Below are 115343 nucleotides of genomic sequence, written 5' to 3' on the forward strand. Positions count from 1 at the left end.
CCGATTTCTCAGCACGCATTGCCCGCAATACCCAGATCATCATTCAGGAAGAATCAGAACTCTGCCGCACCGTCGATCCACTGGCCGGATCCTATTACGTTGAATCGCTGACCGATCAAATCGTCAAACAAGCCAGAGCCATTATCCAACAGATCGACGAAGCCGGTGGCATGGCGAAAGCGATCGAAGCAGGTCTGCCAAAACGAATGATCGAAGAGGCCTCCGCGCGCGAACAGTCGTTGATCGACCAGGGCAAGCGTGTCATCGTTGGTGTCAACAAGTACAAACTGGATCACGAAGACGAAACCGATGTACTTGAGATCGACAACGTGATGGTGCGTAACGAGCAAATTGCTTCGCTGGAACGCATTCGCGCCACCCGTGATGATGCCGCCGTAACCGCCGCGTTGAACGCCCTGACTCACGCCGCACAGCATAACGAAAACCTGCTGGCTGCCGCTGTTAATGCCGCTCGCGTTCGCGCCACCCTGGGTGAAATTTCCGATGCGCTGGAAGCCGCTTTCGACCGTTATCTGGTGCCAAGCCAGTGTGTTACCGGCGTGATTGCGCAAAGCTATCATCAGTCGGAAAAATCGGCCTCCGAGTTCGATGCCATTGTTGCGCAAACGGAGCAGTTCCTTGCCGACAATGGTCGTCGCCCGCGCATTCTGATCGCCAAAATGGGCCAGGATGGGCACGATCGCGGCGCGAAAGTGATCGCCAGCGCCTATTCCGATCTCGGTTTCGACGTAGATTTAAGCCCGATGTTCTCTACACCTGAAGAGATCGCCCGCCTGGCAGTAGAAAACGACGTTCACGTAGTGGGCGCATCTTCACTGGCTGCCGGTCATAAAACGCTGATCCCGGAACTGGTCGAAGCGCTGAAAAAATGGGGACGCGAAGATATCTGCGTGGTCGCGGGTGGCGTCATTCCGCCGCAGGATTACGCCTTCCTGCAGGAGCGCGGCGTGGCGGCGATTTATGGTCCAGGTACGCCTATGCTCGACAGCGTGCGCGACGTACTGAATCTGATAAGCCAGCATCATGATTAATGAAGCCACGCTGGCAGAAAGTATTCGCCGCTTACGTCAGGGTGAGCGTGCCACGCTCGCCCTGGCCATGACGCTGGTGGAAAGCCGTCACCCGCGTCATCAGTCGCTAAGTACGCAACTACTTGATGCCATTATGCCGTACTGCGGTAACGCCCTGCGACTGGGCGTTACTGGCACACCCGGTGCGGGGAAAAGCACCTTTCTTGAAGCCTTTGGCATGTTGTTGATTCGTGAGGGATTAAAGGTTGCAGTTATTGCGGTCGATCCCAGCAGCCCGGTCACTGGCGGTAGCATTCTCGGAGATAAAACCCGCATGAATGACCTGGCGCGTGCCGAGGCGGCGTTTATTCGCCCGGTACCATCCTCCGGCCATCTGGGCGGTGCCAGTCAGCGAGCGCGGGAATTAATGCTGTTATGCGAAGCGGCGGGTTATGACGTAGTGATTGTCGAAACGGTTGGCGTCGGACAGTCGGAAACGGAAGTCGCCCGCATGGTGGACTGTTTTATCTCGTTGCAAATTGCCGGTGGCGGCGATGATCTGCAGGGGATTAAAAAGGGGCTGATGGAAGTGGCAGATCTGATCGTTATCAACAAAGACGATGGCGATAACCATACCAATGTCGCCATTGCCCGGCATATGTACGAGAGTGCCCTGCATATTCTGCGACGTAAATACGACGAATGGCAGCCACGAGTTCTGACTTGTAGCGCACTGGAAAAACGTGGAATCGATGAGATCTGGCACGCCATCATCGACTTCAAAACCGCGCTAACTGCCAGTGGTCGTTTACAGCAAGTGCGGCAACAACAATCGGTGGAATGGCTGCGTAAACAAACCGAAGAAGAAGTACTGAATCACCTGTTCGCGAATGAAGATTTCGATCGCTATTACCGCCAGACGCTTTTAGCGGTCAAAAACAATACGCTCTCACCGCGCACCGGCCTGCGACAGCTCAGTGAATTTATCCAGACGCAATATTTTGATTAAAGGAATTTTTATGTCTTATCAGTATGTGAACGTTGTCACTATCAACAAAGTGGCGGTCATTGAGTTTAACTATGGCCGAAAACTTAATGCCTTAAGTAAAGTCTTTATTGATGATCTTATGCAGGCATTAAGCGATCTCAACCGGCCGGAAATTCGCTGTATCATTTTGCGCGCGCCGAGTGGATCCAAAGTCTTCTCCGCAGGTCACGATATTCACGAACTGCCGTCTGGCGGTCGCGATCCGCTCTCCTATGATGATCCGTTGCGTCAAATCACCCGCATGATCCAAAAATTCCCGAAACCGATCATTTCGATGGTGGAAGGTAGTGTTTGGGGGGGCGCATTTGAAATGATCATGAGTTCCGATCTGATCATCGCCGCCAGTACCTCAACCTTCTCAATGACGCCTGTAAACCTCGGCGTCCCGTATAACCTGGTCGGCATTCACAACCTGACCCGCGACGCGGGCTTCCACATTGTCAAAGAGCTGATTTTTACCGCTTCGCCAATCACAGCCCAGCGCGCGCTGGCTGTCGGCATCCTCAACCATGTTGTGGAAGTGGAAGAACTGGAAGATTTCACCTTACAAATGGCGCATCACATCTCTGAGAAAGCGCCGTTAGCCATTGCCGTTATCAAAGAAGAACTGCGTGTACTGGGCGAAGCACACACCATGAACTCCGATGAATTTGAACGTATTCAGGGGATGCGCCGCGCGGTTTATGACAGCGAAGATTACCAGGAAGGGATGAACGCTTTCCTCGAAAAACGTAAACCTAATTTCGTTGGTCATTAATCCCTGCGATCGAAGGAGTAAAAATGGAAACTCAGTGGACAAGGATGACCGCCGATGAAGCGGCAGAAATTATCCAGCATAACGACATGGTGGCATTTAGCGGCTTTACCCCGGCGGGTTCGCCGAAAGCCCTACCCAACGCGATTGCCCGCAGAGCTAACGAACAGCATGAGGCCAAAAAGCCGTATCAAATCCGCCTGCTGACGGGGGCGTCAATCAGCGCCGCCGCTGACGATGTACTTTCTGACGCCGATGCTGTTTCCTGGCGTGCGCCATATCAAACATCGTCCGGTTTACGTAAAAAGATCAATCAGGGCGCGGTGAGTTTCGTTGACCTGCATTTGAGCGAAGTGGCGCAAATGGTCAATTACGGTTTCTTCGGCGAAATTGATGTTGCCGTCATTGAAGCATCGGCACTGGCACCGGATGGTCGAGTCTGGTTAACCAGCGGGATCGGTAATGCGCCGACCTGGCTGCTGCGGGCGAAGAAAGTGATCATTGAACTCAATCACTATCACGATCCGCGCGTTGCAGAACTGGCGGATATTGTGATTCCTGGCGCGCCACCGCGGCGCAATAGCGTGTCGATCTTCCATGCAATGGATCGCGTCGGTACCCGCTATGTGCAAATCGATCCGAAAAAGATTGTCGCCGTCGTGGAAACCAACTTGCCCGACGCCGGTAATATGCTGGATAAGCAAAATCCCATGTGCCAGCAGATTGCCGATAACGTGGTCACGTTCTTGTTGCAGGAAATGGCGCATGGGCGTATTCCGCCGGAATTTCTGCCGCTGCAAAGTGGCGTGGGCAATATCAATAATGCAGTCATGGCGCGACTAGGGGAAAACCCGGAAATTCCTCCGTTCATGATGTATTCGGAAGTGCTACAGGAATCGGTGGTGCATTTACTGGAAACGGGCAAAATCAGCGGGGCCAGCGCCTCCAGCCTGACTATCTCGGCCGATTCCCTGCGCAAGATTTACGACAATATGGATTACTTTGCCAGCCGCATTGTGTTGCGTCCGCAGGAGATTTCCAATAACCCGGAAATCATCCGTCGTCTGGGCGTCATCGCTCTGAACGTCGGCCTGGAGTTTGATATTTACGGGCATGCCAACTCAACGCACGTAGCCGGGGTCGATCTGATGAACGGCATCGGTGGCAGCGGTGATTTTGAACGCAACGCGTATCTGTCGATCTTTATGGCCCCGTCGATTGCTAAAGAAGGCAAGATCTCAACCGTCGTGCCAATGTGCAGCCATGTTGATCACAGCGAACACAGCGTCAAAGTGATCATCACCGAACAAGGGATCGCCGATCTGCGTGGTCTTTCCCCGCTTCAACGCGCCCGCACCATCATTGATAATTGTGCACATCCTATGTATCGGGATTATCTGCATCGCTATCTGGAAAATGCGCCCGGCGGACATATTCACCACGATCTTAGCCACGTATTCGATTTACACCGTAATTTAATTGCAACCGGCTCAATGCTGGGTTAATGACTCGTCCCGTCACGATCTTCAGCAATATGCTGAAGCATCGTGGCGGTATAACGATGATTTCTGATTGAATAAAGATATTCCTGCATATACATCGGCCTGTGCGGCGCATCAAAATATTTCAGCGTTGCCGGATTCACCAGTCGCCAGGCAAAATGCGGGATCACCGTCAGAAAATGTCCGCGCTCCACGGCGCTGATTTTGGCCATAAAACTGTAAGGTCGATAAATAATTGTGGGATTGATCCCACAAGGACGCATATTCGCATCAATCATTGCTTCGAAGTTGGCCCGGTTCTGAAAGCGCATTTGTAGCCAGGGTAGCTCCTGAAGCAACTCTTGCTCTTGTCGCTCTTCATAACGGCGAGAAACGAGAAAGCCCAATCGCAGCGGTGGTAGTTCACTGATAGTCAGGTTTTCCAGTTCCTGAACTCGTGCAGATACATGCTGTGGGGAGATTATAAAATCTAACTGACGGTCAAAAAGATTATCGATAACGCCGTTTTCGCTGAACTCAACTGGCTGGGCGGTCACGCCTTCGTACTTATCTCCGAGACTAATCAACTGATCAAAAATAATGGTCGGATAAGTATTATCTATGCCTATCACAATTTCTCGTGAACGACGTCCTGAGTTATGGATTTCATTATCAATCGCAGAAAGCCGTTGATAAACCGGGAACAGTTTTTGATACAGTTCCTGCCCGGCTTTATTGAGGCTGATATTATTATCTTTGCGGGTAAATAGCGTATAGCCAATTTGTTCTTCCAGCGCGGCAATGCTTTTGCCAAATGGCGAAGCCGTCATATGGATTTTTTCTGCCGCCCGGGCAATATTATTGGTTTGCGCTAATAAAATGAAATTGCGCATCTTTTTCGAAATAAAAATGTCCATCCCCGCTCCCCCGCATCCTTGTCCGCTTAACCGTTTCAGTCAGCCTATCCTTGATGAAACCGCGAGCAAAGATAGGTGATTACGTCATGGTTTTACAGAAAATTACAGAAAAAGGAGGCAATATCGGGTAAAGGCATTAGCCCGACCAATACGTCGGGCTACAAGTATTATTGTGCGGCAGGTGTTTTAGCGGGTTGTTGATCCACAGGTTCTAACTGGAAGACCACATCGACCTGATCATCAAACTGAATAGCAGCCTGCTCGTAAGTTTCCTGGGCTGAGACCGGCGCGGCATCGGCTTTCATCATCCGCACCATTGGGCTGGGCTGATAGTTGGAAACATGGTAGCGCACGCTATATACCGGCCCTAGTTTACGATGAAAGCCGTTCGCCAGTTCCTGCGCCTGATGAATCGCGTTATCAATCGCTGCCTTACGCGCTTTGTCTTTATAGGCATCCGGCTGCGCCACGCCCAGCGATACAGAACGAATTTCGTTAAGACCCGCCTTCAGCGCACCATCCAGCAAGGAATTCAGTTTGTCTAACTGACGGAGCGTGACTTCCACCGTTCTCACAGCACGGTAGCCTTTCAGGATACTTTTACCATCCTGATAATCATAATCTGGCTGGGTGCGTAAGTTCGCTGAGCTGATATCTTTTTTCGCGATCTGATTGAGTTCAAGGAAGGAAATGTATTGTGCGACGCGCTCATCCGCCTGTTTCTTGGCAGTAGCGGCATCCTTCGCGGCCACGTTGACTTCAATCGCAAGAGTGGCAATGTCTGGCACCGCATCCACGCTTGCCGTACCGGAGGTGACAATATGCGGTCCATCCGGCAATTCGTTAGCCTGCGCTGCCATCCCGCTAATACCCATTAATGCCGCCAGGGCGATAACTTTGAACTTCACGTTAGTCTCTCCGTGTTAATTGACTTGCCCAAAATTCAGGACCTCTGGAGGCAAGCTTAGCGCCTCTGTTTTATTTTTCCATCAGATAGCGCCTAACTGAACAAGGCTTGTGCATGAGCAATACCGTCTCTCGCCAGCTGCAAGGCAATAAACCACATAACACATCCCACTACCAGATTGATAATGCGCTGTGCTTTTGCCGTACGCAGACGCGGTGCCAGCCAGGCTGCGAGAAGAGCCAGACCAAAGAACCAGAGGAAAGAGGCGCTAATTGTCCCGAGCGCAAACCAACGTTTTGGTTCAACATCAAGCTGCCCCCCAAGGCTACCCAGCACCACAAAAGTATCCAGGTAAACATGCGGATTCAGCCAGGTCACTGCCAGCATGGTGGCGATAATTTTCCATCTTCCTTGCTTCAGGACTTCGGCACTGGCTAACTCAATATTACTGCTCATTGCGGTTTTAAAAGCGCCAAAACCATACCACAGCAAGAAGGCTACGCCGCCCCAGGTGACCAGCGCCAGCAACCACGGCGACTGCATCAATAACGCACTGCCACCAAAAATCCCGGCGCAAATCAGGACCAAATCGCTGATAGCACAAAGTAAGGCAATCATTATGTGGTACTGACGACGAATGCCCTGATTCATCACAAAAGCATTTTGTGGACCGAGCGGTAGGATCATAGCCGCCCCAAGTGCAAGACCTTGAAAGTAATAAGAAAACACGTTGGATATTCCGAATTAAGTATCTGATGCAGAGACTATATCGCGGGATTGTTATTAGCGGAAATTGATAATATTAATTGGCAATCAGAAAAACTAATAAGAGAGAGGCCAGAGAGTATTATCTGGCCTCAGCGTTGATTATGCAGCTTTGTCTTCTTTCACCCGCTTAAAGTTCACATCCATTTGCGGGTATGGGAAGCTGATACCGGCGGCATCAAATTCACGTTTAATACGCTCCAGCACATCCCAGTACACGTTTTGTAGATCGCCGCTTTTGCTCCAGACGCGGACCACGAAATTAATCGACGATGCGCCAAGTTCGTTCAGACGCACAGTCATTTCGCGATCTTTCAAAATGCGGTCTTCAGACTGGATAATATCGGTCAGGATCTGCTTAACCTGATCGATATCGGAATCATACGCCACGCCAATAATAAATTCGTTACGGCGAACTGGCTCGCGGGAGAAGTTAATAATATTCCCGGCAATAATTTTACCGTTCGGAATAACGATAATTTTACCGTCTGCAGTACGCATGGTGGTGGAGAAAATCTGCACGCTCAGCACAGTACCGGCTACGCCGCCGAGGTCAACATATTCTCCGGCACGGAACGGGCGGAACATGACCAGTAACACGCCAGCGGCCAGGTTAGACAGTGACCCCTGCAAAGCCAGACCAACAGCTAAGCCGGCGGCACCGAGTACAGCAATGACTGACGCTGTTTGTACGCCCACGCGGCCCAGTGCAGCGATTAGCGTAAAGGCGATAATTCCGTAACGGACTAATGCAGAAAGAAAATCAGCAACGGTGGCATCGATTTTACGGGAGATCATCAGGCGATTCACCGCGTTGGAAATCATCCGCGCGATAATCAAACCAACGATGATGATCGCGAGTGCCGCCACGATGTTTACTGCATAACTTAGCAGCAGCGCCTGGTTAGCCACCAGCCAGCTCCCCGCGCCGTTTATGCTATCGACAACATTCAAATCTTCCATTCAATATTCCTTTTCAACTGACTCAAAATGGAGAAATACACTCCGCCGCCTTATGACGGGCAGTCTGACAAGGGTAAACAATAAAGCATAATTTTGCCAAATAGATCACAGATTTCTCATCTGCATCACCTTGCTTTTGGTGAAAAAAGATCCGCAGAGCGGGCCTCAGACAGATATCAATGTGCGCTTTGTCATACCGGATGCGGCTTTAACGCCTTATCCAGCCTACAAAAACCTGCAAATTCAATATATTGCAGGATACGTGTAGGCCTGATAAGCGTAGCGCATCAGGCATTTTTTCTTTTGGCGAAAAAAAGACCCGCAGAGCGGGCCTTGAGATAAGCAGAAAGGAATATCTTACAGAACGTCGATCGCGTTCAGTTCCTGGAATGCTTTTTCCAGACGAGCGATCATCGAAGTCTGACCGGCACGCAGCCATACGCGCGGATCGTAGTATTTCTTGTTCGGCTGATCTTCGCCTTTCGGGTTGCCCAACTGACCCTGCAGATAAGCTTCGTTCGCTTTGTAGTAGTTCAGAACACCTTCCCAGGTTGCCCATTGGGTATCGGTATCGATGTTCATTTTCACTACGCCGTAGCTTACGGAGTCTTTGATTTCCTGAGCAGTAGAACCGGAACCGCCGTGGAATACGAAGTTCAGGCTGTTGTGCGGCAGGTTGTGTTTCTTGGAAACATATTCCTGAGAGTCACGCAGGATGGTCGGAGTCAGAACAACGTTACCCGGCTTGTATACGCCGTGTACGTTACCGAAGGACGCTGCGATGGTGAAGCGCGGGCTGATTTTGCTCAGCTCGGTGTATGCGTAATCAACGTCTTCCGGCTGGGTGTACAGTGCAGAAGCGTCCATGTGGCTGTTGTCCACGCCGTCTTCTTCACCACCGGTGCAACCCAGTTCGATTTCCAGAGTCATGCCGATTTTGGACATGCGCTCCAGGTATTTAGAGCAGATTTCAATGTTCTCTTGCAGAGATTCTTCAGACAGGTCGATCATGTGAGAAGAGAACAGCGGCTTACCGGTAGCAGCGAAGTGTTTTTCACCTGCGTCCAGCAGACCGTCGATCCACGGCAGCAGTTTCTTCGCGCAGTGGTCAGTGTGCAGGATAACCGGAACACCATAATGTTCAGCCATCTGATGAACGTGATGCGCACCAGAGATCGCACCCAGGATAGCAGCGCCCTGCGGAACGTCAGATTTCACGCCTTTACCAGCGATAAAGGAAGCACCACCGTTGGAGAACTGAACGATAACCGGCGCTTTAACTTTAGCAGCGGTTTCCAGTACGGCGTTGATGGAGTCAGTACCGACGCAGTTTACTGCTGGCAGTGCGAAGTTGTTTTCTTTTGCTACCTGGAAAACTTTCTGTACGTCATCACCAGTGATTACGCCAGGTTTTACGAAATCAAAAATCTTAGACATGTCTCTTGTCCTGTATCGTCGGGCCTTATACTCGTCATACTTCAAGTTGCATGTGCTGCGTCTGCGTTCGCTCACCCCAATCACTTACTTATGTAAGCTCCTGGGGATTCACTCTCTTGTCGCCTTCCTGCAACTCGAATTATTTAGAGTATGAAAAAATGCGTGCTCTAAAAGCGCGCTGCAACAAGGGCAGGTTTCCCTGCCCTGTGATTTTTTACTTCTTAGCGCGCTCTTCGAGCATCGCTACTGCAGGCAGTACTTTACCTTCCACGAATTCGAGGAATGCGCCGCCGCCAGTGGAGATGTAGGAGATTTTGTCAGCAATGCCGAACAGGTCGATTGCTGCCAGAGTGTCGCCGCCGCCAGCGATGGAGAACGCTTCGCTGTCTGCGATAGCGTTAGCCACGATTTCAGTACCTTTGCGGAAGTTCGGGAATTCGAACACACCAACCGGGCCGTTCCACAGAATGGTTTTCGCATTCTTCAGGATTTCAGCCAGTTCCTGCGCAGAAGCATCGCCGATATCCAGGATCTGCTCGTCAGCTTTCACATCGTTAACAGATTTCAGGGTAGCCGGTGCAGTTTCAGAGAACTCAGTTGCTACGCGAACGTCAGACGGAACCGGAATGTTGCAGGTGGTCAGCAGACGTTTTGCTTCGTCAACCAGGTCAGCTTCGTACAGGGATTTACCCACATCGTGGCCTTGTGCCGCGATAAAGGTGTTAGCGATACCACCACCCACGATCAGCTGGTCAGCGATTTTAGACAGGGAGTCCAGAACGGTCAGTTTGGTAGATACTTTAGAACCACCAACGATAGCCACCATCGGGCGAGCAGGTTCTTTCAGTGCTTTACCCAGCGCGTCCAGTTCAGCTGCCAGCAGCGGGCCTGCGCACGCAACATCAGCGAATTTACCGATACCGTGAGTAGAAGCCTGCGCGCGGTGAGCAGTACCGAATGCGTCCATTACGAACACGTCACACAGTGCAGCATATTTTTTGGACAGGGTTTCGTCGTCTTTCTTCTCGCCTTTGTTGAAGCGAACGTTTTCCAGAACAACCAGTTCACCTTCAGCAACGTCAACGCCGTCGAGGTAATCTTTAACCAGACGAACCGGGTTAGACAGTTTGTCTTTCAGGTAGTTAACAACCGGCAGCAGAGAGAATTCTTCGTTGTACTCGCCTTCGGTAGGACGACCCAGGTGGGAAGTTACCATCACTTTCGCGCCTTGTTTCAGGGCCAGTTCGATGGTCGGCAGAGAAGCACGGATACGCGCGTCGCTGGTTACTTTCCCGTCTTTTACTGGTACGTTCAGATCCGCACGGATAAATACACGTTTCCCAGCAAGATCCAGATCGGTCATCTTAATTACAGACATGGTGAATCCTCTCGTTGATTCTAAAAGTTTTGCAGACGCTGCTTGCGTCTTACCTGAAAGCAACAGTAGCCATAGCTAACGTCGTGTCGAGCATTCGGTTAGCAAAGCCCCATTCGTTATCGCACCAGACCAACGTTTTGATCAGGTGTGCGCCACTGACCCGGGTTTGGGTGCCATCGACAATGGCACTGTGCGGATCGTGGTTAAAATCTACAGAGACCAACGGCAATTCCGTATAGTCAACTATACCATGAAATGCACCTTGTGCTGCTTTTTGCAGCAACAGGTTGACTTCATTGGCTTTTACAGGTTTCTTCACCGTCACGCTTAAATCGATTGCCGTCACATTTATGGTTGGTACACGCACCGCAATTGCTTCAAAGCGATCGTTAAATTGCGGAAAAAATCGTGTGATACCGGCGGCCAGTTTAGTATCGACTGGAATGATCGACTGGCTGGCTGCCCGGGTGCGACGCAGGTCAGGATGGTATGCATCAATAACCTGTTGATCGTGCATGGCGGAGTGAATTGTGGTCACAGTGCCGGACTCAATACCGTACGCATCATCTAACAATTTGATGACGGGAATTATGCAATTCGTGGTACAGGAAGCGTTAGAAACGATGCGGTGTTCCGCACGAAGTTGATCCTGATTGACGCCGTAAACCACGGTCGCGTCGAGATCATTACTACCAGGATGTGAAAAGAGCACTTTTTTGGCCCCGGCGGCAATATGCGCTTCGCCATGCTCGCGGGAGCCATATACGCCGGTGCAGTCAAGAACCACATCGACGCCAAGTTCACGCCATGGGAGCGATTGCAGTGAACGTTCGTGTAATACGCGGATGGCGTCATCACCAACAAAAAGTTGATCGCGTTCCTGTCGTACTTCCCATGCAAAACGGCCATGACTGGTGTCATATTTCAACAAATGCGCCATGCCCGCAGCATCCGCCAGTTCGTTGATTGCCACCACGGTAATTTCCGCCCGGCGTCCGGATTCATACAAAGCACGAACCACATTACGCCCGATGCGACCGAAGCCATTTATCGCTACGCGTACGGTCATAGATCTCCTGCAAGGTTTTCCCTGAGCAAATTTGCCAAACAGAGTAATCCAGCAAATCGTCCGGGGAAACCTTACCTGTCGCAAACTGCGACTGATTGGTTAATTGTCGAACATTTAATCGACTGAAACGCTTCAGCTAGGATAAGCGAAACGTGGAATAAAAGGAATGATTGTCCAGTCAAAGAAGACAATTATCTGACTTGTATCACACTTTCTTCCCTTCTTGCAGGAGGCTTTATTCCAGACTGGCGTAATAATAACCGCACAATAACTGGAATAAATTGTCAGCTTATGAAGTGATACCTGCCTTCTTCCGTCATCTCTAATATCAGATTGGCCTGACAACTATTCAGCAGCACACGCTCGACATTAGGGCCATCGGTTCGGGCATAAAAAGCTTCGGCTTCATCCCGCGATAATCCCCCCGCAATTTTACGACTAATCAAGCGTTCCCGCAGAATTTGAACGGGGGCATGAATAAAAACAGAAAAATCGCAGAAAGATGCCAACGCCCGCCACTTCTCGTCGTCCAGCAACAACCAGTTTCCTTCGACGATGACGAGTGGTGCGGTAACGTGCAACGCATCTTCAACAGGATCATGCTTTTGTCGATCGTACTGCGGCCACGTACAATCCCCTTCCATTACCTGGCGCAGATTTTCCGCCAGTTTTGCCACATCGAATGTCTCTGGTGCGCCTTTAAAGGAGCGCAATTGATGCGCATCCAGCCAGCTATTGTAATGGTGAAAACCATCCATCGGCAGCGTCTGAATAGCGGGTAGTTCCGGGTCTTGTTGCGCGAGATATTCCCAGAAGGTGGTTAGGGTAGATTTACCCGTCCCCGGCGGAGCGCAAAGAAAAACCACCGTACGCCGCTGCGGATTTACCGTCTGTAAGGCTGCCAGCATACGCAGCAACGGTGTATGCACATTTTCAATCTCTTCGTTCGGGTACTGTGCCTGTACCTTTAATCCATTCACCGTCAGTTCGATTTTCACGGCGTTAATTCCTTTAAGGTGGTCGTTACTGCCAGCGTCAGCGCCGTTTTGACCATCCCACTAAAACGCACCTCTGACCAGACGGCGAAATCAGCGAACTTCATCGCTTTTAACGCGTCATAGAGCGTCGCATTGCGGGTTATGCTATTGACGTTGCTGATAAAATCCCAGGTAATGTCATCGGCAAATCCGGGCGTTTCATCCTGTTCGTTCAGGTAATGCCAGAACTGGGAAAAATGCGTGATATCGGCGTACAGCCATTTATCCATTTTCCCCAGCGCATAAATCAAACGCAGTGCAACATCAATATCGTTAAGCGGGCCGCTTTGGGCGAGTAACGGCTTCACTGCATATTCGACGATCTCTTCATCGTTATCGACAAACAGCGACGGCAGAAACTGGCGTATCCCCTGGAGCAAAATAGAATGCGCAGTTTTCATAAATGACAATAAATTGTCCTGTGCGTCCAGTTGCTCAAGCACATCATCTTCTGTCAGCGTCGCCATTCGTCTTCCGATAGATCACCATCAATGCAGGGAGTCTATTATATTACACGTTTGGTCCGCGCCGCCGATCAGTAATGTCTGCGTCCGCACCCCATTCGCCGTCTGTTGGATACCATTCACCAACTCGCCGCCCGTCACGCCCGTAGCACTAAAGAGGATATCGTTCCCCTTCACCAGCTCATCGAGCGAGTACACACGGTTAACGTCAACGCCCATTGCCTTGCAACGCTGGCGTTCCTGTTCTGCAATCTGCCGATCTTCCGTGTAATCCCCTTTGGCCTGGCAAAAATCAATCAGCTCGGCCTGCATATCCCCGCCCAATGCTTTAACAGCACAGGCAGAAATAACTCCTTCCGGCGCGCCGCCGATGGTGTACATCACATCGTAAGGATTATCCTGCCAGCAGGTCAGCACGCTGGCGGCGACATCGCCATCCGGCAGGGCAAAAACCTTCACGCCCAGTTGTGTCGCTTCCTCAATTGCGGCTCTCAGGCGCGGTTTATCCAGCGTAACCATACGTAGCTGGTCCAGCGGTTTGCCTAACGCTTTCGCCACATTGCGCAAGTTGTCCGCCAGGGGTAACGCCAGATCAATCGCGCCCGCCGCAAGCCGATTAACGGCCAGCTTTTTCATATACATATCGGGCGCGTGTAGAAGGCTACCTCGTGGTGCGAAGGCCATTACCGCCAACGCATTACTCTGCCCCATTGCCACCATCCGGGTGCCTTCAATCGGATCGACCGCGATATCGACTTCTGGCCCATCGCCTTTGCCCACCTCTTCGCCAATCCACAGCATCGGCGCATGGTCAATTTCTCCCTCGCCGATGACCACTCGCCCACGAAAAGCGACATCGTTTAATGCCTGGCGCATCGCGGTGACCGCCAGGCCATCAATTTTATTTTTGTTGCCACATCCGGTTTGCGGCCAGGCAGCCAACGCTGCCTGCTCCGTAACGCGAAATAATGGCCACGCCAGGGACATCATTGCGCGGCCTCCCCGATATCAACGCCAAATTGCGCCAGCAGATATTTCTCGGCCTGTTCATTCCAGATGCCGTGCGTTTCCTCAACCAGCCGCGCAAGCTCTTTAAACAGCGGATCTGTTTTGCCTTTTTCGGCAAAATCGGCAATGGCGGTGAGCGGCATGGTAACGCCGTTGTAAATGAGTTTTTTACCACCGGGGATATCCGGTAAATTGAGAACGGTATCTGGCACTGCATCCAGGCCACCGATATGGGTCACCATAAACGACGGTTGCAACTGCCCCGTGGCGCTAAGGGCAATCGCCTCTTTCATATCGTCCGTTGAACCACCCGATGTACCGACGACGTGCGTGCTGTTGTAATGGACGTTGTAGAAATTAAACGGCACTTTGAAGTTTTTATCCGTCGGCCCGGCAAAGAAGTTCAGGCAGCCATCTTCCGCCAGTAATTCGTCAGCCATCTCAACGACAGCAGGCACCGCCGCATAAACAAAAATGTCATCGAATCCGGCATCTGCTGTCAGCGCCCGCAGCTTCTGTACCGGATCGGCCATTCCTTTGGTATTCACATATATCAGCTCAATGCCTTTGCTGGCCGCCAGCTCCACCGGCAGCAGCTTCTGCACCTGTGCCAGGCGTTTTTCGTCGATATCGACCACCACTACCCGCGAAGGTTGTATGCCGCCGTTAATAGCGTAATCGATAGCGCCTATCCCCATCGGGCCCGCACACGCCAGCAGCGCAATATTGCCGCCAGGTTTGACGCCCATGCGATGCTCATAAACATATTGCGTGGTGTGATAATTGGCATGATAAGCGCCAATAATGCAGCACATAGGCTCTGCCAGCGACGCCGCAGCAAAATAAGATCCGTGATACGGTAATACGCAGCCCAAATTAATGGCTACCTCTGGAATAATCATATAGGTGGCGTTACCGCCAAAATATTCGTAGCTGTATCCCGCAGAATACCCGCTTGGTAGCCCCATCGCCGGTTGCAATACAAAACGTTGGCCTTTTTTATATTTGTCGGTAAGATTTTTCCCCACTTCAACAATAATCCCGGCACATTCATGCCCGGTAATGACCGGATGATTTTCTAAATCGTCGGGCACCCGTTTATGTTCGCTACCGAGTAACGCCGCTTTCCAGGTCGATAAACACACACTGTCAGAAATTACACTCACCAGCAGTTCATTATCGGTAATTTCGGGCAGTTCAAATTCGCGCAGACGGACATCCCGCTTGCCATAAATAGCAGCAACTTTGGTTTTCATTTTTACCTCGGCAATCAGTTTTTATGTTCAGCGGTTAATTGATTAAATAAAGTGTCGAGTTTGGGATCGCCAATATAGTTATTAATCAATATCAGCGGTTTATCCGTCACACGTTTCACGCGCCCTTCCAGACTAGCGTGAGTAACGACGATATCCACATCTGCAGGCACGTTTTCTATCGCGTAATGTTTTACTTCTATTGCCAGCCCCGCTTTTTCCAGGCGCTTACGGAAGGTGGTTGCGCCCATCGCGCTGGAGCCCATTCCCGCATCGCAAACAAAGGCGATACGCTTAACCCGGCTTAACGAGAATGCACCTTCTTGTTTCATCGCCTTAACCGCATTGGCGGACTGCACAAACTCATCCTCGCTCTCCGTTTCCACCGTTTTTTCCATCTTCAGTATTACGGAAGTGATAGCAAAGGACACCAGGGTACCTACCGTAACACCGGCAATTGTCGCCAGGAACGAGCCTTTCGGCGTCAGTGCAAGGTAAGCAAAGATAGACCCCGGACTTGGACCAGCCACCAGACCACCGTCCAGTAAGTTAAACATCCAGGTGCCAGACATACCGCCGGCAATCATGGCAATGATGGCCAGCGGCTTCATCAGCACATACGGGAAATACAGTTCGTGGATCCCACCGAGGAAGTGAATAATCATCGCCCCGGGCGCAGAACGTTTACTCATCCCTTTACCAAACAAAGTAAACGCCAGCAGCAGACCTAAGCCAGGCCCAGGGTTGGACGCCACCATAAAGAAGATGGATTTACCGTTAACTGAAGCCTGTTGCATCCCCAACGGGTAATAGACGCCCTGATCTATCGCATTATTGAGGAAAAGCACTTTCGCCGGTTCATTGATGACTGACAGCAAAGGCAGATAGCCCGCATGTACCAGCGCCTCAATACACTCTTTGACGAAAGTATTGGCAATTAACACCGCCGGGCCGATAACTTCAAAACCCAGCAGACAAAGGAGCATCCCGGTGATACCTAATGAGAAGTTATTGATAACCATCTCAAAACCAGCAGGTATGCGTTTTTCCAGTGCCTTATCGACATATTTTATGACCAGCCCACCTAACGGTCCCATGATCATTGAACCAAGGAACATCGGGATTTCTGCGCCGACGATTACACCAATTGTCCCTATTCCGCCCATGACTGCGCCGCGTTTACCGCCGACTAAATGGCCACCGGTAGAACCAATCATTACGGGCAATAAATAGGTAATCATCGGGCCGACAATTTTGGCGAAATGTTCGTTAGGCAACCAACCAGTAGGAATAAATAATGCAGTAATAAAACCCCAGGCAATAAAAGCACCAATATTGGGGATGACCATTGCCGTCAAAAAGCCCCCAAAAGCCTGGACCTTTGCACGAGCAGACTTGTTTTCCATAATATTATCCTGTAGAGGAGAGAGTCATTATTCGCGGCTGATAATGTCCGCTAATTGTTTTTCTGATGTTGCAGTTAAGAGTTGTTCAAGTATTTCTTCTTCGCACAGCAATTCACTTAACGCCTGAATAGCGCCAATGTGCGAATCGGCATCGGCAGCAGAAAGACCGATAAGTAATTTAATCGGTTCGTCATTCCCCGGAAAATAAACGCCTTGTTTAAGTAACGTCAAAGACATCCCGGTTTTAAGCGCCCCACATTCCGGTCGCGCATGAGGCATTGCCACGCCTGGTGCGAGAATATAATAAGGGCCATTGTTAATGGTGGAATCTTTAATAGCCTGAATGTAATTCTCGCTGATATAGTTTTTATCCAGCAATGATGCCATCGAGAAATTGATAGCTTCCTGCCAATCTTTTGCTGAATGTATAACTGAGATTGATGATTCTGGAGAATAATCAATAAGCCGCATAAATTATCCTTATTTTATTTTTAGGGTACCGTCCGGCGGTAAAAATAAAATACTCGTGCGATTTAATGAAAGCAATTGGGCACGCGAGAAGAAAAAAAACATGAACCAAAATAATAAAATGTTAAATAACAACAACATGAAATTTATACTTATAAAGTCAAGTTTGTGTTTGTTATGTTTATCACAAAACCAATGTTTTATCTGCCTATGTATTTGTGATGCATATCTCTATTTATCTATTGAATGTTCGAAAACATACTTTTTTTAGCCGATGTTTTTCGCTCTCCCCCTTTATAGATTCTGAATTCTCACCTGTTGGCTGTTTTCTCCTCACCTCATGTGACATATTCCCACGCTTTACTCAAGGAAGATTCTCATGAAAGCACCTGTTTCAATAACCTCATTTCGCCCACAAAAATCTATTGCTATCGCCATTGGCGTGCTTACCGTGGTTGTGCTGCCATTTCTCTCGTATTACACCGTTAATGAAGGTGAACGCGGCATTTTGCTGCGCTACGGAAAAATCGTAAAAGTTGCCGAGCCGGGTCTGGGTTTTAAGATCCCTTTTATGGAAAGCGTAGAGAAAATTTCCACGCGTAATCAGGCTGTGGTTTATCAGGGATTACAGGCCTACAGCCGCGACCAGCAACCGGCACAAATGACAGTATCAGTCAGCTTCCACATTAAACCTTCAGAAGCAGGCGCGGTTTATACCACCTACAACACCATTGAAGCATTAAAAGATCGTCTGATTGTCCGTCAGTTGCCAACTCAACTGGAGAACGTTTTCGGCCAATATACCGCCATCAGCGCGGTACAGGATCGTACAAAACTGGTTCAGGATCTGCAAAATGCAATGCGTAAAGCCGTTGTTGGCCCGGTGGTGATTGATGGTGTCCAGATTGAAAATATTGATTTTTCTGACGCTTATGAAAAATCGATTGAAGATCGAATGAAAGCAGAAGTCGCCATTGCCACACGTAAGCAAAATCTGGAAACAGAGAAAATCCAGGCGCAAATAGCGGTAACTCAGGCCCAGGCAGAAGCAGACAGTAAACTGGCGGCAGCCAAAGCAGAAGCTGAGACTATTCGCGTAAGAGGCGCGGCAGAGGCTGAAACTATTCGTTTAAAAAGTGCGGCTGAAGCAGAAGCGATCCGCCTGCGCGGTGAAGCTCTGCGGGATAATCCCGGACTTGTTGCCCTCACCACTGCTGAGCGTTGGGACGGTAAGCTACCCGATACCATGATCCCCGGCAGTACAGTTCCGTTTATCTCTACTAAGTAAAAAAAGGGCCGCTTTCGCGGCCCTTGAGACTGATGGCAAAAGCAAAACTGCCTGATGCGCTACGCTTATCAGGCCTACATACTTCCTGCAATATATTGAATTTGCACGATCTTGTAGGTCGGATAAGGCGTTCACGCCGCATCCGACATGAACAACGCGCACTTTGCCAATAATCTGAAGGGCCGCTTTCGCGGCCCTTCTCACAAAGCATCTTACCGATTACAGCAGTTCTTTTGCTTTCGCAACAACGTTGTCAACGGTGAAGCCGAACTCTTCAAACAGCAGCTCTGCCGGAGCAGATTCACCGAAGGTGGTCATGCCGACGATAGCACCGTTCAGGCCAACATACTTGTACCAGTAGTCAGCAATGCCAGCTTCCACCGCAACGCGTGCAGTAACCGCTTTCGGCAGTACAGACTCACGGTAAGCCGCATCCTGCTTGTCGAATGCGTCGGTAGACGGCATGGAAACCACGCGCGCTTTCACGCCTTCAGCAGTCAGTTTTTCGTAGGCAGCAACCGCCAGTTCAACTTCAGAACCGGTAGCGATGAAGATCAGTTCCGGCTGACCGGCACAGTCTTTCAGCACATAACCACCGCGCGCGATGTTTGCCAGCTGCTCTTCAGTACGTTCCTGCTGCGCCAGGTTCTGACGGGAGAGGATAAGCGCAGTCGGGCCGTCCTGACGCTCAACACCGTATTTCCACGCTACTGCAGATTCAACCTGGTCACACGGACGCCATGTAGACATGTTCGGGGTCACGCGCAGAGAAGCGACCTGCTCTACCGGCTGGTGAGTCGGGCCATCTTCGCCCAGACCGATGGAGTCGTGGGTGTAAACCATCACCTGACGCTGTTTCATCAGCGCAGCCATACGTACGGCGTTACGTGCGTATTCCACGAACATCAGGAAGGTGGAGGTGTACGGCAGGAAGCCACCGTGCAGGGAGATACCGTTAGCAATCGCGGTCATACCGAACTCGCGAACACCGTAGTGGATGTAGTTACCCGCAGCATCTTCGTTGATTGCTTTAGAACCAGACCACAGGGTCAGGTTAGACGGTGCCAGGTCAGCAGAGCCGCCGAGGAATTCCGGCAACAGCGGGCCGAACGCTTCAATCGCATTCTGAGACGCTTTACGGCTGGCGATTTTCGCCGGATTAGCCTGCAGTTTAGCGATGAATTCTTTCGCTTTGGCATCGAAGTCAGACGGCATTTCGCCTTTCATACGGCGGGTAAATTCAGCGGCTTCCTGCGGATAAGCTTTGGCGTAAGCAGCGAATTTCTCGTTCCATGCGGATTCTTTCGCCTGGCCTGCTTCTTTCGCATCCCACTGAGCATAGATTTCAGACGGGATTTCGAACGGTGCATATTTCCAGCCCAGCTGTTCGCGGGTCAGGGCAATTTCAGCGTCGCCCAGCGGCGCACCGTGGGAGTCGTGAGTACCGGCTTTATTCGGAGAACCGAAACCAATGATGGTTTTGCACATCAGCAGAGACGGTTTGTCAGTCACAGCGCGCGCTTCTTCTACAGCGCGTTTGATGGATGCCGCGTCATGACCGTCAATGCCGCGAATAACGTGCCAGCCGTAAGCTTCGAAACGCATTGCGGTGTCGTCGGTGAACCAGCCTTCAACGTGACCATCGATAGAGATACCGTTGTCATCGTAGAACGCAATCAGTTTACCCAGCTTCAGCGTACCCGCCAGAGAGCAAACTTCATGGGAGATGCCTTCCATCATGCAGCCGTCGCCCATGAAGGCGTAGGTGTAGTGGTCGACGATGTCGTGGCCCGGACGGTTAAACTGCGCCGCCAGCGTTTTTTCTGCAATCGCCATACCGACTGCATTGGCAATACCCTGACCCAGCGGACCTGTAGTGGTTTCCACACCAGCGGTGTAACCCACTTCCGGGTGGCCCGGAGTTTTGGAATGCAGTTGACGGAAGTTTTTCAGTTCTTCCATCGGCAGATCGTAACCGGTGAGGTGCAGCAGGCTGTAGATCAGCATGGAGCCGTGGCCGTTGGACAGCACGAAGCGGTCACGGTCAGCCCAGGACGGATTCTGCGGGTTGTGTTTCAGGAAATCACGCCACAGGACTTCGGCAATGTCAGCCATACCCATAGGGGCACCCGGGTGACCGGATTTGGCTTTCTGTACTGCGTCCATGCTCAGCGCACGAATAGCATTGGCAAGCTCTTTACGTGAGGACATTTTGACTCCAGATCGGATGATGAAGGGCACGCCCTTAACGACTTGACGACAGCGCGTTTTGGGCTACGCCGGAAAATTTGCCAACAATTTACCGCAAGCCGCGCGTCATGTACATGGAACATCCTTTTGCCGCTTCAGAAATCTCTGGATCATGCTCGCATGTTGCGCAATCTGCTCGCCCGTCCGCTGCGCTTTTCCTTATACTGAGACTGAGCGTCGATTCACCTGCAAACGGCGCATTTTTAGAATAATCCTGACCTTGTGCGGAAGAGAAAACATGAAAATTCGCGCCTTATTGGTAGCAATGAGCGTGGCAACGGTACTGACCGGTTGCCAGAATATGGACTCCAACGGACTGCTCTCATCAGGAGCGGAAGCTTTTCAGGCTTACAGTTTGAGTGATGCGCAGGTGAAAGCCCTGAGCGATCAGGCATGTCAGGAGATGGACAGCAAGGCGACGATTGCGCCAGCCAATAGCGAATACGCTAAACGTCTGACAACTATTGCCAATGCGCTAGGCAACAATATCAACGGTCAGCCGGTGAATTACAAAGTGTATATGGCGAAGGATGTGAATGCTTTTGCGATGGCAAACGGCTGTATCCGCGTCTATAGCGGGCTGATGGATATGATGACGGATAACGAAGTCGAAGCGGTGATCGGTCACGAAATGGGGCACGTCGCGTTAGGCCATGTGAAGAAAGGGATGCAAGTTGCATTAGGTACCAACGCCGTGAGAGTCGCGGCAGCCTCTGCGGGCGGGATTGTCGGCAGTTTATCGCAATCGCAACTTGGTGATCTGGGCGAGAAATTAGTCAATTCGCAATTCTCCCAGCGCCAGGAAGCAGAAGCCGATGATTATTCTTACGATCTTCTGCGCCAACGCGGCATCAGCCCGGCTGGTCTTGCCACCAGCTTTGAAAAACTGGCGAAACTGGAAGAAGGCCGCCAAAGCTCAATGTTTGACGACCATCCGGCATCCGCCGAACGCGCCCAGCATATTCGCGATCGTATGAGCGCGGATGGGGTTAAGTAAAGCCTGGTGGTGCCGAACGTAGGTCAGATAAGGCGTTCACGCCGCATCTGACATGAATGACACATTTGTTACCCTGTCCGCAATGCCGGATGCGATGCTGACGCATCTTATCCGGCCTACGGGCGACATCGCATCTGGCGCTTACTCGCCCTTTTTCGCCGCCTGAATATACAGCATCTCCAGCGCCAGCGTCGCTGCTGCCAGAGCGGTGATTTCCGACTGATCGTATGCCGGAGCCACTTCCACTACGTCCATCCCAACAATGTTGAGATCTTTCAGGCCGCGTACCAGTTTAATGGCGCGATCGGAGGTCAGGCCGCCAATTACCGGGGTACCGGTGCCTGGTGCAAAAGCAGGATCCAGGCAGTCAATATCAAAGGTCAGGTAAACGGGCATATCACCTACAATCTGTTTCACCTGGGCGATAACGTCATCCACGCTGCGATCGTTCACCTGGCAGGCGTCCAGTACGGTAAAGCCGTTGTCTTTATCAAACTCGGTACGAATACCAATCTGTACGGAGTGATTCGGGTCGATCAGACCTTCTTTCGGCGCGGTATAGAACATGGTGCCGTGGTCAAATTCACAACCGTTCGCATAGGTATCGGTGTGGGCGTCAAAGTGTACCAGCGCCATTTTGCCGAAATGCTTCGCATGAGCACGCAGCAGCGGCAGGGTAACAAAGTGGTCACCACCGAAGGAGAGCATACGCTTACCGGCAGCCAGCAGCTTTTCAGCATGCGCCTGCAGCTTCTCGCTCATCTCACGAGCATCGCCGAAGGCATACACCAGATCGCCACAGTCCACCACGTTCAGACGCTCGCGCATGTCGAAATTCCACGGGAAGCGGTTGTGTTCCCAGGCCAGATTCGTCGAAACCTGACGGATCGCCGCCGGACCGTGGCGTCCACCCGCACGACCAGAAGTGGCCATATCGAACGGCACGCCGGTAATTACCCAGTCGGCGTCGCTGTCGTACGGCTGGAAGTTCATCGGCAGGCGTAAAAAACCAAAGGCGTTAGAAACCAGTGAGTTATCGTATTGATGACCTAAGGTGCTCATGGATGGACTCCTATTACAAAGTCGATATAAAAAAAACCCTTCCGCGTCGTTAGGCCCGACGAGGAAGGGTTGGATTTGCGAAACACAATTTTGTGCTAATTATCGCCTTAAATGGGCGAGGCATCAAGCGAGGTTACTATTTCCGACACGGTGGCGGCGCATAGCCATTGTTGTCCGCCGGAAACGCTTGTCCAGAGCACGGTGGCAGCGCATTTTGCGCCGGGCCTTGTAATTCAAAGGCGGCAAAGCCGATTACACCGGTATTACGCACATCGCCTTGCGCCGAATTGGCTGCGTAGGAATCCGCAACGTTGGCGAACTGAAAAGCCGCTTCGGTATGTTTATCTTTGCGGAATCCTTTAATCGCCAACGAATCCCCGGCATTCACAATATAGCCGTTGTTATTCAGGGAACCTTGTTTACCATTGAGAACATCCAGGCCATCAACTGTCGCAACGATCTCGTAGTTGGTGTTACGACTGTAATTGCGGACATATAATTGGTAATTCATTCCTACTCTGGCATGGACTATATAGCGTAGTTCTTTACCTGATGAATTATAAATCCGCGTAATAGGTAGAGAATTAAAATTACCATCGCGAATAGCATATTCAAGTTCGTTAATACGGATGCTATAAACGCGGTCGTAGCCGGAAGGAACATTAGTCGAATAACTAATAACGATCATCTCTGCCGGATCGCGCCAGGCTCGTTCAGCAGATACGCCCTGAACCGTTGAGTGCACATCCCCACCCCAGGCGGTGCCGACATTGCCCGATGCACTGCTATTATACTGCGCATTACTGGAACAACCGGCCAGCAGCACGACTAATGCCACCAACGCGCTACGTACTTTCCATTTTTTCATAACCGTTCCCTCTGCATTTAATTAATGCAGCGATTGTAGGGAGATTATTTAATAAGGAAAGCAGCTAAATTATTTTTAAGAATATATAAAAAGAAAGCGGGTCGATTTACATAAATAAATCGACCCGATAGCGGAATAATCTTAATTACTCATCTTCAAGATAAGTATAACCGTACAGACCTGCCTCGAACTCTTCCAGGAACTGTTGTTGCAGTTCAGCATCAAGATCGGTTTTCTTCACTTGATCACGGAACTGGGTTAACAGCGTTTTCGGATCGAGCTGTACATATTGCAGCATGTCCGCCACGGTATCGCCTTCGTCAGACAGTTCCACTTCTACGCTACCATCAGGGAAGACGAACACATCAACCGCTTCGGTATCACCAAACAGGTTGTGCATGTTGCCGAGGATCTCCTGATATGCGCCGACCATAAAGAAACCGAGCATCGGCGGATTCTCTGGATCGTACTCCGGCATAGGCATTGTTGTGGCAATACCATCACCATCAATATAGTGGTCGATGGCACCGTCAGAGTCACAGGTAATATCCAGCAGCACGGCGCGGCGCTCCGGAACTTGATTCAGCCCTTCCAGCGGCAGAACCGGGAACAACTGGTCGATCCCCCATGCGTCCGGCATCGACTGGAACAGCGAGAAGTTGACGTACATTTTGTCCGCCATACGTTCCTGCAATTCGTCGATAATCGGGCGATGTGCGCGGTTTTGCGGATCCAGCTGCTTTTGCACTTCATGACACATGCTCAGATAAAGCTGCTCAGCCCACGCGCGTTCTTGCAGGTTGTAGGTGCCCGAAGAATAGCCGATATGAATATCGTGCAAGTCCATCTGGCTGTCATGTAACCACTCACGCAGAGAACGGCGAGTTCCCGGTTCGTGCATCTCCTGCCAGGTTTCCCACATGCTTTGCAGCGCGCGCGGCGCGTCTTCTGCTGGCGCGGTCGGCACCGTGTATTCGTTACGTTCCACGCCGATGATATTCGACACCAGCACGGTGTGATGCGCAGTCACCGCACGACCCGATTCGGTGATTACTGTCGGATGCGGCAGACCATTTTCTTCACACGCATCGCCAATCGCCCAGATGATATTGTTGGCGTATTCATTGAGGCCGTAATTCACTGAACAGTCGGACTGCGAACGAGTACCTTCATAGTCCACACCCAGACCGCCGCCGACATCAAAGCACTGAATATTGACGCCCAGCTTGTGCAGTTCCACATAGAAACGCGCGGATTCACGAACGCCCGTGGCGATATCGCGAATATTCGCCATCTGCGAACCGAGGTGGAAGTGCAGCAGTTGCAGGCTGTCGAGACGTCCGGCTTCACGCAGGGTTTCAACCAGTTGCAGTACCTGAGTCGCCGCCAGGCCGAACTTCGATTTTTCCCCGCCAGAAGACTGCCATTTGCCAGAACCTTGAGACGCCAGACGCGCGCGCACGCCCAGACGAGGAACGACATTCAGACGTTCTGCTTCATCCAGCACAATGGCGATTTCTGACATCTTCTCAATGACCAGATAGACCTTATGGCCCATCTTCTCGCCAATTAATGCCAGGCGGATATATTCGCGGTCTTTATAACCATTGCAGACGATGACGCTACGGGTCATGCCAGCATGCGCCAGTACCGCCATCAACTCAGCTTTGGAACCGGCTTCCAGGCCCAGCGGTTCGCCCGAATGAATCAGGGATTCAATCACGCGGCGGTGTTGGTTAACTTTGATCGGATAAACGAGGAAGTAATCGCCGTTATAGCCGTAGGATTCCCGCGCACGTTTGAACGCGGCGTTAATGGAACGCAAACGGTGCTGCAGGATCTGTGGGAAACAGAACAGTGCAGGCAGACGCTGACCCTGTGCTTCACGAGTTTTCACTAACTGCGCGAGATCGACGCGAGCTTCCGGGACGTCCGGGTCCGGGCACACGCTAATGTGGCCCAGCTCGTTAACGTCATAATAGTTATTGCCCCACCAGGCAATATTGTAAGTACGCAGCATCTTGCTGGCTTCCTGGGAGCTCATTGCAACCTCCTGCATGGAGCGTAGTACACCGTGTTCGCCCGCTGACGAAGGCAAACTCATAGACATGTCGTCAGACATAGCGAACCTCAAATTATTTTATTAAGTGTAAAACAGTTAACGACTATCGCAGCCTGGGACTGCGATAACAACCCATAAGCACACGGATTTTCCAGCAAAGTATGCTGACGCTCCGACTGCGCAACCGGTTTCTTTTTCATAACATTATTAAACACATAACCGAACGTAAGTGTGACAGTTCGGCGAAACCACGAGAAAACTCTTGTTTTTACAAGAGCGCCCTTGTTCAGTCCTCAGTAACTGTAACCAGCTCTTGAATCCTGAGAAGCGCCGAGATGGGTATAACATCGGCAGGTATGCAAAGCAGAGATGCAGAGTGCGGGGAACGAATCTTCACCAGAACGGTGAGACAGGTTAAGCAGCAGACAACGGTTCATTATTTCGTATCACCTCCACGGCCGCCTGTTAAGACGAACCCACAAGCCAAAACTCTGATTTCAACCCGGCTGGAAGTGGCAACACGAAAGAAACGTCGTGTGCTTTTTATTTAAGCCGCGCGCCGCGTTTTATACCCCACAATGGCAGAAAATTGCAAAAGATAAATACGCAGAATGCCAGCATTGTCAGGAAAAATTTCCAGCCACGTTTTTAACAGAATGAGACACGATTCAAAAAAAAGTGGAAATTGGGTGAAGAACTGACCTAAAATAGCCGTCCAGATGTTAATCCATCCATACCGATTAACACTCAGACTGCCAGTGTTTTTAACCTGCAGAGTCGTGGTAGGATCCGCTACCACAGAAAATCCACACAACAGTTTGAGCTAACCAAATTCTCTTTAGGTGATATTAAATATGGCAAAACACCTTTTTACGTCCGAGTCCGTCTCTGAAGGGCATCCTGACAAAATTGCTGACCAAATCTCTGATGCCGTTTTAGACGCGATCCTCGAACAGGATCCGAAAGCACGTGTTGCTTGCGAAACCTACGTAAAAACCGGCATGGTTTTAGTTGGCGGTGAAATCACCACCAGCGCCTGGGTAGACATCGAAGAGATCACCCGTAACACCGTTCGCGAAATTGGCTATGTACATTCCGACATGGGCTTTGACGCTAACTCCTGTGCTGTCCTGAGCGCTATCGGTAAACAGTCCCCTGATATCAACCAGGGCGTCGACCGTGCCGATCCGCTGGAACAGGGCGCGGGCGACCAGGGCCTGATGTTTGGCTACGCAACCAATGAAACCGACGTGCTGATGCCAGCACCTATCACCTATGCACACCGTCTGGTTCAGCGTCAGGCTGAAGTACGTAAAAACGGCACTCTGCCGTGGCTGCGCCCGGACGCGAAAAGCCAGGTGACTTTCCAGTATGACGACGGCAAAATCGTTGGCATCGATGCTGTCGTGCTTTCCACTCAGCACTCTGAAGAGATCGACCAGAAATCGCTGCAAGAAGCGGTAATGGAAGAGATCATCAAGCCGATTCTGCCCGCTGAATGGCTGACTTCTGCCACCAAATTCTTCATCAACCCGACCGGTCGTTTCGTTATCGGTGGCCCGATGGGTGACTGCGGTCTGACTGGTCGTAAAATCATCGTTGATACCTACGGCGGCATGGCGCGTCACGGTGGCGGTGCATTCTCTGGTAAAGATCCATCAAAAGTGGACCGTTCCGCAGCCTACGCAGCACGTTATGTCGCGAAAAACATCGTTGCGGCTGGCCTGGCCGATCGTTGTGAAATTCAGGTTTCCTACGCAATCGGCGTGGCTGAACCGACCTCCATCATGGTGGAAACTTTCGGTACCGAGAAAGTGCCTTCTGAACAACTGACTCTGCTGGTACGTGAGTTCTTTGACCTGCGTCCATACGGTCTGATTCAGATGCTGGATCTGCTGCACCCGATCTACAAAGAAACCGCAGCATACGGTCACTTTGGTCGCGAACATTTCCCGTGGGAAAAAACCGACAAAGCGCAGCTGCTGCGCGATGCTGCTGGACTGAAATAATCCTCCGACGCCTTCGTCTTCAAGGTCAGCTTCGTGCTGGCCTTTTTCTTTTCCAGAGAAATGCCTGATGCGCTACGCTTATCAGGCCTACAACCGCTGTCACATGTAAGTGGATAAGGCGTTCACGCCGCATCCGGCAAAAAAAACCGCCTGCACAATAACATCATTCTTTCTGAACACGTTTTACCCTCAAATCATCACCACGACTGAAACCGATTACACCAACCACACCAGCCAAATATTTGTAATACTTTCATATTATTATTCTGCTTTCACAGTTGTTACATTTCTTTTCAGTAAAGTCTTAATTGCAGATAACAGCGTTTAATCTATGATGATATAACTCAATTATTTTCATGCACTTAAATCATAACTAAGATAAATGTTAGTGTAAGCGATTACACTGATGTGATTTGCTTCACATCTTTTTACGTCGTACTCACCTATCTTAATTCACAATAAAAAATAACCATATTGGAGGGCATCATGCCTGACGCTAAAAAACAGGGGCGGTCAAACAAGGCAATGACGTTTTTCGTCTGCTTCCTTGCCGCTCTGGCGGGATTACTCTTTGGCCTGGATATCGGTGTAATTGCTGGCGCACTGCCGTTTATTGCTGATGAATTCCAGATTACTTCGCACACACAAGAATGGGTCGTAAGCTCCATGATGTTCGGTGCGGCAGTCGGTGCGGTGGGTAGCGGCTGGCTCTCCTTTAAACTCGGGCGCAAAAAGAGCCTGATGATCGGCGCAATTCTGTTTGTTGCCGGTTCACTGTTCTCTGCGGCTGCGCCAAACGTTGAAGTACTGATTCTTTCCCGCGTTCTGCTGGGGCTGGCGGTGGGTGTGGCCTCTTATACCGCACCGCTGTATCTCTCTGAAATTGCGCCGGAAAAAATTCGCGGCAGTATGATCTCGATGTATCAGTTGATGATCACTATCGGGATCCTCGGTGCTTATCTTTCTGATACCGCCTTTAGCTACACTGGTGCATGGCGCTGGATGCTGGGTGTGATTATCATCCCGGCAATTTTGCTGCTGATTGGTGTTTTCTTCCTGCCAGACAGCCCACGTTGGTTTGCCGCCAAACGCCGTTTTGTTGATGCCGAGCGCGTGCTGCTGCGCCTGCGCGACACCAGCGCGGAAGCGAAACGCGAACTGGATGAAATCCGTGAAAGTTTGCAGGTTAAACAGAGTGGCTGGGCGCTGTTTAAAGAGAACAGCAACTTCCGCCGCGCGGTGTTCCTTGGCGTACTGTTGCAGGTAATGCAGCAATTCACCGGGATGAACGTCATCATGTATTACGCGCCGAAAATCTTCGAACTGGCGGGTTATACCAACACCACCGAGCAAATGTGGGGGACAGTGATCGTCGGTCTCACCAACGTACTCGCCACCTTTATCGCAATCGGCCTTGTTGACCGCTGGGGACGTAAACCAACGCTAACGCTGGGCTTCCTGGTGATGGCTGCTGGCATGGGCATACTCGGTACAATGATGCATATCGGTATCCACTCTCCGTCAGCGCAGTATTTCGCCATCGCCATGCTGTTGATGTTTATTGTCGGCTTTGCCATGAGTGCCGGTCCGCTGATTTGGGTACTGTGCTCCGAAATTCAGCCGCTGAAAGGCCGCGATTTTGGCATCACCTGCTCCACCGCCACCAACTGGATTGCCAACATGATCGTTGGCGCAACGTTCCTGACCATGCTCAACACGCTGGGTAACGCCAACACCTTCTGGGTGTATGCGGCTCTGAACGTACTGTTTATTCTGCTGACACTGTGGCTGGTACCGGAAACCAAACACGTTTCGCTGGAACATATTGAACGTAATCTGATGAAAGGTCGTAAACTGCGTGAAATCGGCGCTCACGATTAATCTCCTCTGGCTTCCTCCCGTCGCGGAGGAAGCCACCTCTTGCAGTCATCTTTTCTTCGCTCTATCCTCTGCCGCTATGAAAACATCCCGTCTCCCTATCGCCATCCAACAGGCCGTTATGCGTCGCCTGCGGGAAAAACTCGCCCAGGCCAACCTGAAGCTGGGGCGTAACTACCCGGAGCCAAAACTCTCTTACACCCAGCGCGGAACCTCTGCCGGAACAGCCTGGCTGGAAAGCTATGAAATTCGCCTCAATCCCGTTTTGCTGTTGGAAAACAGTGAAGCTTTTATTGAAGAAGTGGTGCCACACGAACTGGCACATTTGCTGGTATGGAAACATTTCGGCCGCGTAGCGCCACATGGCAAAGAGTGGAAGTGGATGATGGAAAACGTGCTTGGCGTTCCCGCTCGTCGTACGCACCAGTTTGAACTGCAATCCGTGCGTCGCAACACCTTCCCCTACCGCTGCAAGTGCCAGGAACATCAGCTTACCGTACGCCGCCATAATCGCGTAGTTCGTGGCGAGGCCGTCTATCGCTGTGTTCATTGCGGTGAACAGCTGATTGCAAAATAACCACCTGAACTATCAGGAACTTTCCTGATCTGGCTGATTGCATACCAAAACAACTTTCGCTACGTTGCTGGCTCGTTTTAACACGGAGTAAGTGATGTACCGTTATTTGTCTATTGCTGCGGTGGTACTGAGCGCAGCATTTTCCGGCCCGACGTTGGCCGAAGGTATCAATAGTTTTTCTCAGGCGAAAGCCGCAGCGGTAAAAGTCCACGCTGACGCGCCCGGTACGTTTTATTGCGGATGTAAAATTAACTGGCAGGGCAAAAAAGGCGTTGTTGATCTGCAATCGTGCGGCTATCAGGTGCGCAAAAATGAAAACCGCGCCAGCCGCGTAGAGTGGGAACACGTTGTTCCCGCCTGGCAGTTCGGTCACCAGCGCCAGTGCTGGCAGGACGGTGGACGTAAAAACTGTGCCAAAGATCCGGTCTATCGCAAGATGGAAAGCGATATGCATAACCTGCAACCGTCAGTCGGCGAGGTGAATGGCGATCGCGGCAACTTTATGTACAGCCAGTGGAATGGCGGCGAAGGCCAGTACGGTCAATGCGCTATGAAGGTCGATTTCAAAGAAAAAGCCGCCGAGCCACCAGCACGTGCACGCGGTGCCATTGCGCGCACCTACTTCTATATGCGTGACCAATACAACCTGACACTCTCTCGCCAGCAAACGCAGCTGTTCAACGCATGGGACAAGATGTATCCGGTTACCGACTGGGAGTGCGAGCGCGATGAACGCATCGCGAAGGTGCAGGGCAATCATAACCCGTATGTGCAACGCGCTTGCCAGGCGCGAAAGAGCTAACCTACACTAGCGGGATTCTTTTTGTTAACCCCTACCCCACGCGTACAACCGCGTGGGGAGACGACGCGGATTTTTAACTATGCGTATCCCCCGCATTTATCATCCTGAACCACTGACCAGCCATTCTCACATCGCGCTTTGCGAAGATGCCGCCAACCATATCGGGCGCGTACTGCGTATGGGGCCGGGGCAGGCGTTGCAATTATTTGACGGCAGCAACCAGGTCTTTGACGCCGAAATTACCAGCGCCAGCAAAAAAAGCGTGGAAGTGAAAGTGCTGGAAGGCCAACTCGACGATCGTGAATCTCCGCTGCATATTCACCTCGGTCAGGTGATGTCGCGTGGCGAAAAAATGGAATTTACGATCCAGAAATCGATCGAACTCGGTGTAAGCCTCATTACGCCACTTTTTTCTGAGCGTTGCGGCGTTAAACTGGATAGTGAACGTCTGAACAAGAAGCTCCAGCAGTGGCAGAAGATTGCAATTGCTGCCTGTGAGCAGTGTGGTCGTAACCGGGTGCCGGAAATCCGTCCAGCGATGGATCTGGAAGCCTGGTGTGCAGAGCAGGATGAAGGACTGAAACTGAATCTTCACCCGCGCGCCAGTAACAGCATCAATACGTTGCCGTTACCGGTTGAACGCGTCCGCCTGCTAATTGGCCCGGAAGGCGGTTTATCGGCAGAGGAAATTGCCATGACTGCCCGCTATCAATTTACTGATATCCTGTTGGGACCTCGCGTTTTGCGTACAGAGACAACTGCGCTCACCGCCATTACCGCGCTACAAGTACGATTTGGCGATTTGGGCTAACGGAGAAGAATAATGATCAAGCTCGGCATCGTGATGGACCCCATCGCAAACATCAACATCAAGAAAGATTCCAGTTTCGCTATGTTGCTGGAAGCACAGCGTCGTGGTTACGAACTTCACTATATGGAGATGGGCGATCTGTATCTGATCAATGGCGAAGCCCGCGCCCATACCCGCACGCTGAACGTGAAGCAGAACTACGAAGAGTGGTTTTCGTTCGTCGGTGAACAGGATCTGCCGCTGGCCGATCTCGATGTGATCCTGATGCGTAAAGACCCGCCGTTTGATACCGAGTTTATCTACGCGACCTATATTCTGGAACGTGCCGAAGAGAAAGGGACGCTGATCGTTAACAAGCCGCAAAGCCTGCGCGACTGTAACGAGAAACTGTTTACCGCCTGGTTCTCTGACTTAACGCCAGAAACGCTGGTTACGCGCAATAAAGCACAGCTGAAAGCGTTCTGGGAGAAACACAGCGACATCATTCTTAAGCCGCTTGACGGTATGGGCGGCGCGTCGATTTTCCGCGTGAAAGAAGGCGATCCAAACCTCGGCGTGATTGCCGAAACCCTGACTGAGCATGGCACTCGCTACTGCATGGCGCAAAATTACCTGCCAGCCATTAAAGATGGCGACAAACGCGTGTTGGTGGTGGATGGCGAACCGGTGCCGTACTGCCTGGCACGTATTCCACAAGGCGGCGAAACCCGTGGTAACCTGGCTGCCGGTGGTCGCGGGGAACCTCGTCCGCTGACGGAAAGTGACTGGAAAATCGCCCGTCAGATCGGACCGACGCTGAAAGAAAAAGGGCTGATTTTTGTTGGTCTGGATATCATCGGCGACCGTCTGACTGAAATTAACGTCACCAGCCCAACCTGTATTCGTGAGATTGAAGCAGAGTTTCCGGTGTCGATCACCGGTATGTTAATGGATGCCATCGAAGCACGTTTACAGCAGCAGTAACCCACCTTAGCGAGAAGGATCTCGTTGAGACTCTGAGTGACAGCGCCCTACTTTCCCCGCATACTGGGCGCTGTTGCTTTTTTGAACCAGGAAACAGAACCTCTGACAATGAATTTACAGCATCACTTTCTTATTGCCATGCCTGCTCTCCAGGATCCGATTTTCCGTCGTTCCGTGGTCTACATTTGCGAACATAATGCCAATGGTGCAATGGGGATCATCGTCAACAAGCCACTGGAAAATCTCAAAATTGAAGGGATTCTGGAAAAGCTGAAGATCACGCCGGAGCCGCGTGATGAATCAATCCGTCTGGATAAACCGGTTATGCTCGGCGGCCCACTGGCTGAAGATCGCGGGTTTATTTTGCATACTCCGCCCTCCAATTTTGCTTCCAGCATTCGCATTTCAGACAACACGGTGATGACCACTTCCCGCGATGTGCTGGAAACGCTCGGCACCGATAAACAACCGTCTGACATATTGGTGGCTCTGGGCTATGCCTCCTGGGAGAAAGGTCAACTGGAACAAGAAATTCTCGATAACGCGTGGCTAACGGCCCCGGCAGATCTGAATATTCTGTTCAAAACACCGATTGCCGACCGCTGGCGCGATGCGGCAAAACTGATTGGTGTGGATATTCTCACCATGCCTGGTGTGGCAGGGCATGCCTGATGAGTGGAACCTTACTCGCCTTCGATTTCGGCACTAAAAGCATTGGCGTAGCGGTCGGACAACGCATTACCGGCACCGCTCGCCCACTGCCTGCAATTAAAGCGCAGGACGGTACGCCGGACTGGAATCTCATCGAACGTTTACTGAAAGAGTGGCAACCGGACGAAATCATCGTCGGTTTGCCGCTGAATATGGACGGTACCGAGCAACCGTTGACTGCCCGGGCGCGTAAATTCGCCAATCGTATTCATGGCCGTTTCGGTGTTGAAGTAAAGCTCCATGACGAGCGTCTTAGCACCGTGGAGGCACGTTCCGGTCTGTTTGAACAAGGCGGCTATCGGGCGCTCAACAAAGGTAAAGTCGACTCTGCCTCTGCGGTTATTATTCTCGAAAGTTATTTCGAGCAGGGATATTAAGGCGATTTACTAGCGCACAGATTTCTGACAATGTGCTCGTTGTTTCATGTTGGATGCGGCGTAAACGCCTTATTCAACCTACGGTGAGTGCGAATTCAAAGTTACGCTTCCCTTGTAGGCCCGATAAGCTTGCGCATCGGGCATGTTTACAATTCGTATCAGACACAGCAACGTCACAAGCGCCCTTCTTTCACCCGCTGCTGATAACTCTGCTGAAACGTTAACATCCCCACTTGTTGCCCAGTTTGAATAACATGCGGTAACTGGTGGGTTTTCCCTTCACGTATCAAATTCCCCACCGCGGGTGTGTTAATCAGCAATTCAAACAGCGCTACTCTTCCTTCCTGTTTATCCACTTCCAGCTTTTGTGACAACACTGCCCGCAAGCTCCCGGCCAGTTGATTACGCACGGGATCTTTTTCCTGCGCCGGAAATGAATCCACCAGTCGCTCAACTGCCTGCGCCGCACCACGCGTATGTAATGTTGCCAGCACCAGATGCCCGGTTTCTGCCGCCGTCAGCGCCAGACGGATTGTCTCGCTGTCACGCAGCTCTCCGAGCAATATCACATCGGGATCTTCCCGCAATGCAGCCCGCAACCCCGATGCGAACGTCATACAGTGCAAACCAATCTCCCGCTGCTGGATCAAACATCGCTGGCTGGCATAGAGATATTCCACAGGATCTTCCAGCGTCAGAATATGCGCATCGGCATGTTGATTGAGATAGCCAACCATCGCCGCCAGCGTGGTAGATTTGCCACTCCCCGTCGCCCCCGTCACCAGAATCAGGCCATTCTGGCTCTTGAGTAATTCCGGCAATACCGGTGGTGCGCCAAGCTGTTCGAGCTGCGGGCAGTGCGAAGGCAACAGCCGTAATGCCAGAGAAATGCCTTGCCGTTGTGCGAACGCACTGCCGCGCAATCTCTGGTTTTCCGCCAGCGACACAGCAAAATCCAGCTGACCATTCTCCAGCAATATTGCCCGCTGATCGTCATCCAGCCACTCCCGCAATAGCTCTTCCACGTCCGGCGCATCAAACGGCGCAGCTTCCATTCTCCCGCGAATACGCCATCGTGCGGGCCAGGCGCTGCACAGGTGTAGATCCGAGACGTTATGCTTTACACTAAGGGCCACAATTTCTTCCATATTCATACTAAGATCCTCGGAAAATGAACGATATTGCGCATAACCTGGCACAGGTCCGGGACAAAATCTCAGCGGCTGCAACGCGTTGCGGTCGTTCTCCAGAAGAAATTACGCTGCTTGCAGTCAGTAAAACAAAACCTGCGAGCGCCATCGCAGAAGCCATTGATGCCGGGCAGCGTCAATTTGGTGAAAACTATGTTCAGGAAGGGGTAGATAAAATTCGCCACTTTCAGGAACTGGGCGTCACAGGATTAGAATGGCATTTTATTGGCCCGTTGCAGTCTAATAAAAGCCGCCTGGTGGCAGAGCATTTCGACTGGTGTCATACCATCGACCGTTTGCGCATCGCTACCCGTCTGAACGACCAGCGCCCGGCAGAACTTCCCCCTCTTAACGTACTGATTCAAATTAATATTAGTGATGAAAACAGTAAGTCCGGGATTCAACTGGCTGAACTGGACGAGCTGGCAGCTGCGGTCGCTGAACTACCGCGTTTACGTCTGCGCGGGCTGATGGCGATCCCTGCGCCTGAGTCAGAATATGTAAGGCAGTTTGAAGTTGCACGCCAAATGGCTGTAGCATTTGCCGGACTGAAAACGCGCTACCCGCATATCGACACGCTCTCTCTGGGAATGTCGGACGATATGGAAGCCGCCATTGCGGCAGGTAGCACGATGGTTCGTATCGGCACTGCAATTTTTGGTGCGCGTGATTACTCTAAAAAATAAGGAATTAAAGGAACGCCATGAATACGTTGACTTTCCTGCTTTCAACGGTCATTGAGCTGTATACCATGGTGCTGTTATTACGCATCTGGATGCAGTGGGCTCATTGTGATTTTTACAACCCCTTCTCACAGTTTGTGGTGAAGGTGACGCAGCCGATTATCGGACCACTGCGCCGCGTTATTCCGGCAATGGGACCGATTGACAGCGCCTCGCTGCTGGTTGCCTATATTCTCAGTTTTATCAAAGCCATCGTGCTGTTTAAAGTCGTGACTTTCCTGCCGATCATCTGGATTGCTGGTTTACTGATTTTGCTGAAAACCATCGGCCTGTTGATTTTCTGGGTCCTGCTGGTGATGGCGATTATGAGCTGGGTAAGCCAGGGTCGTAGCCCGATTGAATACGTCCTGATTCAGCTTGCCGATCCACTGCTGCGCCCGATTCGCCGCCTGCTGCCAGCAATGGGTGGGATTGATTTCTCGCCGATGATCCTCGTTCTGCTGCTGTATGTCATTAATATGGGTGTCGCAGAAGTACTGCAGGCGACCGGAAATATGCTACTACCGGGGCTGTGGATGGCGTTATGAGTGCCGTAACAGTTAACGATGACGGTCTGGTTTTACGGCTTTATATTCAGCCGAAAGCCAGCCGTGATTCTATTGTCGGTTTACATGGCGACGAAGTAAAAGTCGCCATTACCGCGCCGCCAGTTGACGGCCAGGCCAACAGCCATCTGGTGAAGTTTCTCGGCAAGCAATTCCGGGTAGCCAAAAGCCAGGTGGTAATTGAGAAAGGCGAACTTGGCCGCCACAAACAAATTAAAATCATTAATCCGCAACAAATCCCGCCAGAAATCGCGGCGTTAATTAATTAGGTATCCTATGCAAAAAGTTGTCCTCGCAACCGGCAATGCCGGTAAAGTGCGTGAGCTGGCGTCGCTGCTTAGCGACTTCGGTCTTGATATCGTGGCCCAAACAGACCTCGGCGTAGATTCCGCTGAAGAAACCGGCCTGACCTTTATCGAAAACGCGATTCTGAAAGCACGCCACGCGGCAAAAGTAACCGGTTTACCGGCAATTGCCGACGACTCTGGTCTGGCGGTAGATGTGCTTGGCGGTGCGCCTGGGATTTACTCCGCACGTTATTCCGGTGAAGACGCGACCGATCAAAAAAATCTGCAAAAACTGCTGGAAACTCTAAAAGACGTACCGGACAACCAACGTCAAGCGCGTTTCCACTGCGTGCTGGTATATCTGCGCCACGCGGAAGATCCGACTCCGCTGGTGTGCCACGGTAGCTGGCCGGGCGTGATTACTCGTGAACCGGTGGGTACTGGCGGCTTTGGTTATGATCCAATCTTCTTCGTGCCTTCCGAAGGTAAAACTGCTGCCGAACTGACCCGCGAAGAAAAGAGCGCCATTTCCCACCGTGGTCAGGCATTGAAACTGCTGTTGGACGCTTTACGAAATGGTTAAATTACCGCCGCTGAGTCTCTACATTCACATCCCGTGGTGCGTGCAGAAATGTCCGTACTGCGATTTCAACTCTCACGCGTTGAAAGGAGAAGTGCCGCACGACGATTATGTTCAGCACCTGCTTAACGATCTGGACAAGGATGTGGCTTACGCTCAGGGCCGTGAAGTGCAGACAATCTTTATTGGCGGCGGTACGCCGAGCCTGCTTTCTGGCCCGGCGATGCAAACGCTGCTGGACGGCGTGCGTGCGCGTTTGCCGCTGGCAGCGGATGCAGAAATCACCATGGAAGCGAACCCAGGCACGGTAGAAGCCGATCGCTTTGTTGATTATCAGCGTGCTGGTGTAAACCGCATCTCTATTGGTGTGCAGAGTTTTAGCGAAGAAAAGCTAAAACGACTTGGACGTATTCATGGCCCGCAAGAAGCGAAACGGGCGGCAAATCTGGCAAGCGGGCTGGGGCTGCGTAGTTTTAACCTCGATTTGATGCATGGGTTGCCTGATCAATCACTGGAAGAGGCGCTTGGCGATCTACGCCAGGCCATTGAACTGAATCCGCCGCACCTTTCCTGGTATCAGCTAACCATCGAACCTAATACGTTGTTTGGCTCACGCCCTCCTGTACTGCCGGACGATGACGCGCTGTGGGATATTTTCGAACAGGGGCATCAGTTATTAACCGCAGCGGGCTATCAGCAGTATGAAACATCCGCTTACGCCAAACCAGGTTATCAGTGCCAGCACAATCTCAACTACTGGCGATTTGGTGACTACATCGGTATTGGCTGCGGCGCGCACGGCAAAGTCACCTTCCCGGATGGGCGCATTCTGCGTACCACCAAAACGCGTCATCCGCGTGGTTTTATGCAGGGGCGGTATCTGGAAAGCCAGCGCGATGTTGAAACCGCAGATAAGCCGTTTGAGTTCTTTATGAATCGCTTCCGTCTGCTGGAAGCCGCGCCGCGCGTGGAGTTTAGCCAGTATACTGGCCTTTCAGAAGAGGTTATTCGCCCTCAGTTAGACGAGGCTATTGCTCAGGGTTATCTCACAGAATGTGCGGATTACTGGCAGATAACGGAACATGGGAAGTTGTTTTTAAATTCGCTGCTGGAGCTTTTTCTGGCTGAGTAAATTTGTATTGCCGGATGCGGCGTGTACGCAACATCCGGCTACAACTCTTGCGTCATCGCAAAAATTACTTAATCACCCCATTGCGCCGCAATTGTTCGGTATCTTTTTTCCAGCGTTCATTAGCCTGGTTGATATCGTCAATTTTCATCAAAATCGCGACTTTTTTACTGTTTATTTCTGAAACTTTCATCGTTAACGGATATTGCCCTTTTTCGAGCGTTATCCAGTCATCCTGCAATTTACGGCTAAGTTTTTGTGATTGCAGAAAAGTCTGTCGCCGTTGTTCGTTGATATCGAAATCTCGCTTCTGCTGAATCGGCACTTCATAACACTCTGCACTCTGTTTATGACATGCCGCAATCGCCGGTTGATAAACCTCTTTGTCATATTTAACCGCGAACGCCTCGCTATCGTTCTGTTTATTAAACTCATCACGCTGTTGGTGAATTTTTTTAAATGCGTCTTCGCGGGTCATTTGCTTACCGTTTGCATCTTTTCCCCAATATGCATCCGCTGCTTTCTGCGCCGCCACCATTTGCTTATCAAGCGCTTTCACTTCCTTTTCCAGCGCAGGAATCGAGTTCTTCTGGGTATTCAACGCTGATTCAAGCTGACTAAAGCGATAATTGAAATCTTCGCTATTCACGATCAGATATTTATTATTCGTTTTGATATCGTCGACCACCCGCCCACGATCGCTGGCTGCCGCCTGAAAAGAGTAAAAGTTCACCGACCAGCCAGACGCGGGCGTTCCTTTACTGGTTAACATCGCCGAGAATTTTACCGGTTTATCTTTCGTCCAGGTCTGTTCGAGCAGTTCGTAATCTGCCAACTGACCGACCCAGGTATAGAGATCGTCACTGGAAGAGACATCGCCTTCCGCTGACCAGGTGGCCTGATTACCCTTAGCATCAAGATTTTTTAAGCTGATGGCATCAAGCTTGAGAATGCCGTGATACTGCTTTTTGAATTGATCTTTTAAGATATTTTCAGTTGGCGGTTCGCCATCTGCCCAGGCATTACCAGTCATCAACATAAGCAGCGCCGTGCCTACAATCCATTGCTTTTTCACCCGAAAACCCTCGCGCGGAATAATTTATTCCGGTGATTATCATTAGGGTGATAAAAATTGGCAATGGACGTGAGTCTGAAGTGAAAAGCCCCGGCACGATACCGGGGCGAGGTGATTAGTACTGATTGAAGAGCTGCTGGATCTGCTGCGGATCTTTGGTTTGCGTCAGAGCCAGTTGCAGCAGAACGCGCGCTTTTTGCGGGTTCAGCGTGCCAGAGGCCACGAAGCCATATTTCGCATCATCCACTTCGGCATCCTGAGTGGTAGCGCCCGTCGGTACGCGGGAAGAACGCACTACTGCAGTGCCGTTTTTCGCGGCGGTCGCCAGAGTGTCGAACACGGATTTATACAGGTTACCGTTACCCACACCAGCGCTGACGATGCCATCATAGCCCGCATCTACCAGTGCTTTAGCCGGAAGATCGGATGCGTTAGCGTAGTTATAAACGATGCCGACTTTCGGCAGTTCATTCAGCTTAGAGACATCGAACGGCGTGTCGCTGGTATGCTTACGTGCCGGGGTACGTTGGTAGTCAATCTTACCGTTGTGAATGTAACCCAGAGGACCGTAGTTAACAGACTTGAAAGTCGCTACGTCGGTGGTGTTGGTTTTGGTGACATCGCGACCGTCCAGTACGGTGTCGTTCATCACCACCAGCACGCCACGATTAGCGGAGGCTTTATCAGCTGCGGTCACTACCGCGTTATACAGGTTGAATGGACCGTCTGCGCTCATGGACGTGGACGGGCGCATTGCGCCGACCATCACCACCGGTTTGTCGCATTTCACCGTCAGGTCGAGGAAGTAAGCGGTTTCTTCCATCGTGTCGGTACCGTGAGTAATGACGAAGCCGTCGGTTTTATCGCAGTCGGTGTTAATTTTTTTCGCCAGTGTCAGCCAGACATTATCGTTCATGTCCTGGGAGCCGATATTCACTACCTGCTCGCCTTTAACGTTCGCAATGTCCTTCAGTTGCGGCACCGCATTAACCAGATTTTCTACGCCAACTTTACCCGCTGTGTAGTTAGATTTGGTTGCGGAGTCACCACCACCGGCAATGGTCCCGCCGGTTGCTAAAATGGTGATATTGGGTAATGCCAATGCTGCACCACTAAAACCCATAACCAGTGCGGCAAGTGCCGTCTTTTTGAAAAACTCCATTTCATTCCTCCAGTTACGTGAACGCTACGCATTATCCCTTAGCTTTGTATGGGAAATTTGACGTTAAACAATTTACAACGTGAATATATTTTGGAGATCTACAAAGTTAGAGGCAGGTAACAAAACGAAGAATTAAACGGCATAAAAAAGTATTATGCCGTCTTAAAATAGAGGATTATTTTAAATTCCCGACCAGGGCTTTGCGACTATCTTCCAGAGTCACAACGCGGCTACAAACATCTTTGCCAAACTGTTGGAAATCTTTTTCCTGCTTTTTCCATTCGGTTTGGATTGAGGATTGCAGACCGCCCAGGCTTCCCAGCACATTCTGTAATGGGTTACCACCGCTTTTCAGCACCGCTTTCGCGCCCATTTCATTAATGCTGTCCTGTAAAATTCCGCCCATTGCCTGATTCACTAATTGCTGGCCTTCGGCGCGAACCTGATCAATGGCTTTATAGTGAAACGTCAGGCCGTCGCTGCGCGTTTCGATAATGCGGTTCATCTGCTCTTTCAGCTGCGCATCAAGTTTGGTCAGACGGCTGCGCATTTTGCTGTTTTCGCCCATCTCCTGAACGATGATTTTATCCAGCGCGATACGGGCTTTCTCGACGCGGCTTTTCGCGCCTTCATCAATCCACGGCAGCGTGCTACGCAGTTCAGCCTGATAATCCTTCGCCTGCTCGCGCTGGGCGGCGTTCAGGGAATATTGCTTACCGTTATACATCACGTTGCCGTCTGGCGTGATCACCAGATTGCCGTTTTCGCCCTTCACCTGCACGGTTTGCGGGCTGACAATCACATCATCACGCGGCGTGACGCTGCACTGGTAGTCGGCGTGAGCGGTCATTGCCGTCACTGAAAGTGCTGCCGCCAGCAGCATTTTGCGCATCATAGTCTTCCCTCAAGAACAAATCAGGCCAGCATTTGCTGGCCCCAGATTGATAACAAAGTACATGTCATCCATGCCGGATGCGGCGTAAACGCCTTATCCGGCCTACTCGATTGTGCATCTTTCAGGCCTGATAAGCGTAGCGCATCAGACAGTTTTGCATTTGTCATCGCCCGTATGCTTTCTTAGTCCCACCAAACGTCGAAAAGTTCGCTGGTGCGTACCTCATCCAGTTTGCGCTCTTCCAGCCACTTACGCACAACCGCCTGATGTTCTTCGGTGCATTTGCCGATTTCCTGCATGCAGATCAGACCTTCCCAGGCCAGATATCCGCTGCCGTCAAAGGCCAGTTTGTTCGGTTCGATAACCTCGTTAATAAAGTCATCAACGGTTTTATCAATCTGTTCTTCCGATGTACCTTCCGGGAATCGCCATGCCACCGAAAATCCTAATTCCTGGAATTCGTCGATGTGCATTTTTTTACGCAGACGACGGCTACGGTTCTTTGCCATTATTTCACCCTCTCGAACATTAAGTCCCATACTCCGTGACCAAGACGATGACCACGTTGTTCAAATTTCGTCACCGGACGTGATGCCGGACGCGGTACGTAATCATTGCTCTCTGACAGGTTTTTATAACCGTCAATCGAAGACATCACTTCAAGCATATGTTCCGCATAAGGTTCCCAGTCGGTCGCCATATGGAATACGCCCCCCAGCTGCAGTTTGCTTTTTACCAGTTCGGCAAACGGCACCTGAACGATACGGCGTTTATTATGGCGCGCTTTGTGCCACGGGTCAGGGAAAAAGAGCTGTACCATGCGCAATGAATTGTCAGGAATCATTTTATGCAGCACTTCAACCGCATCGTGACACATCACGCGCAGGTTGCTTAAGCCCTCTTCATGCGCAGAAGACAGGCACGCACCAACGCCTGGTGAATGCACTTCAATGCCGAGGAAGTCCTGCTCAGGGCGATCTTTAGCCATTGCCACCAGCGACGCCCCCATGCCGAAACCAATCTCAAGCGTCACTGGCGCTTCACGGCCAAAAAGCGCAGGGAAATCCAGCATATCTTCGCTGAACTCAACGCCCATCACCGGCCAGTAGTTTTCCAGCGCATGTTCCTGGCCTTTGGTCAGTCGCCCCTGGCGGCGCACAAAACTACGGATACGGCGCAGTGGGCGGCCGTTTTCATCAAATTCCGGTGAGATGACGTCGTTTTTCATAAAGATTTAGTCGCTTGTGAAAGTGTTCTGAAAACGGGCATTATCCAAAGTTAGTTGCCGGATGCAAGCATGATAAGGCCGTGGCTGCGGAAAGTTCCGGTTTACACCCTGCCGTCGCTGTGCTGCAATCTTGCCCCCAACAACAGTGAATTCGGTGACCATGCAAGCGTCGCAATTTTCAGCCCAGGTTCTGGACTGGTACGATAAATACGGGCGAAAAACTCTGCCCTGGCAAATTGACAAGACGCCCTACAAAGTATGGCTCTCAGAAGTGATGTTGCAACAAACTCAGGTTGCGACCGTTATCCCCTATTTTGAACGCTTTATGGCGCGCTTCCCGACGGTGACCGATCTCGCCAATGCGCCGCTGGACGAAGTTCTCCACTTGTGGACCGGACTGGGCTATTACGCCCGCGCGCGCAATCTACATAAAGCGGCACAGCAAGTTGCCACCTTACACGGCGGTAAATTCCCGGAAACCTTTGATGAGGTTGCCGCGTTACCGGGCGTCGGGCGTTCCACCGCAGGCGCGATTCTCTCGCTTTCTCTGGGTAAGCACTTTCCGATTCTCGACGGTAACGTCAAACGGGTGCTGGCGCGCTGCTATGCTGTAAGCGGCTGGCCTGGGAAAAAAGAGGTCGAGAACAAACTATGGAGTTTAAGCGAGCAGGTGACGCCCGCGGTTGGCGTGGAACGGTTTAACCAGGCGATGATGGATTTGGGCGCGATGATTTGTACGCGCTCGAAGCCGAAATGTTCGCTCTGCCCGCTACAAAACGGGTGTATTGCCGCCGCCAACAATAGCTGGTCGCTTTATCCGGGCAAAAAACCGAAACAGACGCTGCCGGAGCGTACTGGCTACTTTCTGCTGTTACAGCACAAAGATGAAGTATTTCTGGCGCAGCGTCCGCCAAGCGGATTGTGGGGCGGTTTATACTGTTTCCCGCAGTTTGCCGACGAAGAAAGTTTGCGGCAGTGGCTGGCGCAACGGCAGATTGCTGCCGATAACCTGACGCAACTGACCGCGTTTCGGCATACCTTCAGCCATTTCCACTTAGATATTGTGCCTATGTGGCTTCCCGTGTCGTCATTCACCGGCTGCATGGATGAAGGCAATGCGCTCTGGTATAACTTAGCGCAACCGCCGTCAGTTGGCCTGGCGGCTCCCGTGGAGCGTTTGTTACAGCAGTTACGCACTGGCGCGCCGGTTTAGCGCGTGAGTCGATAAAGAGGATGATTTATGAGTAGAACGATTTTTTGTACTTTCCTGCAACGTGAAGCAGAAGGTCAGGATTTTCAGCTGTACCCCGGCGAGCTAGGAAAACGCATCTATAACGAGATCTCCAAAGAAGCCTGGGCGCAGTGGCAGCACAAACAAACCATGCTGATTAATGAAAAGAAACTCAACATGATGAATGCTGAGCACCGCAAGCTGCTGGAGCAGGAGATGGTCAACTTCCTGTTCGAGGGTAAAGAGGTGCATATCGAGGGCTATACGCCGGAAGATAAAAAATAAAAACAGTGCCGGAGCACGTCTCCGGCAACTTGCATAAAAACAAACACAACACGCACCCGGAATGATGAAAAAATATCTCGCGCTGGCTTTGATTGCGCCGTTGCTCATCTCCTGTTCGACGACCAAAAAAGGCGATACCTATAACGAAGCCTGGGTCAAAGATACCAACGGTTTTGATATTCTGATGGGGCAATTTGCCCACAATATTGAGAACATCTGGGGCTTCAAAGAGGTGGTGATCGCCGGTCCTAAGGACTACGTGAAATACACCGATCAATATCAGACCCGCAGCCACATCAACTTCGATGACGGTACGATTACTATCGAAACCATCGCCGGGACAGAACCTGCCGCGCATTTGCGCCGGGCAATAATCAAAACGTTGCTGATGGGTGACGATCCGAGTTCGGTCGATCTCTATTCCGACGTTGATGATATTACGATTTCGAAAGAACCTTTCCTTTACGGTCAGGTGGTGGACAACACCGGGCAGCCGATTCGCTGGGAAGGTCGCGCGAGCAACTTCGCGGATTATCTGCTGAAAAACCGTCTGAAGAGCCGCAGCAACGGGCTGCGTATCATCTACAGCGTCACCATTAACATGGTGCCGAACCACCTTGATAAACGTGCGCACAAATATCTCGGTATGGTCCGCCAGGCATCACGGAAATATGGCGTTGATGAGTCGCTGATTCTGGCAATTATGCAGACTGAATCTTCCTTTAACCCGTATGCGGTCAGCCGTTCCGATGCGCTGGGATTAATGCAGGTGGTACAACATACTGCCGGGAAAGATGTGTTCCGCTCGCAGGGGAAATCCGGCACGCCGAGCCGCAGTTTCTTGTTTGATCCTGCCAGCAATATTGATACCGGCACCGCGTATCTGGCGATGCTGAATAATGTTTATCTTGGCGGAATTGATAACCCAACGTCGCGGCGTTATGCCGTCATCACCGCCTATAACGGCGGCGCAGGCAGCGTGCTGCGAGTCTTTTCGAATGATAAGATTCAGGCGGCTAATATTATTAACACCATGACGCCGGGCGATGTTTATCAGACGCTGACGACCCGCCATCCCTCTGCGGAATCTCGCCGTTATCTTTATAAAGTGAATACCGCGCAAAAATCCTACCGCCGCCGATAATTCCACTAACCGCCCCTGACGATGCTCAGGGGTAAAAATGTTATCCACATCACAATTTCGTTTTGCAAATTGGGAATGTTTGCAATTATTTGCCACAGGTAACAAAAAACCAGTCTGCGAAGTTGATAGAATCGCATCATCTTGCACGGTCAAATGTGCTTTTTCAAACACTCATCCGCATCACGATGTGAGGAAATTAACATGAATCTTAAGCTGCAGCTGAAAATCCTCTCTTTTCTGCAGTTCTGTCTGTGGGGAAGTTGGCTGACGACCCTCGGTTCCTATATGTTTGTTACCCTGAAGTTTGACGGTGCTTCTATTGGCGCAGTTTATAGCTCACTGGGTATCGCCGCGGTCTTTATGCCTGCGCTGCTGGGGATTGTGGCCGACAAATGGTTAAGTGCGAAATGGGTATATGCCATTTGCCACACCATTGGCGCTATCACGCTGTTCATGGCAGCACAGGTCACGACGCCGGAGGCGATGTTCCTTGTGATATTGATTAACTCGTTTGCTTATATGCCAACGCTTGGGTTAATCAACACCATCTCATACTATCGCCTGCAAAATGCCGGGATGGATATCGTTACTGACTTCCCGCCAATCCGTATCTGGGGCACCATCGGCTTTATCATGGCAATGTGGGTGGTGAGCCTGTCTGGCTTCGAATTAAGCCACATGCAGCTGTATATTGGCGCAGCTCTTTCCGCCGTTCTGGTTCTATTTACCCTGACTCTGCCGCATATTCCGGTTGCTAAACAGCAAGCGAATCAGAGCTGGACAACCCTGCTGGGCCTCGATGCATTCGCGCTGTTTAAAAACAAGCGTATGGCAATCTTCTTCATCTTCTCAATGCTGCTGGGCGCGGAACTGCAGATTACCAACATGTTCGGTAACACCTTCCTGCACAGCTTCGACAAAGATCCGATGTTTGCCAGCAGCTTCATCGTGCAGCATGCGTCAATCATCATGTCGATTTCGCAGATCTCTGAAACCCTGTTCATTCTGACCATCCCGTTCTTCTTAAGCCGCTACGGTATTAAGAACGTAATGATGATCAGTATCGTGGCGTGGATCCTGCGTTTTGCTCTGTTTGCTTACGGCGACCCGACTCCGTTCGGTACCGTGCTGCTGGTACTGTCGATGATCGTTTACGGTTGCGCATTCGACTTCTTCAACATCTCTGGTTCGGTGTTTGTCGAAAAAGAAGTTAGCCCGGCAATTCGCGCCAGTGCGCAGGGGATGTTCCTGATGATGACTAACGGCTTCGGCTGTATCCTCGGCGGCATCGTGAGCGGTAAAGTGGTTGAGATGTACACCCAAAACGGCATTACCGACTGGCAGACCGTATGGCTGATTTTCGCAGGTTACTCCGTGGTTCTGGCCTTCGCGTTCATGGCGATGTTCAAATATAAACACGTTCGTGTCCCGACAGGCACACAGACGGTTAGCCACTAATTACGCAAAGAAAAACGGGTCGCCAGAAGGTGACCCGTTTTTTTATTCTTACTTCAACACATACCCGTACAACCGTTTCATACCATCCGCATCGGTTTCGCTATAGACACCTTGCAGCTCCGGTGAAAAACCTGGCAGCAAATTCACCCCTTCTTCCAGCGCAAGGAAATAACGTTGGACCGCCCCGCCCCAGACCTCCCCGGGCACCACGCAAAGCACGCCTGGTGGATAAGGCAACGCCCCTTCTGCCGCAATTCGCCCTTCGGCATCACGAATCCGCACCAACTCCACTTCACCGCGAATATAAGCGCTATGCGCGTCCTGGGGGTTCATCACCACTGACGGGAAACTCTGCTGGCGGAACATCGCTTTTTGGAGATCTTTAACGTCGAAACTGACATACAGATCGTGCATCTCCTGACACAACTGGCGCAAAGTGTAGTCGCGATAGCGCACCGGATATTTGTTATAAACGCTCGGCAACACCTCAGCCAGCGGTGAGTCATCCTCAATATGCTGTTCAAACTGCGCCAGCATCGCCACCAGTTGTGCCAGCTTCTCGTGGCTTTCCGCCGGCGTTAATAAGAACAGAATGGAGTTGAGATCGCACTTCTCCGGCACAATACCGTTCTCACGCAGATAATGCGCCAGAATCGTCGCCGGAACGCCAAAGTCGCTATATTCACCGGTTTCAGCATCAATACCTGGTGTGGTCAGTAACAGCTTACACGGATCGACAAAATACTGCTCCGCGGCATATCCTTCAAAGCCGTGCCACTTCGCCCCCGGCTCAAAACTGAAAAAACGACGGTCGCTGGCTAACACTGACGTCGGATAATCCTGCCACAATTTGCCATCAACAACGGGTGGAATAAACGGGCGGAACAGCTTACAGCGCGCAAGAATCGCCTTCCGGGCTTCAATCCCCAACGCAACGCACTCCGCCCACAGCCGACGCCCACTCTCCCCTTCATGAATTTTGGCGTTAACGTCCAGCGCGGCAAACAGCGGATAGAACGGGCTGGTAGAAGCATGGAGCATAAAGGCATTATTTAACCGCTTATGCGGGCAAAAACGCGCCTGCCCGCGAATATGGTTATCTTTTTTATGGATCTGCGATGTCTGCGAGAAGCCCGCCTGCTGTTTATGCACCGACTGCGTCACAAAGATCCCCGGATCGTTTTCGTTAAGCTCTAACAGCAGCGGCGAGCTATCTGCCATCATCGGGATAAACTGTTCGTAACCGACCCACGCGGAATCAAACAGAATGTAATCACACAGATGCCCAATGGTATCGACCACCTGTCGGGCGTTATAGACAGTGCCGTCATAGGTTCCCAGCTGAATAATCGCCAGACGAAACGGACGCGGCAGGTCGGCTTTTTCTGGCGCAACGTCGCGAATTTGCTGGCGCAGATACTCTTCATTAAAGCAGTGCGCATCAATACCACCAATGAAACCAAACGGGTTGCGTGAAGCTTCCAGATAGACCGGCGTCGCCCCCGCCTGAATCAACGCGCCATGATGATTCGACTTATGGTTGTTACGGTCGAAGAGCACCAGATCGCCACGCGTTAATAGCGCATTCGTCACCACTTTATTCGCTGCCGATGTGCCGTTCAGTACAAAATAGGTTTTATCGGCATGAAAGACTTTGGCTGCGAATTTCTGCGCATCTTTCGCCGATCCTTCATGAATAAGCAGATCGCCCAATTTTACGTCAGCGTTACACATATCGGCGCGAAAGATGTTCTCGCCAAAGAAATCGTAAAAATGGCGTCCGGCAGGATGCTTTTTAAAGAAAGCACCATGTTGATGCCCAGGGCAAGCAAAGGTGCTATTGCCCATCTCAACGTACTGCGTCAGCGTGTCATAAAACGGTGGCAGCAAATTCTCTTCATACTGACAGGCTGCGGATTCCAGCTCCAGCCACTGCTGCTCGTTGCCGTTGATTACCGCCGTAACGCCCGCAGGTAATTCAACAGCATGTTCGGAATACAAAAACACCGGTAGATGAAAACCGGTGCGCTTAAGCAACGTAAGAATGCCACTGCGACTATCCGCAGCGGTAATGACGACTGCCGCGACGTCCGTAAAATCAGTATCTCCCAACGCCACCACGCGGCGATGAGTAGAAAGTCGGGATACCAGTTCACTACTGGCGGCAATATTCATTGATTTCATAAGCGCAAAACCCGTTTCGGGGAAGTAAGAATACCGGACAAGGTGAAAAACCCTGCCCCACGAGATATGGGTCAAACTGGTCACCAGCTCCGACCGCCAGACATCAGTAAAAGCAGAAACGCTCTGATTTTACTGTTGTCCTGCAGTGAGCGTGCGTTAACTTCACCGCATGAGCAGAAAAAGGGAGGAGTTTCGCGCGAAACGGCGATAAGCGAGAGAATGTAAGGAGGTGGCGTGCATCGGGCAAACTCCGTACAGAGAGGAGAAAATTCGCGCAATCATGGCACCTTTCGCTAAAGCGTGCAAGCCAGGACTTTGCGACCAAACAAGCCATCAACAAGGCAAAAAGTTCATAATAAGAAAATCAAACAATACAGTTAACAGGAACTCTTGTGGTCATCGGCCCTTTTATCAACGCGAGTGCAGTCTTACTGGGTGGCGTTATCGGCGCTCTGCTCAGCCAACGTTTACCGGAACGTATCCGCGTTTCCATGACATCTATTTTTGGTCTGGCATCGCTGGGGATTGGTATTTTACTGGTGGTGAAATGCGCCAACCTTCCAGCGATGGTTTTAGCTACGCTACTTGGCGCTCTAATTGGCGAAATTTGTCTGCTGGAAAAAGGCGTCAATACAGTGGTCGCCAAAGCGCAAAATCTGTTTCGCCACTCACGTAAGAAGCCAGCGCATGAATCTTTTATTCAGAATTATGTCGCGATTATTGTCCTGTTTTGCGCCAGCGGCACCGGGATCTTCGGGGCGATGAACGAAGGGATGACCGGCGATCCGAGTATTTTAATCGCCAAGTCATTTCTCGATTTCTTTACGGCGATGATCTTCGCCTGCTCGTTGGGTATTGCGGTGTCGGTAATTAGTATCCCATTACTGATCATCCAGTTAACGCTGGCGTGGGCTGCCGCGCTGATATTACCGCTGACCACACCGTCGATGATGGCAGACTTCAGCGCTGTAGGCGGTTTATTGCTGCTGGCAACCGGCTTACGCATCTGTGGCATTAAAATGTTCCCGGTGGTCAACATGCTTCCAGCACTCCTTCTGGCAATGCCGCTTTCCGCCGCCTGGACCGCCTGGTTTGCCTGACAGTGCGTGCAATAGCGACAAAGTGATGATAGATTGTGCAGTCTGCAGTAAATTGAAGAAATTTGATTGACGAGACGAGGCGAATCAGGTTTAATGCGCCCCGTTGCCCGGATAGCTCAGTCGGTAGAGCAGGGGATTGAAAATCCCCGTGTCCTTGGTTCGATTCCGAGTCCGGGCACCACTAATTCTTAAGAACCCGCCCACAAGGCGGGTTTTTGCTTTTGGATCTGGCAATAACCTTCACGAAAAAACTTAGCTTATAAGGTCTGGGGGAATTACTCTCGCCACGTTAACGAGAGTAATTTTATTGATATTAATCTCCTGATACTTACCCCCCTCCAAACTCCAGCCGCTGCACATTCACCATCCCAGGCTTCTCACCTGCGCTGACATCAATTTGTGTCACCCGCAGCGCATACTTTTCATCCAGCGCGTTTAACCAATTCAGCAGGTCATTAAACACCACAGGATCTATCCAGACCTGGATATTCTCCCCGCGCTCGGCTATCCGCTTAATGACCACTGAATGCGCCGAAGCACTGTCGCTGATGACCCGCGATACCTGTGCTTGCGTTGTCGTGCCGGATTTTCGCGCCGCAATAATATCCGGCGCGGAGCTCTTCAGTCGCGCGTTCATCGCCACCAGCTGCTGCAACATCGTCTCCTGTTGCTCAATCCGTTCGCTCAACGGCTGCCAGATGAGAACGTAATATCCGGCGCTAAACAGGAACACTACCGCTGCCAGTAACATGCCTTTTTCACGCGGAGAACGCCCCGCCAGGTGTTGTGTCAGCCAGTGTTCGCCACGGCTTAACTGGCGTTCACGCCATTGCTGAAAATAGTGAATAAATTTATCGCGTAACATGTTATTTCCTCCGCAACGTTACGCCGCCGGAAACCGCATCACCCTCTTTCTGTAACGCGTCCTGTTGCACAACATAATCTGCCGCCAGCGCGCTACGCAGTTTGTCGAAACTGGCAAAGTTTGCGGCCCGCAACTGGAGATGAAGCGTCTGGCGTTTTTGATCAAAGGTGAAACCACGCATCTCAATGTCGGTAAGTGACGCTGATTTCAGGGTACTGGCGATCGCTGACAATTCTGCGAGCAGCCGGGTATCGTCGGCCTGTAGGCGATATTTTTTCAGCGCCATCGTCACCTGAGAGCGTAAATTCACAATCCGTTTTTGCTCCGGGAACAGCGTTAAGAACTGTTTCTCCGCCTGGGCACGGCTTTGCGCCACCTGCTCGCTGACGCTCCATAATGTCACGCCCCGTTCCACTGCCAGCGCAACCAGAATCAGCAATATCGGCAGAATCATCACCCGCCAGCGCGCCCACTGTTTTCGGTAGCTGACACGAGGCTGCCACGGCCCTGTTAGCAGGTTCCCTTCAGGTTCGCCATAAGTGGTAACGGCTGGCAGGGCCGTCACTGTCAGACGTTCAGCGTCTGGGCCAGCCCATGCAGATAGCTCTTCCGGCGCGATTCCGACTACGGTCAGCGAAAGCGGTGACGCCTGCTCATTGAGCTGTGCGCGGAACATGACCGGGGCCAGCGCCCGCCCGGCGCTCCATCCACGACATTCATCGATGCGGCAAATAATTCGCTGTTCATCGCCAGCCAGATAACCACAAGGAATGGACATCCAGTCCGGTGCAACGGTGGCGCGAGTAATGCCGTTTTCCTGCAACCACTGCGCAATGTTGCGCATATGCTGCTGGTGAATCACTGCTACGGTTGCCAGTTGCTGGTCGATTTTCAACGCGGCGAAATGCAGTTCGTCAATATCCTGATTCAGCTCTTCTTCCAGTAAGGCAGGCAGAATAGTTGGTATCTGCTTGCGAGGCACATCAGGCAGTTCAACCTGCCAGACGCTGATCCATTCGCCGGGAATGTAGAGTCGAATCGCATCAGTTTGCAGCCATTGCTGGAGATGTTCGCCAGCAACGTCAGGCCATATGCCGTGCTCCACGTCGGGTGTACGGCGCTGCCAACGGATGGGATCAGCGGCGCAAAGCGGGAAAAAAATCTCAAGCATGGAACTCACTCACTTTCTCCTGTCTGATGCCAGAGAACCGAAAAGTGTTGTGGGCCCATGCGGACAATTAACGAATTCATCGTCAGTTCAATCTCATTCATGGTGATATCTGAACGCAGCCAGAAGTAATTGCTGTCCACGCTCAGGACGGTTTTTAGCTGTTTTTTAGTACGCTCATCGACGTCAGCGAGTAGCGGCTGTGCGAGAAACTGATCGACATCTTCCCAGCCCTTCGCCGGACGTTGTTGTAATAACGCCCGCGCCTGAATAGGGCTTAACCACGGGTCAAACAGCGCCTCAAGAATCACACTTTGCGTGACGTCTAAGGTGTTGATGTTGATTTGCTGGTGGGTCATCGGCAGCGCACAGACCAGCGGTTTCAGTCTTTGATAAAGTCCGGCGTCCATTCCCTGTACCACGCGCATTTCGCTGATATCGGTCAGCGGTTGATTCGCGGCGTAGAACGGTACCGAACGGGCGAGATACTCGCTGTCTTCACGGCCCAGACGCGTCTGCACGCTGCGGTCCTCGTCAATAAATTCCCACAGGCTTTCGGCTATCAGTTCGGCCCGATAAGCAGGCACATCCAGGCGCGAGATCAGGGCAATCAGTTGTTGTACCGCGAGCGGACGCGACGCTGTTGTTGGTTGAGCAAGGGCATTCAGGTTAAAGCAGGCCTGAGCGTCACGCAGAGTGACGGCAATTTGCCCCTGCGGCAGTGGCAACAAACGAGGGCCGGAAGCCCACGGCTGCGCCAGATGCACGCGCTTTTCATTTTTCAGGCTCAGACTGAGTGCGCTCAGCGCCAGGCTTTCTGCACTGGCGCTATACCACAGCGCCTGCTGGTACTCCTGCTGGCTGCGCGTTCGCCCAAGTTGTTGCTGCATCCGCCCGGAAAGCGTGATGGTTACCAGCATCATGACCGCCAGCAATACCAGCACCACGACCAGTGCCATTCCGCGTTTTGGTGGTGAGGTGATCATGATAATTGCGGCCCGCGTAACCACCAGATGCGTTCAATCTCGCCCCATTGCGGCGAATGCAGAGTCATGCGCACTGCCACAGGGATCGCCTGCACTGATGACCAGGTTTCCTGCCAGCGAGTGCCGTCGTAAAACTGCAAACGAAGTGAATCCGCCGGAATCAACTTTTGCGTTGTTGGCTTCACGCTGCCTGCGGCATCGGTCAGCGGCCAGGCTAACCGTTCGAGATAACCGTCATGAATGCGGTAACCGACGGTGAGCAGATTACTGCGCGGCAGACGCATCAATGGATTAACCACACCGCCGCGCACAAAGCGTATTCCTTCACTCTCAGAGGCCAGCACGCCAGCGCCCGCCAGTAACGCAGGTTCTCGCTGACCCTGATCGCCTCTTACCGGACGCGGCATCATTTGGGTCAGATCGTGGGTCAGAAAACTCATCGTTTGCTGCATGAGGTTCAGTTTTTGATCGTGTCCGGCGATGGCGCTATTCACGCGTGTGACGCCGTTTGTCACCTGCTGTGCCATCAGTGCCAGTGAGGCAAAAATGGCTATCGCCACCAGCATTTCCAGTAACGTGAAACCAGCGCGAGTCCTTTTCACTGTTGGCCTCCCACGGCGCTAAACCAGGCGCGTCGTGACTGAATCACTGACGAAAAGTCTTCGTGACGGCTGACTTCAATATCCACCGCCTGGAGCAGCGCGTTACCGGTATTCAGCGGTGTGGTTCGCCAGTACCAGCGGCTTCCTGCCATATCACTCTCGCCCTGGTGCCTGAGCGCCCGTTGTTCGCGGGTCATCAGGTAAAGCATCGCGGTCTGGTTTTCGGCTACCCAGCCCGCTACCGTTTTCTCCTCAAGAATCTGCTGATTACTCAGCGCGCCGCTGGCAATCTGTAACACCGCCATGGCGGCCAGCGCAAAAATCGCCAGCGCGAGCATTACTTCCAGCAAGGTAAATCCACGCTTCATGGCATCCTCTCATCACATTGATTGAGGGATAACGCGCCATCGTGCGCCAGCTTTACCGCCCAACACGCGTTTTGTGCCGACGCGTAAAAACGCAGTGTAAACGGCGTGACAGGTTCAAAAGGCGAAAAACGGATCTGCGGCGTCTTCTTTTTCGCCTCTTTTTGCAGCTCCAGTTCAATATCGTGCAGCGTCAGGCGACGACGCTGCAGCTCCAGCGCATACTCCTTCTGCCAGATATCACTGCCGGGTTGTAACAGCATCTGCACCTGTTTTGGCACCGTAACCTGTGCCGATAAGCGGGTCGCAGAAACGGGCAGCCACTGCCCGTGACGACGCTGCATAAACTGATAGCCAGGAGGATCGATTAGTACACCGAGTGTTTGCCCTTCGATCACTGCCCTGTCCTTAAACTGCGCAAAGCGAGTCAGAAAATCCTGCGCCGCTTTTTTCGCGGGCGATTCAGAATCGGTCGAAAAAGTCTGTACCACGCCCGCACTGGCAAGGCCGATAAGGAAAATCACCAGCATGATTTCCAGAAGAGTGAATCCGCGTTTGGGCACTGATTACTGAAACTCCTGCAAATTCCAGTTACCGATATCTGCGCCAGCACCTTCCCCGTTTTCCTGACCATCCGCCCCTAAGGTGTAAACATCAAACAGTCCTTTTTCACCCGGGCTGAGATACTGATAATCATTGCCCCACGGATCCTTTGGCAGCCGTTTGATGTATCCACCAGGACGGTAGTTGCGGGAGTCCGCCATATTGGCCGGTTGCTGGATCAGCGCCTCAAGCCCCTGTTCGGTGGTCGGATAACGCCCGTTATCCAGTCGATACATATCCAGCGCGTTCTCCAGCGCCACGATATCGCTGATGGCTTTTTGCCGATCGGCTTTCTCTTTGTTGCCCAAAAGATTAGGCACCACCAGACTTGCCAGGACGCCAAGAATAACAATCACCACCATCACTTCCAGCAGGGTAAAACCTGCCCGTGGTCTTTGTGTGCGGGATAACGAATTCATGTGATAACTCCGTAAATTACATTCCAACCATATTGTTCAGTTGCAGCATCGGCTCGAGGATGGCGATGACGATAAACAGCACCACACCCGCCATCATCACCACCAGAGCAGGCTCAAACAGCCCCAACGCCAGCCCCACCTGGGTATCAAATTCCCGTTCCTGGTTGACTGCGGCCTGCTCAAGCATGGTTTCCAGTTCACCGCTCTGTTCGCCGGAGGCGATCATGTACAGCATCATCGGCGGGAACAGGCGCAACTCCGCCAGCGCAGCGCGCAAGCTGCTTCCTTCGCGGACGCGATCTGCCGCCAGCAGCAGTTGTTGCTCGACATAGCGATTTGCCGACACGGCAGCGGCGGTCTGAATGCCTTCCAGTAGCGGAACACTGCTGGCGGTGAGGATGCTTAACGTGCGGGAAAAACGCGCCGTATTCAGTCCGCGCGCAACACGCCCCGTCACGGGAAGACGCAGCAAGGTTTTATCCCAGCGCAGGCGCATAGCAGGATTTTTGAGTAGCCGTTGCCCCAGCACCAGAAGCCCCAGCAGACCTGCCAGCCAGTAAACGCCGCTGGTCTGCAACGCGTCGCTCATAGCGATAAGAGCGCGGGTGGAGGCAGGCAGCGCGTGTCCGAGATGATCAAACTGTTCGATAATTTTCGGCACCACCGCCGTCAGCAAAATAGTGACCACGCCCGTTGCCACCACCAGCAGTACCAGCGGATAGAGCATGGCCTGCAGCAGGCGTGATTTCAGGCGCTGTCGCTGTTCGGTGTAATCCGCCAGGCGATTGAGCACCACGTCGAGATGCCCGGATTTTTCTCCGGCAGCCACCATCGAACAAAACAGGGAGTCAAAGACGCGGGGATGTTCGCGCAGGCTGTCCGACAGGGTGTAACCTTCCTGAATCCGGCTGCGTAGCGCCATTCCGAGGCTTTTTACATGCAGTTTTTCACTTTGCTCACTGACCGCCTGTAAGCAGGTTTCCAGCGGCATTGCTGCCTGCACCAGCGTTGCCAGTTGGCGAGTGAACAGCGCCAGATCTGCCGCCGCCACACGACGATGTGCGTGTCGCCGACGCTGCAACATTCCCCCTGACGAAGCATTCATCCGGGCTTCAATGTGTACGGGGATAAGCTCTTTACCGCGCAACAACTGGCGGGCATGACGCGCGGAATCCGCCTCAATCATACCTTTGGTTTTGCGACCATTACGCTGTAACGCCTGATAGTAAAACAGTGCCATTACGCCTCCATCGTTACCCGCAGCACTTCATCGAGAGAGGTTTCTCCGGCAAGCACTTTCTCAATGCCGTTGCTGCGGATACCCGCAGAGTGTTGCCGGACATAACGTTCCAGCTCCAGTTCCCCGGCCTGACGGTGGATCAAATCACGCAATGTGGCGTCTACCACGATCAGCTCATGGATGGCAGTACGCCCGCGAAAACCTTTGTGATTACAGGCGGGGCAGCCCTGCGGATGGTACAGCGTGACGGTACGCACATCGGTAATTCCCAGCAGGCGTTTTTCTTCATCAGTGGCAGGCGCGGGCTGGCGGCAGTCGGTGCACAGTGTGCGAACAAGTCGCTGCGCCATCACGCCCGTCAGGCTGGAAGAGAGCAGGAAAGGCTCAACGCCCATATCCTGCAAACGCGTGATCGCCCCCACCGCCGTGTTGGTATGCAGCGTGGAAAGTACCAGGTGTCCGGTCAATGACGCCTGGACGGCGATTTCTGCGGTTTCGGTATCGCGGATTTCACCGACCATCACCACATCCGGGTCCTGACGCAAAATCGCGCGCAGGCCACGGGCGAAGGTCATGCCGACGCGGGTGTTAACCTGTGTCTGACCGATCCCTTCAATCATGTATTCGATGGGGTCTTCAACCGTGAGAATGTTGCGCGAGTGGTTGTTCAGCTCCTGCAATCCGGCGTACAGCGTGGTGCTTTTGCCGGAACCTGTCGGCCCCGTCACCAGAAAGATGCCGTGCGGTTTGTGCAGTAGCTGGCGCAACTGCGCGGTCAGTTCATGGCTCAACCCCAGACGTTCCAGCGTCAGGCGGGCCTGGTTTTTGTCCAGCAGTCGCAGCACCACGCGCTCGCCCCAGGCGGAAGGCATGGTGGAGACACGCACGTCAATCGCCCGACCGCCCAGCAGCAGCGCAATGCGCCCATCCTGCGGTACGCGTTTTTCGGCGATATCCAGCCGTGCCATCACCTTAATACGTGATACCAGCAGCGAGGCCAGTTTGCGCCCCGGACGCAGCATTTCATGTAATGTGCCGTCAACGCGAAAACGGATCACCAGACTCTTTTCAAACGTCTCGATGTGGATATCCGAAGCGCCTTCTTTAATCGCCTCTGCCAGCATGGCGTTGATCAGTTTGATGATCGGCGCATCATCGTCACTTTCCAGCAGATCTTCCGTTTCTGGTAGTTCTTCTGCGAGAGTAAAAAAGTCCTCAGCAGAACCGAGATCTTCCATCAGCTGGCGGGCCTCGGAAGAGTCCCGCTGCCAGACCGCATTCAGCCGCTGTTCAAATTCGGCTTCGTCGATTTGCCGCAGCGTAAAGGGCGCGTTCAGCCCCCGTTGCAGCTCCTGCAAAACAGAGAGCGACAACGGATGCACATGGAGGATCTCTAGCGACGCTTCGCACCATGCCACCAGGCTAAACCGACGGCTGAAACTGTAGGGCAGACGCACGGTGTTAGCAGTGGTTTCCTGTGCTACAGGCACCATTAACGCGTTCTCCCGGCATTAAGGAACGCGCGAACTTCTGGCGGTAAGGCCTGATTTTGCGCAGGCAATATCGGCTGCGCGGTGTGCGGCATCAGGCTTAAGCCCTGCTCATCGCGATAGATCTGTTCGGCGCGCATATAGTTATATTTGCGCTGCGACACGCCGTCTGCCGCCATACCGTCACGCAGAATGGTCGGGCGGATAAACACCATCAGGTTACGTTTTTCTTTTTTATCCGCCGTCGATTTAAACAGGTTACCAATCAACGGGATATCACCCAGCAGCGGCACTTTCGCCACGCTTTCTCCCGCCTGGTCGTCCATCAGACCGCCAAGCACGATCAGCTCACCATCGTTAGCCAGCACGGTGGTTTTCAGTTTGCGCTCGCCAAACACGACGTCGAGGCTGGTCTGTCCTTCCACCTTCGACACTTCCTGCTCAATCACCATCTGTACCGCGTTTCCTTCGTTAATCTGCGGCGTGACTTTCAGCATGATGCCGACTTTTTTCCTTTCTACTGTATTGAAAGGATTGCTGTTATTGGAGCCAACGGTAGAGCCGGTTAATACCGGAACATCCTGGCCCACCATGAAGAAGGCTTCCTGGTTGTCCAGCGTAGTGATGCTCGGCGTGGAGAGAACGTTCGAGCTGGAGTCGTTTTTAACCGCCTGTACCAGCGCCATCCAGTCGCCTTTCACCACGCCAACCGCCGTACCGCTAAATCCAGAAAGAAGCTGGGCGAGCGTGGAGAGATCGCCGTTAGTATCCGGATTAATGGTGGTGGCACCGTTTTCGCTGATCACCGTTGAACCTTTCTGTGGCTTCGCCTGAGAAATGGCCGCCCCCAGCGTGCCGATAGGGATCTGCGTACCGTTGGCAAACTGCATTAACCCGGCATCTTTTGACGCCCACTGCACGCCGAAGTTGATATTGCTGCCTTCAGCAACTTCCACGATCAACGCCTCGACATGCACCTGAGCACGGCGAATATCCAGTTGTTCAATCACGCTTTGCAGCGACTGCATAATGTCCTGCGGCGCGGTAACAATCAGGGCATTACTGTGTTTGCTGGCGGCGATGGAGACAACCTCACGCCCGCTACCGACCGTGCCTTCCGCCTCTTCTTTAGCCGCCGTGAGCGTGCCGCTGACCTGCTTCAGTACATCGACCAGATCTTCGGCTTTGCTGTATTTGAGATAGAACACCTGGCTGTTGCCGCTGCGTTCCATTTCTGAGTCCAGCCGACGGATCAGACGGCGCATTTTGTCTCGCGTGGCGGGATCACCACTGACAATCACGCTGTTGGTGCGTTCGTCGGCGACAATTTGAGATTTCAGCGTCGCAGGCTGGTTCTCGCCGCTGTTTTTAGTCAGGCTTTCCAGCACGCGGGCGATTTCCGAAGCCGAGGCGTTATCCAGCGGGATCACCTCTTCAGTGCGATTTCCCGCGTGATCCACACGCTGGATCACTTCCGTCAGGCGCTCTACGACGGAGGCGCGTCCGGTGAGCATAATCACGTTGGAGGGATCGTAATTAACAACGTTGCCTGAGCCTGCGCTGTCGATCATCTGGCGCAAAATCGGTGCCAGTTCGCGGACCGACACATTACGTACCGGCACTACTTTGGTGACCATTTCATCGCCCGCGTAGTTGTCGCTGCCTTCACCGACCAGCGGCAGCGGCTCGACTTTCGCGGCGCTGGATTTCACCACCTTCAGCACGTCGTTTTCCATCGGTACGACGGCATACCCCTGTGCTTCCAGCAGGTTAAGGAATAGCTGGTAATACTGGCGTTCATTGAGCGGCGTCATGGTGCGAATACTCACTTTCCCCTGTACGCCCGGCCCCATAATGATGGTTTTATTAAGGTTAGCGCCGACGGTTTCGATGAACGATTTCAGGTCGGTATCTTTAAAATTAGCGGTGAAAGTGGCTTCTTCCGCCCAGACCGGTGAACTGCATAATGCCGCTGCCAGCACCAGCGGCAGTAAACGCTTTTTTGTTTTGAGGCCAGTTGTCTTCTTACGCCAGACCGACAACGTAATATCACGCCAAAACACGATGAATGATTCTCCTGGATTAAATGCGGTTAGCGCAGCGCGATGGAAATGTCGTAGCGCGCACCCTTGCGTAAAACCGTAAGTTGAATGGAATCCATTGAAGGTAACTGCCGCATCAGAGCAATCATTGCTCGTGGATCAGTGAAATCCTGCTGATTGAGTGCAATGGCGATATCGCCTTCCTTGAAACCGCTGGCATCGAACAGAGAACGATCTGCCCCCGGTTTCACTGCATAACCGACAATCCCCTCCTTACGCACAGGCGTAAGCTGGATATAGTTAAAAATTTTCTGCGGATCTTTCGCCAGTGCCTGACGCACGGCAGCCGGGATCTCAACGGGCGCACTGGCCGCAGGCTCAGCAACAGCTTGCTTTGCTTCGTCACTGGCGGCTTTTTTGTTGGTCGCAGCAACGGTGGAACGTTCCTCTTCAGCCAGACTGAGCCGCTCCATTTTTCCCTGATAGCGCAGCATCACATGGTCGCGATTGATTTCCTCAATCACTGCGTTGTGAGAGCCAAGCCGTTCACCCTGCAAATAGACCTGCTGTTTGCCACCTTCTTCAATAACCGCGCCGGGTCTGGCACCAAAGGCGATCCCGCGCAGCACCACATTAAGACGCGTTTCTGCTACAGGTTCAGGTTGCTTTACCGGTGTGGCGACGCGCTGATATTTACCAAACCAGTTTTGCTGGCTGATTAATTGCACATCTTTTTTATCGAACGTTTTTACATCCGCATGGGGCTGTTTATTCACCGATTGAGAAACCGCCGTATATTCCGCAGAAAAGGAGAAATAGCGCCAGAGTGAATACGCCATTTTTGCAGAAATAATAAGCAGCATCAGCCAGAACATCGCGCGTACAATTTTGCGAAGATGCTCTTTGTTTGTATTAAGAGATTGTCTCTGGTTAAGAGTGTGACGAATTTTAGTCAGCCATTGAATGAGATAAATTCGTGCGTCACGAAAAACAACCCGCGCCAATTTATATACCCGATGTTATGCTTTGACTATTCCACAAGTAGTGCGATCCAGTTTCCGCTGATACTGGTTACCTGTACGTGTATCATTAATCGTTATGCTGTAATTAATTCCCTCGGTGATCATTAATTTCACCGTTGGGTCTGCACACATTTGTCGTTGGTAGCTGGTTAAAAAGGCGTCAGGCGTCTGCGTGGTCTGAGCACCCGCTTCGCTGATGATGGTCATTTTTACCGTCGTGCCGCTGCTTTGCGCCAGCACTAAGGTATAACCCGCAGATTTAATCGGCAGGTTTTGGCTGATATTTTGCGCCTGTTTTTTCGCCAGTAAACTGGCATTTTCATTATGGCTGGCACAGCCACTTAATAATCCTGTAGCGCTCAATAATAGCGATATTAATACCCTCCCTGGCATCTGTTTTATCGACATGGTAAATAATCTCTAAGGTTATTAATAAGAGTTAAAATGTCACTTTGATAATGACGGGATTATCATTAAAACAATGCCTGTAGATAAAGTGTTGCTATACCGCCCAGACTTAAACACGGTCCAAAAGGCAGTGTGGTTGATCCTCTTTTTGTAATAACGGCATATATCAGGCCGCAGCATGAGGCGATTAAAGCCACATTGGGCAGCGACAACGCGCCCACCCAGCCACCTAACGCGGCGAAGAGTAATACATCGCCCATGCCTAATGCTTCTTTACGCAGAATTATTCCGGCCAGCCAGCGCAGGGAGTTAAACGTAATAAACCCCACCAGAACGCCGGTAACTGCGTCTTGTAGCGTTAACGGGCTCTGTTGCGCCCATGCCGCAATCAGTCCTGTCCACAATACGCCCTGAGTAAAAACATCGGGCAGCCATTGGTTATCAAGGTCGATGATGCTCGCGGCAATCAGCCAGGCGGATAATATCATCACCGCCAGCCCCCATCCACTTTCCGGCCAGACCAGGCTCGCCAGCAAAAAAGCGAGTGCCGTCAATAACTCCACCAGCGGATAACGCTTGCTGATTTTCGCCTGACAATCACGGCAGCGCCCTTTGAGCATCAGCCAGGAGAGCAGCGGTATGTTGTCACGTATCCGGATGGTCTGCTGACAATGTGGGCAGTGCGAACGCGGCAGCGCAAGGCTTATTTTTGACTGCGCACTCGGCGTTTCACCGTGAAACTCCGCCATTTGTTGGCGAAGCATGATGGGGTAACGCCAAATCACCACATTCAAAAAACTGCCGATGATCAATCCTCCGACGGTTGCCAGTATGGGCATCGCCGCAGGGTATTGCTGAAAAACATCAAAAAGCATGGTTAAAGGTTATTTGTTGTAACTTGCCGGATGCGGGCCTGCAGGTGTATGCCATACGGCTTTCCCTGTCTGTAGGCCCGATAAGCTGGCGCATCGGGCAAATGTGTTGACCCGGTGCGCCTTATTTCATGCCGGATGCGGCGCAAGCGCCTTATCCGGCCTACGGGCTTACTCGGCTGACATCTTATGCTCGGTAACCTGATTAATGGTTTCCGGCCCTTGCTGCGGTTTCGGCAGACCAAGCGCCGCGAGCGTCTCGTAAGCCGACGGGCTCACACCGCCCTCGAAGTTCATCTCGCTCGCCCCCGGCAGCTGGTAAGCATTCGCGCCCGGATTCCATTTCTTAAAGAATGCGGAAAGATCCGTCTGGGCGACCCAGGAGGCACACAGCATCAGCGTGTCCGCTGCGTTACCGTTGGATTCAGCACAGTAATTCTTGCCGCCAAAGGTTTTGTCGCCAACCTCATCACCGCGCGCTTTACGATGCATCAACTGGAACAGGTTCCAGCCCTTCATCCCTTCACGATCGCTGTAGAACTTAGGCAGGTTACCTTCTGGATACCACTTAGTGATATCAAAGTTTTTCTCAGCCCATTCCTTCAGCTGCGCGTACATCAGCAGACGATCACCCGCACCGCCGCGCGCCCATGCCTGACCGTTGCTCTCCTCCAGATATTCCGGCGCAACGGTAATATCGTCAGCAACACGGTTCATCTTGCCGAGATAGCGATCCTGCATGTACAGCGCCAGCACGTTGTTCGCCACTTCGGTCGCGCCTGGAACAGTCAGCGGCGTTTCTGCGGCGTTATGCCCTACTTCATGCCAGATCAGCCAGTCGTTCAGCGGCGTCGTCGGCAGCGTGGTGCTGTTCGGCGAGAAGCTGCTGTTCATCACCGGATAACCAGAGTGCGCGTCACCAATGGAGATCTGCACATCGTTGGTGAAACGATGCTTGTGGCCCGTCAAGTTTTTATAGGTAAACATCCGGTGCTTACCGTCTTCATCATTACGACCGTAGAAGTCATTCATCGAGCTGGCAAAGGTATCCAGATCTTTAGCGAATTCTGCTACGCCACCAGTGAAATTGCTGGCCTCAAGGTTCTTCTTCGGCGTGGTGTAGACGAAAGCGTCTGACTCCAGCTCGCCCAACGGCGCAGGGGAGTTCAGAGCGTTTTTCCATGCGCCATCTTTATAGAACGGCGCTTTCACCACACCAGTAAAGGTGAATTCGGCTGACTCATTCTGTGGGCTGTTGCCCTTGATATAAATCAGGCCACCGTAAGGCACCTTGAACTTCACCGTACCGCTAGCGTCCAGAGAGTACGTTTTAGTCACTCTTGGCGGACGGTTCAGCGCAACTTCATGCTTCTCACGTCCGGTCAGGTCGTCAGCCAGCGCCACGGTGACGGTCACAGGAACGTTCGCATTGGACTTAATGGTGACCTCTTTCTGAGCCGGTGCCCACAGGCCAGTTGACTGCATGTTACCTGCAAACCATTTGGTCGGATTCGAGTACAGGCTGATGGTTTCAGTAACCTCTTCTCCCCCTACAGATACCGCTCCAGGGTACTTCTCCACATCAACCTTAATGTTCAGATCCCACCAGGAACGGCCCAGCATCAGGCGCGTCAGCGGTTTTTCCATATAGTTGAGTGGATAGCTCGGGTTCATCATGCCCGCTTTGCTGCCTTCACCGTAGATCATCTTGTTATCGATCAGCGATTGTTTCAGCTCTGCGGAGCACAGCGTACCTTTGGTGTAAGCATCGTTGGCGTAGCAGTTCAGGAACTCGGTGAACGTTTTAAAGCCCAGCTCGTCATCCTTGCTGCTGTCATAGCTATATTCAATTTCATTCCACAGCCAGACCGACATGTTCTGGTACAGACGTTCCAGATCGACGCTGCTCAGACGCTCACCTTTGCGACCATTGGTCCGGAAGTAGAGCTCATGCTGATACAGACGCTGAATGTTGGTGCCTAAATCCGCAGCCTGCACCATCGCTTTTGCAGTGTCGGCGCTGAGATTCAGTTGCGTATAGCGCGGAACATACATGCCACCAGTAACCGGAACGTTCGTGCCAGGACGGTATTCCAGACAGTTGACCTCGTAGTGGTATGTCGGGTCCTTACACTCCTCTAATCCCTTGAATTTTTCCAGAATTTTCTTCTTCGCAGCATCCAGAGATTCAGTCGTTTTGTGGTCGGCTTCATCGATAAAGGCGAATTGAGTTACCTGTTTACCATCAACCTCTTCTTGCCAGCTGGCTACTTCCAGTTTCGGTTTCTTATCAGGCTTGTTATCAATCTGATATTTCCAGGTAACTTTTCCTGTTTTGGAATCAATGGTGTACGGCAGCTCACCCTCCACAACCGGATAACGTTCATAAACCCAAATGCCAGTCGCTCGACGCTGGCGCACGCGGTCTGGATAACCCTGCGGATCGTTATTCACCACCGACTTGTTCAGTGCCATTGACAGGCCTGCGGCATCCAGCAGGCGCACAAAGCCAGACGCGCTCTCTTCCTTAAGATTGCTCATCACGTTTTCCATGATCAGCACCGAACCGCCTTTGTCCAGATAGGCTATCAGATCGGTCACATCCTGCTGGCTCAGCTTCGGTTTGCTGGTATCTGCACGTAGAGGCACTGCATAGGGATCACCAGACCACTGAGTCACATATTCAAAGCCGTTGAGGATCAGCAACGGAACTTCTTCCGGATTCAGATCGCCATAGCTGGTCAAATGTTTAACAGAAATACCTGCGAAATCCGGATGGAAGCCAAACGCAGCACGGCTCCCCGTAACCTGGCCATGATTTTTGAAATAAACGTTTTCCAGGTTCGTACCCACGGTCATTGTGCTCTTGGTATTTGGCTGCCAGATGTCGTTTGACAGATAGCGCAGTACGTTCTGCATGAAGTGCTTCATGTCATCTGAATCACCGCTGAGCGTACACTCACCTTTATCATTAACACCACCGGTCCAGCTGTAACCATTCGGGCAACGCAAAATGCTGTTGTAGTGCGGGTTACCGATAACCATCAGTTTGCCCTCACCGACTTGCCCCAGCGAAATAAACGGCAGATTGAAGGTGGCGGTATCGCGCGTAACGTTCTCTGGCTGCACAATGGAAGGCGCTTCCGTAATGTACGCCAGCTCGTTTTTATCCCAGGCGCGTTTTTCGCCAAACGCCAGCCAGTAGTTTTTATCATTACGCGCCATCAGAATCGGGAATGCCGCGTTGGAGATATTCACCACCGCCTGACCGCGCGCATTTCCCGTGCTGCCATAGAAGTTGGTAGAGTCATGGAATACATGGAACTTGCTGACAGACTGGTAGTTCGTATCCACGCCCCACAGCTTGTTGATAACGCCCTGAATCTGGCCGTCATTAACATTGCGCGTCGTCAGCGAGAACCAGCGAGCCTCGTTACAACCGTCGGTTTTCGCACAAATCGCGGTATCGATCTCTTTGGCCTGACCCGTCTTAAACTGCTCGATAAATTCGTTAGGCAGCACAACGTTTTGATCGCCTTCATCCAGCGTCGCGCCATTGGATAACGAGAGATTGATAATCTCGTTGATGACGTTGGGATATTCGGCAAAGATCTTGCGTACATCGTCCGGAACAACTCGGGTATTATTTTGTCCGGCTTTCGAATAGCGGTGGATAAGCTGATCAACATTCGCGCCGTGAACTTCATCACCCAATTCAGTCAGCGCAATAGTCGACTTATTGCCGCGTACTGAGCCCAGTTCAAAGGTATCGATACCAAAGGAGATGGTTTCGCCCCAGCTAAAGGAGAATTTACCGTTTTCGTCAGTTACGCCACGGCCTGAATTGGTGTAGTAGTCTACGCCAGCAACACCGTTCCCCAGGCTATCCACCAGATGGCCTTCGGAAAGAATGATTTCAGTTGGTTGATACTGATAAAACTGTTCCGCGTTAGCCGACACGAAGGACGCGTTCAGATCCGGTTTTGTTCCCTCTGTCGTGACTGGCACTACCGTTGAGGTATGGGTGGACGGCGCTTTATCAGTCGCAGCATTGTTTTCCACCTCTTCATTGACCAGCTTGCTGAAATCGTTTGTTGCCAGATCAATTTGCTTATACAGTTTTTCAAAACGCGCGCGATCAACCACTGACGAGAAAGTAAGACAAAGCTGTTCTGCATCTGCGGGGCAACTGTCGCTGGACGTCACCAGAGAGATGGCGTTGGTTTTCTTATTTGCAGAATCCGCCAGCTCCTGCGCGTCCTCAAGGCTAAACGACACTTTGTCAACCGCACGCAGGCTACGCGCAGTCTCTGACTGGGTGTTGAATGTTGCAATGGTCGTACTGCCCACCACACAACTCACGGTATTGCCTGGCGTAAAGGTAAAGCCGTCGCTGGATTCACCATTACAGGTAGCACCAGTTACCCGCTGGCTTCCGCCCAGGGTCAGATAACCCGTTTTCGTAGGAACAGGTTCTGGCTCCGGTTCTGGTGTCGGCTCTGGATCGGGTGTCGGGTCTGGTGTAGGTTCTGGGTCCGGCGTCGGCTCAGGTGTCGGTTCCGGGGTTGGTATTGGATCGGGTTTCACTTCCGGCAAAGTCCCTGCTCCAGAATCTACAGACGGCGTATCGGAGGACGATCCTGAACCACCGCCATCACAACCGGTTAATAAGGTTGCGCTTAAAATAGCCGCTAAAAGCGATTTTTTATATTTAAATTTCTTATTCATTAATAACGCAAGTGACAAAATAAAATTAAAGAATTTGTAACTGGGAAAATAGTTTTATGCTTTATTTTCTCTAATAACTCCCTCCATTCTTAAGAAAACGGCATCATTTATAGAAAAACAGGTGAAATCTATAAGAATATCCCCTATACGATATCTGTCAGGTTATTTTTACGAAATTTCAACAAACAAAAAATCAACAACTTTTCACAGCGTAACCATATAAATTCGTTGATAGTTTTAACGATTTAGATTGCAAAAGCAACAGATAGAACGGTGTTTGCTCATCAAGCGAACATAATTAATACAGACTTGTTTTGCGTGATAAAAAAACAGATGTTCTCACACCCTTAATTATTTAGTATGTTATCTGAATGCAATACATTATTACTGTATAGATAATAAAGCAGGAAATGATTTTAAATTAATAAGACAGAATAATGTAATGAACAAAGAATGAAGCCGGATGATATTAACGATCATCCGGCTTTATTGATTTACGAGACTAACATTCCGGTAAACACATACGCCTGCAGCAGGGTGATAATGCCGATAACGCTGGCAAAAATCAGACTGTGCTTCACGGTGTAGCGGAACAGTTCAGATTCTCGGCCCACCATGCCCGTCGCGGCGCAGGCCACGGCGATAGATTGCGGGGAGATCATCTTGCCAGTTACGCCGCCGCTGGTGTTTGCTGCCACCAGCAGGGTGTCAGAGACGTTGATTTGCTGCGCCGTCGTTGATTGCAGTGAACCAAACAGGGCGTTAGAAGACGTATCCGAACCCGTGAGAAATACACCCAACCAGCCAAGGAACGGTGAGAAGAACGGGAACATCACGCCTGTGCCCGCCAGCACCAGCGCCAGCGTGGTGGACATACCGGAATAGTTGGTGACGAAGGCGAACGCCAGCACCATGCCAATAGACAGTATCGGCCACTTCAGGCTAATTAGCGTTTCGGCAAAGACGCCAATACCTTTCTTGATCCCCACGCCGAGGATGAAGATAGAGATAATCGCCGCAATAAAAATAGCGGTACCGCCAGCAGAGAGGGGGTCGAATTTAAACACCGCATCCATTGGCGTTGGCTGAGCGACAATGGGTGCCGCTTTCAACACTTGTTGATGCAAATGAGGGATCTGGAAATTAATCACCAGCGAATAAAACGCACCGCCCGGAGCAAATAACGCTTTAAATGGTTTCATCGTCCAGATGGTAACCAGTACCGTTAAGATTAAAAACGGTGACCATGCACGAATGATTTGCCCCAGACTATATTCTGAAGGCACGGGACCGCCAGAAGATGGCTTATTTACCACCATCGCACCTGCGGATTGCCCCATGCTGATTGCCGTTTCGGTATTTTTCGGCCGCCAGACTTTAAGGAATAAAGCGAGTGAGACAATACTCACCAGCGCCGAAGTAATATCCGGCAGTTCCGGACCAATGTAGTTAGAGGTAAAGAACTGCGTGACAGCGAAGCTTCCCCCTGCAACCAGCGCCGCTGGCCACGTCTCTTTCACCCCTTTCCAACCGTCCATCATTGCCACCAGCCAGAATGGCACAAGAACCGACAGGAACGGTAACTGACGTCCCGCCATTGCGCCAATATCAAACGGATCGATTCCCGTTACCTGACCAGCGACCAGAATCGGCACGCCCAACGCACCAAACGCCACCGGCGCAGTGTTGGCAATCAGACACAACCCCGCCGCATATAACGGTTTGAAGCCCAGCCCCACCAGCAGAGCGCCTGTAATCGCCACCGGCGCGCCAAAGCCAGCCGCTCCTTCCAGCAGTGCGCCAAAGGAGAAACCAATCAGCAACACCTGCAAACGCTGATCGTCGGTGATGGAGATAACCGAACTGCGGATAATATCAAACTGACCGCTGGCAACGGTTAATTTATACAGGAATACCGCCGCGACAATAATCCACGCAATAGGCCATAATCCATAAATAAAGCCATAGCCCGCAGCAGCAAATGCCATATCAATTGGCATTTTAAAGGCGAATATCGCAATCAGGATAGATAATATAAGGGTTATTGCTCCGGCAACATGTCCTTTCAGACGTAATACCGCGAGTGCAACGAAGAAGAATATTATCGGGATCAGGGCGACCAGAGCGGATAGCCCCAGTCCTCCCATCGGCATATACATTTGGGTCCAGGTAACCATATTGTTCAGTCTCTTATTATCTTTATATGCTTGATATACTTAAGGTTGTAATAAGCAAAAGAGGACTGAACTGTAAAATATAGGCGTTATACTTTACAGCAACAGTACGCCGCTAACGCAATTGCTACCTCTGGCATAACAAGTATATCGGGTAAGGGTTTCTGTTCCGCACACACAGGTGCAGAGTATCGTAAAGATGTCCATAATGTTGTTTTAATCCCGCTAGTGATGCGCTACGGGTATTTAATATTGTTAAACCCTGATAATCGCTCCGGTTATTTCCGGGATAAATATACTACCGCAGTTACTATCATAGCCCCGACAATAAAACTTGCCGGGGCTTTTTTGATGCTATTAATGACTTTCTTTTTCACGTAAACGCCAGGCGTGTAATAACGGTTCGGTATAACCGTTTGGCTGTTTCACGCCGAGGAAGATCAAATCGCTGGCAGCTTTAAAGGCACACGAGTTAGCGAAATTCCCGACCATCGGACGATATGCCGGATCGCCAGCATTTTGCTGATCCACCACTTTCGCCATGTTCTCCAGCGACGCATGCACCTGATCTTTGGTCAGAATACCGTGACGTAACCAGTTGGCGATATGCTGGCTGGAGATACGCAACGTTGCACGGTCTTCCATCAGCGCCACGTTGTGAATATCCGGCACTTTAGAACAACCAATCCCCTGCTCTACCCAACGCACCACGTAGCCCAGAATTCCCTGCACGTTGTTATCCAGCTCTTGTTGGATCTCTTGTGCCGACCAGTTAGCGTTTTCAGCAACCGGAATGGTCAGCAGATCGTCCAGCAGCGGTTCAAATTCAGCATTGAACTCGGTCTGGGCAATGTTGGCTTGCACACTCTGTACGTTGGTTTGATGGTAGTGCAGCGCATGGAGTGTAGCGGCAGTTGGCGACGGAACCCAGGCCGTGTTCGCCCCGGCACGTAACTGATCGCCCTTCTGGCTGTACATGTCTGCCATCAGGTCCGGCATTGCCCACATCCCTTTACCGATTTGCGCTTTACCGCGCAGCCCGCAGAACAGGCCGGAAAGCACGTTGTTGCGCTCGTAGGCTTTGATCCACGGCGTCGATTTCATCTGGTTTTTACGCAACATTGGGCCCGCTTCCATCACCGAATGCATCTCATCGCCAGTACGGTCGAGGAAACCGGTATTGATAAACGCCACGCGGTTGCTCGCCTGAGCGATACAGCTACGCAAGTTCAGCGAGGTCCGGCGTTCTTCATCCATAATGCCCATTTTCAGGGTATTCGGTTTCATACCAAGCATTGTCTCAATGCGGGTAAACAGTTTGTTGGCAAAAGCCACTTCCTGTGGACCGTGCATTTTCGGTTTCACAATATAAACACTGCCGGTACGCGAGTTTTTCTGCACTTTTAAGTCGTAGAGGGCAATCGCACCAGTCATGACGCCATCAAGAATACCTTCCGGAATTTCATTACCTTCGCTGTCCCAAATCACAGGAATGGTCATCAAATGCCCCACGTTGCGGATAAACAGCAGCGAGCGTCCGTGCAGAGAAATTTCAGAGCCATCGGCGGCGGTGTACTGACGATCGTCATTCAGTTTACGCACGATTTGCCGACCGTTCTTCTCCATTTTCTCTTGCAGAGTCCCCTGCATCAGGCCCAGCAGGTTGCGGTACAGCAGGATTTTATCTTCCGCATCAACCGCCGCGACCGAATCTTCACAGTCGAGAATGGTACTGATAGCAGCTTCGACGATAACATCGTTGATGTGCGCCGGATCGTCTTTGCCAATCCGCCCGTTGGCATCGATTTGTAGCTCGATATGCAGGCCGTTATTTTTCAGCAAAATGCAGGTCGGCGCAGCAGTATCGCCACGGTAACCGACAAACTGTGCTGGAGTACGTAACGTGGTTTCTTGACCATTTTTCAACTGGATGCGTAATTGTTTATCGACCACCTTAAACGCCACCACATCCTGATAGCTGCCATTTTCCAGCGGTAGTGATTCATCGAGGAAACGCCGAACCCAGGCGATAACCTGCTCACCACGCTGCGGATCGTAGCCGCTGACCATCGCCCCTTCCTGCGGGATGATGTCGCTGCCGTATAACGCATCGTACAGTGAGCCCCAGCGCGCGTTCGCCGCGTTCAGCGCGTAGCGGGCATTCATTGCCGGAACCACCAGCTGTGGCCCCGCCTGGCTGGTGATTTCGCTGTCGATACCCGTGGTTTCCACCGTAACGTGGTCAGGCTGTGGCACCAGGTAGCCCAGTTCACGCAGGAAAGATTTATAGGCCGCTTTATCTTTTACCGGCCCCGGATTGCTGCGATGCCACTCATCAAGCGCCGCCTGAATGCGATCGCGCTCTGCCAGCAACTGACGATTCTCTGGCGCCAGATCGTGAACGATGTCATCAAAATTGCGCCAGAACGCGGCAGCATCCAGTTCCACGCCAGGCAAAACTTCTTCATCCACAAAACGTTTAAAATTGGCGTCAATGCGTAAACGGCCCTGGGTTATGGTTTGACTCATTGTTTATCTCCTCGTTTTCGCTTATTTCGCCAACACCGCTGCTGCCGCTTTCGCGACCTGCGCATCCTGTGCTCCGGTTAAACCAGAAACGCCCACGGCACCAATAATTTGCCCATCCACAACAACCGGTACGCCACCTTCCAGCGACGTCAGTAACGGCGCAGTCACGAACGCGGTACGTCCGTTGTTCACCATCTCTTCATAGCCCTTAGTTTCACGACGCCCCAGCGCGGCGGTACGCGCTTTCTCCTGGGAGATGTAAGCCGCAATCGGCGCGCAATCGTCCATGCGACTTAACGCCAGCAGATGACCGCCGTCATCGGCAACAGCAATGGAAACAGACCAGTTATTTTTCTGCGCCTCTTCCTGACCTGCGGCAATAATTGCACTCGCCATTTGCTGGCTAAGAATGACTTTAGTTTTCATTTTGTTATTCCTTTTCAAGGGCTTGTTCTACAATTTCAATCCAGTGACGCACAGAGGTACGACCGGCGCTCGCCAGATGCGTCTGGCAACCAATGTTGGCGGTGACGATCATTTCCGGTTTGCCGCTTTCCAGCGCATTCATTTTGTTATCCCGCAGCTGGCGTGCCAGATCGGGATGCGTTAACGCATATGTTCCCGCAGAGCCGCAGCACAGATGGCTGTCGGGAACGTCCGTTAAGGTAAATCCAAGACGAAGTAACACTTTTTCCACTTCGCCGTTCAGCTTTTGCGCATGTTGTAGGGTACACGGGCAGTGGAAGGCCAGTTTTTTATCGCCGCGAATTGCCAGTTTTTCCAGCGGTTCCTCGCGCAGAAGTTCGACTAAATCGACCGCCAGCTCACTGACCTGACGCGCTTTATCGGCATACAACGCATCGTTTTTCAGCATCTGCCCATACTCTTTGACAAACGCGCCGCAGCCGCTGGCAGTCTGCAAAATTGCCTCGGCACCTGCTTCAATCGCGGGCCACCAGGCATCAATATTATTGCGCGCCCGCGCTAACCCTTTCTCTTGCGCATTAAGATGATAGTCCACCGCGCCACAACAGCCTGCTTCGTTAGCTGGCATGACGCTGATCCCCAGACGATCCAGCACTCGCGCAGTTGCCGCGTTGGTGTTGGGCGAAAGCGTAGGCTGGGCGCAGCCTTCCAGCATTAAAACCCGACGCTTATGGCGCAGCGGTGGACGCGGTTTAGCTTTCACGGTTTCAGCAGGCAGTTTTGCTCTGACCTGTTCCGGTAAAAACGGTCGCAGCACCAGCCCTACCTGCGTCAGCGCACGGAAGACCGCCGGACGCGGCACAACCTGGCGCAGCCCTTCGCGCAGTATTCGCTCCGGCAGTGGGCGTTTCACTTTCTGCTCGACGATATCACGCCCGATATCCAGCAAATTGTGATAGCGCACACCAGAAGGACAGGTGGTTTCACAATTGCGACAAGTGAGACAGCGATCGAGATGCTCCTGCGTTTTAAGCGTGACTTCGTTGCCCTCCAGCACCTGTTTAATCAGATAGATGCGCCCGCGCGGCCCGTCCAGTTCATCGCCCAGAAGCTGATAGGTTGGGCAGGTTGCGGTACAAAATCCGCAGTGAACACAGGCGCGCAGGATGCTGTCGGCTTCCAGCGCGCGCGCGTTCTGCCGCATCTCTTCTGTTAATCGGGTTTGCATAGCCTGCTCCTTAAAGTTCCGCGTACATGCGACCGGGGTTAAACACGCCGCAAGGGTCGAGCTGCTGTTTAAGCTGCTGGTGATAGCGGAATAAAGGAGCCGGTAGCGGGGCAAAGCCACCATCTCCGGCACTAAAGCGGGTCGCATGACCGCCTGCGTTGTGGGCAATGCGATGGATTTGATTGTCATCGGCTGTCGATTTCAGCCAACGCAACGCACCGCCCCAGTCGATCAGTTGCTCGCCGGGTAAATCCATCATCGGCGCATCGGTGGGTAAGGAAATACGCCATAAAGTGCCCGGTAATGAGAAGAACGGCAGTTGTTGTTCACGCAATTGCTGCCAGAACTGACCCGCAACCTCTTCGCCACCCAGCAGTTCACGTGCTGCTTTTACCGATCCTTCACCGCCTTCGAGGCGGATCCACAGCGCATTGTCGAAGTAACATAAGCCACTAATGGGTAATGGCTGGAGTTGCCACTGGGCGATTTCACTCATGGCTTCTTGCAGGCTTATTTCCCGACGCAAGCTCAGTGTGGCGCGCGGTCGCGGCAACACTTTCATCGAGATTTCAGTGAGCACGCCAAGACAGCCGTAGCTTCCGGCCATTAACCGCGAGAGATCGTATCCGGCAACGTTTTTCATCACTTCGCCACCAAAGCGCAGATGTTTTCCAGTGCCGGTAATAATGCGCGTACCGAGGACAAAATCGCGTACTGAACCACTCCACGGGCGACGCGGCCCTGCCAGCCCGCAGGCGACCATCCCGCCCCAGGTGGCTTCTTCACCATAATGCGGTGGCTCGCAGGGGAGCATTTGCCCCGCGCTCTCCAGCGCCGCTTCAATCGCCACCAGCGGTGTTCCGGCACGCGCGGTAATCACCAGCTCGGTCGGGTCGTAATTAACAATGCCGCGATGGCAACGCACATCCAGCGTTTGCCCGATGACAGGACGACCTAAAAAGGCTTTGCTATTGCTTCCCTGAATCACCAGCGGCGTTTTATCGCTAATTGCCTGATTCACCTGCTCCAGCAGCGCCTGGCTGTAATCACACTCGCGTAGCATCAGAAACGCTCCAGTTCAGGGAAAGGTAAATGACCGTGATGCACGTGCATGGCACCAAATTCAGCGCAGCGATGCAGTGTGGGGATGTTTTTCCCAGGGTTCAGCAAACCATCAGGATCAAACGCCGCCTTGACTGCATGAAAGGTAGTAATTTCATCACTGTTGAACTGGGCGCACATCTGATTGATTTTTTCGCGCCCGATGCCATGTTCCCCACTGATACTGCCGCCTACTTCAACACAGAGTTCAAGGATCTTCCCACCCAATTCTTCCGCACGGGCGAATTCACCGGGTTCGTTGGCATCGAAAAGGATTAACGGGTGCATATTGCCGTCTCCGGCATGAAAGACGTTGGCAACGCGTAAATCATATTGCTGCGATAAACGGGCAATGCCTTCCAGTACGCCAGGCAGAGCGCGACGCGGGATGGTGCCATCCATGCAGTAGTAATCCGGGGAAATACGTCCCACCGCCGGGAAGGCGTTTTTGCGACCAGCCCAGAAACGTACGCGCTCCGCTTCATCCTGCGCCAGACGGACGTCAGTCGCGCCCGCTTTCAGTAAGATGTCGTTAACTCGCTCGCAGTCTTCCTGTACATCAGACTCCACGCCGTCCAGTTCACATAATAAAATTGCTTCGGCATCGACAGGATAACCGGCATGAATAAAATCTTCCGCCGCGCGGATCGACAGGTTATCCATCATCTCCAGCCCGCCGGGGATAATGCCATTAGCGATGATGTCGCCAACCGCAAGTCCGGCTTTTTCTACCGAGTCAAAGCTGGCTAACAGAACTCGTGCCACAGGGGGCTTCGGCAGCAGTTTTACCGTCACTTCGGTGGTCACGCCGAGCATGCCTTCCGATCCGGTGAACAGCGCCAGTAGGTCAAAACCGGGTGAATCCAGCGCGTCCGATCCCAGCGTTAGTGCCTCGCCATCCAGCGTTTGCACTTCAATTTTCAGCAGGTTATGTACGGTCAGACCATATTTCAGACAGTGGACGCCCCCGGCGTTTTCCGCCACGTTGCCGCCAATGGAACAGGCGATTTGTGAGGAAGGATCCGGCGCGTAATAGAGATTATGCGACGCAACAGCCTGGGAGATCGCCAGGTTACGCACGCCCGGCTGCACACGCGCACGGCGACCAACGGGGTTAATGTCGAGGATTTCTTTAAAGCGCGCCATCACCAACAACACACCTTTTTCCAGCGGCAGCGCACCGCCAGAAAGTCCGGTGCCTGCGCCACGGGTCACTACCGGTACATGCAAACGGTGGCAGACAGCGAGAATCGCCGTCACCTGTTCCATCTGCTTAGGCAGAACAACCAGTAATGGACGCGTACGATACGCGCTCAACCCGTCACACTCGTAAGGAATGATCTCCTCATCGGTATGCAGGATCTCCAGTCCAGGGACATGCTCACGCAGTGCCATCAGTACCGATGTACGGTCGACATCGGGTAAAGCGCCATCAAGACGCTCTTCGTACAAGATGCTCATGAGTAGGGTTCGCTTTGTTGTGTTGTGTGGCAGCTGATTTTTGCGCGCTGCTTCTGTGAACAGTTATTAAGCGGGCTTTTCGTTTTCGTCTATCTCTTTAGCTACCGGTCAGACCATTTTTTTTCCAGCTCTGTGACCTTGCCTTGGTTAACTTAATGTTAAATTGATGTAACATAATCACTTACGTGATGTGCGTGTTTTGCGAATCAAGAACAGAAAAATTGGTCCTACCTGTGCACGAGGTCCGGGAATGAAAGATGAACGTCGCCCTATTTGCGAAGTGGTTGCAGAGAGTATCGAACGGTTAATTATCGACGGCGTGCTGAAGGTCGGTCAGCCGCTTCCCTCGGAACGTCGACTGTGTGAAAAGCTCGGCTTCTCGCGTTCCGCACTGCGTGAAGGGCTGACCGTGCTGCGCGGACGCGGGATTATTGAAACAGCACAGGGGCGCGATTCTCGTGTAGCACGCCTTAATCGCGTGCAGGACACCAGCCCGCTGATCCATCTGTTCAGTACGCAGCCGCGAACGCTGTACGATCTGCTCGACGTTCGCGCATTGCTGGAGGGCGAATCGGCAAGGCTGGCGGCAACGCTGGGAACCCAGGCTGATTTTGTTGTGATAACCCGCTGTTATGAAAAAATGCTCGCCGCCAGTGAGAACAACAAAGAGATTTCGCTGATCGAACACGCGCAGCTGGATCATGCTTTCCATCTCGCCATTTGTCAGGCTTCCCACAATCAGGTGCTGGTGTTTACACTGCAATCATTGACCGACCTGATGTTTAATTCAGTGTTTGCCAGCGTAAATAATCTCTACCATCGACCACAGCAAAAAAAGCAGATCGATCGCCAACATGCGCGGATCTACAACGCGGTGTTGCAGCGACTGCCGCACGTCGCCCAGCGCGCCGCACGTGATCATGTGCGGACCGTGAAAAAGAATCTCCACAATATCGAACTGGAAGGCCACCATTTGATTCGCTCGGCGGTGCCGCTGGAGATGAAGCAGGGGTGACTGCCATCAAATCTGCTTTTCATACAATCGGTAACGCTTGTACGGCTCCGCTCCAATGCGTTCCAGCATGTTATTCATGCCTGTATTGGTTTCGAGGATCCATGACATCTCCAGCGCATCGATCTTCCGGCGAGCAAACGGATCGCGTAAGGCTTCAATCAATAACAGCGCAATCACCGGGCCGATGCGGCTGAACTGATACTCGTCACGCACGCCCATCAGCGGCACTCGCGCAGTTCGCACACCGCTGACTTTTAAGCGCCACAGCAATTTTGCCCAGCCGAAGGGAAAGAGCGATCCGTTCAGATCGGCAATCGCCTCGTTGATGTTCGGCAAGCCGACAATAAACGCGCAGGGTGCAGAATCAATCTCGGCGACGTAGATCATATCGTCCGGTACCAGATACTTTAGTTGATCGCCCATGGTCGCAAATTCATGTTCGGTAAACGGCACAAATCCCCAGTTGTGCTGCCAGCCAGAGTTGAAAATCTCACGCAGGATCAGCATCTCTTCGGCAAACCGCTGGCGCTTGATGCAGCGAATGGTCACCTTTTTGCGCACCTGATCCATCAGTTTTTTTAGCGCCGGAGAGAACGTGAGATCGGTTCGTTGCATCCACCACGCCAGTAAATCAATACCTTTGTGATAACCCAATTGTTCAATATGCGCGGCATACCACGGTTTACCGTGCGGCATCATCGCACAGGGCGGAGTGTCGAAACCTTCAATCAGTAATCCGCTTTCCTGATTGATATTCAGGCTGAAAGGCCCGCTGATCTTACTTGCGCCTTGTAACTTCAACCATGCTTCCGCTGCGCCAAACAAAGCGGCAAAAACCTGCGGATCATCAATGGCGTCAATCATGCCAAAATGACCGGTATCGTCACCGTAACGCTCGCGGTGCAAGGTATCGATTTGCGCGGTAATCCGCCCGACTATCTGCCCCGCTTTTTTTGCTACCCACGCCTGCCAGATAATATGGTCCGTCCCCGGATTCTTCGCCGACAAATGCTCGCTGCGTTCAATGAACAAAGGGGGTATCCAGTTTGGATCATCGGGATAAAGTGATGACGGAAAAGCGATAAATGCCTTAAGGTCATTTTTATTAATTACTTTTTCAATTTTAATCATCAGCAGATCGCATTCCATATCTCTGTGGATAACAAATAATTAACGGTGACAAACAGATTGCAACAGCAACGAACGGCATCTTAATAATCAACCCAATGAATACAAACAAAGAATAAATAGTATTTATTAATAATTAAGATAAGGTCAGAGACTACACAGAAGCGCCTCAATGCCTTTTGTCGATTTAAGGCAACCAAACAAGGCTTCTTCTTAATATATTCATAAATTAAATATCATTCACAATAAAAACAACAAAGCCAAACCTATTATTTAAATCAATGTTCAATATCGCACCGATGAAAATACTATCTCATTTATCTTTTATGCCTATATAATCCACCGCATTATTGTCATTTTATTTCTGATATCCAATTTTTTTCGTGGTGTATATGTCTAATAAAATCTTTACGCATTCCCTACCTATGCGCTATGCCGATTTTCCAACGCTGGTTGATGCTTTGGACTACGCCGCTCTGAGTAGCGCCGGAATGAATTTTTATGACAGACGTTGCCAACTTGAAGATCAACTGGAATATCAGACGTTAAAAGCGCGTGCCGAAGCTGGTGCGAAGCGATTGTTATCGCTAAACCTGAAAAAAGGCGATCGCGTGGCGCTAATTGCCGAAACGAGTAGCGGGTTTGTAGAGGCTTTTTTTGCCTGCCAGTATGCCGACTTAGTCGCCGTCCCGTTAGCGATTCCAATGGGCGTCGGTCAGCGGGATTCCTGGAGCGCTAAACTGCAAGGTTTACTGGCTAGTTGCCAGCCCGCAGCCATTATCACTGGTGATGAGTGGTTGCCACTGGTCAATGCTGCTACGCATAACAACCCCGAATTACATGTTTTAAGCCACGCCTGGTTTAAGGCATTACCGGAAGCCGATGTTGTACTCCAGCGTCCAGTTCCGAACGATATCGCCTACCTCCAGTACACCTCCGGCAGCACCCGTTTTCCCCGTGGCGTCATTATCACCCATCGCGAAGTGATGGCTAATCTACGTGCTATAAGCCACGATGGCATTAAATTACGCCCTGGCGACCGCTGCGTCTCCTGGCTGCCTTTCTACCATGATATGGGACTGGTCGGCTTTCTCCTGACCCCCGTCGCCACGCAGCTCTCAGTAGATTATTTGCGCACTCAGGATTTTGCCATGCGTCCTCTGCAATGGCTTAAATTGATTAGTAAAAATCGCGGCACCGTTTCCGTTGCGCCGCCGTTTGGCTATGAATTGTGCCAGCGCCGCGTGAATGAAAAAGATCTCGCTGAACTGGATCTTTCCTGCTGGCGCGTTGCTGGTATTGGTGCTGAGCCGATCTCCGCAGAACAACTCCATCAATTCGCTGAATGTTTCCGTCAGGTTAACTTTGACGATAAAACTTTCATGCCGTGCTACGGACTGGCAGAAAATGCGCTGGCTGTCAGCTTCTCTGATGAAGCCTCCGGGGTTGTGGTTAACGAAGTGGATCGCGACATCCTTGAATATCAGGGCAAAGCCGTCGCGCCGGGTGCTGAAACACGCGCCGTATCGACTTTCGTCAACTGCGGTAAAGCGTTGCCGGAACATGGCATTGAAATCCGCAATGAAGCAGGTATGCCGGTCGCGGAACGTGTGGTAGGCCATATTTGCATCTCCGGCCCCAGCCTGATGAGCGGTTACTTTGGCGACCAGGTTTCGCAAGACGAGATTGCCGCGACGGGCTGGTTAGATACCGGCGACCTCGGTTATCTGCTGGATGGTTATCTGTATGTCACCGGGCGCATTAAAGATCTGATTATTATTCGTGGCCGTAATATCTGGCCGCAGGATATTGAATATATTGCGGAACAGGAACCGGAAATTCATTCTGGCGATGCGATTGCTTTTGTTACCGCCCAGGAAAAAATCATTTTGCAGATCCAGTGTAGGATCAGCGACGAAGAACGTCGTGGGCAGCTTATCCACGCACTGGCAGCACGGATCCAAAGCGAATTTGGCGTAACAGCGGCTATCGATCTGTTGCCGCCCCACAGTATTCCCCGAACGTCCTCCGGCAAGCCTGCCCGTGCGGAAGCGAAAAAACGTTATGCTGCAAGCCTTCATGTGCAGGAATCCATGGCATGAATCAAACTGTCGCGGTGACGGGCGCTACCGGGTTTATCGGTAAATATATTATCGATAACCTGCTCGCCCGCGGCTTTCACGTTCGCGCATTGACGCGTACTGCCCGCGCTCACGTCAATGATAATCTCATCTGGGTGCGCGGTTCGCTGGAAGATACACATTCGCTTAGCGAACTGGTTGCCGGAGCCAGCGCGGTGGTCCATTGCGCCGGGCAAGTGCGCGGACACAAAGAAGAGATTTTTACCCGATGTAACGTTGACGGCAGCCTGCGCCTGATGCAAGCGGCAAAAGAGAGCGGCTTTTGCCAACGTTTTCTGTTTATCTCTTCGCTGGCGGCGCGCCATCCCGAACTCTCCTGGTACGCAAATTCCAAACACGTCGCCGAACAACGACTGACCGCAATGGCTGACGAAATTACGCTGGGCATTTTTCGCCCGACAGCCGTGTATGGTCCTGGCGATAAAGAGTTAAAACCGCTGTTTGACTGGATGCTGCGCGGCCTGCTGCCACGACTTGGTGCGCCAGATACACAGCTCTCTTTCCTGCACGTCACCGATTTCGCGCAAGCCGTGGGGCAGTGGTTAAGCGCCGAAACTGTACAGACGCAAACCTATGAATTATGCGATGGCGTCGCCGGCGGCTATGACTGGCAACGCGTACAGCAACTTGCCGCCGACGCCCGTTGCGGTTCCGTTCGAATGGTTGGTATTCCTCTGTCGGTACTCACCTGCCTTGCGGATATCAGTACCGCGTTGAGTCGCCTGGCAGGTAAAGAACCTATGCTGACCCGCTCGAAAATCCGTGAATTAACCCACACCGACTGGTCAGCAAGTAATAACCGTATTTCTGAAGATATTAATTGGTTTCCCGGGATTAGCCTGGAACACGCATTACGCAGCGGGCTATTTTGATTGTCTTGTTTAAAGGTGTGTTAACGTTTCTATGGTAAATCGTGAAATAGTAATGGATTACATCCTTTCCTGTTTACAGGATTTGGTCGAAAACGGTGTGGAAATTAAGCCCGACAGCGATCTCGTCAACGATCTTGGCCTGGAGTCGATCAAAGTGATGGATCTCTTAATGATGCTGGAAGACAGATTCGATATTTCCATTCCTATTAATATTCTGCTGGATGTCAAAACCCCTGCGCAATTAATGGAAACTCTACTTCCATGGCTGGAGAATAAATAATGGGGCTATACGATAAATATGCGCGCCTTGCTGGCGAGCGACTGCAATTTAGTGACAACGGGTTAACGCCGTTTGGTACCTGTATTGATGAAGTGTATTCCGCCACCGAAGGCCGGATCGGCGATAAAAACGTGATCCTGGCCGGGACTAATAATTATCTCGGTTTAACTTTCAATCATGATGCCATCACCGAAGGTCAGGCAGCATTAGCGGCACAAGGCACCGGCACTACCGGTTCTCGTATGGCTAATGGCAGCTATGCGCCACATCTGGCGTTAGAGAAAGAAATTGCCGAGTTTTTCAATCGCCCTACCGCTATCGTTTTTTCAACCGGTTATACCGCTAATTTAGGCGTCATCAGCGCGCTTGCCGACCATAACGCCGTAGTGTTACTGGATGCCGACAGCCACGCCAGTATTTATGACGCCTGTTCTCTCGGTGGAGCGGAAATTATTCGTTTCCGCCATAACGATGCTAAAGATCTGGAACGGCGCATGGTTCGCCTCGGTGAACGGGCAAAAGAGGCGATTATCATCGTTGAAGGCATCTACAGTATGCTCGGTGACGTTGCGCCGCTGGCGGAAATTGTTGATATCAAACGTCGTCTCGGTGGTTATTTGATTGTCGATGAAGCGCATTCGTTTGGCGTGTTAGGCGCAACGGGGCGCGGACTGGCTGAAGCCGTTGGCGTTGAAGATGATGTGGATATTATCGTTGGTACTTTCAGTAAAAGTCTGGCCTCGATTGGCGGTTTTGCTGTCGGTTCGGAAGCGATGGAAGTGCTGCGCTACGGCAGCCGTCCGTATATTTTTACCGCCTCTCCTTCTCCGTCCTGCATTGCGACCGTGCGCTCGTCGTTAAGAACCATTGCCTCACAACCAGAGTTGCGGCAAAAGCTGATGGATAACGCCAACCATCTGTATGACGGTCTGCAAAAACTGGGTTACGAGTTAAGTTCACATATTAGCCCGGTAGTGCCAGTAATAATCGGTTCGAAAGAGGAAGGTTTACGCATCTGGCGCGAGCTTATTTCGCTGGGCGTTTATGTGAATCTTATCCTGCCACCTGCCGCGCCTGCAGGCATCACGCTGCTGCGCTGTAGCGTAAACGCTGCCCACACTCGTGAGCAAATCGATGCTATCATTCAGGCATTTGCTACTCTGAAGCAGTAATGTGAGCCCGCTGTGGTGCTGCGCCACGGCGGGTTTAATGTTGACTGTCATACCAATACACCAGGCTCAACGCCACCAGCATAAACGCTATCGGTAAACCGAGCGCGGTAACAGGTGCGCTCAACGCAAATAGCAATCCCAGATTGACCATGATTTGATAGCTGATCCAGGTGAGTAAGCCCACGATGACGCCTACAGCGAGACGGCTACCCATCCCAGGCGAACGCGGGGCACTAAAGGTAAACGGCACAGCCAGCAAAATCATCGCCAGGGTCAAGATGGGTTGTCCCAGTTTTTCCCACAGTGCAAGGCGGTATTCGCTGCTGGGTTGCCCGGTTTCCTGCAAATAATGGATGTAATGATTAAGTTGACGGACAGAAAAAGTATTTCCCGGCATCGATAACTCTTCAAGATTCATACTGGTGAAGGCCGATTGCCAGGCAAGATTATCAGATGTTTCCAGCGTTTCTTTGCCATTCAGCCATTTTTTATGATTCACACCATGCAGGATCCACGTTTTGTCGTCTTCAATGGTGGCACTGCGTGCATAAATGTAGGATTCGAGCGAGAGATCGTCGCGGTAATGAAATATCTCCACGCCCACCGGCTGGCCCTGCTCGTTCAGCGATTTCACCGTCACAAATTCATTACCACGCCTGGCCCACAGCATATTGCCGGTAATGTCATCGTCCTCCCCCAACGCAGTGGCAGTCGATTTGATTTGCAGCGCCTGTTGCTGCAATGGCGACGCCACCCACTCATCTATCGTGCCTAATGAAACAGTCCACAATATCCCGGCAACCAGCGCCACCAGTGCAATACGGAAGATAGAAAACCCCGTGCTGCGAATGGCGGTAAGCTCACTGTTTTTCGATAACTGCCCCAGGCCGACAATCCCTCCCAATAAGGCGATAAACGGCGAAAGTTCGACCAGTGTGCGCGGTAAGGTCATCAGCACCACCAGCACCGCCTGAGTCCAGCGATAACCACCCGGGCTGACATCATCCAGTTCGTTAATCAGGTTGAAGGTGGTAAAAAGCGGCAGCAATAGCCCTGCGGCGGCGGCAAAACCGAGAAAGAGATGACGGATTAAATAGCGACTGAAAACATTCATCGGGAAAATTTCTGCAGCAAAGAGAAGTCGCGTGCGACCAGCATCAGCAGGCCCATTAGCATGAGTCCGGGTACTAACCACAAACCAGGAATGAGGGGAATCGCGCCGTTAGCCACCAGCGTACGGCAGACGTCGCCGCCATAAAAAATGGCAACAAACAGCAACGTCAGTGGCAATAACGTTGAAAATCGCCCTTGCCGCGGTTTTACCCGACTTAATGAAATGGCCAGCAGCGCCATCAACAATGCTGTCAGGCCACGGCTTTGTCGCCATTGCAGTTCGGCATGATCGGCAGGAAAGGCGGAGCGCGCCAGCTCCGTGACCGATTTTGCTTTGCGTTTGACGTTAGGGCTTTGATCCAGCGGATTCAGATGCAATTGCAGATTACGGTAGATCTGTTCGTTGTCGTCACGCCCCTGATGATCGAGAAGATAGGCGGTCCCGTTATGCAACATAACGGTCGGTTTCTCGGGTGATGGGTCAACTACATCAACCGAACGGGCGCGGAAAATACGGGTTCGATTGGCAGTAGAAGTATAAATCAGCACGTCAGTCAGGCGATTATTATCCTGATCAACCGTCTGCGAAAGGATCATTCGTCCGTTATCGTTAGTGTTAAATTTCTTTGCCCGCAACTGGCGAACATCCAGCTCCGACTGCGACTGTTGCTCCAGTTGATAAATCTGCGCATAAGCCCACGGACGACCATACATCGACAGAAGGGTGACAAAAATACTTAGCGGTATCGCCAGATAAAGAACGGCTTTGTACAAGCGTCCCGGACTCCCCCCCGCCGCAGAAATAGCGGTAATTTCCGAGTCGGTATACATCTGCCCTAGCGACACGCCAACTGACACATACAGTCCAACAGGTAACAACATCTCCAGTGCAATCAGCACCTTGTAGAAAACAATATCCAGCACAACATCAAGAGCTAATGTCCCATTTGCCGCTTCGGTCAGATAACGCTGTGCGGAGTAGCTGGCGAAAATAAAGATCAGAAAACCGACGATAATCAGCACCAGACGGCGCGTACCACGCATGATGTAGTGTTCAACCAGCTTCATCTCACTAACGTCCTCAATCCTTTGAGTTTTTTATTCATTGATCAGCTTCTGCGCCAGCGCAATGACATGATCTACCTCTTCCGGCGTCAGGCTGCCGTCCTTTGCCCACTGAATTTGCCCGGCTTTATTCAGCACCAGAATGGTTGAACTCTGCTCCGGCAACCGCCAGACAACGCGTCCCTGTCCATTGCCGTCAATAACGAATTGCGCCCACGGATAGCGGCGTTTATTTTTTTCGATTTTGCCAACGACAAAATAGCCAGTACCAAAGATAGCATCATCGGTGTTCACAATGGTGGTGGGCTGAAAACGATCCTGCGGAAAGTTTGCCGCTTCAACCGCTTTAATTAACAGTGAGTTCTTTTTCTTCGCCGACTTACGCCCGGCGATATACTGAATAATGCGGACTTTTCCCGCCAGCTGTGTGCTGTTCCACTTTTGGTAGTGAATTTCGTCGTCGCTATTCAGAAGCAGCTCGCCGCCTTCCTGGATATAAACAGGGGTAACCATTTTGCCCGTGACGAAATTGTGCGCCTGCACACCCGGGGCTAAGAGCATAATAATCAGCGCAATAATCAAACGAGATGACATCATTGCTCCGGTTATAGCGGAAAACGCGAAATCAGCAGTTCTAAGCGCTGACGAATATCGCTATCCAGCGCCATCGGTGCATCATACGACTGGCGGTTTTCCATATCATCCGCCACCATGTCGTCGTGTTTATCCCCCATCAGGCCATTAATGGCGGCGAGGAAGCGGGAAATCTGTAACGCTTCTTTATTTTCAGGATCAAGCGATCTTAGGGTGTCGTAATAAGAAACCTGCTGGCTGATGATTTTTCGCACATCATGAAATTCCCTGCCGGTTAGTCGCGGTTTGGCAATTATCTCTTTCAGGGTATGCATTTGCTTTTGCCGATAGGCAATAAAACCGCTTACGCTTTCTAACTGGCTATGGCGTAATGAATAGTTCACCAACAACCAGACCGGAGAGCTTAAATAAATCCGTAAAAGGTTGCCGTAAAACGACACAATATTTTTCTTACCGTTACGAAAGCCGTCCTGAAAACGTCCAAGAAAAACGGTCGTTTTGCCAAATAATAATCCGGCCTGATGCTTTTTTAAATACAACCGTTGGGCAAAACGTAGATGCTTATAACGCGCCCGCATATATTTAAACTGTTTACGCTCGTCAGCCGTAAGCCCCTCGCCTTTGGCTTGTTTGTGGATTAAACGCAGTAATTCCTGACGATCAACGCCATTCAGCCAGAATTGCAGGCATAACGCGTAATTATCATGAATGATTTCGGTGGTACAACCTGTTGCGATAGTCGGCGGTAAACTGACCTGCGCATCAACGACATCATCTTCTTCAACTGCAATAAATAGACGCTCGCTCGCCTCAAGCGGGAAATATTTTCTCATCATCAGGATTTCTCTCCGGCTGCGTTATAAAGCAAGGAATGGCGCTGAAAAAATGCCTTTAAGGTTGGAATTAACGAGAGCACCACATCCAGACATTGCCCACCGAAGTAAGCAAATGCAGCCCCCAGCACGCCAAACAGATGACAGAACATGAACAGCAATACGATGTAGCCGATTGAGGCGATGGTTTGCGCCACGAGAAAAGCGCGCTGTTTTCCCGCCATCAATAGCAATGACTCCTGTGGGAAGCCCAGCATCGAAATCACAATTGCGCCAAGCATCACCTGAATCAGGTCATACGCTTCGAGATACTTAACGCCAAACACCAGCGAAATGAGCGGCTTGCCGACGATCAACACCGCGAGCGCCACCAGAATACCGATTCCGCCCGCCAGTAAACCGGACTTCACGCCTAACAACCACGGTCTGGTGGTGCGCGGATCTAAACGCATCACCTCTGGGTAAAAACTTTTGCCCAGTAAACCCGCTGGCGTTCCGGCGGCATCGAAGAATGTCATGGCGATTTTAAATAACCCGGCGGCAGCGGGTCCTAACACGATCCCCACCAACACTGTGCTGCACGAGTTACGTGCCGACCAGATGGAGTGGGCAATGTTGGTTGACCAGACAAAACTCCACGCGCCTTTAATGTGTCGGGCAGACTCAAACAAATTCAATTTGAAGGCGTTATGGATATTTCTGCGGCGTAATTCGCGCGCGGCAAACCACCAGTACATGGTGCCGCCAACCAGATTCGATGCGTACCAGGCAATAACAAAACCCGCAAAACCAAAATCAAAATACCAGGCTACGACGCTCCCCGCTGCGCGCAGAAAAGGTTTCGTCGCCTGCTGTACAGCAATCAAATCGAAGCGATCTACCGCACGCAGAATGCCGGTCGGTGTGGAGGAAGCCATTGAAGGAATGAGCGTGCAATACAGCGCTGCCAGCCAAAAGCTTTGGTCATCCAGACCTAATGAATGGGAAAGAAAAGGGAGTAAGGCAATGCCACCGACAATCGCCACCGCGCCGCTGACGATATCCAACGAGAAGGAAAATGAGACGACATTGCGAAATTGCTGCGGATTATTATTGGTCAAGGCTGGCGTTCCGTACTGAACCACCAGCTGCCATGTCTGAAACTTAATAAAATCGCTGATCGACTTGGCGTACGATTGCACAATCACCAGTACGCCAAACATGGCGGGCGTCATCCCTTTACCGGCACACGAGAGCGCCAACAGACCCAGCAAAGCGCTCACGACATTACTGGAGCCTAACCAGGCGCTATTGCGAATAATGGTGCGAAACGCGCCATCTGCAAACCAATGTTTGATGTTAAACCCCGCCAATTCAGCCTGACCTTATCGTTGATAGTAAAAAGTATCCCGCCAACCTTAAGTTAAACTTCGGCGGTCAGAAACGATTGCAACCAGAGAAACCGCCTTCTGTGCCTGTTCCAGCACTTCGCTGTAGGGCGCTCTGGAATCAATCTCAAGAATTTTTGTGCCGTTATAGCCAATCGTCGACATGACACCGATTTTGTCCTGCAGCTCGGCATAGTCATGGTCAGGCTTGCGGGAGATGGCAGTATCAATATCAATCCCCAAACGAATAATTAATTCAGGACGGTATTGCGCCATTTTTTGGTATAAACGCCGTTCGCGCTGTGCCAGAAACATGCTGATTTTCCCGGTCGCACGCTCGACGCCAATCCCCGGTCCGTCATAATAAAAGCCCGAAATTTCAGCCTGCGGGAAGCGATCGCTGACCACCAGAACGCCACTTTGCGCCAGTCGCTGAACCTTGCGTAGATTCGCCATTCTTCGCAGCGAGAAGCAGTACATAATCACCGCCGCCCATAGCGCCGGAGATTTGGTTTTCATGCTTTGGGTTTTCGAGGATTTGGCCGCCAGTCGCCGTTCCAGCCAGACGCCAACGAGCGGCAACCGTTTGATTTTGTCGCCGTCTTCGCCGGAGAGCAGCCCCAGATAGCGGCGCTCGGTTTGCCAGTGTTGTTGCAGCGATTTCACCAGGTCAGTGGTCAGTGTGGATTTACCGGTGCCATCACACCCGACCACCGCAATCAGCCCCGGAATGTAGTTGGGCTGCGGCGCGGTTGTACTATTAACAGTTTGTGTTTGTAGTGCATCCATTCGTTAAATCATCCCCTATCCATTTGGTGATCAGGAAAGCGCGGCGTGAATTGCGCGTAGTGACGCTTGCAGAATTTCATCGGCTGGTTGCCGACCATCCAGTTCAAGGATCTTTGCGCCATTGAATGTCAGTTGCGGCGTAACAGCGATTTTTTCCTGTAACGCCGCCAGTTGGTGGTCAGGTTTACGCGCAAACGCGGTTTGTTCATCAATGCCAAGACGAATCAACAATACGGGCAAATAAGACGCCATCCATTGGTAAAGTTTGAGCTCGCGCTGTCTTAACATTTTTATCCAGCCGTTACCGCCCGTGTTTTTTGCCAGTTGCGGGCCATCAAAGCGAAAACCCGGCACTTCAACCTGCGGGTAGCGGTCGGTGATGAGCAGATAGCCTTGCTGGCTTTTACACAACATTTTGCGAAACTTATACGCCCGCCAGCAGGAAAGCAGATAAATAACCAGCGCAGTAATATTGCCAGGCGGTGTGGAGGGCTTTTCGTGCACATGTGCCGCTTTACTTCGCAGATAACGCCCAAAAGGTGCGCCAATAACAGGGAGCTGTGAAATCCATTCGCCAATTCGCCCGGACGATTGCCCGAGATAAATGTGTTCTGTTGGCATTGTTGCTGCCAGTTCATTTACCAGGCTTGCCGTGAGGGTCGATTTACCTGAACCATCACATCCTACAATGGCAATAACACGCACTGGCGTGGAATTAATTATTGACATATTACGTTGATTCACGAAAAACCCGGCAGCAAATAATGTATTGAATATTACGTGGTCCGTGCTCAGAATATCCGTTCAACCTTATTGTGACAATGGTTAATTGTGACATTGACCTGAATTACGCTTTCATAAAAACATATTAACCAAATAAATATTTTGGATGGATATTTAAATTTAAGGATATATTCATGCAGTCAATAACACCTCCATTAATTGCCGTTATTGGTAGCGATGGTTCAGGCAAGTCAACGGTGTGTGAACATCTTATTACCGTTGTCGAAAAATATGGTGCTGCCGAAAGAGTTCATTTAGGAAAGCAGGCCGGAAATGTCGGGCGTGCGGTGACAAAATTACCTTTTTTAGGCAAGTCCCTACGCAAAACTATTGAAAAAAATGAAGTAAAAACGGCAAAAAAATTGCCTGGCCCAGTTCCGGCGTTGGTGATTACTGCATTTGTCGCCCGTCGCGTACTGCGCTTTCGTCATATGCTCGCCTGTCGTCGTCGCGGGTTAATTGTTTTGACCGACCGTTATCCACAGGACCAAATTCCTGGCGCTTACGATGGTACGGTGTTCCCGCCTGACGTTGAAGGCGGTCGTTTTGTCTCATGGCTGGCAAGCCAGGAACGTAAAGCGTTTCACTGGATGGCGAGCCATAAGCCTGATCTGGTCATCAAACTCAATGTTGACCTTGAAGTTGCCTGCGCGCGTAAACCCGACCATAAACGGGAATCGCTGGCGAGAAAGATTGCCATAACGCCACAGTTAACCTTTGGTGGTGCACAACTGGTTGATATCGACGCCAATCAGCCACTGGAAAAGGTGCTGGTTGATGCAGAAAAAGCGATTACGGATTTTATGACCGCGTGTGGTTATCACTAGTCAAAAATGGAAATGCCCGATCGCCAGGACCGGGCATTTTCAGGAAGGTTAAATCAACTGCAATGCTATCCAGTACAACCCACCAGACAGAAAAATCGCCGCCGGTAAAGTAAACACCCACGCCATCAGGATGCTGGTTACCGTTTTACGCTGTAACCCACCGCCGTCCACCACCATCGTCCCTGCTACCGCAGACGAGAGGACGTGCGTTGTGGAGACGGGCATCCCAATATAACTGGCAAGGCCGATAGACACTGCCGCCGTCATTTGTGCCGCCATGCCTTGCGCATACGTCATGCCGCGCTTACCAATCTTCTCACCGATGGTCATCGCTACACGACGCCAGCCAATCATGGTGCCAATGCCGAGCGCCAGTGCTACCACCATGATGATCCACACCGGAGCGTACTCAATGGTGCTTAACATATCACTGCGCAGTTTTTTCAGCAGGTTCTGATCTTCTTTACTGACGCCTGGCAGTTTCGCCAGCTTCGCAGAGGTATCAGAGATGCACAGCATAATGCGGCGCAGCTGGCTGCGCTGACTCACGCTTAACGGCTCGTAGCTTTCCATATTACCTGGCAACATCGTTTTAACGCGCGCAATCGCATCAAAGGTATTTGCCGGATGACAATGAAACTCCTTTACTTGCGTGCCATCAGTCGATGCCGCAGGCAATGGAGGTTCCATCGCAATCAACTTCTGCGGCAGTTCAGGATGCTGTTGCAGATAGTGTTCAAAGTTGGTGACGGCATCGCGGGTACGGGTAATTTCATAGCCGGACGCATTCATATTGACGACGAAACCAGCAGGAGCAATCCCCACCAGTACCAGCATCACCAGGCCGATCCCTTTCTGCCCGTCGTTCGCGCCGTGCGAAAACGCCACGCCCGCAGCGGAAACAATCAGCGCAATACGCGTCCAGAATGGTGGCTTACGTTTGCCTTTTTTCTTTTTGCGATCTTCCGGAATGCGGTGAATACGGTCACGCTTTTTCGTCCCGCTCCAGTAGCGGCGCAGCAGGAATATCAGGCCTCCCGCAATGACCAGGCCGACGATAGGGGAAACAATCAGCGAGGAGAAAATTTTGGTCACTTCACGCAGGTTTAACGCATCCATCACCGATGAGCCGGTTAACAGCGCGTTGGTTAAACCGATGCCGATAATCGCACCAATCAAGGTATGCGAACTGGAGGCCGGTAAACCAAAGAACCACGTTCCCAGGTTCCAGATAATCGCCGCCAGCAGCATGGAAAAGACCATCGCCAGGCCGTGAGTTGACCCCATATTCAGCAACAAATCGGTTGGCAACATATGGACAATGGCATAGGCAACGCTAAGTCCGCCTAGCAATACGCCAAAAAAGTTAAAAAATGCCGCCATCACCACGGCAAGCTGTGGCTGCATGGCACGAGTATAAATAACGGTTGCCACCGCATTCGCCGTGTCATGAAAACCATTGATTGCTTCGTAGAACAACACAAATGCCAGAGCAAGTAATAACAAAAGCCCTGTGTATATATCAAGGCCAACAAATAAATTTAGCATATATTAGATTACGCCATTTTGAATTTACGAACGGACGCATTATCAGTGACTTTCACGGCGTGGGCAAAGTGAAATATCATCTTTTAACGATAAAAAGAGTGTTATTTCTTGTGTATCAGACAATAAGCATTCATTCAAAATATTTAAAAATAATTAGAACACAGGTATTCTGCTGGTTAATATATTCACATATAAAATGAATAGGCATTGAAATATATAAATATTGAATATTTTGATTAATCCCCGCACTGATTATTCTTCATAATCAGTACGGGGTTGCTACAACATGTATTACTCTTTCACCACAATTAACGGTTCAATATCACTCTCTTTTTTAATGACCAGTGATTCATCACCGCGCAAGCAAGTACCGCCGTAGTTGCCGCCAACGGTGAAAGTACATACCTGGATGTATTTACCGTCCACTTTCGGCAAGCACCACAGTTGCTGGTAAATGTTTTTCTGCTCGGCAAATTTACCGCTGGTTTTGTCCAGCACCTCTTCATGATGGCTGACAAGGTCGATATTGCTGCCACAGCGACCGGCAATCGGCTTCACGGCGTAACCTGTTTTTACCAGTTCATCATTAACAGTGAAATCGGTATCCAGTAGGTAACGATGGTGCGGGAACAGCGACCAGAGGATCGGCAGAATCGCTTTGTTGCCGGGGATCACCGTCCACAGCGGCTCAAAGACCAGCACTTCCGGGCGCAGCAATACGTCAATTAAACGCACTTCATTTTGCGGATGACCGGTACGGATCGGCACCGCAGCAAACTCACGGTCGCTAACTTCACGAATCTGATCAAACGCGGTTTCCCACGCCCAGGTTTTCCACACGCAGTTAACCAGTCGCCCTTCCCCATCAATCAGTTGCCCGGCAGCATCCCAGCCCAGTTCATCCAACCCACGCAAGATACGCGTTTCAAAGCCCGCCTGGTGCAGCGCCTGCTCCATAAACTGCGCGTGATAGTTTTCCTCGATATCTTTGTCCTGCATGATATGGACAAACGGACGTGCACGACTGTGTTTCCAGGCACCAGCCAGTTCGTTAATCAGCCCTTCCGCAGGATTGAAGCCGTTGCCTTTATAGCCCTGCTCCGCCCAACGTTCGAGGATCAAGCCCGCTTCGGTATGACAGGAGGCGGAATCGGCGTTGTATTCGTAGACCTTCAGGCCACGTTCGTCCATGCAGAAATCCATACGACCGGTGATCATATGGTGACGGCGACGCTGCCAGGAGAGACGCAAACGTGGCCAGAGGATTTTCGGAATGTCGAACAGTGCCAGCAGGTTGTCATCTTTTAGCACCTTGTCGGTTGCGTGAAGATACATCAGGTGCAGCTCGTTGGTGGCTTTAATCAGCTCCTGCTCTGCGCTCTCGGTAATGGTGTAGTAATGATACGGATCCTGATTGATCACCTGACCGTTGGCCTGCACGTAGGCATTTTGTAGCGGATCTTTTTCATCCAGCCATTTACCGTCAAACTGACCTTTGTTTTCCAGACGCGCTCCGCTGATTTTCAGCAGCTCGCCTGCAATTTCCGGCTGCGGTAAGCTGTAGTCGGTATCTTCCGTCTGGATCATCCAGCCCAGAATGGTGGTGTCATCAAACGTGTCTTTAAGGGTATAGCAGCCGTTTTCGACCACCATCTCCAGCTCGCGTGTCCACTGTTGCCCTTGCGGTAACGGGGAATGAATCACGTTCTGTTCCGCAATACGGACTTTGTTGCCATGCAATTGGGTAATGATGGCGACATGGCCAGTGTCTTTAAATTCACCGCCTTTATCCCAGATAAGAAGCGCCCCCGCGACCGGCGCACGCGGCGAGCCGTTAGGAAATGCCTGCAATGGCAGGATGTTGTCATTAACCACTTCACGCAGGAAGCGCAGCGAGAAAATCTCCCACGCCATACCCACGTCAGTGAAGACCACACCGTAATTCAGAAAGAGAAAACGGCGAGCAAATTCAACGCATTGCCATTTGTGGCCCATATATTCGTCGTCGATATAGCTACGGAATACGGCGTCATCTTCGTATTCCTGCGGATCGAGAGAACTGTAATCTGAAGAGTAGATTGCTACCCCACCTGGGGCGTAGCCCAATAATGTCCCGAACGGGGCATCCTGGCTGGTCGTTCCTTTGCTCATCACTTTACCTTTAACAATACAACCTAAGCAGTTGGCGTAATTGTTGTGCTCTGATTACCTGCTCAGCGACATTAACCGGACAGAGGTCAGACTAATCATACACCTCATCGCAGCGGCTGGCGCAAAGGGTTAAAAAATTCACATTCTGTACAGCAAGTGACCTGCTACACTGCTTCAACACTACCACTCAGAAGGCAACTCACTATGACAGACGATACTTATCAGCCCGCGAAAGTCTGGACGTGGGATAAATCCGCTGGCGGCGCGTTCGCCAATATCAATCGCCCGGTTTCTGGTCCGACGCATGAAAAAACGCTGCCGGTGGGCAAACATCCGCTGCAACTCTATTCGCTGGGAACGCCAAACGGACAGAAAGTAACGATTATGCTTGAGGAGCTGCTGGCGCTGGGCGTTACTGGTGCAGAGTACGACGCCTGGCTGATTCGTATTGGCGATGGCGATCAATTCTCCAGCGGCTTTGTCGAAGTGAACCCAAACTCGAAGATCCCGGCGCTACGCGATCATACCCATACTCCGCCGATCCGCGTGTTTGAGTCTGGATCGATTCTGCTTTATCTGGCGGAGAAATTTGGCTACTTCCTGCCGCAGGATCTGGCGAAACGTACTGAAGCAATGAACTGGCTGTTCTGGTTACAGGGTGCCGCGCCGTTCCTCGGCGGTGGTTTTGGTCACTTTTACCATTACGCGCCGGTGAAAATTGAATACGCCATCAACCGCTTTACCATGGAAGCCAAGCGCCTGCTCGACGTGCTGGATAAGCAACTGGCGCAGCATAAGTTTGTTGCGGGCGATGAGTACACCATTGCAGATATGGCGATTTGGCCGTGGTTTGGCAACGTGGTGTTAGGTGGTGTGTATGATGCCGCTGAGTTTCTTGATGCGGGCAGTTATAAGCATGTACAACGCTGGGCGCAAGAAGTGGGCGAACGTCCGGCGGTGAAGCGTGGGCGTATTGTTAACCGCACCAACGGACCGCTGAATGAGCAGTTGCATGAGCGCCATGACGCCAGTGATTTCGAGACGAATACGGAAGATAAGCGTCAGGGGTAAGGGTTGGTGTTCGTCGCAGCAAGCCATCCAGGCCGGATAAGGCGTTCACGCCGCATCCGGCAATCGTGCACAATGCCTGATGCGATGCAGCCGCGTCTTATCAGGCCTACGAAAGCTAATCATCACGCGCTGGTAATGTCGTAATCCATTTGGCGCAGCGCGTCTAATGTGGCTTTGGCTTCATCTTCGTCGATGATGCTCATGGCAAATCCGACGTGTACCAGTACCCACTGGCCCAGCAAATCGGCAGGGTTACCTTCACAAATCAGGGCGATATTCACGTCGCGCTTGATACCACATACTTCAACCTGCGCAAGCTGGTGAATATCTTCACCGACAGCCAGCACCTGGCCTGGAACGCCAATACACATTGTTAACTCCGGTTATTCAACTTCAATACTTTTGACGATCAGCGAATCGCCGGTATCGACACGCAACCGCTCGCCGTGACAGATCGGACACTGCGCATCGTGCTGATGAATCTCCACTACCTGGCTGCAATCCCAGCACCAGGCCTGGGCGGGTTTATAGACGATATGTAAATCGCACCCTTGCGCCACCGTTCCGTGGCAGACAATTTCAAAACTAAAACGGACGGCGCTCTCCTCAACGCAGGAGAGCGCGCCAATTTCCAGCCACACGGCGGTGACGCGCTTAACATCATGCTGCTCCGCCTGCCGTTGGATAATTTCAACGGCGCTCTGGCAAAGCGACAACTCATGCATTTTCGCCACTCCTGCGACCAAACAGCAGGGCACGACGCCCTGCGTGTGGTACATCCGGATTGGTGACCGGCAGCGAAAGGATCATCCGCGCGCAGTCATCCGTCAGCCGTTGGCCCTCTTCAATCGACATGCTATGCGAAAGCGGCGACATCAGCGAGCAGGAGAGGTATTGCGAAACACCGTCCAGTTCGCCAACGGTAAAGGTCATGGTGCCATACGGCAGTTGCAGACCGATTTTTTCACTCACTTTGCGCAGCGGCCAGAGTTGATCCGGGCCGGGGAAGATAACTGCACTCAGCATCCATGGGGTGATTACACACCCCGTCCACTGACCTTCGAACAACGTAAAGTCGGAAACGTACACCGGCATTGAAGGATGCAGAAAAGAGAGATCGTGCATCGAACGCCGGGCAATTTCTTCAAACGCTGCCTGTACTTGCGCCTTCGGGGAGGTCTGAAAACCTGCTATCTCTTCATTCATGAGTCGCCTCCCGTGGGATGGCTTCCACGCCTGATTCGCGCAGCGCAACCAGAACCTGCTCAAGCGCAGGTTCAATCATCGCTTCGACCGTCGGCGTCAAGCCGATGTGCGGCTCCAGCGATTCCGGGATCACGCCGACCAGGGTCAGCTTTTTCGGAAACTCGCCGGTGAAGCGCAGGGCCGACAATACGTCGGCCAGGCCAAGCTGATGCGGAGAGATTTTGTTGGTAAACAACGCCGGAACTTCTTCATCCCGCAGGATCATCATCGTTCCCGGCGCGTTCTTTTTCGACACAATGGCATCGGCGATAATCAGATGATCGCGATTTGCCATGTCGCCAAGCAGCTCCATTCCCGCCGTGCCGCCATCGAGGATCTCAACATAATCCGGCAGAATGTATCGTTGCTCTAACGCTTCGACAATCCGCACACCGATGGCTTCATCGGTCAGCAAAATATTGCCAACCCCTAAGACTAAAATACGCATTACAGGACCTTCACTGAAACCACTTCGTTGCCGTCGGCATCCACTACGTGTACCGCACAGGCCATGCACGGGTCGAAGGAGTGAATGGTACGCACCACTTCCAGCGGTTTATTCGGATCGGCAACCGGCGTACCCACCAGCGACTGCTCGTAAGGACCGACGTCATCATTGAAGTTACGCGGGCCAGAGTTCCAGGTTGATGGAACAACTGCCTGGTAGTTACTGATAATTCCGTCTTTGATCACCATCCAGTGAGAGAGCATACCGCGCGGTGCTTCAAGGAAGCCAACGCCTTTGAACTCACCTGTAGCCGGAATGTTCGGCTTCACAAAGGTGGTGTGATCGCCTTTGCCGATATTGGTAATCAGTGCACTGTATTGATTTTGCAGGATATCCTGCAATTCGCAGCAGTGAACGGTACGACCAATAATACGGCCCAGCGTGGAGTGCAGCTGCGCCACTTCCAGCGTGTTGCCTGTCAGTTTCTGATAAATCGCAACGATTTCATTCAGTTTGTTCTGGGTAGACTCGCGTCCTGACGCCAGTTTCACCAGCATGTTAGCCAGCGGCCCCACTTCTACCGTTTTACCGTAGAAAGTCGGTGATTTCACCCAGGAATATTTGCCGTCGTCAGACCAACCATCATAAGCCGGAATAGTGGTGCCTTCCCACGGTGCCTGCGGCGCTTCGTCTTTATACCAGGAGTGCTTCGCGCTCTCCTGAATGCCTTTGATCAGGTATTCATCGGAATGAGAAGTGATCGGACGATACGAGGACAGATCCGCATTCTCAATGTAGCCGCCCGGGAACAGGAAGCTGCCGTTTTTGCTGTCGGTCGGAAATTCCGGCACGCTCAGGTAGTTCACCGCACCTTTACCGCGCGTCAGCCATTCCGGGTAGAACGCGGCGATAACCGCGGTATCAACCTTATAAACCTGCTCAACAAAGTCGCTCAGTTTGTCGATGAAAGACTTGATGTACATCAGGCGCTCAAGGTTCAGCACACCCAGACCGTCGAGGTTGATCGGGTTCGCGACACCACCTACCGCCAGGTTCTGAATGTGCGGCGTTTTACCGCCCAGCAGCGCCACGACGCGGTTAGCGTCACGCTGGCACTCCAGCGCCTGCAGGTAGTGCGCTACCGCAATCAGGTTCACTTCCGGCGGCAGTTTCATTGCCGGGTGCCCCCAGTAGCCATTAGCGAAAATACCCAACTGACCGCTGGCAACCAGATCTTTGATCTTGTTCTGAACTTTAGTGAACTCTTCCGGGCTGTTCAGATGCCAGGTCGAAACGCCTTTCAGCATTTCGGAGGCTTTGGTTGGGTCAGCTTGCAGTGCAGAAGTGATGTCCACCCAGTCCAGCGCCGAAAGCTGATAGAAATGAACGATATGGTCATGCGTGGTGTGCGCAGCCAGAATGATGTTACGGATGTATTGCGCGTTAACCGGAACGTCGATATTCAGCGCACTCTCTGCCGCACGAACGGAAGAGAGCGCGTGAGTGGTGGTGCATACGCCACAGATACGTTGCACAATCATCCATGCATCGCGCGGATCGCGGTTTTTCACGATCTCTTCCATGCCGCGCCACATGGTACCGGAAGCCCATGCTTTCGAAACGACGCCATTTTCGATTTCGCAATCTATGCGTAAATGCCCTTCAATACGGGTTACCGGATCAATAGTAATTCTCTGGCTCATGCTTTGCTCGCCTCATGACGATTATGATCGTTTTGTTTTAAAGGAGGAAGTATCGGCAGTAGACGAATGAGTACGATGTAAGCGCAAATCTCAATAGCCACAAAACCAATAGAAATCAACAGTTCTTCCCAGGTCGGGAAGTAGGCGTAACCGCCGCCCGGGTTGAATGCCACCAGCGAATAGGTCAGACGCCAGGTTGCACAACCTAACAGTGCGCTCAGTGCTGACAGGAACAGCATGCGGGAATCATTACGAAGCTTCGCCACACGCAGAACGACCAGCGGGAAGAGCATCAGCAGAACTTCAATCCAGAACATCACGGAGTAGAAGTCACCGGCAAACGCTAACGACAGCTTGTCGCGATAGATAAGCTCGCCAAAGCGCAGCACGATGAAAATCGCCAGCAACACACTGATGGTGTTGGTCAGCTTGACGAACAGGCTCTTTTCATCCGGACCGTTGCCACGCAGCCCCGCCTGCACCAGCGAACCTTCAAAGATGACAATCGAGAAGCCCATGATGAACGCCGTCAGCAGCGAGAACAGCGGCAACATTTCATAGCTTTGCCACAGCGGATGCACCTTGTAGCCCGCCGAGATCATCAGTGACCCCATTGAAGACTGGTGCATGGTTGGCAGCAGCGCACCGAGCGCGATGATGAAGAACATCACCTTGTTCAGACGCTTGAGCGACACTTTCCAGCCCAGACGTTCAAACAGTGCCGGAGCAAACTCCAGTGCCATCACGCCGATGTAGATGGTCATACAGACCGCCGTCTCGAACAGTACCGAGTTCACGTTGAAGTGACCCGGAATGTAGAAGTACGGCAGGTTCCAGTAGCGACCAACGTCGATAGTGATCGACAAACCACCCAGTGAGTAACCAAACAGACTTGCCAACAGTGCCGGACGCACCAGCGGATGGTATTGCCCACGATTAAAGACGTATACCGCCCACGCCAGCGCCCAGCCGCCACAGGCAAAGCCGGTGCCGATCAACAGGTCAAACGCGATCCACACGCCCCACGGGAAGCCGCCGTTCAGGTCAGAGACAGAGCCCAGACCGAACACCAGACGCTTCACAATCAGGAGCATACAGATGACGATTAACGGTCCAAAAATCATGACCGGTTTACTGATGATTTTGCCGCCCAGCGGTTGTGGATCATGACTCATGATCGTCTCCTCCGTCGTGATGGTCGTTTTTGGTGTTGCGACGAACCAGCACGGTTAAGCCCGCCAGCACAGCCAGTGGTAGCATCATGCCTTTATACAGGGTGTGTTGAACATGTTCGGAACGCGCACCAGTAGAAAGATCGTCCAGTTTCGGCAGGTCGAGATTTTCATAAGGCACACCCGTCAGTACCAGTACCTGAGTACCGCCGCCCTCTTTCTCGCCGTACAGATGCGGATAATATTTCGGCACCGTATGCAGGTAAGTGTCGCCAGATTTCAGCGTCTGACGTGGATAGTGGTATTCGCTGCCAGGCTTCAGCGCCAGACGTTTTTTCGCCTCCGCCATCAGCTCTTCACGCGTACCAAAAATCACCGCGCCCGCCGGGCACACTTCTACGCAGCCAGGCAGACCGCCTTTATCAAGACGTTCCACACCTTTCTGGTTGCAAAGCTCACACTTATGCAGCGCACCAAACGGGTTGTTGTAGTCGTACTTCGGCACGTTGTACGGACAGGCAACCATGCAGTAACGGCAGCCGGTGCACACATCTTTGTCGTAATGGACAATGCCGGTTTTCGGATCTTTTTTCAGCGCAGAAACCGGGCACACTGAGACACAGTTCGGATCGACGCAGTGCATACACTGTTTCTTAATGTACGCATAGCCGTTCTCTTCCTGGTCTTTGTTGACTCCCGTGCCGCTGGTCCACACCTGAATGATGTTATTGGTGTACGGCGACAGTTTGTCGTTGTTCGACCAGGTCTGTTCCCCTTGTGGGTTACGTTCAGGAAAGTTGATATCCTGACACTTAGTGACGCAAGCCTGGCAGCCTACGCACAGCGTCGAGTCATACAACATACCCAGCGATCCCGGAATTGGCGGGCGGTTTTCAGCAGCCGCATGACTGACCGACGGCAACGCGCCCGTCAGCAATGCCCCGCAGGAGGCTGCTTTAATAAAATTACGTCTGTTCACGGTTATTCTCCCCGTGAGTCAGCGTTATCTTTCTTTTGCTGACGACCCAGTTCACGCACCGCCATCACGCTGACACCGGCAACCAGCCCAACCACACCGCCGAGCAAACCGATAGCGCCCGCAGAGACGTTGCCGCCCTCTTTAGCGTTAACATCCGGTTTCTGCGAACGCGGAGTCTGGTTTTCGACGTTGGCAAGCTGATGGATGCCTTTATGGAAGCCGATACCTTCTTCGTTACAGCCATAGCACGGGTGACCAATCGCCACCGGCCACACACCACCAACATCGCAGAATTGCAGCGTTGAGCAGTTGCCGTAAGTTTCTGGCCCTTTACAGCCGAGGTGGTACAGGCACCAGCCTTCGCGGTGGCCTTCATCACCGAACTCTTTGGCAAAACGACCAGCATCGAAGTGCGGGCGGCGTTCGCAGTGTTCGTGAATCAGACGGCCATAGGCGAAAGTCGGACGGTTTTTGTCATCCAGTTTCGGCGGTTTGCCGTAAGTGATGATGTGCGCAACGGTCGCGAGGAAGTTGTGCGGGTTCGGTGGGCAGCCCGGAATGTTGATAACGGTTTTGCCCGGCAGAACTTCTTGCAGGCTGACAGCGCCAGTTGGGTTAACTCCAGCTGCGGCAACACCGCCCCACGCAGAGCAGGAACCGATAGCGATAATGGCTGCTGCGCCTTCCGCCGCTTTGCGGATGTGATCCACAATCGGCTCACCGGCAACCATGCAATAAATACCATTATCTTTTAATGGGATGGAACCATCCACCACTAACACATACTGCCCTTTGTACTTCTCGAGAGCGTTATGTTTGTTCTCTTCGACCTGATGACCGAAGGCGGCGGAAAGCACTTCGTGATACTCCAGAGAGATAGTCTCCAGCACGAGGTTTTCTACCGTTGGATGCGTTGCACGAAGCAGAGATTCCGTACAACCGGTGCACTCCTGCGCGCCAATCCAGATAACTGGCGGACGCTGCGGGTTAGTAACCGATTCGGCCATTTCTGCAGCGGCTTTGCTACTTAACCCCATGGTGGCGGCTAATGCTGCACAAAGCTTCATGAAATCACGACGGTTAATGCCGTGAGAATGGATGAGGGTGTTATCTCCAGTCATTTATAGTTATTCCGTTGCGAAGACCTGGCATATATTTTGCCTCAATCGCAAAATCAATAATGCGATCGATGCGCCATTTACCACACATTTATTATGGTTATCGATATCATGATACTGCGGCGGGGCACTAAAACGAAGGGAATAAGCATTAGTGTAATTAATTAAAGCAAGATAATACGTATGTTTGATCAATTTTCGAGGCGATAACCGGCCATAAAAAAGCGCAACGTAGAACAGGAATTATTCTCACGAAAGAAATCCATTACCATCTCTTTATCCAGTCCATAGCGGCGCGTCAGAATCCCCGCTTCCCAGGCGCTAAGCTGGCGATCTCCGGTCTTTTCGTACATCCGGTGTGAGTAGCCTAATACAAAACCGCGTTTATAATCGGCACAGTATTTTGTCACATTAACCGCACTGTCGGCATGCGTTGCTTTTAATCCCGCCATTAAGCCTTTACCAAAATGGTTATTCATCGTTCACCTTATTCGCTATATATTGTCATATATAGCGATATTTTAGGCAAAGAACGACTTTTGCGCACGCTATTTTTTCATGCTTGTTTAAGACGTAATCCCGTAAGAGATAAACCTATCAGGAGAGATATTTATCGAACCATTTCAGCGTCCTTTGCCAGGCAAGATCGGCGGCAGATTTGTCATAACGGGGCGTGGAATCATTATGGAATCCGTGATTAACCCCCGGATAGATATACGCCTCATAGACCTTATTATTGGCTTTCAACGCCGCCTCGTAAGCGGGCCAGCCCTCGTTGATTCGGGTATCCAGTTCCGCGTAGTGGAGCAGTAAAGGCGCTTCAATCTTCGCCACATCGGCAGTGGGTGCCTGACGACCATAAAACGGCACCGCGCAGGCCAGTTCCGGATACGCGACAGCCGCCGCGTTCGATACACCACCGCCATAGCAAAATCCGGTAATACCCACTTTGCCTGTCGCTTGCGGATAGCGTTGCATAAACTCAATTGCGGCAAAGAAATCATTCATCAGTTTGGTTGGATCAACCTGCTGTTGCAGCTCACGACCTTTATCATCATTACCCGGATAACCTCCAACGGAACTTAAGCCGTCAGGTGCCAGGGCGATATACCCCGCCTTCGCTACTCGCCGTGCCACATCTTCGATATACGGATTCAGTCCACGATTCTCATGCACCACCACCACGGCTGGCGTTTTGCCGCTCATCTTTGCGGGCTTCACCAGATAACCCCGTACCTCGCCGTGACCATTTGGCGAAGAATACGTGATGTACTCAGCAACAATTTCCGGGTCGGTAAACTCTACCTGAGTCGCCAGCGCATAATTTGGCTTGAGCAAATCAAACAACGCTAATGCCGTCATCCCGCCCACCGCATACTTCGCCGCAAGGTTGAGGAACTCACGTTTCGAAATTTTCCCGTGAGCGTAATAGTCGTAGTAATCCAGCAACTCTTGTGGGAAATCTTTAGCGGTCAGACGCGGCATCATTGCACTCCTCAATTGGTGTTTTTTTAAGCAAAGCATAAGCACGTGTTTTTGCCCAGTTTTTCGTCACACTGTGAGCGATGCTACGGGATCCCCCCTGGTAAATCGCTAAACTGGAAACATTGTTTCGAAATTGAATGGTGGAAAGGAGAGGTCATGGTCTGGTTAGCGAATCCCGAACGTTACGGGCAGATGCAATACCGCTATTGCGGAAAAAGCGGTTTACGCCTGCCCGCGTTATCGCTCGGTTTATGGCACAATTTCGGTCACGTTAACGCACTGGAATCACAGCGTGCGATCCTGCGCAAAGCGTTTGATTTGGGCATTACGCACTTTGATTTAGCCAACAATTACGGGCCGCCTCCAGGAAGCGCAGAAGAGAACTTTGGTCGCCTGCTGCGGGAGGATTTTGCCGCTTATCGCGATGAACTGATTATCTCTACCAAAGCCGGATACGATATGTGGCCCGGCCCGTACGGCTCTGGCGGCTCACGTAAATACCTGCTCGCCAGCCTCGACCAAAGCCTGAAGCGGATGGGGCTGGAGTATGTCGATATCTTTTACTCTCATCGCGTCGATAAAAATACGCCGATGGAAGAAACCGCCTCTGCGCTGGCTCATGCGGTACAAAGCGGTAAGGCGCTTTATGTCGGGATCTCCTCTTACTCGCCAGAGCGGACGCAAAAAATGGTCGAGTTGCTGCGCGAGTGGAAAATTCCGCTGTTAATTCATCAACCTTCGTACAATTTACTGAACCGCTGGGTGGATAAAAGCGGCCTGCTGGATACCCTGCAACATAACGGCGTGGGCTGCATTGCCTTTACTCCTCTGGCCCAGGGATTGCTGACCGGAAAATATCTCAACGGTATTCCTGAAAATTCACGTATGCATCGTGAAGGGAATAAAGTTCGTGGCCTGACGCCGAAAATGCTCACCGAAGCCAACCTCAACAGCCTGCGGTTATTGAATGAAATGGCACAGCAGCGTGGACAATCAATGGCGCAAATGGCGTTAAGCTGGTTGCTGAAAGATGAGCGAGTGACGTCGGTATTGATTGGTGCCAGCCGCGCGGAGCAACTTGAGGAGAACGTGCAGGCGCTGAATAATCTGACATTTAGCACCGAGGAGCTGGCGCAGATTGATCAGCATATCGCCGATGGCGAGCTGAATCTGTGGCAGGCGTCTTCCGATAAATGACCTGTTAATAACGGGCGCGAGAACCGCGCCCGAATCAGATCAGTGATTATGACGAGTCAGTCGGTCAAGATAGCCCATCACAAATGCAGAGAGCACAAACGTCAGATGGATAATGACGTACCACATCAGTTTGTTATCAGGGACATTTTTCGCATCCATAAAGACGCGCAGTAAGTGAATGGAAGAAATTGCCACAATCGACGCTGCTACTTTGTTTTTCAGCGACGTTGCGTCCATTTTCCCCAGCCAGTTCAGCTTCTCTTTGTTCTCGGAGATATCCAGCTGCGAGACGAAATTCTCATAACCGGAAAACATCACCATCACCAGCAAACCGCCAACTAGCGTCATATCCACCAGCGACAGCAACACGAGGATCAAATCTGATTCCGCCATCGAGAAGATATTCGGCAGTACGTGAATAATCTCCTGGAAGAACTTCAGCGCCAGAGCAACTAACGCCAGCGAAAGGCCAAAGTACACGGGGGCAAGCAGCCAGCGAGAAGCATACATTGCATTTTCAAGAAAACGTTCCATACATTCCTGTCGTGTAGTTAAAACGGGCAACAGTATATCGCAATTGAGTAAACAGCGCGCAACAGCAAATCAACATATCCGTTAAACCTTTGTCGCATAAATCCGAGGTTTAGGGATCTTCCTGGTTCCCTTATCAACGCATCGAGAGCGTCTACCCTTAAAGGACGTTGAACCTGAAGGGAGAAAAACAATGTCTCATTTAAAAGACCCGACCACGCAGTATTACACTGGTGAATATCCCAAACAGAAACAACCGACGCCAGGCATCCAGGCGAAGATGACTCCAGTGCCGGATTGCGGCGAGAAAACCTATGTTGGTAGCGGTCGCCTGAAAGATCGTAAAGCACTGGTGACAGGGGGCGATTCCGGAATCGGTCGTGCTGCCGCCATCGCTTACGCGCGTGAAGGCGCTGACGTAGCGATCAGTTATCTTCCCGTGGAAGAAGAAGACGCTCAGGATGTGAAAAAAATCATTGAAGAATGCGGACGCAAAGCCGTCCTGCTGCCTGGCGATTTAAGCGATGAGAAGTTTGCCCGTTCGCTGGTTCACGAAGCGCATAAGGCGTTAGGCGGGCTGGATATTATGGCGCAGGTCGCCGGGAAACAGGTTGCTATTCCTGATATTGCAGACCTCACCAGCGAACAGTTTCAAAAGACGTTTGCCATTAACGTTTTCGCACTGTTCTGGCTCACCCAGGAAGCGATCCCCCTGCTACCGAAAGGTGCCAGTATCATCACCACTTCGTCAATCCAGGCGTACCAGCCAAGCCCACATTTGCTGGACTATGCGGCTACAAAGGCGGCGATTCTGAACTACAGCCGTGGTCTGGCGAAGCAGGTCGCGGAGAAAGGTATTCGGGTGAATATTGTTGCACCAGGCCCTATCTGGACGGCACTGCAAATTTCCGGTGGACAGACGCAGGATAAGATCCCGCAGTTTGGTCAGCAAACACCAATGAAACGTGCAGGACAACCGGCGGAGCTGGCCCCAGTGTATGTTTATCTGGCAAGTCAGGAGTCGAGCTATGTCACTGCAGAAGTGCACGGCGTGTGCGGCGGCGAGCATTTAGGCTAAAAAAATGCCCGGTTGCGAAAAGCAACCGGGCATCATTATGCATTTAACTCTTGCCGGATGCGGTCTAAACGCCTTATCCGGCCTACATGTCATGCAAATTCAATATGTTGCAATATATTTTGTAGGCCTGAAAAGCGTAGCGCATCAGGCATTGAGCACCGAATGCCGGATGCGGCGTGAACGCCTTATCCGGCCTACAAATTCATGCAAATTCAATATGTTGCAATATATTTTGTAGGCCTGATAAGCGTAGCGCATCAGGCAATTGTCTTTACTTCGCTTTGGCAGTTTCTTCGCCGACCAGACCTATCTTCAGGTAACCCGCCTGATGCAGCGTATCCATTACCTTCATCAACGTCTCGTAATCGACAGTTTTATCCGCACGGAAGAAGATAGTGGTATCTTTCTTACCTTCGGTTAACGCATTCAGCGCTGTAACCATTGTTTCATCGGTGACCGGATCGTTACCGATAAACATCGAGTTGTCCGCCTTCACCGACAGATAAACCGGTTTTTCCGGACGAGGCTGCGGCGTGCTGGTAGAAGCAGGCAAATTCACCTTCACATCTACCGTCGCTAACGGCGCTGCCACCATAAAGATAATCAGCAGAACCAACATCACGTCGATAAACGGCGTCACGTTGATATCATGCATTTCGCCGTTATCGTCGAGGTTTTCGTTAAGATGCATTGCCATCGAACATTATCCTGCGCGTAATTTTTGGGCGACACGAACCGGATGCGCAGCGGCGCTGGCTTCCAGATCCAGGTCACGACTTTGCAGCAATAATACCTGCGCTGCGACATCACCCAGCATCGCTTTAAAGCCGCCAATCTGACGTGCAAATACGTTATAGATAACGACCGCCGGAATCGCTGCCACGAGGCCGATTGCCGTTGCTAACAGAGCTTCTGCGATACCCGGCGCAACGACAGCCAGATTAGTGGTCTGCGTTTGCGCAATACCGATAAAGCTGTTCATGATGCCCCAGACCGTACCAAAGAGGCCCACAAACGGCGAAATCGCGCCGATGGTTGCAAGGTAGCCGTTACCGCGGCCCATTTGACGCCCCACGGCGGCGACCCGACGCTCCAGACGGAAGCTGGTACGTTCTTTAATACCTTCGTTATCGTCGCTGCCTTCTGACAGTTCCAGCTCATCCTGCGCTTCATTGAGCAAATGCAGGCTTAAGCTTTTGCTACCAAAATCAGCGGCGATATCGTTGGCCTGGTTCAAGGAACGCGCTTGGGCCAGCAGTTGCTGTTCGCGTTTCAGGCGACGCTTCTGATTGAAGAACTCAACGCTCTTACTGAAGAAGATTGCCCAGGTGACTACGGAGGCCAAAATAAGCCCAATCATCACGCACTTAACGACAATATCGGCGTGCTGATACATACCCCAGACGGAAAGGTCCGTCTGCATTAAATTATTACCCACTGTGTATCTCCAGGACGCAAGTCACAAAATCTGCGCATAATAATATCAAAACGGCGTCGAATTGATAGTCGTTCTCATTACTATTTGCATACTGCCGTACCTTTGCTTTCTTTTCCTTGCGTTTACGCAGTAAAAAAGTCACCAGCACGCCATTTGCAAAAATTTTCTGCTTTATGCCAATTCTTCAGGATGCGCCCGCGAATATTCATGCTAGTTTAGACATCCAGACGTATAAAAACAGGAATCCCGACATGGCGGACAAAAAGCTTGATACTCAACTGGTGAACGCAGGACGCAGCAAAAAATACACTCTCGGCGCGGTAAATAGCGTGATTCAGCGCGCTTCTTCGCTGGTCTTTGACAGTGTGGAAGCCAAAAAACACGCGACACGCAATCGCGCCAATGGCGAGTTGTTTTATGGACGGCGTGGAACGTTAACCCATTTCTCCTTACAAGAAGCGATGTGCGAACTGGAAGGTGGCGCAGGCTGCGTGCTGTTCCCCTGCGGGGCGGCGGCGGTTGCTAATTCCATTCTTGCTTTTGTCGAACAGGGCGATCATGTGTTGATGACCAACACCGCCTATGAACCGAGTCAGGATTTCTGTAGCAAAATCCTCAGCAAACTGGGCGTAACGACATCGTGGTTTGATCCGCTGATTGGCGCGAATATTGTTAAACATCTGCAGCCAAACACTAAAATTGTATTTCTGGAATCGCCGGGCTCCATCACCATGGAAGTCCACGACGTTCCGACGATTGTTGCCGCCGTGCGCAGTGTGGTGCCGGATGCCATCATTATGATCGATAACACCTGGGCGGCCGGTGTGCTGTTTAAGGCGCTGGATTTTGGCATCGATGTTTCCATTCAGGCCGCTACCAAATATCTGGTTGGGCATTCAGATGCGATGATTGGTACTGCCGTATGCAATGCCCGTTGCTGGGAGCAGCTACGGGAGAATGCCTATCTGATGGGGCAGATGGTCGATGCCGATACCGCCTATATAACCAGCCGTGGCCTGCGCACTTTGGGTGTTCGCCTGCGTCAACATCACGAAAGTAGCCTGAAAGTAGCTGAATGGCTGGCGGAACATCCGCAAGTAGCGCGAGTTAACCACCCTGCTCTGCCTGGCAGTAAAGGTCACGAATTCTGGCAACGAGACTTTACAGGTAGCAGCGGGCTATTTTCCTTTGTGCTTAAGAAAAAACTCAATGATGAAGAACTGGCGAACTATCTGGATAACTTCAGTTTATTCAGCATGGCCTACTCGTGGGGCGGGTATGAATCGTTGATCCTGGCAAATCAACCAGAACATATCGCCGCCATTCGCCCGCAAGGCGAGATCGATTTTAGCGGGACCTTGATTCGCCTGCATATTGGTCTGGAAGATGTCGATGATTTGATTGCCGATCTGGACGCCGGTTTTGCGCGAATTGTGTAATGTTGCCAGTTTGGACAAATTTGCAGACATTTAATTGTGAAAAGTCTTAAATTGTTGCGTCCGGGATCAAGGCGTCCCGGGTGATTCAGGAGTACAATAGGCAGATAAAGGCTTAAACGCTGTTCCACAGGAAAGTCCATGGCTGTTATTCAAGATATCATCGCTGCGCTCTGGCAACACGACTTTGCCGCGCTGGCGGATCCTCATATTGTTAGCGTTGTTTACTTTGTCATGTTTGCCACGCTGTTTTTAGAAAACGGCCTGCTGCCCGCCTCATTTTTGCCAGGCGACAGCTTGTTGATACTGGCAGGCGCATTGATTGCCCAGGGGGTTATGGATTTTCTGCCAACGATTGCGATTCTGACCGCCGCAGCAAGTTTGGGCTGCTGGTTAAGTTATATTCAGGGGCGCTGGTTAGGGAATACTAAAACGGTGAAAGGCTGGCTGGCACAGCTTCCTGCCAAATATCACCAGCGTGCTACCTGTATGTTTGACCGTCACGGTCTGCTGGCGCTGCTGGCTGGACGTTTTCTCGCATTTGTCCGTACGCTGTTGCCAACCATGGCGGGTATTTCCGGTCTGCCAAACCGCCGCTTCCAGTTTTTCAACTGGCTAAGCGGATTGCTGTGGGTCAGCGTAGTAACCAGTTTCGGCTATGCCTTAAGCATGATTCCGTTCGTTAAACGGCATGAAGATCAGGTAATGACATTCCTGATGATCCTGCCGATTGCCTTGTTAACTGCAGGCTTGTTAGGCACGCTGTTTGTGGTGATTAAAAAGAAATACTGTAACGCCTGACAATTTCCCCCGTTCCCGGTTGCGGTACCGGGAACGCATTTAACTCCCCTGCATCGCCCGCATTCTTGCCGCATCCTCCCCCGGTGTCACACCAAAGTAACGTTTAAACTCACGGCTAAATTGCGACGCGCTTTCGTAGCCGACGCGCATCGCTGCTGCACTGGCCTTCATGCCGTCGTGGATAATCATCATCCGCGCCTTATGCAGACGGTAATTCTTCAAATACTGCAACGGCGAGGTGCTGGTGACAGACTTAAAATTATGGTGGAACGCCGATACGCTCATGTTGGCTTCTGCCGCCAGTTGCTCGACGCTCAGGTTTTCGGTGTATTTATTCTCAATTCGTTTCAGCACACGACTAATCAGGCTGAAGTGGGTCTGACGGCTGACCAGCGCCAGTAACGCGCCACCGCAAGGTCCGGTCAGCACGTAGTACAGAATTTCGCGGATAATCTGTTTGCCGAGAATACGCGCATCCAGCGGTCGCTCCATCACGTCGAGTAACCGCTCCGCCGCACATAAAATCTCTTCTGATAACGTGGCAGAGTTAATCCCGCTGGCTGCCATCGACGGACGAAAATGCTCATCTTCGCCAATGTCCATCAACAGCTCTTGTAACTGCAAAACATCGACATTGAGACGCACCCCTGCCAGCGGTACCTCTGACGTGGCATAAGTTTCGCACTCAAACGGCAACGGCACCGTCAGCAGCAGATATTCATTGGCATCATAACGAAACACGCGTTCATTGATATAACCGATTTTATGCCCAGAAAAGAGAATTATGATGCCAGGCTCGTACATCACCGGCGTACGTGCGAAAGGCGTCTCGCCATACAACAAACGCACATCGGGCAATAGCTCTGACAAACTATTTTCTTTATTTTTCAGTTTATTAACTTTACCCGCCAGCAAGCGGCAAATCTCTTCACGTTTCATATCGCGTAATTTCTTAGGAATAATGCGGCAATTTGATTGTGCGCAATTTTGTAGCATTTCTCCAGCACTCTGGAGAAATAGGCAAGACATTGGCAGAAATGAGCATTGAGAGGTACGGCGCTGGCGACCACAATGAAATACATCAGGCAGACCGATCTCTGCCCTCATATTGACCCAGCAAAGGGAGCAAGTAATGAACAACTTTAATCTGCACACCCCAACCCGCATTCTTTTTGGTAAAGGCGCAATCGCTGGTTTACGCGAACAAATTCCTCACGATGCACGCGTATTGATTACCTACGGCGGCGGCAGCGTGAAAAAAACCGGCGTTCTCGATCAAGTTCTGGATGCCCTGAAAGGCATGGACGTGCTGGAATTTGGCGGTATTGAGCCAAACCCGGCTTATGAAACGCTGATGAATGCCGTGAAACTGGTTCGCGAACAGAAAGTAACCTTCCTGCTGGCGGTTGGCGGCGGTTCTGTACTGGACGGCACCAAATTTATCGCTGCGGCGGCTAACTATCCAGAAAATATCGATCCGTGGCACATTCTGCAAACGGGCGGTAAAGAGATTAAAAGCGCTATCCCGATGGGCTGTGTGCTGACGCTGCCAGCGACCGGTTCAGAATCCAACGCAGGTGCGGTCATCTCCCGTAAAACTACAGGCGACAAGCAGGCGTTCCATTCTGCCCATGTTCAGCCGGTATTTGCCGTGCTCGATCCGGTTTATACCTACACTCTGCCGCCGCGTCAGGTGGCTAACGGTGTAGTGGATGCCTTTGTGCACACCGTGGAACAGTATGTTACCAAACCGGTTGATGCCAAAATTCAGGACCGTTTCGCAGAAGGCATTTTGTTGACGCTGATCGAAGATGGTCCGAAAGCCCTGAAAGAGCCAGAAAACTACGATGTACGCGCCAACGTTATGTGGGCGGCGACTCAGGCGCTGAACGGTTTAATTGGCGCAGGTGTACCCCAGGATTGGGCAACGCATATGCTGGGCCACGAACTGACTGCGATGCACGGTCTGGATCACGCGCAAACGCTGGCTATCGTCCTGCCTGCACTGTGGAATGAGAAACGCGACACTAAACGCGCTAAACTGCTGCAATATGCTGAACGCGTCTGGAACATCACAGAAGGTTCTGACGATGAGTGTATTGACGCCGCGATTGCCGCAACCCGCAATTTCTTTGAGCAATTAGGCGTGCCGACCCACCTCTCCGACTACGGTCTGGACGGCAGCTCCATCCCGGCTTTGTTGAAAAAACTGGAAGAGCACGGTATGACCCAACTGGGCGAAAATCATGACATTACGCTGGATGTCAGCCGCCGCATATACGAAGCCGCCCGCTAAGCTTTTTACGCCTCAAACTTTCGTTTTCGGGCATTTCGTCCAGACTTAAGTTCACAACACCTCACCGGAGCCAGCTCCGGTGAGTTCATATAAAGGAGGAACGTATGGCTAATCCAACCGTTATTAAGCTACAGGATGGCAATGTCATGCCCCAGTTGGGACTGGGCGTCTGGCAAGCAAGTAATGAGGAAGTAATCACCGCCATTCAAAAAGCGTTAGACGTGGGTTATCGCTCGATTGATACCGCCGCGGCCTATAAGAACGAAGAAGGTGTCGGCAAAGCCCTGAAAAATGCCTCAGTTAACAGAGAAGAACTGTTCATCACCACTAAACTTTGGAACGACGACCACAAGCGCCCCCGCGAAGCCCTGCTCGACAGCCTGAAAAAACTCCAGCTTGATTATGTCGACCTTTACTTAATGCACTGGCCCGTTCCTGCTATCGACCACTATGTCGAAGCATGGAAGGGCATGATCGAATTGCAAAAAGAGGGCTTAATCAAAAGCATCGGCGTGTGCAACTTCCAGATCCATCACCTGCAACGCCTGATTGATGAAACTGGCGTGACGCCGGTGATAAACCAGATTGAACTCCACCCGCTGATGCAGCAACGCCAGCTTCACGCCTGGAACGCGACACACAAAATCCAGACCGAATCCTGGAGCCCATTAGCGCAAGGTGGGAAAGGCGTTTTCGATCAGAAAGTCATTCGCGATCTGGCAGATAAATACGGCAAAACCCCGGCGCAGATTGTTATCCGCTGGCATCTGGATAACGGCCTGGTGGTGATCCCGAAATCGGTCACACCTTCACGTATTGCCGAAAACTTTGATGTCTGGGATTTCCGTCTCGACAAAGACGAGCTAGGTGAAATTGCCAAACTCGACCAGGGCAAACGCCTCGGCCCCGATCCCGACCAGTTCGGCGGCTAACGCGCAAATTCTTCCGGTGGCGGTAATGTTCCGCTACCGGACTTTTCAGAAATCATTTATTCCCCTCGCGTCACGCCCATTGTTACTCTTCCTTGTTCAGGAACGCCAAATATAAGGGCATCATCATGCAGAGCCGGAAGCTCTTAAAGGAACAACTCATTTACATCCGGGATGAACGCAACGGAGAGGTGAAAAACAGATGAAAATAATACTTCTGTTTTTAGCAGCCCTGGCAAGTTTTACCGTACACGCACAGCCTCCCTCACAGACCGTAGAACAAACAGTCCGGCAGATTTATCAGAACTATAAATCAGATGCCAGTACGCCTTATTTCGGTGAAACCGGAGAGCGAGCGATAACATCTTCGCGTATTCAACAGGCGCTTACCTTGAACGACAATCTTACGCTGCCGGGCAATATTGGCTGGCTGGATTATGATCCAGTTTGTGATTGTCAGGATTTTGGCGATCTGGTGTTAGAAAGCGTAGCGATAACCCAACCTGACGCCGATCATGCCGATGCCGTTGTGCGCTTTCGTATCTTTAAAGACGATAAAGAAAAGACCACGCAGACACTGAAAATGGTGGCGGAAAATGGTCGTTGGGTCATTGACGATATTGTCAGCAATCATGGCAGCGTCTTACAAGCAGTTAATAGCGAGAATGAAAAAAAGCTGGTAGCTATAGCTTCGTTGCAAAAAGAACAGCCGGAAGCCTTTGTTGCCGAACTCTTTGAACATATTGCTGATTATAGCTGGCCGTGGACGTGGGTGGTTTCCGACTCTTACCGCCAGGCGGTCAATGCCTTCTATAAAACCACCTTCAAGACTGCCAACAATCCCGATGAAGATATGCAAATAGAACGGCAATTTATTTACGACAATCCGATCTGTTTTGGCGAAGAGTCGCTATTTTCACGCGTTGATGAAATCCGTGTCCTGGAGAAAACCACCGATTCCGCCCGCATTCATGTTCGTTTTACGCTGACCAATGGCAACAACGAAGAGCAAGAACTGGTTTTACAGCGGCGCGAAGGTAAGTGGGAAATCGCTGATTTTATCCGCCCGAACAGCGGCAGCCTACTTAAGCAAATTGAGGCAAAAACCGCCGCCAGATTAAAGCAATAGCTGAATTAAATAACAATTAGTCGGAACAATAAATAAAAGGGAATACTATATGAAAACGATTTTCACCGTGGGGGCTGTTGTTCTGGCAACCTGCTTGCTCAGCGGCTGCGTCAATGAGCAAAAGGTCAATCAGCTGGCGAGCAACGTACAGACGTTAAATGCCAAAATTGCCCGACTTGAGCAGGATATGAAAGCATTACGCCCGCAAATCTATGCGGCAAAATCCGAAGCTAACAGAGCCAATACGCGCCTTGACGCCCAGGACTATTTCGATTGCCTGCGCTGCTTACGTATGTATGCGGAATGACGGTTCTGGAATTCATAATGAACAAACTTATCTTATCCATTCCGCTGGCGCTGTGTCTTGCTGGCTGTACCAGCAATGCCAAAATTGAACACCTGGAACATGATATTCAGGCATTGAATAACAAAATTAATCAACTGCAACAGGATATTGACGCCCTGCGTCCGGAAATTCAGCAAGTTAAAGACGAAACAGCAAGAGCGCATTACCGCTTAGACGTTCGTAACAGTCCTTATAAACCAAGGTTATAAATTTCCCGGCAGCATCATTGCTGCCGGGCACATTTCACTTAACGACCTGCCACCGCTTTAGGGCGTTTCTTCGCGCCAGCATTCACCGGGCGAGATGGCGTAGACGACGCTTTTTTTGCCGTAGCAGGTGTCTGACGCAGGGTCGCCATCGGCGTATGTTTAGTCAACGCCGGACGGGTATTGCGGTTCTGACGGCGGGCTTCGCGCATCTCTTCAATGGTTGGCGCAGGCACTAAGCAATCACGACGGCTGCCAATCAGATGCTTTTTACCCATCGCTTCCAGCGCCTGACGGATTAACGGCCAGTTTGCCGGATCGTGGTAACGCAGCAACGCTTTATGCAAACGACGCTGCTTGTCACCCTTCGGCACGAAGACGTCTTCACTCTTATAACCGATCTTCGCCAGCGGGTTTTTCCCGGTGTAATACATGGTGGTTGAGTTAGCCAACGGCGACGGGTAGAAGTTCTGTACCTGATCGAGACGGAAGCGATGCTTTTTCAGCCACAGCGCCAGATTCACCATATCTTCATCACGCGTACCGGGGTGCGCGGAGATGAAATAGGGGATCAGATACTGCTCTTTACCTGCCTGTTTCGAGTAAGTATCGAACAGCTCTTTAAAGCGGTCATAGCTGCCCATGCCCGGCTTCATCATCTTCGACAACGGCCCTTCTTCGGTATGTTCCGGAGCAATCTTCAGATAACCGCCGACGTGATGGGTCGCCAACTCTTTGATATAGCGCGGATCTTCCACGGCGATGTCATAACGTACGCCTGAGGCGATGAGGATTTTTTTAATGCCTTTCAGATCACGCGCACGGCGATAGAGGTTGATCGTCGGTTCGTGGTTAGTGTCCATGTGCGGACAAATATCCGGATAAACGCACGACAAACGACGGCAGGTTTGCTCAGCGCGTGGCGATTTGCAGCGCAACATATACATGTTGGCAGTTGGCCCACCGAGATCGGAAATTACGCCCGTAAAACCTGGAACGGTGTCGCGGATCGCTTCGATCTCATTAATGATCGAATCTTCCGAACGGCTCT

General features: G+C 51.6%; 113 protein-coding genes and 1 tRNA gene (2 of these 114 cut by a window edge). 41 read left to right on the plus strand and 73 right to left on the minus strand.

Annotation, left to right across the window (positions count from 1 at the left end; translation table 11 throughout):
- The 4 genes in view from scpA to scpC are tightly spaced (at most 23 nt apart) and all read left to right on the plus strand, a layout consistent with a single transcriptional unit that may run on beyond the window.
- Positions 1-1052, plus strand: partial view of a methylmalonyl-CoA mutase gene (scpA, locus tag AACU19_RS16675; RefSeq protein ID WP_105276716.1) — the 3' portion only. 1093 nt of this gene lie to the left of the window's left edge; 1052 of the gene's 2145 nt are visible here — the last part of the coding sequence; its start codon lies beyond the left edge, outside the window; its stop codon occupies positions 1050-1052.
- Entirely contained in the window at positions 1045-2040 is a 996-nt protein-coding gene (gene meaB, locus AACU19_RS16680) for a methylmalonyl Co-A mutase-associated GTPase MeaB (RefSeq protein WP_105278305.1), read from the plus strand. The genes scpA and meaB overlap by 8 nt, the downstream gene beginning before the upstream one ends.
- A gap of 10 nt (positions 2041-2050) precedes the next feature.
- Positions 2051-2836 (plus strand): methylmalonyl-CoA decarboxylase, encoded by a 786-nt coding sequence (gene scpB, locus AACU19_RS16685; RefSeq protein WP_000122080.1) that lies wholly within the window; start codon positions 2051-2053, stop codon positions 2834-2836.
- A gap of 23 nt (positions 2837-2859) precedes the next feature.
- Complete coding sequence (scpC, locus tag AACU19_RS16690; protein WP_000449927.1) at positions 2860-4338, plus strand: propionyl-CoA:succinate CoA transferase; 1479 nt, start codon at positions 2860-2862, stop codon at positions 4336-4338.
- Here scpC and srsR read toward each other — a convergent pair.
- From srsR to cmtB, 13 genes are all read right to left on the minus strand, one after another.
- Positions 4335-5231: a LysR family transcriptional regulator SrsR gene (gene srsR, locus AACU19_RS16695; RefSeq protein WP_000350807.1), complete on the minus strand. Its 897-nt coding sequence runs from the start codon at positions 5229-5231 to the stop codon at positions 4335-4337. The genes scpC and srsR overlap by 4 nt on opposite strands.
- Before the next feature lie 167 nt (positions 5232-5398).
- Entirely contained in the window at positions 5399-6139 is a 741-nt protein-coding gene (locus AACU19_RS16700) for an oxidative stress defense protein (protein WP_000669834.1), read from the minus strand.
- Between the two features lie 92 nt (positions 6140-6231).
- Positions 6232-6867 carry an arginine exporter ArgO gene (gene argO / locus AACU19_RS16705; protein ID WP_000493349.1) on the minus strand — a complete coding sequence of 212 codons (636 nt, stop codon included), beginning with the start codon at positions 6865-6867 and terminating at the stop codon, positions 6232-6234.
- Positions 6868-7005: 138 nt separating this feature from the next.
- Positions 7006-7866: a small-conductance mechanosensitive channel MscS gene (gene mscS / locus AACU19_RS16710; protein WP_000389814.1), complete on the minus strand. Its 861-nt coding sequence runs from the start codon at positions 7864-7866 to the stop codon at positions 7006-7008.
- A 357-nt stretch (positions 7867-8223) separates the two neighbouring features.
- On the minus strand, positions 8224-9303 hold the full coding sequence (gene fbaA / locus AACU19_RS16715; RefSeq protein ID WP_000034372.1) for a class II fructose-bisphosphate aldolase: 1080 nt from the start codon (positions 9301-9303) through the stop codon (positions 8224-8226).
- 214 nt (positions 9304-9517) lie between these two features.
- A complete protein-coding gene (gene pgk / locus AACU19_RS16720; protein WP_000111269.1) occupies positions 9518-10681 on the minus strand; it encodes a phosphoglycerate kinase in 1164 nt (387 codons plus the stop codon).
- A gap of 49 nt (positions 10682-10730) precedes the next feature.
- Positions 10731-11750, minus strand: coding sequence for an erythrose-4-phosphate dehydrogenase (gene epd, locus AACU19_RS16725; RefSeq protein WP_000218480.1), 1020 nt, complete (start codon positions 11748-11750; stop codon positions 10731-10733).
- A 284-nt stretch (positions 11751-12034) separates the two neighbouring features.
- Positions 12035-12748: a nucleoside/nucleotide kinase family protein gene (locus AACU19_RS16730; protein ID WP_105278306.1), complete on the minus strand. Its 714-nt coding sequence runs from the start codon at positions 12746-12748 to the stop codon at positions 12035-12037.
- On the minus strand, positions 12745-13254 hold the full coding sequence (fumE, locus tag AACU19_RS16735; protein WP_000224157.1) for a fumarase E: 510 nt from the start codon (positions 13252-13254) through the stop codon (positions 12745-12747). Before fumE ends, AACU19_RS16730 begins: the two co-directional genes overlap by 4 nt.
- A 21-nt stretch (positions 13255-13275) precedes the next feature.
- Positions 13276-14241: a class II fructose-bisphosphatase gene (glpX, locus tag AACU19_RS16740; protein ID WP_105278307.1), complete on the minus strand. Its 966-nt coding sequence runs from the start codon at positions 14239-14241 to the stop codon at positions 13276-13278.
- Positions 14238-15515, minus strand: a complete 1278-nt coding sequence (locus AACU19_RS16745) for a zinc-binding dehydrogenase (protein WP_105278308.1) — start codon at positions 15513-15515, stop codon at positions 14238-14240. The genes glpX and AACU19_RS16745 overlap by 4 nt, the downstream gene beginning before the upstream one ends.
- A gap of 14 nt (positions 15516-15529) precedes the next feature.
- On the minus strand, positions 15530-16918 hold the full coding sequence (gene cmtA, locus AACU19_RS16750; protein ID WP_105278309.1) for a PTS mannitol transporter subunit IICB: 1389 nt from the start codon (positions 16916-16918) through the stop codon (positions 15530-15532).
- Positions 16919-16945: 27 nt separating this feature from the next.
- Complete coding sequence (gene cmtB, locus AACU19_RS16755) at positions 16946-17389, minus strand: PTS mannitol transporter subunit IIA (protein WP_105278310.1); 444 nt, start codon at positions 17387-17389, stop codon at positions 16946-16948.
- Positions 17390-17765: 376 nt separating this feature from the next.
- On the opposite strand from cmtB, the gene AACU19_RS16760 reads away from it, so the two are divergent.
- The gene (locus AACU19_RS16760) at positions 17766-18674 is read left to right on the plus strand and encodes a prohibitin family protein (RefSeq protein WP_000646925.1); all 909 of its coding nucleotides are present in this window, start codon (positions 17766-17768) and stop codon (positions 18672-18674) included.
- Positions 18675-18893: 219 nt separating this feature from the next.
- Here the strand turns inward: AACU19_RS16760 and tkt are convergent, their stop codons facing one another.
- On the minus strand, positions 18894-20885 hold the full coding sequence (tkt, locus tag AACU19_RS16765) for a transketolase (RefSeq protein WP_000098632.1): 1992 nt from the start codon (positions 20883-20885) through the stop codon (positions 18894-18896).
- Positions 20886-21162: 277 nt separating this feature from the next.
- Between tkt and loiP the strand changes: the two genes are divergently transcribed.
- A complete protein-coding gene (gene loiP / locus AACU19_RS16770; RefSeq protein WP_001299420.1) occupies positions 21163-21921 on the plus strand; it encodes a metalloprotease LoiP in 759 nt (252 codons plus the stop codon).
- A 141-nt stretch (positions 21922-22062) separates the two neighbouring features.
- Here the strand turns inward: loiP and speB are convergent, their stop codons facing one another.
- The 6 genes from speB to yqgD all read right to left on the minus strand — a co-directional run bounded on the left by speB (position 22063) and on the right by yqgD (position 26712).
- Positions 22063-22983 carry an agmatinase gene (speB, locus tag AACU19_RS16775; RefSeq protein WP_000105566.1) on the minus strand — a complete coding sequence of 307 codons (921 nt, stop codon included), beginning with the start codon at positions 22981-22983 and terminating at the stop codon, positions 22063-22065.
- A gap of 136 nt (positions 22984-23119) precedes the next feature.
- Entirely contained in the window at positions 23120-23851 is a 732-nt protein-coding gene (locus tag AACU19_RS16780) for a hypothetical protein (RefSeq protein ID WP_088541725.1), read from the minus strand.
- A 145-nt stretch (positions 23852-23996) separates the two neighbouring features.
- A complete protein-coding gene (gene speA, locus AACU19_RS16785) occupies positions 23997-25973 on the minus strand; it encodes a biosynthetic arginine decarboxylase (RefSeq protein ID WP_046076881.1) in 1977 nt (658 codons plus the stop codon).
- Between the two features lie 8 nt (positions 25974-25981).
- Positions 25982-26113 carry an acid stress response protein YqgB gene (gene yqgB, locus AACU19_RS16790; protein ID WP_001360961.1) on the minus strand — a complete coding sequence of 44 codons (132 nt, stop codon included), beginning with the start codon at positions 26111-26113 and terminating at the stop codon, positions 25982-25984.
- 93 nt (positions 26114-26206) lie between these two features.
- Entirely contained in the window at positions 26207-26350 is a 144-nt protein-coding gene (yqgG, locus tag AACU19_RS16795) for a protein YqgG (protein ID WP_001297404.1), read from the minus strand.
- Between the two features lie 110 nt (positions 26351-26460).
- Complete coding sequence (gene yqgD, locus AACU19_RS16800) at positions 26461-26712, minus strand: protein YqgD (RefSeq protein ID WP_105278311.1); 252 nt, start codon at positions 26710-26712, stop codon at positions 26461-26463.
- Between the two features lie 55 nt (positions 26713-26767).
- On the opposite strand from yqgD, the gene metK reads away from it, so the two are divergent.
- The 8 genes from metK (at position 26768) to ruvX (ending at position 34041) form a co-directional block, all read left to right on the plus strand.
- Positions 26768-27922 carry a methionine adenosyltransferase gene (gene metK, locus AACU19_RS16805; RefSeq protein ID WP_001062128.1) on the plus strand — a complete coding sequence of 385 codons (1155 nt, stop codon included), beginning with the start codon at positions 26768-26770 and terminating at the stop codon, positions 27920-27922.
- A gap of 486 nt (positions 27923-28408) precedes the next feature.
- The gene (gene galP, locus AACU19_RS16810; RefSeq protein WP_001352953.1) at positions 28409-29803 is read left to right on the plus strand and encodes a galactose/proton symporter; all 1395 of its coding nucleotides are present in this window, start codon (positions 28409-28411) and stop codon (positions 29801-29803) included.
- A 76-nt stretch (positions 29804-29879) separates the two neighbouring features.
- Positions 29880-30377, plus strand: coding sequence for a SprT family zinc-dependent metalloprotease (locus tag AACU19_RS16815; protein ID WP_001316615.1), 498 nt, complete (start codon positions 29880-29882; stop codon positions 30375-30377).
- A gap of 94 nt (positions 30378-30471) precedes the next feature.
- Positions 30472-31179, plus strand: a complete 708-nt coding sequence (gene endA / locus AACU19_RS16820) for a deoxyribonuclease I (protein ID WP_105271640.1) — start codon at positions 30472-30474, stop codon at positions 31177-31179.
- A 79-nt stretch (positions 31180-31258) separates the two neighbouring features.
- Positions 31259-31990 carry a 16S rRNA (uracil(1498)-N(3))-methyltransferase gene (rsmE, locus tag AACU19_RS16825; protein WP_105278312.1) on the plus strand — a complete coding sequence of 244 codons (732 nt, stop codon included), beginning with the start codon at positions 31259-31261 and terminating at the stop codon, positions 31988-31990.
- A 12-nt stretch (positions 31991-32002) separates the two neighbouring features.
- Complete coding sequence (gene gshB / locus AACU19_RS16830) at positions 32003-32953, plus strand: glutathione synthase (RefSeq protein ID WP_000593273.1); 951 nt, start codon at positions 32003-32005, stop codon at positions 32951-32953.
- A gap of 108 nt (positions 32954-33061) precedes the next feature.
- The gene (locus AACU19_RS16835; RefSeq protein WP_032185091.1) at positions 33062-33625 is read left to right on the plus strand and encodes a YqgE/AlgH family protein; all 564 of its coding nucleotides are present in this window, start codon (positions 33062-33064) and stop codon (positions 33623-33625) included.
- Positions 33625-34041: a Holliday junction resolvase RuvX gene (gene ruvX, locus AACU19_RS16840; RefSeq protein ID WP_000017111.1), complete on the plus strand. Its 417-nt coding sequence runs from the start codon at positions 33625-33627 to the stop codon at positions 34039-34041. Before AACU19_RS16835 ends, ruvX begins: the two co-directional genes overlap by 1 nt.
- A gap of 173 nt (positions 34042-34214) precedes the next feature.
- On the opposite strand, the gene AACU19_RS16845 is transcribed toward ruvX, so the two are convergent.
- Entirely contained in the window at positions 34215-35195 is a 981-nt protein-coding gene (locus tag AACU19_RS16845) for a PilT/PilU family type 4a pilus ATPase (RefSeq protein WP_105278313.1), read from the minus strand.
- A 17-nt stretch (positions 35196-35212) separates the two neighbouring features.
- On the opposite strand from AACU19_RS16845, the gene yggS reads away from it, so the two are divergent.
- From yggS to hemW, 5 genes are read left to right on the plus strand one after another with little or no spacing between them, the layout of a single operon-like run.
- Positions 35213-35917, plus strand: coding sequence for a pyridoxal phosphate homeostasis protein (yggS, locus tag AACU19_RS16850; RefSeq protein WP_000997795.1), 705 nt, complete (start codon positions 35213-35215; stop codon positions 35915-35917).
- 17 nt (positions 35918-35934) lie between these two features.
- On the plus strand, positions 35935-36501 hold the full coding sequence (yggT, locus tag AACU19_RS16855) for an osmotic shock tolerance protein YggT (RefSeq protein ID WP_001094831.1): 567 nt from the start codon (positions 35935-35937) through the stop codon (positions 36499-36501).
- Positions 36498-36788, plus strand: coding sequence for a DUF167 family protein YggU (yggU, locus tag AACU19_RS16860; protein WP_001277222.1), 291 nt, complete (start codon positions 36498-36500; stop codon positions 36786-36788). Before yggT ends, yggU begins: the two co-directional genes overlap by 4 nt.
- Positions 36789-36795: 7 nt before the next feature.
- Positions 36796-37389 (plus strand): XTP/dITP diphosphatase, encoded by a 594-nt coding sequence (locus tag AACU19_RS16865; RefSeq protein WP_001174753.1) that lies wholly within the window; start codon positions 36796-36798, stop codon positions 37387-37389.
- On the plus strand, positions 37382-38518 hold the full coding sequence (gene hemW / locus AACU19_RS16870) for a radical SAM family heme chaperone HemW (RefSeq protein WP_105278314.1): 1137 nt from the start codon (positions 37382-37384) through the stop codon (positions 38516-38518). Before AACU19_RS16865 ends, hemW begins: the two co-directional genes overlap by 8 nt.
- 64 nt (positions 38519-38582) lie before the next feature.
- Here hemW and AACU19_RS16875 read toward each other — a convergent pair whose 3' ends face one another.
- The 5 genes from AACU19_RS16875 to trmB all read right to left on the minus strand — a co-directional run bounded on the left by AACU19_RS16875 (position 38583) and on the right by trmB (position 42875).
- Positions 38583-39590 (minus strand): DUF1202 family protein, encoded by a 1008-nt coding sequence (locus AACU19_RS16875; RefSeq protein ID WP_000745202.1) that lies wholly within the window; start codon positions 39588-39590, stop codon positions 38583-38585.
- Positions 39591-39705: 115 nt separating this feature from the next.
- Positions 39706-40752: an L-asparaginase 2 gene (ansB, locus tag AACU19_RS16880; RefSeq protein ID WP_000394126.1), complete on the minus strand. Its 1047-nt coding sequence runs from the start codon at positions 40750-40752 to the stop codon at positions 39706-39708.
- A gap of 175 nt (positions 40753-40927) precedes the next feature.
- Positions 40928-41647: a YggN family protein gene (locus AACU19_RS16885; RefSeq protein ID WP_000984793.1), complete on the minus strand. Its 720-nt coding sequence runs from the start codon at positions 41645-41647 to the stop codon at positions 40928-40930.
- Between the two features lie 182 nt (positions 41648-41829).
- Entirely contained in the window at positions 41830-42156 is a 327-nt protein-coding gene (locus AACU19_RS16890) for a YggL family protein (protein WP_104920308.1), read from the minus strand.
- On the minus strand, positions 42156-42875 hold the full coding sequence (gene trmB / locus AACU19_RS16895) for a tRNA (guanosine(46)-N7)-methyltransferase TrmB (RefSeq protein WP_000786916.1): 720 nt from the start codon (positions 42873-42875) through the stop codon (positions 42156-42158). The genes AACU19_RS16890 and trmB overlap by 1 nt, the downstream gene beginning before the upstream one ends.
- A gap of 160 nt (positions 42876-43035) precedes the next feature.
- Here trmB and mutY point away from each other — a divergent pair, with 160 nt between their 5' ends.
- The 4 genes from mutY (at position 43036) to nupG (ending at position 46993) form a co-directional block, all read left to right on the plus strand.
- Entirely contained in the window at positions 43036-44088 is a 1053-nt protein-coding gene (gene mutY / locus AACU19_RS16900; protein WP_105276727.1) for an A/G-specific adenine glycosylase, read from the plus strand.
- Positions 44089-44115: 27 nt separating this feature from the next.
- Positions 44116-44391 (plus strand): oxidative damage protection protein, encoded by a 276-nt coding sequence (locus AACU19_RS16905; RefSeq protein WP_000091700.1) that lies wholly within the window; start codon positions 44116-44118, stop codon positions 44389-44391.
- Positions 44392-44455: 64 nt separating this feature from the next.
- A complete protein-coding gene (gene mltC, locus AACU19_RS16910) occupies positions 44456-45535 on the plus strand; it encodes a membrane-bound lytic murein transglycosylase MltC (RefSeq protein ID WP_000760323.1) in 1080 nt (359 codons plus the stop codon).
- A gap of 201 nt (positions 45536-45736) precedes the next feature.
- Complete coding sequence (gene nupG / locus AACU19_RS16915; protein WP_001360964.1) at positions 45737-46993, plus strand: nucleoside permease NupG; 1257 nt, start codon at positions 45737-45739, stop codon at positions 46991-46993.
- Between the two features lie 48 nt (positions 46994-47041).
- On the opposite strand, the gene speC is transcribed toward nupG, so the two are convergent.
- Positions 47042-49177, minus strand: coding sequence for an ornithine decarboxylase (gene speC, locus AACU19_RS16920; protein ID WP_105278315.1), 2136 nt, complete (start codon positions 49175-49177; stop codon positions 47042-47044).
- 162 nt (positions 49178-49339) lie between these two features.
- On the minus strand, positions 49340-49417 hold the full coding sequence (locus AACU19_RS16925) for a hypothetical protein (protein ID WP_212734103.1): 78 nt from the start codon (positions 49415-49417) through the stop codon (positions 49340-49342).
- Positions 49418-49569: 152 nt separating this feature from the next.
- Here AACU19_RS16925 and AACU19_RS16930 point away from each other — a divergent pair, with 152 nt between their 5' ends.
- Together AACU19_RS16930 and AACU19_RS16935 are read left to right on the plus strand one after the other, a co-directional pair.
- On the plus strand, positions 49570-50277 hold the full coding sequence (locus AACU19_RS16930) for a DUF554 domain-containing protein (RefSeq protein ID WP_105276729.1): 708 nt from the start codon (positions 49570-49572) through the stop codon (positions 50275-50277).
- Positions 50278-50382: 105 nt separating this feature from the next.
- Positions 50383-50458, plus strand: a tRNA-Phe gene (locus tag AACU19_RS16935).
- 147 nt (positions 50459-50605) lie between these two features.
- Here the strand turns inward: AACU19_RS16935 and yghD are convergent.
- The 20 genes from yghD to glcD all read right to left on the minus strand — a co-directional run bounded on the left by yghD (position 50606) and on the right by glcD (position 76006).
- Positions 50606-51142, minus strand: coding sequence for a GspM family type II secretion system protein YghD (gene yghD, locus AACU19_RS16940; protein ID WP_105271341.1), 537 nt, complete (start codon positions 51140-51142; stop codon positions 50606-50608).
- A 1-nt stretch (position 51143) separates the two neighbouring features.
- On the minus strand, positions 51144-52322 hold the full coding sequence (gspL, locus tag AACU19_RS16945; protein WP_105278316.1) for a type II secretion system protein GspL: 1179 nt from the start codon (positions 52320-52322) through the stop codon (positions 51144-51146).
- On the minus strand, positions 52319-53296 hold the full coding sequence (gene gspK / locus AACU19_RS16950) for a type II secretion system minor pseudopilin GspK (RefSeq protein ID WP_105278317.1): 978 nt from the start codon (positions 53294-53296) through the stop codon (positions 52319-52321). Before gspK ends, gspL begins: the two co-directional genes overlap by 4 nt.
- Positions 53293-53898, minus strand: coding sequence for a type II secretion system minor pseudopilin GspJ (gene gspJ, locus AACU19_RS16955; RefSeq protein ID WP_105278318.1), 606 nt, complete (start codon positions 53896-53898; stop codon positions 53293-53295). The genes gspK and gspJ overlap by 4 nt, the downstream gene beginning before the upstream one ends.
- Positions 53895-54266, minus strand: a complete 372-nt coding sequence (gene gspI / locus AACU19_RS16960; protein WP_105278319.1) for a type II secretion system minor pseudopilin GspI — start codon at positions 54264-54266, stop codon at positions 53895-53897. The genes gspJ and gspI overlap by 4 nt, the downstream gene beginning before the upstream one ends.
- Positions 54263-54826, minus strand: a complete 564-nt coding sequence (gspH, locus tag AACU19_RS16965) for a type II secretion system minor pseudopilin GspH (protein WP_039021405.1) — start codon at positions 54824-54826, stop codon at positions 54263-54265. The genes gspI and gspH overlap by 4 nt, the downstream gene beginning before the upstream one ends.
- A 3-nt stretch (positions 54827-54829) precedes the next feature.
- The gene (gene gspG / locus AACU19_RS16970; RefSeq protein ID WP_001087303.1) at positions 54830-55285 is read right to left on the minus strand and encodes a type II secretion system major pseudopilin GspG; all 456 of its coding nucleotides are present in this window, start codon (positions 55283-55285) and stop codon (positions 54830-54832) included.
- Between the two features lie 16 nt (positions 55286-55301).
- Positions 55302-56525 (minus strand): type II secretion system inner membrane protein GspF, encoded by a 1224-nt coding sequence (gene gspF, locus AACU19_RS16975; protein ID WP_001173476.1) that lies wholly within the window; start codon positions 56523-56525, stop codon positions 55302-55304.
- Positions 56525-58018 carry a type II secretion system ATPase GspE gene (gspE, locus tag AACU19_RS16980; RefSeq protein ID WP_000249336.1) on the minus strand — a complete coding sequence of 498 codons (1494 nt, stop codon included), beginning with the start codon at positions 58016-58018 and terminating at the stop codon, positions 56525-56527. The genes gspF and gspE overlap by 1 nt, the downstream gene beginning before the upstream one ends.
- A complete protein-coding gene (gene gspD / locus AACU19_RS16985) occupies positions 58018-60078 on the minus strand; it encodes a type II secretion system secretin GspD (protein ID WP_000498828.1) in 2061 nt (686 codons plus the stop codon). The genes gspE and gspD overlap by 1 nt, the downstream gene beginning before the upstream one ends.
- A 29-nt stretch (positions 60079-60107) precedes the next feature.
- Entirely contained in the window at positions 60108-61061 is a 954-nt protein-coding gene (gene gspC / locus AACU19_RS16990; RefSeq protein WP_105278320.1) for a type II secretion system protein GspC, read from the minus strand.
- A 15-nt stretch (positions 61062-61076) separates the two neighbouring features.
- Complete coding sequence (gene gspS2, locus AACU19_RS16995) at positions 61077-61487, minus strand: type II secretion system pilot lipoprotein GspS-beta (RefSeq protein WP_001332998.1); 411 nt, start codon at positions 61485-61487, stop codon at positions 61077-61079.
- A 65-nt stretch (positions 61488-61552) separates the two neighbouring features.
- Positions 61553-62362, minus strand: a complete 810-nt coding sequence (gene pppA, locus AACU19_RS17000) for a prepilin peptidase PppA (RefSeq protein WP_105278321.1) — start codon at positions 62360-62362, stop codon at positions 61553-61555.
- Between the two features lie 168 nt (positions 62363-62530).
- Positions 62531-67087 (minus strand): lipoprotein metalloprotease SslE, encoded by a 4557-nt coding sequence (gene sslE, locus AACU19_RS17005; RefSeq protein ID WP_105278322.1) that lies wholly within the window; start codon positions 67085-67087, stop codon positions 62531-62533.
- A 494-nt stretch (positions 67088-67581) separates the two neighbouring features.
- Positions 67582-69264 (minus strand): glycolate permease GlcA, encoded by a 1683-nt coding sequence (gene glcA / locus AACU19_RS17010; RefSeq protein ID WP_000259279.1) that lies wholly within the window; start codon positions 69262-69264, stop codon positions 67582-67584.
- A 354-nt stretch (positions 69265-69618) separates the two neighbouring features.
- Positions 69619-71790 carry a malate synthase G gene (glcB, locus tag AACU19_RS17015; RefSeq protein WP_039021397.1) on the minus strand — a complete coding sequence of 724 codons (2172 nt, stop codon included), beginning with the start codon at positions 71788-71790 and terminating at the stop codon, positions 69619-69621.
- Positions 71791-71811: 21 nt separating this feature from the next.
- Positions 71812-72216: a GlcG family protein gene (locus AACU19_RS17020; protein WP_000853256.1), complete on the minus strand. Its 405-nt coding sequence runs from the start codon at positions 72214-72216 to the stop codon at positions 71812-71814.
- Between the two features lie 4 nt (positions 72217-72220).
- Positions 72221-73444: a glycolate oxidase subunit GlcF gene (gene glcF, locus AACU19_RS17025; RefSeq protein ID WP_001194811.1), complete on the minus strand. Its 1224-nt coding sequence runs from the start codon at positions 73442-73444 to the stop codon at positions 72221-72223.
- Between the two features lie 10 nt (positions 73445-73454).
- Positions 73455-74507, minus strand: coding sequence for a glycolate oxidase subunit GlcE (glcE, locus tag AACU19_RS17030; RefSeq protein ID WP_105278323.1), 1053 nt, complete (start codon positions 74505-74507; stop codon positions 73455-73457).
- Positions 74507-76006, minus strand: a complete 1500-nt coding sequence (glcD, locus tag AACU19_RS17035) for a glycolate oxidase subunit GlcD (protein WP_000026096.1) — start codon at positions 76004-76006, stop codon at positions 74507-74509. The genes glcE and glcD overlap by 1 nt, the downstream gene beginning before the upstream one ends.
- Positions 76007-76256: 250 nt before the next feature.
- Here glcD and glcC point away from each other — a divergent pair, with 250 nt between their 5' ends.
- Positions 76257-77021, plus strand: a complete 765-nt coding sequence (glcC, locus tag AACU19_RS17040; protein WP_077519407.1) for a transcriptional regulator GlcC — start codon at positions 76257-76259, stop codon at positions 77019-77021.
- Between the two features lie 6 nt (positions 77022-77027).
- Here glcC and yghO read toward each other — a convergent pair whose 3' ends face one another.
- Complete coding sequence (yghO, locus tag AACU19_RS17045; RefSeq protein WP_105278391.1) at positions 77028-78170, minus strand: protein YghO; 1143 nt, start codon at positions 78168-78170, stop codon at positions 77028-77030.
- A gap of 371 nt (positions 78171-78541) precedes the next feature.
- Between yghO and AACU19_RS17050 the strand changes: the two genes are divergently transcribed.
- From AACU19_RS17050 to spt, 4 genes are read left to right on the plus strand one after another with little or no spacing between them, the layout of a single operon-like run.
- Positions 78542-80251, plus strand: a complete 1710-nt coding sequence (locus AACU19_RS17050; protein ID WP_088541740.1) for a fatty acyl-AMP ligase — start codon at positions 78542-78544, stop codon at positions 80249-80251.
- Positions 80248-81162, plus strand: coding sequence for an NAD-dependent epimerase/dehydratase family protein (locus AACU19_RS17055; protein WP_105278324.1), 915 nt, complete (start codon positions 80248-80250; stop codon positions 81160-81162). The genes AACU19_RS17050 and AACU19_RS17055 overlap by 4 nt, the downstream gene beginning before the upstream one ends.
- 31 nt (positions 81163-81193) lie before the next feature.
- Positions 81194-81442 (plus strand): acyl carrier protein, encoded by a 249-nt coding sequence (locus AACU19_RS17060; RefSeq protein ID WP_000248097.1) that lies wholly within the window; start codon positions 81194-81196, stop codon positions 81440-81442.
- Positions 81442-82614: a serine palmitoyltransferase gene (gene spt / locus AACU19_RS17065; RefSeq protein ID WP_105278325.1), complete on the plus strand. Its 1173-nt coding sequence runs from the start codon at positions 81442-81444 to the stop codon at positions 82612-82614. The genes AACU19_RS17060 and spt overlap by 1 nt, the downstream gene beginning before the upstream one ends.
- A gap of 34 nt (positions 82615-82648) precedes the next feature.
- Here spt and lptG read toward each other — a convergent pair whose 3' ends face one another.
- From lptG to AACU19_RS17100, 7 genes are read right to left on the minus strand one after another with little or no spacing between them, the layout of a single operon-like run.
- The gene (lptG, locus tag AACU19_RS17070) at positions 82649-83728 is read right to left on the minus strand and encodes an LPS export ABC transporter permease LptG (RefSeq protein WP_039021389.1); all 1080 of its coding nucleotides are present in this window, start codon (positions 83726-83728) and stop codon (positions 82649-82651) included.
- Positions 83725-84795 (minus strand): LPS export ABC transporter permease LptF, encoded by a 1071-nt coding sequence (lptF, locus tag AACU19_RS17075; RefSeq protein ID WP_105278326.1) that lies wholly within the window; start codon positions 84793-84795, stop codon positions 83725-83727. The genes lptG and lptF overlap by 4 nt, the downstream gene beginning before the upstream one ends.
- Before the next feature lie 30 nt (positions 84796-84825).
- Positions 84826-85386 carry a YtfJ family protein gene (locus AACU19_RS17080; RefSeq protein WP_105278327.1) on the minus strand — a complete coding sequence of 187 codons (561 nt, stop codon included), beginning with the start codon at positions 85384-85386 and terminating at the stop codon, positions 84826-84828.
- A gap of 11 nt (positions 85387-85397) precedes the next feature.
- The gene (locus tag AACU19_RS17085; RefSeq protein WP_105278328.1) at positions 85398-86222 is read right to left on the minus strand and encodes a hypothetical protein; all 825 of its coding nucleotides are present in this window, start codon (positions 86220-86222) and stop codon (positions 85398-85400) included.
- A complete protein-coding gene (locus AACU19_RS17090; RefSeq protein WP_000896872.1) occupies positions 86222-87571 on the minus strand; it encodes a lipopolysaccharide biosynthesis protein in 1350 nt (449 codons plus the stop codon). Before AACU19_RS17090 ends, AACU19_RS17085 begins: the two co-directional genes overlap by 1 nt.
- Positions 87572-87616: 45 nt before the next feature.
- Positions 87617-88375: a hypothetical protein gene (locus AACU19_RS17095; protein WP_000339526.1), complete on the minus strand. Its 759-nt coding sequence runs from the start codon at positions 88373-88375 to the stop codon at positions 87617-87619.
- A gap of 30 nt (positions 88376-88405) precedes the next feature.
- Complete coding sequence (locus AACU19_RS17100) at positions 88406-89119, minus strand: dTMP kinase (protein ID WP_001076266.1); 714 nt, start codon at positions 89117-89119, stop codon at positions 88406-88408.
- 173 nt (positions 89120-89292) lie between these two features.
- On the opposite strand from AACU19_RS17100, the gene AACU19_RS17105 reads away from it, so the two are divergent.
- Positions 89293-89985, plus strand: a complete 693-nt coding sequence (locus AACU19_RS17105) for a dTMP kinase (RefSeq protein WP_105278329.1) — start codon at positions 89293-89295, stop codon at positions 89983-89985.
- A gap of 48 nt (positions 89986-90033) precedes the next feature.
- Here the strand turns inward: AACU19_RS17105 and pitB are convergent, their stop codons facing one another.
- Together pitB and gss are read right to left on the minus strand one after the other, a co-directional pair.
- Positions 90034-91533: an inorganic phosphate transporter PitB gene (gene pitB / locus AACU19_RS17110; RefSeq protein ID WP_105278330.1), complete on the minus strand. Its 1500-nt coding sequence runs from the start codon at positions 91531-91533 to the stop codon at positions 90034-90036.
- 291 nt (positions 91534-91824) lie between these two features.
- Positions 91825-93684 (minus strand): bifunctional glutathionylspermidine amidase/synthase, encoded by a 1860-nt coding sequence (gss, locus tag AACU19_RS17115; RefSeq protein WP_001352937.1) that lies wholly within the window; start codon positions 93682-93684, stop codon positions 91825-91827.
- A gap of 204 nt (positions 93685-93888) precedes the next feature.
- Between gss and yghU the strand changes: the two genes are divergently transcribed.
- Positions 93889-94755: a glutathione-dependent disulfide-bond oxidoreductase gene (gene yghU, locus AACU19_RS17120; protein ID WP_105278331.1), complete on the plus strand. Its 867-nt coding sequence runs from the start codon at positions 93889-93891 to the stop codon at positions 94753-94755.
- A 122-nt stretch (positions 94756-94877) separates the two neighbouring features.
- Here yghU and hybG read toward each other — a convergent pair whose 3' ends face one another.
- The 10 genes from hybG to yghX all read right to left on the minus strand — a co-directional run bounded on the left by hybG (position 94878) and on the right by yghX (position 102905).
- Positions 94878-95126 (minus strand): hydrogenase maturation factor HybG, encoded by a 249-nt coding sequence (hybG, locus tag AACU19_RS17130; RefSeq protein ID WP_000334896.1) that lies wholly within the window; start codon positions 95124-95126, stop codon positions 94878-94880.
- Between the two features lie 12 nt (positions 95127-95138).
- A complete protein-coding gene (gene hypA, locus AACU19_RS17135; protein WP_000544952.1) occupies positions 95139-95480 on the minus strand; it encodes a hydrogenase maturation nickel metallochaperone HypA in 342 nt (113 codons plus the stop codon).
- Complete coding sequence (gene hybE, locus AACU19_RS17140; protein ID WP_001001337.1) at positions 95473-95961, minus strand: hydrogenase-2 assembly chaperone; 489 nt, start codon at positions 95959-95961, stop codon at positions 95473-95475. The genes hypA and hybE overlap by 8 nt, the downstream gene beginning before the upstream one ends.
- Positions 95954-96448, minus strand: coding sequence for a HyaD/HybD family hydrogenase maturation endopeptidase (locus tag AACU19_RS17145; RefSeq protein ID WP_001221942.1), 495 nt, complete (start codon positions 96446-96448; stop codon positions 95954-95956). Before AACU19_RS17145 ends, hybE begins: the two co-directional genes overlap by 8 nt.
- The gene (hybC, locus tag AACU19_RS17150; protein ID WP_000083070.1) at positions 96448-98151 is read right to left on the minus strand and encodes a hydrogenase 2 large subunit; all 1704 of its coding nucleotides are present in this window, start codon (positions 98149-98151) and stop codon (positions 96448-96450) included. The genes AACU19_RS17145 and hybC overlap by 1 nt, the downstream gene beginning before the upstream one ends.
- Positions 98148-99326 (minus strand): Ni/Fe-hydrogenase cytochrome b subunit, encoded by a 1179-nt coding sequence (hybB, locus tag AACU19_RS17155; RefSeq protein ID WP_000017694.1) that lies wholly within the window; start codon positions 99324-99326, stop codon positions 98148-98150. Before hybB ends, hybC begins: the two co-directional genes overlap by 4 nt.
- Entirely contained in the window at positions 99316-100302 is a 987-nt protein-coding gene (gene hybA, locus AACU19_RS17160; RefSeq protein ID WP_001081868.1) for a hydrogenase 2 operon protein HybA, read from the minus strand. The genes hybB and hybA overlap by 11 nt, the downstream gene beginning before the upstream one ends.
- Before the next feature lie 2 nt (positions 100303-100304).
- Positions 100305-101423, minus strand: a complete 1119-nt coding sequence (gene hybO, locus AACU19_RS17165; RefSeq protein ID WP_000145410.1) for a hydrogenase 2 small subunit — start codon at positions 101421-101423, stop codon at positions 100305-100307.
- A 188-nt stretch (positions 101424-101611) separates the two neighbouring features.
- The gene (yghW, locus tag AACU19_RS17170) at positions 101612-101899 is read right to left on the minus strand and encodes a DUF2623 family protein YghW (protein WP_001059139.1); all 288 of its coding nucleotides are present in this window, start codon (positions 101897-101899) and stop codon (positions 101612-101614) included.
- A 118-nt stretch (positions 101900-102017) separates the two neighbouring features.
- The gene (yghX, locus tag AACU19_RS17175) at positions 102018-102905 is read right to left on the minus strand and encodes a YghX family hydrolase (RefSeq protein WP_001360974.1); all 888 of its coding nucleotides are present in this window, start codon (positions 102903-102905) and stop codon (positions 102018-102020) included.
- A 156-nt stretch (positions 102906-103061) separates the two neighbouring features.
- Between yghX and gpr the strand changes: the two genes are divergently transcribed.
- Positions 103062-104102 carry an L-glyceraldehyde 3-phosphate reductase gene (gpr, locus tag AACU19_RS17180; RefSeq protein ID WP_105278332.1) on the plus strand — a complete coding sequence of 347 codons (1041 nt, stop codon included), beginning with the start codon at positions 103062-103064 and terminating at the stop codon, positions 104100-104102.
- Between the two features lie 39 nt (positions 104103-104141).
- On the opposite strand, the gene AACU19_RS17185 is transcribed toward gpr, so the two are convergent.
- Positions 104142-104636 (minus strand): TIGR00645 family protein, encoded by a 495-nt coding sequence (locus tag AACU19_RS17185; RefSeq protein ID WP_000439331.1) that lies wholly within the window; start codon positions 104634-104636, stop codon positions 104142-104144.
- Positions 104637-104826: 190 nt separating this feature from the next.
- Between AACU19_RS17185 and yghA the strand changes: the two genes are divergently transcribed.
- Positions 104827-105711, plus strand: a complete 885-nt coding sequence (gene yghA / locus AACU19_RS17190; RefSeq protein ID WP_105278333.1) for an NADP(+)-dependent aldehyde reductase — start codon at positions 104827-104829, stop codon at positions 105709-105711.
- 271 nt (positions 105712-105982) lie between these two features.
- Here yghA and exbD read toward each other — a convergent pair whose 3' ends face one another.
- Together exbD and exbB are read right to left on the minus strand one after the other, a co-directional pair.
- The gene (exbD, locus tag AACU19_RS17195) at positions 105983-106408 is read right to left on the minus strand and encodes a TonB system transport protein ExbD (protein WP_001240714.1); all 426 of its coding nucleotides are present in this window, start codon (positions 106406-106408) and stop codon (positions 105983-105985) included.
- A gap of 6 nt (positions 106409-106414) precedes the next feature.
- Positions 106415-107149, minus strand: coding sequence for a tol-pal system-associated acyl-CoA thioesterase (exbB, locus tag AACU19_RS17200; RefSeq protein ID WP_000527851.1), 735 nt, complete (start codon positions 107147-107149; stop codon positions 106415-106417).
- Positions 107150-107400: 251 nt separating this feature from the next.
- On the opposite strand from exbB, the gene metC reads away from it, so the two are divergent.
- Together metC and yghB are read left to right on the plus strand one after the other, a co-directional pair.
- Entirely contained in the window at positions 107401-108588 is a 1188-nt protein-coding gene (gene metC, locus AACU19_RS17205; RefSeq protein ID WP_105278334.1) for a cystathionine beta-lyase, read from the plus strand.
- A 138-nt stretch (positions 108589-108726) separates the two neighbouring features.
- Positions 108727-109386, plus strand: coding sequence for a DedA family general envelope maintenance protein YghB (gene yghB / locus AACU19_RS17210; RefSeq protein WP_000268419.1), 660 nt, complete (start codon positions 108727-108729; stop codon positions 109384-109386).
- Positions 109387-109425: 39 nt separating this feature from the next.
- On the opposite strand, the gene yqhC is transcribed toward yghB, so the two are convergent.
- Complete coding sequence (gene yqhC / locus AACU19_RS17215; protein ID WP_140423068.1) at positions 109426-110325, minus strand: DNA-binding transcriptional regulator YqhC; 900 nt, start codon at positions 110323-110325, stop codon at positions 109426-109428.
- Positions 110326-110518: 193 nt separating this feature from the next.
- Between yqhC and yqhD the strand changes: the two genes are divergently transcribed.
- The 5 genes from yqhD (at position 110519) to AACU19_RS17240 (ending at position 114295) form a co-directional block, all read left to right on the plus strand.
- The gene (gene yqhD / locus AACU19_RS17220; RefSeq protein ID WP_105278335.1) at positions 110519-111682 is read left to right on the plus strand and encodes an alcohol dehydrogenase; all 1164 of its coding nucleotides are present in this window, start codon (positions 110519-110521) and stop codon (positions 111680-111682) included.
- Positions 111683-111786: 104 nt separating this feature from the next.
- On the plus strand, positions 111787-112614 hold the full coding sequence (gene dkgA, locus AACU19_RS17225; RefSeq protein WP_000013131.1) for a 2,5-didehydrogluconate reductase DkgA: 828 nt from the start codon (positions 111787-111789) through the stop codon (positions 112612-112614).
- 199 nt (positions 112615-112813) lie between these two features.
- Entirely contained in the window at positions 112814-113740 is a 927-nt protein-coding gene (locus AACU19_RS17230) for a YbjP/YqhG family protein (protein WP_105278336.1), read from the plus strand.
- Between the two features lie 49 nt (positions 113741-113789).
- Positions 113790-114047, plus strand: coding sequence for a lipoprotein YqhH (gene yqhH, locus AACU19_RS17235; RefSeq protein ID WP_000848528.1), 258 nt, complete (start codon positions 113790-113792; stop codon positions 114045-114047).
- 17 nt (positions 114048-114064) lie between these two features.
- On the plus strand, positions 114065-114295 hold the full coding sequence (locus AACU19_RS17240; RefSeq protein WP_001037461.1) for an LPP leucine zipper domain-containing protein: 231 nt from the start codon (positions 114065-114067) through the stop codon (positions 114293-114295).
- A gap of 38 nt (positions 114296-114333) precedes the next feature.
- Here the strand turns inward: AACU19_RS17240 and AACU19_RS17245 are convergent, their stop codons facing one another.
- Positions 114334-115343, minus strand: partial view of a YgiQ family radical SAM protein gene (locus AACU19_RS17245; RefSeq protein WP_000095176.1) — the 3' end only. 1210 nt of this gene lie beyond the right edge of the window; only the last 1010 of its 2220 coding nucleotides appear in the window; its start codon lies beyond the right edge, outside the window — the gene reads right to left on this strand; its stop codon occupies positions 114334-114336.

Origin of the sequence: Escherichia sp. MOD1-EC4550 (assembly GCF_963876935.1) — a bacterium.
Taxonomy (GTDB): domain Bacteria; phylum Pseudomonadota; class Gammaproteobacteria; order Enterobacterales; family Enterobacteriaceae; genus Escherichia; species Escherichia coli_F.

What these genes read in the sequence shown, in the direction of transcription:
- meaB (WP_105278305.1), top strand. Translation starts at nt 1,045, where the DNA reads ATGATTAATGAAGCCACGCTGGCAGAAAGTATTCGCCGCTTACGTCAG.
- scpB (WP_000122080.1), top strand. Translation starts at nt 2,051, where the DNA reads ATGTCTTATCAGTATGTGAACGTTGTCACTATCAACAAAGTGGCGGTC.
- scpC (WP_000449927.1), top strand. Translation starts at nt 2,860, where the DNA reads ATGGAAACTCAGTGGACAAGGATGACCGCCGATGAAGCGGCAGAAATT.
- srsR (WP_000350807.1), bottom strand. Translation starts at nt 5,231, where the DNA reads ATGGACATTTTTATTTCGAAAAAGATGCGCAATTTCATTTTATTAGCG.
- mscS (WP_000389814.1), bottom strand. Translation starts at nt 7,866, where the DNA reads ATGGAAGATTTGAATGTTGTCGATAGCATAAACGGCGCGGGGAGCTGG.
- fbaA (WP_000034372.1), bottom strand. Translation starts at nt 9,303, where the DNA reads ATGTCTAAGATTTTTGATTTCGTAAAACCTGGCGTAATCACTGGTGAT.
- pgk (WP_000111269.1), bottom strand. Translation starts at nt 10,681, where the DNA reads ATGTCTGTAATTAAGATGACCGATCTGGATCTTGCTGGGAAACGTGTA.
- epd (WP_000218480.1), bottom strand. Translation starts at nt 11,750, where the DNA reads ATGACCGTACGCGTAGCGATAAATGGCTTCGGTCGCATCGGGCGTAAT.
- fumE (WP_000224157.1), bottom strand. Translation starts at nt 13,254, where the DNA reads ATGGCGACGCTGACAGAAGATGATGTGCTTGAGCAACTGGACGCACAG.
- glpX (WP_105278307.1), bottom strand. Translation starts at nt 14,241, where the DNA reads ATGATGTCCCTGGCGTGGCCATTATTTCGCGTTACGGAGCAGGCAGCG.
- AACU19_RS16745 (WP_105278308.1), bottom strand. Translation starts at nt 15,515, where the DNA reads ATGAAAACCAAAGTTGCTGCTATTTATGGCAAGCGGGATGTCCGTCTG.
- cmtA (WP_105278309.1), bottom strand. Translation starts at nt 16,918, where the DNA reads ATGGAAAACAAGTCTGCTCGTGCAAAGGTCCAGGCTTTTGGGGGCTTT.
- cmtB (WP_105278310.1), bottom strand. Translation starts at nt 17,389, where the DNA reads ATGCGGCTTATTGATTATTCTCCAGAATCATCAATCTCAGTTATACAT.
- AACU19_RS16760 (WP_000646925.1), top strand. Translation starts at nt 17,766, where the DNA reads ATGAAAGCACCTGTTTCAATAACCTCATTTCGCCCACAAAAATCTATT.
- tkt (WP_000098632.1), bottom strand. Translation starts at nt 20,885, where the DNA reads ATGTCCTCACGTAAAGAGCTTGCCAATGCTATTCGTGCGCTGAGCATG.
- loiP (WP_001299420.1), top strand. Translation starts at nt 21,163, where the DNA reads ATGAAAATTCGCGCCTTATTGGTAGCAATGAGCGTGGCAACGGTACTG.
- speB (WP_000105566.1), bottom strand. Translation starts at nt 22,983, where the DNA reads ATGAGCACCTTAGGTCATCAATACGATAACTCACTGGTTTCTAACGCC.
- AACU19_RS16780 (WP_088541725.1), bottom strand. Translation starts at nt 23,851, where the DNA reads ATGAAAAAATGGAAAGTACGTAGCGCGTTGGTGGCATTAGTCGTGCTG.
- speA (WP_046076881.1), bottom strand. Translation starts at nt 25,973, where the DNA reads ATGTCTGACGACATGTCTATGAGTTTGCCTTCGTCAGCGGGCGAACAC.
- yqgB (WP_001360961.1), bottom strand. Translation starts at nt 26,113, where the DNA reads ATGAAAAAGAAACCGGTTGCGCAGTCGGAGCGTCAGCATACTTTGCTG.
- yqgG (WP_001297404.1), bottom strand. Translation starts at nt 26,350, where the DNA reads ATGAACCGTTGTCTGCTGCTTAACCTGTCTCACCGTTCTGGTGAAGAT.
- metK (WP_001062128.1), top strand. Translation starts at nt 26,768, where the DNA reads ATGGCAAAACACCTTTTTACGTCCGAGTCCGTCTCTGAAGGGCATCCT.
- galP (WP_001352953.1), top strand. Translation starts at nt 28,409, where the DNA reads ATGCCTGACGCTAAAAAACAGGGGCGGTCAAACAAGGCAATGACGTTT.
- AACU19_RS16815 (WP_001316615.1), top strand. Translation starts at nt 29,880, where the DNA reads ATGAAAACATCCCGTCTCCCTATCGCCATCCAACAGGCCGTTATGCGT.
- endA (WP_105271640.1), top strand. Translation starts at nt 30,472, where the DNA reads ATGTACCGTTATTTGTCTATTGCTGCGGTGGTACTGAGCGCAGCATTT.
- rsmE (WP_105278312.1), top strand. Translation starts at nt 31,259, where the DNA reads ATGCGTATCCCCCGCATTTATCATCCTGAACCACTGACCAGCCATTCT.
- gshB (WP_000593273.1), top strand. Translation starts at nt 32,003, where the DNA reads ATGATCAAGCTCGGCATCGTGATGGACCCCATCGCAAACATCAACATC.
- AACU19_RS16835 (WP_032185091.1), top strand. Translation starts at nt 33,062, where the DNA reads ATGAATTTACAGCATCACTTTCTTATTGCCATGCCTGCTCTCCAGGAT.
- ruvX (WP_000017111.1), top strand. Translation starts at nt 33,625, where the DNA reads ATGAGTGGAACCTTACTCGCCTTCGATTTCGGCACTAAAAGCATTGGC.
- AACU19_RS16845 (WP_105278313.1), bottom strand. Translation starts at nt 35,195, where the DNA reads ATGAATATGGAAGAAATTGTGGCCCTTAGTGTAAAGCATAACGTCTCG.
- yggS (WP_000997795.1), top strand. Translation starts at nt 35,213, where the DNA reads ATGAACGATATTGCGCATAACCTGGCACAGGTCCGGGACAAAATCTCA.
- yggT (WP_001094831.1), top strand. Translation starts at nt 35,935, where the DNA reads ATGAATACGTTGACTTTCCTGCTTTCAACGGTCATTGAGCTGTATACC.
- yggU (WP_001277222.1), top strand. Translation starts at nt 36,498, where the DNA reads ATGAGTGCCGTAACAGTTAACGATGACGGTCTGGTTTTACGGCTTTAT.
- AACU19_RS16865 (WP_001174753.1), top strand. Translation starts at nt 36,796, where the DNA reads ATGCAAAAAGTTGTCCTCGCAACCGGCAATGCCGGTAAAGTGCGTGAG.
- hemW (WP_105278314.1), top strand. Translation starts at nt 37,382, where the DNA reads ATGGTTAAATTACCGCCGCTGAGTCTCTACATTCACATCCCGTGGTGC.
- ansB (WP_000394126.1), bottom strand. Translation starts at nt 40,752, where the DNA reads ATGGAGTTTTTCAAAAAGACGGCACTTGCCGCACTGGTTATGGGTTTT.
- AACU19_RS16885 (WP_000984793.1), bottom strand. Translation starts at nt 41,647, where the DNA reads ATGATGCGCAAAATGCTGCTGGCGGCAGCACTTTCAGTGACGGCAATG.
- AACU19_RS16890 (WP_104920308.1), bottom strand. Translation starts at nt 42,156, where the DNA reads ATGGCAAAGAACCGTAGCCGTCGTCTGCGTAAAAAAATGCACATCGAC.
- trmB (WP_000786916.1), bottom strand. Translation starts at nt 42,875, where the DNA reads ATGAAAAACGACGTCATCTCACCGGAATTTGATGAAAACGGCCGCCCA.
- mutY (WP_105276727.1), top strand. Translation starts at nt 43,036, where the DNA reads ATGCAAGCGTCGCAATTTTCAGCCCAGGTTCTGGACTGGTACGATAAA.
- AACU19_RS16905 (WP_000091700.1), top strand. Translation starts at nt 44,116, where the DNA reads ATGAGTAGAACGATTTTTTGTACTTTCCTGCAACGTGAAGCAGAAGGT.
- mltC (WP_000760323.1), top strand. Translation starts at nt 44,456, where the DNA reads ATGAAAAAATATCTCGCGCTGGCTTTGATTGCGCCGTTGCTCATCTCC.
- nupG (WP_001360964.1), top strand. Translation starts at nt 45,737, where the DNA reads ATGAATCTTAAGCTGCAGCTGAAAATCCTCTCTTTTCTGCAGTTCTGT.
- speC (WP_105278315.1), bottom strand. Translation starts at nt 49,177, where the DNA reads ATGAAATCAATGAATATTGCCGCCAGTAGTGAACTGGTATCCCGACTT.
- AACU19_RS16925 (WP_212734103.1), bottom strand. Translation starts at nt 49,417, where the DNA reads ATGCACGCCACCTCCTTACATTCTCTCGCTTATCGCCGTTTCGCGCGA.
- yghD (WP_105271341.1), bottom strand. Translation starts at nt 51,142, where the DNA reads ATGTTACGCGATAAATTTATTCACTATTTTCAGCAATGGCGTGAACGC.
- gspK (WP_105278317.1), bottom strand. Translation starts at nt 53,296, where the DNA reads ATGATCACCTCACCACCAAAACGCGGAATGGCACTGGTCGTGGTGCTG.
- gspI (WP_105278319.1), bottom strand. Translation starts at nt 54,266, where the DNA reads ATGAAGCGTGGATTTACCTTGCTGGAAGTAATGCTCGCGCTGGCGATT.
- gspG (WP_001087303.1), bottom strand. Translation starts at nt 55,285, where the DNA reads ATGAATTCGTTATCCCGCACACAAAGACCACGGGCAGGTTTTACCCTG.
- gspF (WP_001173476.1), bottom strand. Translation starts at nt 56,525, where the DNA reads ATGGCACTGTTTTACTATCAGGCGTTACAGCGTAATGGTCGCAAAACC.
- gspE (WP_000249336.1), bottom strand. Translation starts at nt 58,018, where the DNA reads ATGGTGCCTGTAGCACAGGAAACCACTGCTAACACCGTGCGTCTGCCC.
- gspS2 (WP_001332998.1), bottom strand. Translation starts at nt 61,487, where the DNA reads ATGTCGATAAAACAGATGCCAGGGAGGGTATTAATATCGCTATTATTG.
- pppA (WP_105278321.1), bottom strand. Translation starts at nt 62,362, where the DNA reads ATGCTTTTTGATGTTTTTCAGCAATACCCTGCGGCGATGCCCATACTG.
- sslE (WP_105278322.1), bottom strand. Translation starts at nt 67,087, where the DNA reads ATGAATAAGAAATTTAAATATAAAAAATCGCTTTTAGCGGCTATTTTA.
- glcA (WP_000259279.1), bottom strand. Translation starts at nt 69,264, where the DNA reads ATGGTTACCTGGACCCAAATGTATATGCCGATGGGAGGACTGGGGCTA.
- glcB (WP_039021397.1), bottom strand. Translation starts at nt 71,790, where the DNA reads ATGAGTCAAACCATAACCCAGGGCCGTTTACGCATTGACGCCAATTTT.
- AACU19_RS17020 (WP_000853256.1), bottom strand. Translation starts at nt 72,216, where the DNA reads ATGAAAACTAAAGTCATTCTTAGCCAGCAAATGGCGAGTGCAATTATT.
- glcF (WP_001194811.1), bottom strand. Translation starts at nt 73,444, where the DNA reads ATGCAAACCCGATTAACAGAAGAGATGCGGCAGAACGCGCGCGCGCTG.
- glcE (WP_105278323.1), bottom strand. Translation starts at nt 74,507, where the DNA reads ATGCTACGCGAGTGTGATTACAGCCAGGCGCTGCTGGAGCAGGTGAAT.
- glcD (WP_000026096.1), bottom strand. Translation starts at nt 76,006, where the DNA reads ATGAGCATCTTGTACGAAGAGCGTCTTGATGGCGCTTTACCCGATGTC.
- glcC (WP_077519407.1), top strand. Translation starts at nt 76,257, where the DNA reads ATGAAAGATGAACGTCGCCCTATTTGCGAAGTGGTTGCAGAGAGTATC.
- yghO (WP_105278391.1), bottom strand. Translation starts at nt 78,170, where the DNA reads ATGGAATGCGATCTGCTGATGATTAAAATTGAAAAAGTAATTAATAAA.
- AACU19_RS17050 (WP_088541740.1), top strand. Translation starts at nt 78,542, where the DNA reads ATGTCTAATAAAATCTTTACGCATTCCCTACCTATGCGCTATGCCGAT.
- AACU19_RS17055 (WP_105278324.1), top strand. Translation starts at nt 80,248, where the DNA reads ATGAATCAAACTGTCGCGGTGACGGGCGCTACCGGGTTTATCGGTAAA.
- AACU19_RS17060 (WP_000248097.1), top strand. Translation starts at nt 81,194, where the DNA reads ATGGTAAATCGTGAAATAGTAATGGATTACATCCTTTCCTGTTTACAG.
- spt (WP_105278325.1), top strand. Translation starts at nt 81,442, where the DNA reads ATGGGGCTATACGATAAATATGCGCGCCTTGCTGGCGAGCGACTGCAA.
- lptG (WP_039021389.1), bottom strand. Translation starts at nt 83,728, where the DNA reads ATGAATGTTTTCAGTCGCTATTTAATCCGTCATCTCTTTCTCGGTTTT.
- lptF (WP_105278326.1), bottom strand. Translation starts at nt 84,795, where the DNA reads ATGAAGCTGGTTGAACACTACATCATGCGTGGTACGCGCCGTCTGGTG.
- AACU19_RS17080 (WP_105278327.1), bottom strand. Translation starts at nt 85,386, where the DNA reads ATGTCATCTCGTTTGATTATTGCGCTGATTATTATGCTCTTAGCCCCG.
- AACU19_RS17085 (WP_105278328.1), bottom strand. Translation starts at nt 86,222, where the DNA reads ATGATGAGAAAATATTTCCCGCTTGAGGCGAGCGAGCGTCTATTTATT.
- AACU19_RS17095 (WP_000339526.1), bottom strand. Translation starts at nt 88,375, where the DNA reads ATGGATGCACTACAAACACAAACTGTTAATAGTACAACCGCGCCGCAG.
- AACU19_RS17105 (WP_105278329.1), top strand. Translation starts at nt 89,293, where the DNA reads ATGCAGTCAATAACACCTCCATTAATTGCCGTTATTGGTAGCGATGGT.
- pitB (WP_105278330.1), bottom strand. Translation starts at nt 91,533, where the DNA reads ATGCTAAATTTATTTGTTGGCCTTGATATATACACAGGGCTTTTGTTA.
- gss (WP_001352937.1), bottom strand. Translation starts at nt 93,684, where the DNA reads ATGAGCAAAGGAACGACCAGCCAGGATGCCCCGTTCGGGACATTATTG.
- yghU (WP_105278331.1), top strand. Translation starts at nt 93,889, where the DNA reads ATGACAGACGATACTTATCAGCCCGCGAAAGTCTGGACGTGGGATAAA.
- hybG (WP_000334896.1), bottom strand. Translation starts at nt 95,126, where the DNA reads ATGTGTATTGGCGTTCCAGGCCAGGTGCTGGCTGTCGGTGAAGATATT.
- hypA (WP_000544952.1), bottom strand. Translation starts at nt 95,480, where the DNA reads ATGCATGAGTTGTCGCTTTGCCAGAGCGCCGTTGAAATTATCCAACGG.
- hybE (WP_001001337.1), bottom strand. Translation starts at nt 95,961, where the DNA reads ATGAATGAAGAGATAGCAGGTTTTCAGACCTCCCCGAAGGCGCAAGTA.
- AACU19_RS17145 (WP_001221942.1), bottom strand. Translation starts at nt 96,448, where the DNA reads ATGCGTATTTTAGTCTTAGGGGTTGGCAATATTTTGCTGACCGATGAA.
- hybC (WP_000083070.1), bottom strand. Translation starts at nt 98,151, where the DNA reads ATGAGCCAGAGAATTACTATTGATCCGGTAACCCGTATTGAAGGGCAT.
- hybB (WP_000017694.1), bottom strand. Translation starts at nt 99,326, where the DNA reads ATGAGTCATGATCCACAACCGCTGGGCGGCAAAATCATCAGTAAACCG.
- hybO (WP_000145410.1), bottom strand. Translation starts at nt 101,423, where the DNA reads ATGACTGGAGATAACACCCTCATCCATTCTCACGGCATTAACCGTCGT.
- yghW (WP_001059139.1), bottom strand. Translation starts at nt 101,899, where the DNA reads ATGAATAACCATTTTGGTAAAGGCTTAATGGCGGGATTAAAAGCAACG.
- yghX (WP_001360974.1), bottom strand. Translation starts at nt 102,905, where the DNA reads ATGCCGCGTCTGACCGCTAAAGATTTCCCACAAGAGTTGCTGGATTAC.
- gpr (WP_105278332.1), top strand. Translation starts at nt 103,062, where the DNA reads ATGGTCTGGTTAGCGAATCCCGAACGTTACGGGCAGATGCAATACCGC.
- AACU19_RS17185 (WP_000439331.1), bottom strand. Translation starts at nt 104,636, where the DNA reads ATGGAACGTTTTCTTGAAAATGCAATGTATGCTTCTCGCTGGCTGCTT.
- yghA (WP_105278333.1), top strand. Translation starts at nt 104,827, where the DNA reads ATGTCTCATTTAAAAGACCCGACCACGCAGTATTACACTGGTGAATAT.
- exbD (WP_001240714.1), bottom strand. Translation starts at nt 106,408, where the DNA reads ATGGCAATGCATCTTAACGAAAACCTCGACGATAACGGCGAAATGCAT.
- metC (WP_105278334.1), top strand. Translation starts at nt 107,401, where the DNA reads ATGGCGGACAAAAAGCTTGATACTCAACTGGTGAACGCAGGACGCAGC.
- yghB (WP_000268419.1), top strand. Translation starts at nt 108,727, where the DNA reads ATGGCTGTTATTCAAGATATCATCGCTGCGCTCTGGCAACACGACTTT.
- yqhC (WP_140423068.1), bottom strand. Translation starts at nt 110,325, where the DNA reads ATGAAACGTGAAGAGATTTGCCGCTTGCTGGCGGGTAAAGTTAATAAA.
- yqhD (WP_105278335.1), top strand. Translation starts at nt 110,519, where the DNA reads ATGAACAACTTTAATCTGCACACCCCAACCCGCATTCTTTTTGGTAAA.
- dkgA (WP_000013131.1), top strand. Translation starts at nt 111,787, where the DNA reads ATGGCTAATCCAACCGTTATTAAGCTACAGGATGGCAATGTCATGCCC.
- AACU19_RS17230 (WP_105278336.1), top strand. Translation starts at nt 112,814, where the DNA reads ATGAAAATAATACTTCTGTTTTTAGCAGCCCTGGCAAGTTTTACCGTA.
- yqhH (WP_000848528.1), top strand. Translation starts at nt 113,790, where the DNA reads ATGAAAACGATTTTCACCGTGGGGGCTGTTGTTCTGGCAACCTGCTTG.
- AACU19_RS17240 (WP_001037461.1), top strand. Translation starts at nt 114,065, where the DNA reads ATGAACAAACTTATCTTATCCATTCCGCTGGCGCTGTGTCTTGCTGGC.